Origin of the sequence: Pseudomonas sp. Leaf15 (assembly GCF_001421425.1) — a bacterium.
Classification (GTDB): domain Bacteria; phylum Pseudomonadota; class Gammaproteobacteria; order Pseudomonadales; family Pseudomonadaceae; genus Aquipseudomonas; species Aquipseudomonas salomonii.
In genome coordinates this window covers 1-114893 of sequence record NZ_LMKI01000008.1, presented here as the reverse complement: position 1 = coordinate 114893, position 114893 = coordinate 1, and the positions used below count along the sequence as shown (strand labels likewise).

Genomic DNA, 114893 nt, shown 5'->3' with positions numbered 1-114893 from the left:
ACCGCCCACGGACTGGCCATCGTGGGCACCGGCAGACACCGTCAACGTCGGTGACGTACCCGCCGAACACAGGATCGACAACGCCCCGCCACCGCCGCCCAGCACCTGGCCGTCGGCTTCGGTGAACAGGCTGTTGGCGGTACCGAAGTTCAAGTTACCGAAGCTCATACCGCCGGTGGCTACGGCGCCGTTGACCTGGCAGCTGCTGGTGAGCACCAGGGTCGCGCTGACAGTACCGGCCACCGTCGCCGCCTGTGCGCCCGACACCCACGCCAACGCCATCAATGGGAAAACCGCCTTTGCTATACATGCATGCATGATGTCCATCCTCATGGTTTACCAATCCAGAGTCACCGTCAGGGTGTCTGTGTAGATGCCGGCCGGTAAGGCCCTGGTATTCGCCACCACCGAGCCGAATACCGGGATCGGTACTTGTGTGCCCTTGGTCACGACGAAATTACGTTGCTCGCCAATGCTGTAGCTGCGTCGGCCGAGCGGGTCAGCCGAGAGTTGATAGGGAATGGTCTGGCGCCCGTTACTCAGGCGTCTTGTCGTGCCGTCACCATGGGCGCCGCCGTCGATGGTCACTGTGAAGCTGCTGACCACCGAGGGGTTGCAGGACACCGACAGCGGCGCCTTGCTGCCATCGGTAACGCCCGCGCCCAAGGGGTTGCTCCACGTCGGGCCCTGGGTGCCGAAATCCAGCAACGCGCTGCCGCCGGCGGGGCTCACCGGCGCGCTCTCGATGTCTTTGCTCACCTGGCAACTGGCGGTGATCACCAGCCGTGCGTGGATCTGCCCGGCAACGGCCGCCTGGGCGTCATCGGCCAGCAGCAACAGCCCGCCCATGGCCGCCAGGGCCCAGCTGCGGCTCACCATGTGACGGTGACCTTGAGCAGGTCGGTGTAGCGCCCCACCGCCGGAATATCCTTGAGCGGCTCGATGCGCCCATACAACGGCAGGTCGACACTGCCGGAGTCCGGCACACGCCCACTCAGCGGCTCGTTGACCGGCAAGGCAATACGCCGCGCGGCGTCGGCATAGATACGATAGGGAATCGGTTTGCTCGAAGGCGTCGCGGCGCTCAGATAGCGCACTTCGCCGGTGCCGCCATGCAGGCCGCCGTCAACGCGCAGTTGGTAAGGGGTGTCGGGGTTACATTCCAGACGCGGCTGGTGCTGGCTGATCAGCGCCGCACTCAAGGGCCCGGCCGGGTCATCCAGACGCGGGCCGCTGCCGAAATCCAATACGCCAAGTTGCTCGATGCCCGCACTGCGGGTGGTGCCCACCAGTTGGCAGCCCCGCTGCACGTCGATGCGCACCTCCACCTGGAGTTGCGCAGCGTAAATCGTGCTGCAGAGCATCGTGCCCATGACTGCCAAAACGCCTCGTCCCTTCACGGCCCCAAATCCTTTTACAGGGGTGACTGCTCTGTAAGAGGTTAGCCACAAAGAACGAAACTGCCAGTCTGGACCGGGCGGCAGGCGTAACATGCCTTTTCGAGATAGCTGGGGGCGCCGTTCTGTATTGGTCAAATCGACGTGAGCGCCCTAAAGTGGGCAACCACCGAAATACAGAGTGACGTGCATTGGCTGTGCTTTCCCTGATTCAGCGTCTGCTGGGCAAAAAAACCGCGCTGGCGGGCGCCTCGCCTATCCCGGCGTTCTTTGAAAACAAGGCCCGAGACCAGGGCTATACCCTCAGCGCCGGCCAAACCCGAGCGATTGCTGCGCTCGCCCGCGAGACCCGGCACCTGCTCGCCGGGCAGCCCACGCGCAGCCTGTACCTGCACGGCCCGGTGGGGCGTGGCAAAAGCTGGCTGCTCGATGGGTTTTTCCAGGCGCTGCCGATTGCGCAAAAGCAACGCGTGCACTTCCACACATTTTTCACCCGCCTGCACCAAGGCATGTTCCAGCACCGTGAACAGGATGACGCCCTGGGCGTGACGCTGGACGAGCTGCTGGCCGATTGCCGGGTGCTGTGTTTCGACGAATTTCACGTCCACGATATCGGCGATGCCATGCTCATCAGCCGCCTGTTCCAGGCCTTGTTCCAGCGTGGCGTGCTGGTGCTGGTAACCTCTAATTATGCCCCCGAGGGCCTGCTGCCCAACCCGCTGTACCACGAGCGCTTCAAGCCGGTGATCGACTTGATTGCCACGCGCATGCAGGTGCTGGAAGTCAGCTCCCCCGAGGATTTTCGCAGCTTGCCCCAGGCCCATGCCGAGCAGCGCTTCACCGGCGGCCAGTATGTATGGCCGGGTAACGCCGCCCAGCGCGAAGCCCTCGGGCTGCCCGCCACGCCTGGCCCGGCGCAAACCCTGAAGGTCGGCAACCGCCAATTGCTCTGCCGCAGCCATCAGGCGCGCAGCATTCTGTTCACCTTCAACGACCTGTGTGAACAGCTCACCGCCGTGATGGATTACCTGTTGTTGTGCGAGGAATTCGACCACTGGATCATCGACGGCCTGCCCTTCTTGGCCGAATGCCCGATCGCTGTGCAACAGCGCTTTATCAACCTGGTGGACGTGCTCTACGACCAGGACAAACGCCTGACCCTGATCGGCCAGCACCCCTTGGCCCGCGCCCTGGAAGGCCAGGCCATCGACCTTGCCCGCACCGCCAGCCGGCTGAACCAATTACATACGGTGTGCCCGCAACCCGCGCCCGACCCGGTATCATGAGCGCCTTTTACGCCCATCTTGCCGAGTGACCGCGCCGTTCATGAATACCCTCGCCCAACTCAAGGCTGGCCAATTGGCCGGTATCAAACGCCTGGACCTGTCTTGCGGGCTGACCGAATTCCCGCCGGAAATCTTCGCGCTGGCCGACAGCCTGGAAATCCTCAACCTCACCGGCAATGCCCTGAGCCGCCTGCCCGACGATCTGCATCGGCTGACGCACCTGCGCGTGCTGTTCTGCTCGGACAACGCCTTCACTGAGCTGCCCGCGTGCCTGGGCCAGTGCGCCAACCTGAGCATGATCGGCTTCAAGGCCAACCAGATCAGCCATGTACCCGCCGCCGCGTTGCCGCCACAGTTACGCTGGCTGATCCTCACCGACAACTGCATTGGCCAGTTGCCCGGCGAGCTGGGCGAGCGGCCCCTGCTGCAAAAGCTGATGCTGGCCGGCAATCACCTGACGGACCTGCCGCCTAGCCTGGTCAACTGCAAAAACCTCGAACTGCTGCGCATCGCCTCCAACCGCTTCACTCAGCTGCCGCCATGGCTGCTGACGCTGCCGAGCCTGACCTGGCTGGCCTATGCCGGTAACCCGGTGGAAATGGCCGTTGAAGTGGCGAACGACGATGCAACGCCGAATATCCCCTGGTCTGAACTGGAACTGGGCGAGGTGTTGGGCGAAGGCGCTTCGGGGATCATCCGCAAGGCGCTGTGGAAGCCGCAAGCGTTGCCGGTCGCGGTCAAACTCTACAAAGGCACGATCACCAGCGACGGCTCGCCGCTGCATGAAATGCAGGCCTGCATCGCCGCCGGGCTGCACCCGAACCTGATCAAGGTGGAGGGGCGCGTGATCGGCCACCCGGAAGACCAGGCGGCCCTGGTGATGGACCTGATCGACCCGAGTTACCGCAACCTCGCAGCCTTGCCGAGCCTGGCATCATGCACCCGCGACGTTTATGCGCCGGGCACGCGCTTCAGCGCTGAAGTGGCCTTGCGCATGGCACGCGGCATCGCCTCGGTGGCGGCGCACCTGCACCGGCACGGCATCACCCACGGCGACCTGTACGGCCACAATATCCTGTGGAATGCCGCGGGTGACTGTCTGCTCGGGGACTTTGGCGGAGCGTCGTTCCATGGGACGGCGGACACCCTGGAAACCAGGGCGTTGCGGCGCATTGAAGTGCGTGCGTTCGGGGTGTTGCTGGGGGAATTGCTGGAGCGGGTAGACAAAGGCTTCGACAGTGAAGCGCTGGTGGCGCTGCAACAAAGCTGCTGCCAGCCCGATGTACTGGCGCGCCCGAGCTTTGAAGAGATCGAGGCGCTGCTGCAACCTCTGGCACACCACTAAACAATGTGGGAGCTGGCTTGTCGAATCGTCGCACCGCTGCGATAGCATCAACTCGGTGTGCCTGATGTACCGAGGTGTCTGCATCGCAGGCAAGCCAGCTCCCACAGAAAAGCAGCTCTTCAGTGTATTCAGATCCGCTTTGGCTTTTGATCTAACCACTCAGGTCGGCTTTCAGGCCGCCGTGCTGTAGATCTTGATCTTGATTTTGATCTGAGGCGCCCCGTCAACCACGATGGCCGAACGCAGGCTTGCGGAGTGAGGGCACACCGAGCATTAGCGAGGTGCCAAGTGGTGGGGCACAGACCTTTTGGTTACTTTTGGCTGGGCCGGCATTCCGGGCGTTTGCCAAAAGTGACACGCCGTCAGGGCGGAACCCTAAGCAGCCGTTACCGCAGCAAAGGATATGTACACCAACAAACCGCTACCGCAGGCAAGCCAGCTCCCACATTTTTGCCGGAATCTATTCAGTTATAAATCAGCCAGCCAACCCAACAAACATATCCTGCACGTCATCATGGTTGTCCAACCCTTCCAGGAAGGCTTCGACTTCAGCCATCTGTTCATCAGTCAGACCGCTTACCGGGTTCTTGGAGATGTAGCCCAGCTTGGCCGACAACACGGTGAAACCCTGCTCCGGCAGGGCTTTTTGCACCGCGTCGAGGTCGGTGGTTTCGGTGATGAACAAGGTGCTGCCTTCTTCTTCGCCGTCTTCAAAGTCCTGCGCACCCGCTTCGATAGCGGCCATTTCAGGGTCAGCATCCGGGCTGTCCGGCGAAGCTTCGATCAGGCCGACGTGGTTGAAATCCCACGCCACGGAACCGGAAGCGCCAAGCTGGCCCTTACGGAACGCCACGCGGATTTCCGCCACGGTACGGTTGATGTTGTCGGTCACGCACTCGACGATCAGCGGCACCTGGTGCGGGGCAAAACCTTCGTAGGTCACGCGGTGGTACTGCACGGTTTCACCGAGCAGACCGGCGCCTTTCTTGATCGCGCGTTCCAGGGTTTCCTTGGGCATCGAGGCTTTTTTAGCCTGCTCGACCACCAAACGCAGGTGGGCGTTGGTCGCGGTGTCAGCGCCGTTGCGGGCGGCGATGGTGATTTCTTTCACCAACTTGCCGAAGATCTTGCCCTTGGCATTGGATGCCGCTTCTTTATGTTTGACTTTCCACTGTGCGCCCATGACTCACTCTCTTTTCGTCCATCGCGCCGAAACGTCTACTGGCCGGCGCTTTGGGGGCAGAGTTTATAGCGCAAAAACACTCTAATCCACCAAAAAACCGGCCAGGTGCCTCAGGTGCGCAAGGGTTTGATCGTGACGTTGCGCTCTGGCACAAAGTCGCCGACCTGGGCCAGCACCGCAGGCCTGGCGTTCCAGTAAGGCATCAGCACCAGCGAAGAAAACAACGCCGCGCCGGCAAATACGATAAACACCGTGACCGTATCGAAGTAGCCCGGCAGCAGGCCGCCAAGAATCGCCCCCACCGAACCGCAGCCGTTCACAAAGCCTGCCGCCGTGGCGCCGGCCTTGGCGGTGCCGAAGTCGATGGCCGCGGTGCTGCTGATCATTGAGTCCGGCCCGTACAGGGTCAGGCCCATCACAAACAGCAGGGCCATCACCAGCATCACGCTGCCGGTGTGCAGCGCGCCCATGAACAGCGCCAGGGCCACGGTCAGCGCAAGCAGGCTGAGCACACAGGCCGGCATGCGCCGGGCGCCGAAAAGTTTGTCGGACGCCAGCCCGATCATGATCGGCCCCAACAACCCGGCCAACTCGAACGCCGTGGGCACGATGGCCGCGCCGACCTTGCCCACCGAGGGCATTTGCTCATAAACGATCACCGGCCCCCACAACAGGATCGCGTAACGCGCCGGCTTCAACAGAAAGTACGCCAGGCCCAAGGTCAGCACCGTGCGGTTACGCAGGATCGCGCGCAACGGTTCCAGCACGCTGACGCGCTGTGCGTCGCCCGCCACGACCGGCTCCGGCTCAACCGCCGGCAAGCCGACATCCTGCGGTGTATTGCGCTGGAAGATAAAGAACAGCACGGCCACTACCGCCACCACCGCCGCACTGGAAATAAAGGCCGCATGCCAAGTGCCGATCAGCGTATAGGCCCACCAGCCGGCGAAGGGCGATGCCACCAGGCCACCAAAGGCGTAGCACGAACTCCACAAGCCCAGCACCCGCCCGCGTTGCTGCGACGGGAAGAAGCTGCCGAGGTTCTTGCACAGCCCCGACCAGCCGGTGGACTGCGCCAGGCCTTGAATCAACATGCAAGTGATAAAGATCGGCAAGGTGGCAAAGGTGCCCATCACCAACGCCGCCGCGGCGGAAATCAACAACCCGCCCAGCACCACCATCCGTGGCCCGAAGCGGTCGGCGAGCATGCCCCAGGTGAACTGCCCCACGGCATAGGCCGCCAGGTACAGGCCATCGAGGTTGGCCATCATCATTTTGTCGAGGGGGAAACTGGGGTCATCGACGATGCCCAGCTTGGCCACCGAAAACGCTTTGCGAGTGAAATAGAACGCGGCGTACGCCAGCCAGGTGATGGCGAAAATCTGCACGCGCCAACGCTTGATGCTACCCGTTTGGATATTCATGGTGGTTCTGACCTCAGGTGAGTGTGCCGGCAGGATCGAGAAGCAAATGCCTGTTGTTTTTATGGTTGAGCACTGCAATGCAAGGCCCTGGAGGGCGCGGCATTGGTCAGATGGGTCCGGCTTGGCAGAACCCATGGCCACCGAGGTTGTAGGACTCAACCTTCGGCGACTGGGGCGTATCAAAGCAATGGCTGACTAATAGGTAAAATCGATTTATCGTATTTCAACTATAAGCTCAGCTTGTAAGAGGATCTGCGATGTCGGTTTCCCACGCCCAGCTCAAAGCCTTCCACGCCGTGGCCGTACACGGCAGCTTCACTCAGGCCGCTGAACGCCTGTTCCTCACGCAGCCGGCGATTTCCGACCAGGTGCGCAAGCTCGAAGAACGTTTCGGCGTGCTGCTGTTTCACCGCAACAAAAGGGCCGTGCGCCTTACCGACCTGGGCGAACGCCTGCTCGGCATCACCCAGCGCCTGTTTGTGATCGAGGCCGAAGCCGAAGAGCTGCTGCAAGACTCCCGCGCCCTGCTCACCGGCACCCTCACCCTGGCCGTGGACGCGCCCGTGCACGTGTTGCCGCAGATCGCACGCTTCTGCCAGTTGTATCCGGGGATCAGCGTGAAGATCGAAACCGGCAACACCGACGAGTCGCTGTTTCGCCTGTACAACTACCAGGCCGACCTGGCCCTGCTGGGGCGCGATGTCGACGATGAACGCCTGCTGTCGTTGCCGCTGCCCGATGAGCAACTGCTCGCCTTTGTGGCACGCAACCACCCGTGGGCCGGGCGGGAATCCATCTGCCTGGCCGACCTGGATGACACACCGCTGGTGCTGCGGGAAATCGGCTCGGTCACCCGTCAGACCCTGGAGCAGGAAATGCGCCAGGCCGGGCTGCGTATCCGCCCGGCGATCCAGGTCGAGGGCCGCGAAGCCGCACGGGAGGCGGTGGTGGTGGGGATTGGCGTGGGCGTGGTGTCGGCAGCGGAACTCGGCGCCGACTCGCGGGTGTATGCCATGCCGATCCGCGATTGCAGTCAGCGCATGAAGGAAACGCTGGTGTGCCTCAAGGAGCAGAGTTCGCGGCGGGTGGTGGCGACGTTTCTGGATATTGTCCGGGACAGTTTGCGCTGAATTTGCAAGCTATTGTGGCGAGCAGGCTTGCCCTGCGTTGGCCTGCGAAGCAGGCCCAGTGAAGACACTGTATTTTTCCTGAAAAAACTCAGCGCCTGGTTTTGGGGCCGCTGCGCAGCCCAACGCAGGGCAAGCCTGCTCGCCACAAAGGGGGATTGGGTCGCCTCGGATACCTCAAGACGCCAACTCAAAGAACGCCTGAATCAGCCGCAACGAGCGGCGCCGCTCCATGCAGCCGAGCATATGCCGGTTCAACAACCCATCGCCCTGAATCGCCACCGCCTGCACGCGCGGGTCCTGGCTGACCTCCATCGACGACACCACGCCCACGCCCAACTCGGCCGCCACGGCCTCGGTCACCGCCTCGCGGCTGTCCAGTTCCAGCAGCACCTTGGGCTGCACACCCGAAACCTCACACGCCTCATCGAAGGTTCGCCGCGTGATGGAGCTGGGCTCGCGCAGCACCATGATCACCTCGTTGAGCTGTTCCAGACGAATGCCCTTTGGCAAGGCCGCCCACGGGTGGCTGGCCGGGACCAGTGCGCAAATCCGCGACTCACTCAACGGCTGCAGGTGCAGGCCATTGCGCGGTTCCACCTCTGTCAGCACCGCCACATCCGCATGTTCGGAGAGCAGTGCCGCCAGAGTTTCCTGGGCATTGCCCAGGCGCAGGTTCACGGTGATGCCGGGGTAACGGGCACGCAGGCTGGCGATCATCGGCATCACCAGGTGCGGGCCGTCTGCCGCTACTTCCAGGCGCCCGGTGAGCAACTGTCGATTGGCTTCAAGCAGCACCTGCGCCTCGTCCACCAGGCCGAAAATCGCCCGGGTAATCGCCGCCAGGCGCGTGCCCTCCTCGGTCAACTCCACCCGTCGGGCGGTGCGACGCAACAGTGCGATCTGGTAGTGCTCTTCCAGGGCCTTGATATGCCCGGTCACCGCCGGTTGACTGATGAACAACCGAGCGGCCGCACGGGTAAAGCTGCCCTCGCGGGCCACGGCATCGAATGCACGCAGTTGAAACAAATTCATAGCTATCGGCCTCACTGATAGCTCGCATAACAACAAACAATTTGATTGATGACAAGCCAAACTGCAATTTAGGCGCCGTAGCTTCACCCCCCAATGACCTTGCGAGGACTTGAGATGAGCACTGCCGCGCCGATCCTGCTGACCCCTGGCCCCTTGACCACTTCGAACCGCACCCGTCAGGCAATGATGGTGGATTGGGGGTCTTGGGATGACCGCTTCAACCAACTGACCGCCAGCGTCTGCACACAATTGCTGGCGATCCTGCACGCCACCGACAGCCACCACTGCGTGCCCCTGCAAGGCAGCGGCACCTTTGCCGTCGAAGCGGCCATTGGCACCCTGGTGCCGAGTAACGGCAAGGTACTGGTGCTGATCAACGGCGCCTACGGCAAGCGCCTGGCGAAGATCTGCGAAGTGCTCGGCCGCGATTTCAGCACCTTCGAAACCGCTGAAGACGAGCCCACCACCGCCGCCGACGTCGACCGCCTGCTGCACGCAGACCCAGCCATCACTCACGTCGCGTTGATCCACTGCGAAACCAGCACCGGCATTCTCAACCCGCTGCCGGACATCGCGCAGGTGGTTAAACAGCACGATAAACGCCTGATCATCGACGCCATGAGCTCCTTCGGCGCGCTGCCAATCGACGCCCGCGAAGTGCCGTTTGACGCGCTGATCGCCGCCTCGGGCAAATGCCTGGAAGGCGTGCCGGGCATGGGCTTTGTCTTCGCCGACAAACAGGCACTGGCGGGCGCCCAAGGCAACTGCCATTCCCTGGCGATGGACCTGTTCGACCAGCACAGCTACATGGCCAAGACCGGCCAATGGCGCTTCACGCCGCCGACCCACGTGGTCGCCGCGCTGCACGAAGCCTTGCTGCAATACCAGGAAGAAGGCGGCCTGCCCGCACGTCATCAACGCTACGCCGACAACTGCCAGACGCTGCTCGACGGCATGGCCGCACTCGGCCTGCGCAGCTTCCTGCCAGCCGCCATCCAGGCGCCGATCATCGTCACCTTCCATGCGCCAAAAGACCCGCGCTACCAGTTCAAGGACTTCTACGAGCGGGTCAAGGCCAAGGGTTTCATTCTCTACCCCGGCAAATTAACCCAGGTGGAAACCTTCCGCGTCGGCTGCATCGGCCACGTTGACGCGCAGGGCATGCAGGCGGCGGTCGAGGCGATCGGCCAGGTGCTGCAAGAAATGGAAGTGCTGGACATCTGATTGCCCCCATTACCCACAGGATTTGAACCATGAACTATCAAAACCCCAACACCCTCCAGGCCGTGATCCTCGACTGGGCCGGCACCGTGGTCGACTTTGGCTCTTTCGCGCCCACGCAGATCTTTGTCGAGGCGTTTGCCGAGTTCGACGTGCAAGTCTCCATCGAAGAAGCCCGTGGCCCGATGGGCATGGGCAAGTGGGACCATATCCGCACCCTGTGCGACCAACCGCAGGTCGCCGAACGTTACCGCAAGGCCTTTGGCCGCACGCCGACCGATGACGACGTGACCTCGATCTACCAGCGCTTCATGCCCTTGCAGATCGAGAAAATCGCCGAGCACTCGGCCCTGATCCCCGGCGCCCTCGACACCATCGCGCGCTTGCGTGTGCAAGGCATCAAGATCGGCTCCTGCTCCGGCTACCCCAAGCAGGTGATGGACAAAGTGGTCGCCCTGGCCGCCACCAACGGCTACGTCGCCGACCACGTGGTCGCCACCGACGAAGTGCCCAACGGCCGCCCTTGGCCGGCCCAGGCGCTGGCCAACGTGATAGCGCTGGGCATTGACGATGTGGCGGCGTGCGTGAAGGTCGATGACACCGTGCCGGGCATCCTCGAAGGCCGTCGTGCCGGCATGTGGACCGTGGCACTGACCTGCTCCGGCAATGCACTGGGCCTGACCTACGCGCAATTTCGTGACCTGGACGCCGCCGCCCTGGCCAGCGAGCGCACACGCATCGAGAAGCTGTTCGAAGGCTCGCGCCCGCACTACCTGATCGACACCATCAACGACCTGCCGGCGGTGATCACCGATATCAACCAGCGCCTGGCGCGGGGTGAAATGCCGCAAAGCCACTGATCGAGGTCAAAACAACAGCATTTACGCCAGGCGAACCACTCAAAACCGGCATACAGTTAACGCACTCCGTCGCGAAAGAACGGAGGTATGCCCTGATGAGTGAGGAACCAAGCGATGCCGTGGAAAAACTCCGATACCCGCTACAGCACCATGTCGATTGCGCTGCACTGGTTGATGGTGGTGCTGCTGGCGGTGGTTTACGCCTGCATAGAGTTACGCGGCCAGTTCCCCAAAGGCAGTGGTGCGCGAACCCTGATTGTCGAAATGCACTTTATGTTCGGCCTTACCGTGTTTGTGCTGGTGTGGCTGCGCCTGTTTGCACGCAGCCTGGGGGTTGCGCCGAAGATCGTGCCCACACCGCCGCAATGGCAGACGGTGTTGGCCACACTGATGCACGTTGCGTTGTACGCGTTGATGATCGGGATGCCGATTGCGGGCTGGCTGATCGTCAGTGCCGAAGGGCATTCGGTGATGTTTTATGGGATTGAATTGCCGCCGTTGATTGCGCAGAACAAAGCGCTGGCCAAGGAGATTGAGAGTTGGCATGTGCTGTTCGGCAAGGTTGGTTATTGGCTGATCGGGCTGCATGCGCTGGCGGGGATCTTCCATCACTACATCCTGCGCGATAATACGGCTTTGCGAATGATGCCAGGTGGGAGCTTACGCTAGGTGGTAAAGCCTCGGCGGCCTTGCAGGCCGCCGGTGTGCACGAAGATCAGGCGGGTGCCGGGTGTGAAGCGTCCGGCCTCGATCTGTTGCTTCAACGCCAGGAGTGCCTTGCCGGTATAGAGCGGTTCAAGCGGCAAGCCACAGGCCTGTTCGGTGGTATGGATAAAGTCGAGCAATACCGGATCGACCTTGGCAAAACCACCTCGGCTCCCCTCCAGCAGCTCATAACCGCCCGGCACAATCGTCTGCACATTCTGTGCAACCCCATGATCATCCGGCACGGCCATTGCGCCATACACCTGATGCGCGCCCGCCTCGGCCAGCGCCAACCCGGCCAGTGTGGTGCCCGTACCTGCCGCCAGCCACCACCCGTGGTAATCATCCCAGCCCAGGCGATTTAATTGCGCCCGCACGTGCTCGACCAACACCCCGCAACCCATGGCACCCGCCAACCCGCCGCCGCCTTCGGGCACGGGATACAGATCGGGGTACTGTTCGCGCCACTGCAACCAGAAACCCGGCTCATGCCGCGCGCGATAGCCGCCATAACCCAGCCAATACAGCTGCATGCCGAAGGCTTTGAGGTCCAGCACAGTGGGCGTGTCTTGAGGATGGCCGCGCAACAGGCCGACGGTGGCGAAACCAAAGCGTTTGCCGGCGGCCGCCAGCGCGTGCAAGTGGTTGGAGTGGGCGCCACCGAGGCTGATAACACCACGGGCACCGACGGCTTGCGCATTGGCCAGGTGCTGGGTGAGCTTGAACCACTTGTTGCCGCTGATCAGTGGATCGATGCAGTCCAGGCGCAGCACGGCCAACTCGACGCCGTTCAGCCAGTCGAGCTGCACCGGTTCAAGCGGTGCGTGGGGAAGCCAGTCGAAGGGGCCCATCGAGCGGTATCTGCATGAAAAAAGGGGCGGTAGTCTAACACCGCCCCTTTCGTCGTTTTACAACTCGGCCGCCAGGCGCGAACCCTGGTTGATGGCGCGCTTGGCATCCAGTTCGGCCGCCACATCGGCGCCGCCGATCAGGTGCACGTTCTGGCCGGCGGCAACCAGGCCGTCCTGCAGTTCGCGCAGCGGGTCTTGCCCGGCGCAGATGACGATATTGTCCACTGCCAGCACCTGCGGTTCGCCCTCGGCGCCGATGCGGATATGCAGGCCTTCGTCATCAATCTTCAGGTACTCAACGCTGTTGAGCATCTGCACCTGCTTGTTCTTCAAACCGGTGCGGTGGATCCAGCCGGTGGTCTTGCCCAGGCCGTCGCCGACCTTGGAGGTCTTGCGTTGCAGCAGGAACACTTCACGTGCCGGTGCGTGGGGTTGCGGCTTGATGCCGGCCACGCCGCCACGGGCTTGCAACTGGGTGTCGATGCCCCACTCTTTCCAGAACGCTTCGCGGTCCAGGCTGGTGGACACGCCCGCGTGCACAAGGAACTCGCAGACGTCGAAGCCGATGCCGCCGGCGCCGATCACCGCCACGCGCTTGCCCACCGGCTTGCGCTGCAGAATCACGTCCAGGTAGCTCAGCACCTTGGCGTTGTCGACGCCTGGAATCGCCGGGGTGCGCGGCGCAATGCCGGTGGCCAGGATGATCTCGTCGTAACCGCCCGCCACCAGTTGCGCCACATCCACTCGGGTGTTGAGACACAGCTCGACATGGGTGGTCTGCAATTTGCGCTTGAAGTAGCGCAGGGTTTCGAAGAACTCTTCTTTGCCCGGCACGCGCTTGGCGATATTGAACTGGCCGCCGATCTCGCTGGCCGAATCGAACAGGGTCACCTGGTGGCCGCGCTCTGCCGCCACGGTGGCCGCCGCCAGCCCCGCAGGCCCGGCACCGACCACCGCGATTTTCTTGATCTGCTTGACCGGCAGGTAGTTCAGCTCGGTCTCGTAGCAGGCACGCGGGTTGACCAGGCAGGTGGTGAGTTTGCCGCCAAAGGTGTGGTCCAGGCAGGCCTGGTTGCAGCCGATGCAGGTATTGATTTCATCCGCGCGGCCGGCCGCGGCCTTGTTGACGAATTCCGGGTCGGCCAGGAACGGCCGCGCCATCGAGACCATGTCCGCATCGCCTTCGGCCAGAATCTGCTCGGCGATTTCCGGGGTGTTGATGCGGTTGGTGGTGATCAACGGAATCTGCACCGCGCCACGCAGCTTTGCGGTGACCTTGCTGAACGCGCCACGCGGCACCTTGGTGGCGATGGTGGGGATACGCGCTTCGTGCCAGCCGATACCGGTGTTGATAATGCTCGCACCCGCGCCTTCGATGGCCTTGGCCAGCTGCACGATCTCTTCCCAGGTGCTGCCGCCTTCCACCAGATCGAGCATCGACAGGCGGAAGATGATGATGAAATTCGGGCCTACCGCTTCGCGTACCCGGCGCACGATGTCGACGGCCAGGCGCATGCGGTTTTCGTAGCTGCCACCCCAACGGTCGGTGCGATGGTTGGTGTGGGCGGCGAGGAACTGGTTAATGAAGTAGCCTTCGGACCCCATGATTTCCACGCCGTCGTACTCGGCAACCTGGGCCAGCAGCGAGCAGGTGACAAAGTCCTGGATCTGCTTCTCGATGCCCTCCTCGTCCAGCTCCTTGGGCTTGAACGGGTTGATCGGCGCCTGGATCGCGCTCGGTGCCACCTGCTTGGGGCTGTAGGCATAACGCCCGGCGTGGAGGATCTGCATGCAGATCTTGCCGCCGGCTTCGTGCACGGCCTGGGTGACAATCTTGTGCTTTTGCGCTTCTTCGTCGGTGGTCAGCTTGGCGGCACCGGCGTACACGCCGCCTTCATCGTTCGGGCCGATGCCACCGGTGACCATCAGGCCAACGCCGCCACGGGCGCGCTCGGCAAAATAGGCGGCCATGCGTTCGAAACCGCCGGGCTTTTCTTCCAGGCCGGTGTGCATCGAGCCCATCAGGGTGCGGTTGCGCAAGGTGGTAAAACCCAGGTCCAACGGGGCCAGCAGGTGCGGGTAGGCAGCAGCGGTCATGGTACAGCTCCACAACGGATCATCACGGGACGTGGCAGGCTCGAATGGCCTGCCATCGGTTTATGTCCCACAGACTAAGAGGCGATGGACTACCGCTCAATGACCGTAACTGACAAGTTATTGATCCAAATGCACAGTGCCCCTTGGCAAGCCGCTGCATGCGCCCTACCCTAGTCGCGAACCCTGCCATGGGTTTTCACTTGTGATGAGATTATTTGCACTTAAAAATGAAAACCACGTGCCTTGCGAACTCCGGTTTAGAAGATGAAACCAGGGGCAACACCGCAAAAAGGGTGCAATAGTGCCTAAGATATCTTCCACAATAGCTGCTATGCCCAGTTGTCTATACGGCCGGATGTGCAGTAGATCATTTGCTCGTCAAAACCCTGAAGTGCGTCCCGAGCACGGTGGCCCGGAAAAAAAGTGTCACCGGTTACTCAATCGGGGGGTTCGAAGGCGCCAGCGACAGCTTTTATTTATTTCCGACAGACTTTATTTCGTACCTTCACTTCGATCGCTCATAGAGAACTCACAATGGTGCTTTCCCGCAAAACATAATGTTAGTAATGTCGATTTGAACGTCGTAAGAATGCAAATGGGAGATCGCCAATCACCCTTCAAAAATCGCAAGCCGCTTTCTCGTTGCAGACACGATGACACACTGGTGCTGTCCAGGGGGTTCAATGGGAATGGACTCTTCAATGATTTTAGAAAATTAAAGCTGTCTCAAGAAAATTATGGCCGTCGCAGGAGTCAACGAGGGTCACCCACCTCGGCTCCTGTCACGCCTCTGATTCTAACTTCCCACGACCTTCCTGCCTGTCTTGGCGAGCGCCTGATAACGCGAATTCAGAACGACGAATCTTTACGTTCGCATGCTAAACGAAACCCGTTCATCCAAAATCTTGTTCTCGACAAAAAAGTTGCAGAAAGTTTATCACGCTGTAATTGGAGCTCTAGGCAGGTAAAATTAATTTTTGATCATCTCGGCTGGCACGGATGCTTTGGCTTTCAACAGACTACTTCGTCAACATACTAACCATCCCTTGAAAGCTGTTTTTAAGTCAAGATTCAACCATTCATTTTCAGCTCGTGATTACTTATTCATATACGAGAAGCTCGACAGAGCGTCGGAGCAGAGCGCTTACTTCCCTGCCTGCGCCGACGAGGTTCGCCAAAATCTGGGATACACGTATTGGCGTCGCTTTCTTCCTGAGGTTAAAGTGTGGGCTAAGCACAATGTTGAATTGCTGAAGAAATGTCAGTTTTGCGACAAGCGTTCATTCCTTTGAAAGTCGAATCGAAACCAGTAGCTCAAGCGTCGGCGATCATTGAATTACCGATTGGCCAGCAAACGCTTACGGTGAAGTGGCCAATTTACGATCCCGAAGGATGCGCCCGACTCATTCGAGGGCTCACCCAATGATCCGCATCGATGCCATCTGGCTCTCCACCGAACCCATGGACATGCGTGCTGGCACCGACACGGCGTTGGCCAGGGTGATCGCGGTGTCGGTGCGGCGAAGCTGCACTGTGCTTATCTATTCGCCAACCGCCGCGCCACTCGCATGAAAGTCCTGGTGCATGATGGGTTTGGCATCTGGCTGGCTGCCCGCCGATTGAATCAAGGAAAGTTTCACTGGCCAGGAATTCGTCAAGGCTCTGAACTTGAGTTGGATACCGAGCAACTTCAGGCTTTAGTGCTGGGCTTGCCTTGGCAGCGCGCTGGGGCTGGCGGTGTGATCACACTGCTTTAACGGCGGCTATTAGCCTATCGGTGTATCGCTGCGAACGGCCTGCTCTGGCAAAATCCGCAGCATGACTTCTTCACCCAACCTCAACCAAATGTCCCCCGACCAACTGCGTGCCTTAGCTGCGCAGTTGCTCTTGCAAGTCGAAGCAATGGGTAAGACGGTCGAAACCATGGGCAAGAAGATCAACCGCGATCAGACGGTGATCGAGAAGCTGACCTTCGAGATCGCGCAGCTCAAACGCTTGAAATTTGCCAAGCGCAGCGAGCAGATGAACCCTGAGCAGGCCAGCTTGCTCGATGACCTGATCGATACCGATATCGCCGCAATTGAAGCCGAGCTTCAAGCCTTGCAAACAGTACCCGCATCGACCGAGAAAAAGCAGAAGCCCAAGCGCACTGCATTGCCGGCTGAGTTTCCACGCACACTGATCCATCACGAACCCGACAACACTCACTGCCCATGCGGCTGCGCGCTCAAACGCATCGGTGAAGATGTCAGTGAGAAGTTGGATTACACACCGGGCGTGTTCACCGTCGAGCGTCATATACGTGGCAAATGGGTCTGCGCTGACTGCGAAACGCTTATCCAGGCACCGGTTCCGGCTCAGATCATCGACAAGGGTATCCCAACCGCCGGGCTGCTGGCCCACTTCATGATTGCCAAGTTTGCTGACCATCTGCCGCTTTACCGTCAGGAATCGATCTTCGGTCGAGCGGGCCTGGCGATTCCCCGTTCAACCTTGGCTCAATGGGTTGGCGTTACTGGGGTTCAGTTGCAGCCGCTGGTCGATGCGCTACACGAAGCGGTACTCGGGCAGCAGGTTATTCATGCCGATGAAACACCGGTGCAGATGCTCATGCCGGGAACAAAGAAAACCCATCACTCCTATGTTTGGGCCTACGCCACCAGCCAATTCTCGGATCTGTCAGCGGTGGTTTACGATTTCAGCCCCAGCCGCGCCGGTGAGCACGCTCGCAACTTCCTGAAAGACTGGAAGGGCAAACTGGTCTGCGATGATTTTGGCGGTTACAAAGCCAGTTTCGAACTCGGCGTGACCGAGATCGGGTGCATGGCCCATGCGCGGCGCAAATTCTTCGAGCTGCATGCTACGAATAAAAGCACGCTTGCTGAGCAAGCCTTGCGCTATATCCAGTTGCTGTACGAAATCGAGAGCGAAGTCCGCGACCTGGAACCGGATTTACGGCGCCGAATACGGCAAGAAAAAGCCGTCCCGGTAATGGACACGCTACATGCCTGGATGAGCGCCCAGCGCGAGCTTGTACCCGAAGGTTCAGGCATCAGCAGATGCACTCGATTACAGCCTAAAACGCTGGGCAGCGCTGTCGCGCTACCTCGATGACGGGGCCGTGCCCATAGACAATAATTGGGCTGAGAACCAAATCAGGCCATGGGCTCTTGGGCGCAAGAACTGGCTCTTTGCAGGCTCGCTACGCAGCGGAAAACGGGCGGCGGCGATCATGAGCTTGATCCAGTCTGCGCGGCTGAATGGTCATGATCCGTATGCTTATCTGAAGGATGTGCTTACGCGCCTGCCGACGCAGCGGGCGAGTGAAATCGATCAGTTGCTGCCGCATGGTGGCAGCCGGTTTCATCACGCAAGGTGTGATGCCCAGGCGCTTACGTGGCTTGTGCACTGGCTAACAAACTGGCGCGTATCGCTCGGGCAATAGCCGCTCACCATACGCAATATGAAACAGGGCCAGACGCCTTGAACGCCTGACCCTGCGGTTGTTGCAGTAGAACTATTCACCTTCAGGTTTTGCGATAGCTGAACAACAGATGATGTGAACGGCGCACCGGCCTGACGAAAATCCTGACATAAAAATCAGCTTCAGAAGCCGACGGTTTTTTAAAGATCGTCAGGCGCGACTCTCATCGTGGCGCTGGGGCCTGCCCCAAACAGACGCCGGATAGATTTAAGCAAGCCAACCACGTCACCCAGTATTGCAAAAATGGGGGTGACCATAGATTTTATTGCCTGAGTTTCACTGCAGCCAGGGCAGCCTTTGGGAGCACTAGCTGTTAGGGGAGCGAAGCTGGGCTCCAGCGATTGGGTAGCGGTTGTCTCATATGCTTGTGGCAAGCCACCTAAGGGCGACCTACCAGCGGCCAGATGTCAGCTATCGTTTGAACTCGACTGAGTTTTAGGGGCATCAACACTCGGCTGTTTTTTTGCGATTTCTGACTTTGTCTCTGCGGACTTTTGAGCGGCCAGATGGGCCTGCTGCTGTTCCAAATTTCGTTGTATCAAACGGTCAGCACCGCCTTCAGCGAGCGCGCTAGTGGCACTGATGCTGAGCAGTGAAATAATGGCAAGCTTGCGAAGGTTCATTTTGCATCTCTCTGATAATGGTCATGGAAGCTACTGCTGCCACGCTTCCGTTTGCCATTCTCAGAGGTCGGGATTAACCAGCGATTAATGGGTCCAGTGCTTTCGAATCAATAGCGTGAAAACTTGTGCTACCAGTTAGGCGCCTTTCCGAGACTTGACACCTCCCGCTGCTTTTTCGTTTCCGACCCACCACACCCATTGCTCCGAGCTGGGAGTGCTGTGTGAGCCGATTCAATTCCAAAAAACATGCCCCACGGAATCGAGCGCATGGAGTATCTACAGCGCCTGCTCGACAAGATCGACAGGTTCGAATTTTTGATTGCGGGCCTCATTGGGGCCGTAGTTGCGAGCTGGTGGCACAAGGACGACTTGCCCGACTGGCGCGCCTGGATGGTGTTCTTGGTTACGGGTGCTGCCTGCTCGCTGTACCTGACGAGCATGGTCAGCGCCTACCTGAGTGTCACCGAGCCCAAGATCGTCGCCGGGATTGGTTTCCTCCTTGGCATGTTCGGAGGCTCGCTACTGGCAGCAATCAACCGAGCCATCAAAGCCGCTGACCTCTGGGTGCTTTACTTTGAGCAACGTCGCCTGCAGCGTCATGCAGGCTTCTTCACCCTGCTGATTTTCGGCGTCGGTGCGGTGGTGGCGGGGCAGTATTCCGGCTGGAACCTGGGCCTGTCCCAAGGCTTCGGCGGCATGTTTCTGGCCTTGCTGATCATTGCCGTATGTACCTGTTTCGTTACTCGGCGGTGAAGCATCGAGTAATCTCCTATGAGCCCTGGAGCGCTACATCACGTTTGTGCTGCAAACGGCGGGTCAGCATTGCAAGCGTCACGGCCAACGCACCGCATGAGCAGATAACCAGCGCCATTGGCAACGCCGTACCATCGTGAAGCACACCCACCAGCGCGGCCGCTGCTGCCGCCACACTGAACTGCAGGCAACCGAGCAATGCCGACGCGCTGCCCGCACGCGCCCATTGCCCGTTCATGGCGCAGGCTGAGGCATTGGGGGTGATGGAGCCCAGGCAGGCAATGCAGACAAACAAGGGCACCAGCAGGGGCCAGAGCTGTTCGGTGCGCAGACCGGCAATCGCCAACAATGCCAGTGCAGCAGCGAGGTACATCCAGATAACCCGCGACAGCAGGAACGCAGGCCCCTTTTTGCCCACCAACCGGGCATTGAGCTGCGAGACCAGAATGAAACCCGCCGCATTGGTACCGAACAGCCAGCCATAGTGCTCAGGCGGCACTCCGTAGAGCTTGATGAACACGAACGGCGAACCGGCGATGTAAGAAAACATCCCAGCCATGGCGATCCCGCCAGTGAGCGCGTGGCCTAGAAAAATACGATCGCCCAACAAGCGGCGGTACTGCGTCAGTGCGCCTGATAAAGGCTGGCGAGGATGAGTGGCGGGCATGCTTTCCGGCAGGCCCAGCGCCACGGCTATTGAAGCCAGCGCACTGAACGCCGTCAGGCTGATGAAGATCGACTGCCACCCATAGAGGTTGACCAGCAAGCCGCCGAGCATGGGCGCCAGAATCGGCGCCAAGCCCATAACCAGCATTAATTGCGAGAATACTTTGGCCGACTGAACGGCATCGCACCTGTCGCTGACAATGGCTCGGGCAATCACCATCCCCGCACAGCCGCCGAGCGCCTGAACGAAGCGCGCGCCGATCAGCCATTCCAGATTCGGCGCGAAGGCACACGCCAGCGATGCGAGGGTGAACAGCGAAGCCCCGAACAGCAGCGGGACACGTCGGCCGAAGCGATCCGCCACCGCCCCGTAAGCCAGTTGACCGATGGACAAGCCCAGAAAATATGACGCCAGGGTCAACTGGACATGCTTCTCGTCAGTGCCAAACGCGAGGGCAATGGCAGGGAAGCCAGGCAGATAAAAGTCGACGGCCAAGGGGCCGAAGGCGCTCAAGGCACCGAGAATAATGATCGCGCGCAGGTTCATCAGACATCCAGACGATATTCAGAGCAGAGGGGGTACCCAACCCCGCAAAGCCCAGACATGGTATGCACTTAAGTTTAAGTGGACACCAGTTCTAGCCTTTTAAGCGGGTATTTCATGCAGCCAACACGCTATTCCGACTCCAACTCCTTCAAAGCCCAGGTCATTCAGGAGTGTGCCCAATCCAGCGAAATGGAGCTGGATACCGATCAACTCCCGGCACTGGTAGATGACTTGGCCGGACGCATACCATTATCAAGCTCTCCGAAACGATATAACTTTAACCTAGGACGGAGACTGAATAGCCGTAAGCGGGCGGCGAACACACCTACCGAACTCCAGCATTAAGGGCGATGGTGTCCGCGTATTTTTTAGCGAACGCGATCACCCTTATCGCTAGGATTTCCATGCGCCAACGTAGCTCTTATCCCAAACCGTTCAAAGCCCAGGTCGTCCAGAAAGCGCAATGCGGCAATCGCAGTGTCTCGACCATCCGGGGTGTGACCGAAATCCTTGACTGAGCAGGCCGCGGATTCCGCGCAGATCAGCAGTCAGCTCAACGCACGGGCCAATCTACAGATGAAGTTGATCGACCAATTCCGCATATAACAAACGGCCCTTGCAGTGAGTGACTCAGGGACGGTAATTTGGCGAACAGTGCATGGTACTCAGCCGCGAAATGGCTGAGTGTCGTCTTGATGGTGATGCCAGGCTGGTTCATATGGCTGGCAATTTTTTCTTATCAGCTAACACGTAGCAGTAAGTCTAATGCAATAGTTGAATCGGCAAATCAATTCGGCTGAGCTTCTCCAAATAGCCTCTGTGCCAAGCCTGGTCAGCATCCGCTGACCAGGAAATGCAACTAAAGCCTGCTTGCTCCCCGTTGCAGTGGGTCGGTCGATAGATGGGCCGACCGACACACCGTGATCCCGGATACTCCGGTACTCACCTGCCCTACCGCGCTCAGTCCTCGAGCGCACGAACGCGCTGCATGCGCTGTTGTTCTACCGGTGCAGCGGCTACCTGGAGCTCAAAGTCGAAATCAATCTGCGCAAAGCGACCTTGCACACCCAACTCCCGCGCCAGCTGTGGATCATCGCTAAAGCGGATTTCGGCGATTAGCTCATCGCGTGTCGCATACGCAAAGTCGTCGTGCAGGTAGGGGTCATCCGACAGATTGATCTGCGTGGTCAGGTGACGATAACCCGGGGCCGAGATAAAGAAATGGATATGCGCCGGCCGCTGCCCATGACGCCCAAGTTGATCAAGCAACTGCTGAGTCGGTCCGGTCGGCGGGCAGCCATAGCCGGACGGCACGATGCTGCGAAAACGGTAATTGCCCTGGGCATCAGTCTCGATGCGCCTGCGCAGATTGAACGCCGATTGGCTGCTGTCGAACCAGGAATACGTGCCGCCGGTGTTGGCCTGCCACACATCGACAATCGCGCCAGCCAGGGGATTGCCGTCGGTGTCGCGCACCTGACCACGCATGAACAGAGGCGCGGCGGCATCGGTCCCATCATCCAGCCGCGCTTCGTACTTGGACAACGGCGCACCGGCCACGTAAAGCGGGCCTTCGATGGTACGCGGGGTGCCACCGGTCTTGCCGGCCTCGACATCGGCGGCGTCCATCAACATGTCCAGGTAATGCTCCAGCCCCAGCCCCGCGACGAGCAGCCCGGCTTCCTGATTCTTGCCCAGTTCGTTGAGGTAGTTGACCGCCTTCCAGAATTCTTCGGGGGTCACCTCCAGGTCTTCGATGATGTTCACGGTGTCGCGCAGAATCCGGTACACCAACGCCTTGGTGCGCGGGTTGCCGCCATCGTTAAGGTTGCCGCTGGCCTCTTCAAGAAACTGTTGAGCGTGGTCGGTCTGTGAAAGTCGGATGGACATGGTGCTTTCCTCATCTTGTAATTATTGAGTGAATGGCAGGCTTAGCGGTCATCTTCATGGATCGACGAAGGGTGCCGGCACAAGGCGTTCACTTCGATGGCCATGTAGGGAAAGAGCGGCAGTTGCATCAGCAAATCGTGCAGGTCCTGCACGCTGTCGACATCGAACACGCTGTAGTTGGCGTAGTGCCCGGCGATGCGCCACAGGTGGCGCCATTTGCCTTCCTGTTGCAGGCGCTGCGCCAAGGCTTTTTCCTCGGCCTTGAGGCCAGCGGCGCGCTCGGGGTTCATATCGAGGGGCAGGTTCACGGTCATTTTTACGTTGAACAACATGGCAGGTGCCTCTTAGTGTTTGTCACGACGGAAGAACGCCAGACGCTCTTCATCGATGGCCAGGCCCAGGCCCGGGGCGGTTGAGACATGCAGGTGGAAATCCCGATACACCAGCGGTTCGGCAAGAATGTCCTCGGTCAGCAGCAGCGGGCCGAACAGCTCGGTGTCCCACGCCAGCTTGTTCAGCGTGAGGAAGGCATGCGCCGAAGCCAGGGTGCCGATACCGCCCTCGAGCATGGTGCCGCCGTACAGGGCGATGCCCGCGGCTTCTGCTATCGCAGCCGTACGCAACACCGCGCGGGGGCCGCCGTTCTTGGCGATTTTGAGGGCGAACACCGACGCCGCGCCTTCACGGGCCAGGTTGAAGGCGTCCTCCACACATTCGATGGATTCATCCGCCATGATCGGCGCCGGGCTCGACAGATTGAGCCGGACCATACCGCCGCGGTTATAGCGTGAAATTGGTTGCTCGATCAGGTCGATACCGTTGTCGCCCAGCTCCTTGCACGCGCGCACTGCCACCGCTTCGTCCCACGCCTGGTTAACGTCAACGCGCACACTGGCGCGGTCGCCCAGCACCTTTTTGATTGCGATCACGTGGGCCAGGTCGTGGTCGACCTCACCGCCACCGATCTTCAATTTGAAGATACGGTGACGGCGCAGGTCGAGCATCTTCTCGGCCTCGGCAATGTCCTTTTCAGTGTTGCCGCTGGCCAGGGTCCAGGCCACCGGCAATGCGTCACGCACGCGGCCGCCGAGCAGTTCGCTGACCGGCAGGTTCAGACGTTTGCCCAACGCATCGAGCAAGGCGCTTTCAACACCGGACTTGGCGAAGGTGTTGCCGCGAATGCTGCGCTCCAGGCGCAACATGGCCGCATTGATATTGCTGGCGTCCTGGCCGATCAGCAGCGGCGCAAAATGGCGATCGATGTTGACCTTGATGCTGTCGGGGCTTTCATTGCCGTAGCTCAAGCCACCAATGGTGGTGGACTCGCCAATGCCTTCGATACCGTCGGCGCAGCGCACGCGGATGATCACCAGGGTCTGGTTCTGCATCGTGTGCATCGCCAGCTTGTGCGGGCGAATGGTGGGAAGGTCGACGATGATCGTCTCGATCGACTCTATGGCGCAAATGGGCATGGTGATACCTGTTGAGTTCTTTTTAGATTTAAGCTGATTCTGTTCCCTATTTTTCATGGCATCCAATATAGAATGGGTCTCAAATAATACCTTTAGGGTATGAAAGGAGTGATCATGGAATTACGTCACCTGCGTTATTTCCAGGTGCTGGGGGCAACCCTTAACTTCACCCGCGCCGCCGAACGCCTGCACATTGCCCAGCCGCCCTTGAGCCGGCAGATCCAGCAACTGGAGGATGAGCTGGGGGTGATTCTGCTCGAACGCGGCCGGCCGCTGCGGCTGACCGAGGCCGGGCGGTTTTTCTATGAGCACGCCAATGTGCTGCTAGAACAACTGAACACGGTGTGCGCCAACACCCGGCGCATCGGCCAGGGCGAGAAGACCTGGCTGGGCATCGGCTTTGCGCCGTCGACCCTGTACGGCGTGTTGCCGGAACTGATTCGGCGGTTGCGCAGCCACGAGGCGCTGGAGCTGGAATTGGGGCTGTCGGAGATGACCACCCTGCAGCAGGTCGAAGCCCTCAAGGCCGGGCGCATCGATGTGGGCTTCGGGCGGATCCGTATTGACGATACGGCCATCGTCCAGCGCGTCCTGGTAGAGGACCGTCTGGTGGCGGTACTGCCCTCCGGCCACCCTTTGCTCGACGCGCCCGCCACCCTTGCGCAATTGTCCGCCGAACCGTTTGTGCTGTACCCCGGCAACCCGCGCCCCAGTTATGCCGACCATGTGATCGCGCTGTTCGACGCCCATGGCCTGAGCCTCAAGGTGGCGCAATGGACCAACGAATTGCAGACCGCCATCGGCCTGGTCGGCGCGGGCATGGGCGTAACGCTGGTGCCGGCCTCGGTGCAGGTGCTGCACCGCGCGGACATCGGCTACACGCCGGTTGTGGAAACCACCGCGACCTCGCCGATCATTCTGAGCCGGCGGGTGAATGACCAGTCGCCGGGGCTTACACATTGCTTGCACTTGGTGGAAGAATTGATCTGAGTTCCTCTGGCCGGGCTTGTCTGAATTCGGCTGCCGTTCGCCCCTCCAGCGAACATGGCATTCAGCAAGCCTTGGAGGCTTCACCCAGGCGGTGATAGGCGCGGTTGAAATATACCAGGCCCTCTTCTGCCTCACCCTGGCGGATGGTCTGGATCTCGCAGTAGAAAATACTGTGGGACCCCACTTCGTGTACCTGCGCGATACGACAATCGAAGTTGACCAGCGCGTCGAGCATCACTGGCGCACCGCTTTCCAGGGTGATCCACTGCGTCACGGCAAAGCGCTCATCCATGCTCAGCGCCCGGTTCGCGAACGCCCCGGACATGTCCTGGTGATCGCCACGCAGAATGTTCACGCACACCGCGCCATTACGCTTGAAGTGCTCGTTGGAATGCGACGATCGATTCATACACACCAACAGCGTGGGCGGTGAGTCGGTGACGCTGCACACCGCCGAGGCGGTAAAGCCGAACCGGCCCGCCTCGCCATCGGTGGTGATGACCGTCACGGCGCCGCCGAGCATGGCCATTGCATTGCGAAAGCTGCCTATGTCTACCATGGTCGTTCCCCTCAGATATCCAGCACGAGTTTTTTGGATTTGGCTCGTGAACAGCACACTAGAACTTGGTCATTGCCGGCCTTTTCATCGTCCGTGAGGTACACGTCGCGATGGTCCGGCTCGCCTTCGAGCACGTCGCACAGGCAGGTCCCGCACACCCCCTGCTCGCAGGAAATCTCGATTTTGATGCCCACCTGCGCCAGCGCGGCGAGAATGCTTTGCCCTTCGGCCACCTTCACGGTCTTGCCACTGCGCGCGGCCACCACTTCAAAACTGCCACCCGAGCTATCCACGTCCACCTGGAAATATTCCTTGTGGATGTGCGACTCGCTGTAGCCCTGCCTGCGCGCGCCCTGGATCACCCAGTCCATGAAGCCTGCGGGGCCGCAGGTATACATGTGCACGCCGGCCTCGCCCTTGCCCAGCACCTTGGCCAGATCGAGCTTCTGCTCTGGCCCTTCGTCATCGAAGTGGGTGAACACCTGCGCGGCAAACGGTGCGCTGGCCAGTTCCGCGAGGAACGCACTGCGTTCACGCTCACGCCCGCAGTAGTGCAGTTCGAAGGTCTGGCCGGCCGCGTGCAACGCATAGGCCATGGCAATCATCGGCGTGACACCGATACCGCCACCCAACAGCACTGAACGCCGCGCCTCGGCCGCCAGCGCAAACAGGTTGCGCGGCAGGCTGATCTGCACCTCGTGACCTTCGAGCAGGATGTCATGCACCCCGACCGAACCACCGCGCGAGGCCGGGTCCCTGAGCACACCCAGGCGATACAGGCTCGGGTCGGCAGGGTTGCTGCACAACGAGTACTGGCGCACCAGCCCCGGCCCGATATGGATATCGACGTGCGCACCGGCATCGAACATCGGCAGCGGCGCGCCGTCACGGCGGGTCAGGTCCAGGACGACAACACCGCCCCCTTGCAGCTCGCGCTTGCGCACGATTACGTCCAACAGTTCTTCAGTCATGGCCGTTATTCCATGGAGTTCGCAAAGACCGCCGTAGCGGCCGCTATCAGTCAGCGCATGAACAGGCCGCCATTCACATCCCAGGTAGCTCCGGTAGCGAAATAGGCCTCGGGGCGTGCCAGCTGCACAATCAAGTCACCGAGAAAATCCGCATCGCCCAGGCGCTGCACCGGAATATTGGCCAGCAGGCTCGGCAAGCGTTCGGCCGGAATCGCCGCGCGCACCGCCGCCGATTCGATAGGGCCCGGGGCGATGGCGTTGACCGTTACCCCGCGCGCGGCAAATTCCTTGGCGAAGATCTTGGTCAGCGTGACGATGCCGCCCTTGCTCGCGGCATAATGCGCGCCGGTCGCAGTGCCGCCGTTCTGCCCGGCTAGGGACGCCATGTTGATGATGCGTCCATAGCCGGTCTCGGCCATGTACGCGCCCAGCACCTGGCAACCGAGGAACACACTGCGCAGGTTCAGGCCGACCACAGCGTCGAACTCCTCGGGGCTGATCTGCATCAGCGGCGTGGTCTTGGTCACGGCAGCGTTATTGACCACCACGTGCAACGCGCCGAAACGCACCAGCACTTGCTCCAGCCCCGCTTCGAAATCGGCCTTGCTGCCGGCGTCCAGTTGCAGCGCGAGCGTGCGCTTACCGGCCGGGTCCAGCTGTTTGGCGCAGGCTTGCGCGGCTTCAAGGTTGAGGTCGGTGATCACCACCGAGTACCCCGCCCGCAGCAGGCTAGCGCAAAAATGCTGCCCCAGGCCCTGCCCCGCGCCCGTCACCAATGCGATCTGGTTCATGTCGGCGCTCCTTAAAGGATGTAGCCGATACCGGCAAGGGCATCGTCACTGTTGATCAGGCTGACCACTTTGCGCTGGATCTTGAAACCACCCTCGCTGCGGATCAGTTGGTAGGTGAGGTCGGCGCTGTAGAACTTCAGGCTTTCCTTGCGGAACTCACGGATGTTCTGCGCGCAGCGCACCGTCACCTGCACCCCGTCATCGGCCAACACCCGGAACCGCGACTGCATGCGTACCGTGCGCGGTTGCGGGCTGGTGGAAATCGATTCGCCGCCGGTCAAGCGCTGCACCCGCAGCTCACGCATATGATGGTCGTCGTAGGCGTAGTTGAGCGTGTTCTCGAAATCGGTTTCCCTGGGGTCAATGGGAATGATGTAGGTGCCCTTGTCGGTCCACATCGTCAACCACCCGTCGTATTCACCGTGGTCCAGCATGTCGCCTTCCTGCCAGATGAAAGCGGTCACTTCTTGCAGTAATTGCAGGTTCATAAGGTTCTCCACGGATCAGACCGACATCATCTTTTTCCACTGCTGATAGGCGGCGCGCATGCCGGTTTCGGCACTCACATCGGACACCAGCCCGTCTGCACTGGCCTGCTCGCCGGGCAAGCCGCGGTTGAGCATGATCCACAGGTCTTCACCGGCGCTGGCGCCCTTCTGTACCCGCTCCCAGGCCTCGGAATCGTCCGGCGTGCCGAAACCCATCGGGCCCTGGAAGTGCTCATGCAGACGCAGACGATAACGGTTGGCCACGGCCGGACCGCCGTCCATGGTGATCACCGAGTGGTGAATTTCGGTCTCGGTCACCGAGATCGGTTGCAGCACCCGAAAGAACGCCATCGAGCAGGCGACGTTGGGGAACAGGTTGAGGTTGAAGCCGGTGCCGCCGACCGCACGCACGATTAGCCGCACCTGTTGCTCTTCGATACCTTCCTCACGCAACTCGGCCGCGAGGCCTTCGAAGCGCTCGGGGATCGGTTTGTCCAGGTCGGCTTCGAGGTCGATCAGGTCCGGGATCATCACCATCACGCTGTGGCCGTTGCCCAGGTCCTCAACGTAGCCGGGGCCCTTGACGAAGTCGAACAGCTCAAGGGTCTGTTCATCCACCGACGACAGAAAGCTCTTGTGCACCAGCGGAAAATGGTAGGCGTCCGTGGTGTTTTCCAGCTGGATCTTCCAGTTGCCGGGAAAACGGAAACGGTGCTCGCCCGGAACCTTTATGCCGTAGCCGGCGCCCTGTTTCATGAACAGGTCCATCCATTTTTTCGCGGCGCCGAGGTAGTCTTCCAGCGGCTCGATGTCGTCCTTGAAGGTGGCGAAGATCATGCCGGCATAACTTTCGGTGCGCAGGCTGACCAGCGGCAGCTCGGCCTTGTCGATGCAGTCGCCGTAGCTTTCCGGGTGCGGAATACCGCGCAGCGAGCCATCGAGCGCATAGCCCCAGCCGTGGTACGGGCAGACGAAGCTGTTGGTCTTGCCTTTCTTGTGTTCACACACAGTGGCGCCACGGTGGCGGCAGCGGTTGAGCAGCACGTGCACGTCTTTCTTGCGGTCACGCACCACGATCACTGGCTGCTTGCCGATATAGGTGGTCTTGTAGCTGCCGTTGTCGGGAATCTCGCTGGCGTGGGCGACCCAGATCCAGGTGCTGTAGAAAATCTTTTCCAGCTCGGCGTCGAACAATTGTGCGTCGGTGTACATCGAGGTGTGGACGCGGTCAGCCTGCACCAGGTCGGCGGGGTCGACGTCAAGGTTTACAGCGGGAATCAGCTTGCTCATGGGAATGTCCTCGTCGGCATCAAGTGCGCTGAATAATCAGCTCGCGCCCAACCCGGGCTTCAACCTTGGTGTAGCGCCACAGCTTGTACGGGCCATCGCCCACCGGCGTTGTGCGAAACAGGTTGCAGGCGGCGTGCACGGTCTCGATGTCCGGCACGTCGGCCAGCAGGTACGTGGTCCATGGGAAGCCATCGGAAGGCCCGACCATGCTCTGGTCGTCATCCATGTTGCCCAGCACCTTGACGCCGGCGAGGTCGTGGATACCGTTCCACATTGCACTGAACGCTGCCCACACCTGCAATTGCTCATCGCGCGCGGCATCGAAAAAATTCTGGTTGATGCCCATGCAAAACAGCACGCGCAAGGTCTTTTTATCGCTCATTTTATTTCCTCGACGGTTAGAGGTAGCCAGGCAAAGGCTGTTTGCCGAAGAACATGGCTCCGGCGTTTTGATAGGTGATGTCGCCCATGAATGCGTGCTGGGTCACCACTTGGGCGTCGTTGACACAGCGCGCCAGCGGGCTGTCGTTGTACACGCCGCTCATGCCCGAGAGCATCTGCGCGGTACGCGCCACATCGGCGGCGACACGGGTGGCATGGGTCGACGACAACCGCAGCAGGTTGGTCGCGGCCACGGGCACCGCATCGCCGGCCAGCACGTAATCCCAGGCGTGTTCGATGGATTCGTAGAAGAACGCCCGTGCGGCACGCAGCTCGGCTTCCGCCCGAGCAATGTCGACCTGGGCCAGGGGCCGATCGGCAATCGCCGGGGCACCGGTGACCGAGACACGCCCGCTGGCCATGTCAGCCAGGGCATCGAGTGCGGCACGCGCCACGCCTAGGCCAACCACCGAGAGCACCTGGGTGGCGAATGACAGCGACGGGTAGCGGAAGAACGGTTCGTCCAGGTTGGGCAGGCCGCCGCGCACGAAGGTCCACTCCTCGCTGACCCGCACATTGTCGGCGACCAGGTCGTGGCTGCCGGTACCCAGCAGGCCGACGGTGTCCCAGGTTTCGTCTATACGGATCGCGCTGCGCGGCATTACCGCGATGCGCGGCAGGCCAAACGTGTCGCCGCTTTTCGGGGCGATGCCGACACCGACGATGTCGGAACCCAGGGAACCGCTGGAGTACTTCCAGCGGCCATTGACGACGAAACCACCCTCGACCACCTCAGCCGGTTGCGGCGGGAAGATACCGCCGGCGAACACCACGTCCGGACCGTTCGCATATACCTTGGCGATGCTGTCGAGCGGCAGCGCCGCGAGGTAGACCGGACTCATGCCAAAACTGGCAACCCAGCCGGCCGAGCCGTCGGCCTGGGCGATGCGCTCGATCATCTGGCAGAACTCGGCGGGCGAACATTCCAGGCCACCAAAGCGCTTGGGCACCAGCGCCCGGTAAACACCGTGCTGTTTGAACGCTTCGATCACGTCCTGCGAAATGTGGCGCTGACCGTCGAACTCACCGGCTCGGGCACGTTCGCGCACATCGACAAACAAGGCTTCGAAGGCGGGGCCACTGGCAAGCGAGCTCACCGTATCAACCGCTGGTTTTTTAAGCGAATGCATAGATTAACTCCGTTGTCAGGAACGGTATTGGGCTGGGCAGGAAGTCAGCGTCGAGCTGAGACGCGGGGCGGAGCGAGGGCGATGGATCGGCATAGTGGTTACCTTTTTTTTGTGGGTGCCGTTGGGGAGAATTTGAGCGAAATTACGTGAATTGTCAATTGAATTATCGTGCTTAAAAACACCACTAATCATGTAAATTATTGAAGGAAAACGAATGAATGGCCGATTATCTCGTTGTTATTTTTGAGTAATATTCTTTTTTTAACCTTGGGTATTTTCTAAATATTTTTTAATTGGATTTATTTTTTTCACAAAAAAGTGGGAGTTGGCTTGCCCACTCCCACACTGGATCTGAGCCGTTTTTTCAGCGCAACGGTGAGAACGGCGCCGGCAGGTACACCGTGGAATGCATCTGCAGCAATTGCGGCGCGGAATTTTCCGGCGGCCACGCGCCGTCGGTCACGGCGCGAGTGCGTACTTCAAGGCGCTGCTCCAGTGAGCTGTAGGGCCAGATGTGCAGGTAGCGCGGAAGCAGCCCGCTGGTGGCGTAGAACGCGGCATACACCTGGGAATAGTCCGGCCCGGTGCGACGCCCCACGGCCTTGCTCCAACCGCGCAATGTCGGCGCCAACCCGCCGGGCACGAGGTTGTATTCGCGCAACTCATAGAACGGACCATGAACACCGGGAGCAAGCGGTTCGACAAAGGCGAAGGCGCTGTAATCATCCACTTGCTGCTCCAGCAGAAATTCGCCGATCGCAAAACCATCGGGCGCCAGCAGATAGCGCTCGCGTTCGCGTTCGCGACACCCGCTATCGTCGAACCCGCGCAGTACTGCAATACGATTCTGCGCGCCGATTTCCGACACCCAGCAGCCCATCAGGTGCACGCCCTCGCCCGCCTCGCGCAGGCTCTGCTCCAAGCGCGGCAAGGCTTGTGGCACGGTGCGTACACGCAGGGTGAAGGTCAACAGTTCGAAGTGTTTCATGGCAGTCTCCAGCGCGACGCGCACGGCATGACCGCCTTTGTCGGCCAGTCATGGAAAAAGAACGGTGGGAATAATCAGTGAGCGTTATCGCTCACTGTGCGACAGGCTTGGGCACCGGCAACTCGGCGTCACTGTTCCACGCCTGCACCGGGCGGCTGAACAGGTTTTCGGTCTGGAAATGCGCCATGCGCCACTGCCCGCCTTCTTCGGCGAAACGTACCGTCAGGCGCGCGGCGTTGAGATGAGAGGCGCCGCTGGCGAACGTGGATGTCTGCAACATCACCCAACTGCCGAGCACGGCATCGTCCCGCACCTCGATCAGCTCGCTGGTGAGGAAATGCACGTTCAGGGCAAAGTGCGCCGGGGTTTTCATGTAGCCGGCAAACATCGCGGCGATGGCTTCGCGTCCACGATAGCCGCCGAAGCTCTGGGCGTACTTGGCGCCTTTACCCTCCCACACCGCATCCTGGGTGAACAGGCCGGCCAGTTCGTCGAGCGGTGTGTGAGCGTCAAGAGCGTCACACAGTACCATGTAGCGGTTCATGCAGGCGCGCGCGCTGTCCTGGATTTCAAAACGGCGCAGGCGTTGTTCCAGGTCTGCGCGGGGAATGGGTGTGCTCATCTTAGGCCTCATACCCGGCGTACAGGCGTTCAAGCAGGCGGCCAGCGATGGCCAGCATTTGCTCATCCGCGCCTTTGGCCCCCACCAGCTGCAGGCCAACCGGCAGGCCCTCGGCACTGGCCAACGGGATGCTCAGCGCCGGATGCCCCGACAGGTTGAACGGGCGTACGAAGGCGGTCATGCCCAGCACTGCCTGGGTGTCGGTCGCCTCGGCCAGGGCCAAGGGAAACTCCGGCATGGTCGGCAGCACCAGCACGTCGACCTGCTGCAGCGCCGCATCGACTTCGGCAGTGAAGCGCAGACGCACCTGCTCGGCCTCGGCCAGCGCCGTGGCGGTGGTGTTACCGGCGGCGGCCAGGCGCGCAGCGATGTCGGCGCCGACCTTGCCGGTGGCCAGCAAGTGCCCGCAGGCATCGAAGGTCTCGCGGTTGATAACCACCATGCCCGCGTCATAGGCCGCCTTAAGGCTGGGCAACGTGAGGGCTTCATTGGGCAGTTGGCTGCCGGTGATCGCGGCATCGATCACGCGCTGTACCGCTGCGCTGGCTTGCACGGTCACAACGCCCAGGCGTGGCGCGGCGGGCGCGGGTGCGGGTGTGAAAGTCGGGTCGATCGCCTGCATGGCCGTGACCAGCATTGGCAGACTCGCGGCAAACGGGCCGACACAGTCGAGGCTGCTGTGCGCCGGCATCACGCCACGGCGGCTGACCCGTCCAAACGTCGGTTTAAAGCCGAACACGCCACAGCAACAGGCGGGAATGCGCACCGAGCCGCCGGTGTCCGTGCCCAAGGAAAAATCCACCAGCCCGGCGGCCACGGCGGCTGCCGAGCCGCTGGACGATCCGCCGGGAATGCGCCCCGGAAAACGCGGGTTCGGCGCGGTGCCGGTCCAGTGATTGATCCCCGTGGTGCCAAACGCCAGTTCGTGCAGGCGGGTCTTGCCTACCAGTCGACAGCCCTTGTCCAGCAGGGCTTGCACCACATCAGCGTGGGCCGTGGCCGGCGCGGCATCGTCCAGCGCCTGGCTCGACGCACGGGTTGGCAGACCGGCGATATCGAGGGTGTCCTTAACCATTACGGTCGGTCCGTCGGCGCCAAGGGAAAGCTGTTCAATCACCAGGGTCATGTCACGTCACCTTCAGTGCAAAATGCGCAATGCGGACGCCCGATGCGCCCTTGCCTTTTTTCACACTCACCGAATATTACGTGAATTGTCAATTATATTTCTGCGCCCTGGCCTGGCCGCACTCGTCCATAACTGCGGTCAATAACCGTGCCGATTTCACGAGAAAAGTCTATGATTGCCCGCATCCTCTGAGATGAGCACGCTATGACTTCCGCAAAAAAATCCGCAAACCGCTATGACCCCGCCAGCGAAAATTTTCACAAGGAAGACTTTCCGTTCTACTGGCTGGCCATGGTGCATGGCCGTTACAGCCAGTACATGGAAAAAGCGCTGAAGAAAATCGGCCTGGATATCCCGCGCTGGCGCGTACTGCTGATTCTCAAGGAGAACGGCCAGTCGAGCATTTCCGAGATATCCACCCATGCGATCGCCAAGCTGTCGACCATCACCAAGACCGTCTACCGCATGAAGGAAGACGGCCTGGTGGATACCGCGCCCTGCGAAGACGACGGCCGGGTGACCCAGGTGCGGATCACCGCCGAAGGCCGCGCGGCGATCGAACGTATCCAGGTGGCGACCAGCGACGTGTTCAAACGCAGCTTCACCAGCATGACTGAACCGCAGATCCAGCGCCTGAGCCGCTTGCTCGAAACGGTGTTCGACAACCTCGGTGAGCCCTAGGCGCGCCGCGACACGGCGTGTCGCGCATCACCAACTTCCTGGCAGGCTCGAACAAGCGGCCAAGCGTGTATGCGCTTCTAATGCAGAGGTCTTTCGAGCGCCCAACGGGCGCGACGAACCCATCATTGGAGCGCCGCCATGCACATTGCCTTATTGCCCTCAGTCGTTACTTTTCTGGATCGTGACCATTCCAACTTCATCGAGGGTGCCGTGCACACCAGCGCGTCGGCGCAGCGCATCGGCATCGTCGATCCGGGTACCGGCGAGACCGTCGCGCAGTTGCGTGACGCCCAGGCCGAAGATGTGAACCTGGCCGTCGACAGCGCGGCCAGAGCCTTCAAGGGCGCCTGGGCACAGGTCACGCCCTACCAGCGCGGCGTCCTGCTCAACCGCCTGGCCGATCTGATCGAGGCCAACGGCGAAGAACTGGCACAACTGGAAACCGTGAGTTCCGGCAAATCGATCAACCTGTCGCGGCATATCGAGGTGGGCCAGAGCGCGGTGTTCCTGCGTTACTTCGCCGGCTGGGCCACCAAAATCGGCGGCCAGACCATGACCCCGTCGTTTCCCTCCATGGACGGCGAGCACTACAGCGCCTACACCCTGCGCGAGCCGGTGGGCGTGGTGGCAGCCATCGTGCCTTGGAACTTCTCGTTGATGATCGGCGTGTGGAAACTCGGCGCCGCGCTGACCACCGGCTGCACCGTCGTGCTCAAACCCAGCGAATACACGCCGCTGTCCCTGCTGCGCCTGGCGGAACTGGCGATCGAGGCCGGGATTCCGGCTGGCGTAATCAACGTGGTCAACGGCCGCGGCCAGGTCGGTCAGCAACTGATCGCACACCCGCAGGTACGCAAGGTGTCGTTCACCGGCTCGGTGCCCACCGGCATTGCCGTGGGCAAGGCCGCCATGGGCGCCGACCTGACCCGCGTGACCCTGGAACTGGGCGGCAAGAACGCCGCCGCGCTGCTGGCCGACGCCAACGTGGATGACGCTGTGGCTCGCTTCGTGCAAGCGGCTTATGTGCACCAGGGCCAGGTGTGCGCATCACCCGAGCGCTTGTTCGTGCACCGCTCAATCGTCGAGCAAGTGACGCAAAAGATGGCGGCGATGCTGTCGCAGATGGTCATCGGTTCGCCCCTGGATGAACACGCCCAGTTCGGCCCACTGTCGAACAAGCCGCACTTCGACAAAATCCTCGGCTTTTTCGAGCGTGCCCTGCAGAGCAACCAGGTGGCATGCGGCGCGCGGGCCGTGGACCGCGCCGGTTACTACGTGGAGCCGACGCTGATCGTGGCCACCGGCAAGGACGACCCACTGCTGCACGAGGAAACCTTCGGCCCGGTGGTGTGTGTATTGGCGTTCGATGATGAAGAAGAATTGGTCGAGCTGATGAACGAGAGCCCGTTCGGCCTCACCGCCAGTATCTGGACCAACGACCTGTCCAAGGCCTTGCGCCTGATCCCGCAAATCGAAGCGGGCACGGTGTGGGTCAACATGCACACCTTCGTCGACCCCAGCGTGCCGTTTGGCGGGATGAAGGCATCGGGTGTCGGGCGTGAGTTCGGCAGTGCGTTTATCGACGATTACACCGAGCTGAAATCGGTAATCATCCGCTACTGAACACGCTCTCTGTAGGAGCGAGCTTGCTCGCGAAAAACGTCAACGATAACGCGTGTTTCCTGGCTGAACGCGGCGCCTGTGAATTCTTCGCAGCATTCTAGATGAGAAATGGGTGAGAGCTGGCTTGCCTGCGATAGCGGGCGGCCAGGCAACACTGCATCAATTGAACCACCGCATTCGCGAGCAAGCCCGCTCCCACAGTGGTTTTGTGCTAGATGAGAAAATGGCGAACGCCCACCCTGACTGAACAGCATTAGGGCAATCCGTGGTTCAGTGCCCAAGGCTTCGATAGCGACTCGGGGTCATCCCGGTCTGCTTCTTGAACGTCTTGGAAAAGTGCGCCGAATCAGTAAACCCCCAATAGCTGCCGATATCGGTGATCGAGCGTTGCGCGCAAACCGGATCGCGCAGGTCCTGCGCCGCCTTCAACAGCCGCTCACGCAGGATATAGCGACAGACACTGTCGCCGCTGGCTTCGAACAGCCTGTAAAGCTGGCGGCTGGAAGTGCCCAGTTCCTCGGCCAGCGACGCCGGCGAAAGCCTCGGTGAGTCAAGCCGCTGCCGGATGACGGATTGCACTTCATGCAACTGCCAGCCCGGGGAGTCGGCGCCGACTTGATACTCCAGCACCGATTCAAGCAAGGCCACCAACGCCCTCTGCACGCCATCGCCATCCTGCGGGCAAGACCATTGGGCCAACTCGCCGCCAGCGACCTGCCGCACCAGCGTACAAAGCAGTTGACCACAGACACCGGTGGTCGACAGCTTGCCGAAGCGGCTACGCTCCAGGCCCTTGAACAACTCACGCGGCAGAGGGATCGACACGTGGGAAAACAAGCCGTTGGGGGTCATTTTCACCGCGCCGGAAAAGTCCAGCAACGCCAGGTCACCATGGCGCAGGTCGACCACTCGGTCCCCGAGTTCGATGGCCATTGAGCCTTGCTGTTGCAGCACAAGGAAACAACGCCCCGAGGAATCACGCTCGCCTGAGCGGGCAGCCTTGGCAATCACACTGGCATTGCTGCGAATGTGCGCCACCGCCGTACTGCCCATCAGTGTTTGTTGCATTTCACCGATGAAAAGGCTCTGGCAGTGGTCATAGCGCGTGTCGAAACGACCGCAGGCCGCGTGCACACGCTCGTTCCAGGCCGACAAGGCTTGACCGTTCATGGGTAACCTCCCTGCTCGCTTGCGTCACACACCCGGCATAACGGCGGCGCATGAGACCTGGACACGATTGAACGCCAACCGAGCCCGCAACACCGCCACCCCATAGATGACCAGGACCGCCACCGAACAGGCCCCGGAGAACACCAACACCGCCCAGTAGCCAAACGCCTCGATCAGGAACCCACCCGCGGCCGGCCCGAACGCCGCACCCAGAGACAGGCACAACGCGCCCAGCGCGACGAGCTTGCCCGACAGGTCGAATTCGGCCATGACGCCAAAGGTGTAGGCCAGCACGAAGCTGATCGAGAACAGAAAGCAGATAACCCCGGTCACGTAGCTCGTCAGCGAGGAGAATTGCGCCAGGGCCACCAGGCCCAGCAACTCCGCGAGGATGACCGCCGCCACCGGCAGGAAGCGTCCCATTTTCAGGCCGATCGCCGAGGCGATGAAGCCCCCGCCGGCATTGATTAAAAAGCCCAGCGCCAGGACCAGCCCGATCGTATCCGAGGTCAAGCCGGTCTTTTTGCCCATCAGTTCCAGGAACGCCCACACCGACATAATGCCGGTCAGGAACACCAGGCTGGCCAACAGACTCAACCACACAATGGCGCGGCTTTCAGTGCTGGCTATCCGCACGGCGGCCTCGGACGCATCCAGTTGGCGTTCGCTGCGGCGCGGTACCCAGGGCAGCGGCAGGATTCCCATCGCCACCATGGCCAGGGCGATGGTTATCAACATACCTTCAAAGCCCCACACCGGCGCCACCGCTACCGGCAGCACGATCAGCAGGAGAGCCCCCGGCACGGTCTCGATACCCAGCTTGAACCCGAACGCACGCTCAGGCTGGGAGCTGTCACCGAAAATCGTCATGGCCAGGGCATACAACGCTCCTGTGCCGGCGCCCGCCAGGGCCATTATCAGCAGCAGCATTTCATAGGACGGGTCGCGCATAACCGTCAGCACCGCGCCCACCACCACAGCCGACGACAGCGCCGAAATGAGCCGCCAGCTGAGCCGGTGGATCCACAGCAGGGACGCCAGCCCGAACGCGCCAAACCCCAGGTTCATGGCCATCGCTAGGTTGCCCAATTGGTGCTCGCCAAGCCCGAAACGTTCGGCAAGCGCACCAAACAGTACGGGGAGCACATTCAATAACAAGGCCCCCGCGCCGGAGACCAGCCCTGCACACACATAGACGGAAGTTCTATCGATCGGATTTATTTTTATAGTTTTCATGTATGTATCCTGGTTTTTGAACAGAGGTTCACATTTGCTTGACGACGGTCCTCACGGCGACCGCCCGGGCAGGCAGGCGGAGGGTCACCCCATAAGCAACCAACGCGCCCAACCCGCAACACCCCACCACCAGGCACATCGGCCATGCGGTGCCATCAGCCAAATGGCTGACCCACAGACTGGCCAGCGCCCCGGTAGCGAATTGCACCGAAATCCCCAGCGCCACGCTCGCGCCGGCCTGGCGTGGAAACAGCGTCATCAGGCTGGCCATGCAGTTGGCGCCGATCAAACCGGTCACACCCATGTACAGCACCATGCAACACACGATGCTCGCCAGCCCGCCCCATCCGGTATAGCCGACCAGCATCATCGCCAGCCCTGCCCCGCTCGCCAGTACCGTGCCCACCCCGAGCATGCGTTGCGGTCCGAAACGGCCCACCCAACGGGCGTTGATGAAGGTCACCAGGATGATGCCGAGGATGTTCAGGGCGAACAATGCGCTGAACACCCGTGGCGAGACGTCGAAGTACACCACGTAGACAAAAGGCGACGCGGTGATAAAGGCGAACATGCCGCCAAACCCCAAGGCCATGCACAGGATCAGCGCCACTGCCCTGGGTTGCCGGGCAATGGCAAGGTACGCCGCGAAGGCCGCCGGCACGGACGCACCGCGCTGCTGCACGGGCAAACTTTCCTTCTGGGTCAAGGCAACCAGCAACAGGCACAGGCTGGACAGGATGAACAACGCCGCGAAGATGGTGCGCCAGCCCTGGATCAGCACCAACCAGGTGCCGATCATCGGCGCGACCAGGGTCGCCATCATCGTCAGCACGTGCATCCACGACAGCACTTTGGCCGCCTCCACCAGGCCGACCAGATCCCTGGCGACGGCACGGGCCAGCACCAGCGCGCCCGCGCCACCCAAAGCCTGGAAAAAGCGCCAGGCAATCAGTTGCTCGACGCTGCCGGCAAACAGGCAGCCCAGGGTCGCGGCCACGTACAACACCAGGCTGCCGAGCAGCAACGGGCGCCGGCCATAGCGGTCGGACAATGGCCCGTAGCACAGCATGCCCAGGCACAGCCCGGCAAGAAACGCGCTGATGGTGTGCTGCACTTGCGCGGTGCTGGTCCCCAGGTCCTCGGCGATTTGCGGAAAGCTGGGCAGGTAAGTGTCAATCGAAAACGGCCCGAAGGCCGTCAGCGATGAAAGCAGCACGATCAAGCGGGCCCGCGGTTTCATCGAGCAGCAATCGCAAGGCTGTCAAGGAACGCGATGACCAGCCGGTTGAACGTCTCGCCCTGGTCGTCATGCACATAGTGGCTGGCGTCCGCGACTTCGGCGGTGCGCACCAGAGCATTGCTGTCGCGCATGGCTTGCAGCGTCGCCGCCGGCAAGAAATCCGAGCGCGTGCCGCGAATGAACAGAGTCGGGCAATCCAGGGCGCGCACCGCCGGCCACAGGTCGGTCGGCTCGATACTCAGGCGCGCCTCGGCGATGCCTTGCTGATCGTGACGCCAGGTAATCACGCCGGCACTTTCCTTCATCGAGTGTGCCAGCCGGGAAGCCAGGCCCTGCTCCGACAAGCCGGGGCGTGAGGTCTGCCAGAACGCGCGGGCGGCGTCCCAATTGTCGAATTGCAGTGGGGTCTGGTTCATCTCGCGGCGAATGCGCGCGGCGCCGTCACCCTGGATCGAGGAGCCGGGGCCGATGTCTTCGATGATAAGGCCCAACAGGCGGCCCGGGTTTTGCCGTGCGTATTCCAGGGCGTTGGCGCCGCCCAGCGAGTGCCCGAGCAAGACGAAGCGCTGCAGACCGGCGTGGGCGACGAAGTCCTGCAGGTCGTCCACATAGGACTGCGTGTGGTAGCTGGCGGACGGCGCCCAATCGCTCAGGCCGCGACCGCGCTGGTCCAGGGCGTACACGCAGAAGCCCGGGCCGAGCGCCGCAACCAGCGACTCCCAGGTCTGTGCGTAGGCACGCAAGCCGTGCAGCAGGACCAGAGGCACGCCGCTCGGGTTGCCCCAGCGCAGGACATGCAGGTTCAGGCCTGAACGGTTGGTGAAGAAACTACTGACTGAGTGCATAACTTCGCTCCGCTAATCTGCGTAGGAGCGAGCTTGCTCGCGAAAAACTCAAGTGCGCCGCGGTCATACAGACTGCCTGCGTTTTCGTTGACGTTCTTCGCGAGCAAGCTCGCTCCTACAGGGGCATGGGCCTGGATCGGATCAGAAACGATCGAAGCGATACGGGCTCGGATCAATGATCGGGGTGTGCCCGCTGACAATATCGGCCGCCAACTGGCCGGCCGCCGGCGAGGTGCCGAAACCGTGCCCGGAGAAACCGGTGGCCACGGTCAGGCCTGGGATCTGCGCGACCGGGCCGATCACCGGGTTGGAGTCCGGGGTCACGTCGATCGTGCCGGCCCAGGCCTGGGCTATTTTGGCTTGCTCGAACACCGGCCAGGCCGCGATGAGGTTGTTCATCGCGTCGTTATTGAGCTGCGGGTTGGCGGCCGGGTCCTGCACGCGCACGCGTTCGAACGGGCTGACACTGTCGGCCGACCAGCGTCGGGACAAGGCCAGGTCCTTGAAAAAATACCGCCCCAGCGACACATTCAACACACTACGCTGCGCACGGAATTGAGGCATGTATTGCTTGGCCAGCAACAGGTGGTCCAAGGTCAGGAAGGCGTCCAGCTTGCCGCGCTGGGTGATGATGAAACCGCCGTCCTTGTGTTTGCGAAAGGAAAAGTCCGGAGCGCCCACGGCAATTTCAGTGGGGCCTTGCATGGGATGGGTACGCAACACCGAACAGGTCAAGGCCAGGGTCGGCAAGGACACACCGAGGTTGCCCAGGAAGCGCCGCGACCACATGCCACCGGCCAGCAACACCTGGTCGCAGCGGATCTCGCCCTTTTCCGTGACCACGCCGCTGACCTTGCCGGCGGACATCTGCAGCGTACGCACCGCGCACTGTTCGATGATAACCACGCCCAGGGCCATGGCGGCCTTGGCAATCGCGCTGCTGGCCAGGGTCGGTTCGGCACGCGCATCGGACGGCGTATAGATCCCGCCGGCCCACGCGCCCGCCCCGCCCGGTACCCGCTGCGCGATCTCGCTATTGCTCAGCAAGCGCGAATCCAGGGACAGGTGCTCGACCGATTTGAGCCAGCCTTCATGCATCGCCATTTGCGCTTCGTTACGCGCGACGAACATGATGCCCTCTTGCCGGTAGCCCACGTCCGCGCCCACCCGCTCGGGCATCTGCGCCCATAAGCGATCTGCGGCCAGGGCCAGCGGAATATCATAGGCGTGGCGGCTGGTCTTGCGCACCCAGCCAAGGTTGCGTGAGGACTGTTCGCCAGCGATACGGCCTTTTTCCAGCACCACCACCGGGATGTTGCGTTCGGCCAGAGTCAGCGCAGCCGTCAGGCCGATGATTCCGCCGCCAATGATGACGACGGAGGTGGCGGTGGGACATTCGGTGCAGGTATTCACGGGCGCAATAGTCGGGGCCATGGTCAAGACTCGCAAAACAATAAAGGTCGGCCGCGCGGGCGCACGGCTGCGTAGCGGATTACTGCGTCAGGCGAATCACTTCGACCTGCGCCTTGGAGGCGTTGCGGTAAGCCGTCACTTCCAGTTCAACCTTGTAGACCGTCGAGCCCAACGGCGGGCACGTCACGGTACTGGCCGGGTCGACGCCGCGAAACTTCTCGCCGATCAGGGCCATCACCGTCGGCACGTCCTTGGGGTCCTGGATGAACACCCGCGAACACACCACATCGGCCAGGCTGGCATCCACGGCAGCCAGGGCGCTTTCGATGTTGGCGAACACTTGGTGCGTCTGCTCCAGGATATCTTCGGGGATCAGTTTGGTCTGCGGATTACGGCCGGCGGTATTGGACACATAGATCCAGTTGTCCACCACCACCAGGCGCGAATAGCTGGCCTGGTCTTCAAACGGCGAACCGGTCTTGAGCTTGATGATTTTTGTCATGTCGAAGGCCTCGTCAGTTGGGTAAGGAATGGCTCAGCGCAGTACCGGGGTTTCCCACAGGTTCAATTTCACGCCGATGCCTTTTTCGATGGCATTGCGGTACACCACGGTGCCCCACGCCACGTCTTCAACCGGCATGCCGCCGACCGACATGATGATGATCTCTTCATCGTTGCGGCGGCCCTGGGCATCGCCGGCGACTATCTTGCCAATGTCTTCGAGCTCATCGGCCTGCATCTTGCCTTCGGCAATCATGTCCATGAAGCGCACGCCGATTACCGGCACGCAGTGGTGCGCAGGCTTGGGCAGCTCTTCGAACCAGGCTTCGTACAGACCGGTGTTATCGAGCACTTTGCGTACGTCGCCGAGCTCCATGCCTTCATCAAGCGAGCAGGACGCCGGCATTGCCATGAAGCACCCTGGCTTGACCCACTCGCGCTTCACAATTGGGTAGATCGAGGGGTCGCCGGTCTCACCGGAGCTACAATAAGTAACAAGGTCGGAATCACGGACCACTTCTTCGAGGCTGTCGACCACGTTGATCGTGGTGATCTGCGGGTAGGTTTCCTTCACCCAGCCCAGGAAGTCATTCAGGCTTTTCTCACCCCGCCCCTTGATCTTCAAGGTGTCGATCTGCGGGCACACGGCGATAAACGCGGCGAGCGTGGTCTTGCCCATCACGCCCGGGCCGAGCAGACCGACCACTTTCGAGTCCTTGCGGGCCAGGTGGCGCGCGCCAACACCGGGTATCGCACCGGTGCGATACGCCGACAACAGGTTGGCCGACATATGCGCCAACGGGGCGCCGGTGTCAGGGTCATTGAGGGTAAACATCAGGATCGAACGGGGCAGGCCTTTGTCGCGGTTGGCGATGTTGGAGCCATACCATTTGACGCCCGCGGTGCAGAAGCTGCCGCCCAGATAGGCCGGCATCGCCATCATGCGGCGGTCGGCTGTCGGCTTGGGCATGTTCGGGAACGGCGAATCCTTCGGGAACACCACCATTGCGCCGTGGGAATCGTTGTTCGGCCCGGCCATGCGGTAGTCGCCGCTGTAGAGCAGGCCGAACATTTCCTCCATGGTATTAACACAGGCGAGCATGTCAGTGACGCCAGCCCGAATCATGTCCTGCTCGGACAAGTAGATGAAGTCTATGTTTGTAGTACTGGACATTATTATTCTCGACTGAAAGGGATATCGCAGCGGTAGGCGCTGCTCCCACGCTATCGAGGTCGAGTATCGGCGTGCGGTGGGTGACGGTATTGTAAATTTCGGACATCAAGTTTCGAGCGGGCCCTCGGAGTTGGCGTGAAAAATGCGTGAATATTCCCGCATATATCCACCTGAAGGTCCGGTCATGCTCAACCTGTGTTCACCGACCCTGCGGCAGCACACTGCTTACGAACAACCCTGGTTCGTACTCAACTCATCTCGGTATTCGGTCATGCCCTCCGAACACCCGGCGATTTCGCATTTCTACGCCTTCGATGTCGTCCACTCGGCTGACCTGCTGGCGGTGCCGGACGGCTGCGTGGACATCGTGTTCGACTGCGACGCAACGCGTCCCAGCGTGAGGATCTGCGGCACCCCGCTGGAGGCCCAGCGGGTCGAACTGCTGCAGGGCCATCATTATTTCGGCGTGCGCTTTGCGCCGGGGGTGATTCCGGGCTTCATCAATGTGATGGCCGAGGACCTGACCGAACAGGAATGGGACCTGCTGCAAGTGTCGGCGTTCGCCCAGCGCATTTTCGAAAGCATCGTCAACGCCCCGTTGCTGCAGGACCAGATCAAGCTGTTCAACGACTATCTCGCCCCGCGCCTGATGGGCCGTACCTCGAAGCTCACCGCGATGGTCATCCAGCAGACGCTGGCCCATCGCGGCGACCTGCGCATCCAGCACCTGGAAGACCTCAGCGGCTACACCAGCCGTACCATTCACCGCCAGTTCAGCCAGGACACCGGCCTCTCGCCCAAGACGTTCTGCCGGATCATTCGCTGCCAGGCGGCGCTGGAAAGCCTGAATACCCGGCACGATGTATCGTTCTCGGAACTGGCCCTGGACCTGGGCTTTTCCGATCAGTCGCACTTCCTGCGCGACTTCAAGAAGCTGGTCAGTACCACGCCCTGCGATTACCAGCGCAAAATGCTGCAGAGCGCCTACAACGAGCGCATCCGCTTCGCCTGAGCGCCCGCCCCCCCGGGCTGCGAAAACAATAATTCGCCTCTCCATCAATTCTCCACAAACCCTTCGCTGAACGTGCATGCTTGCGGTGCATCATTCACTCCGTTGCTGGAAAACAGTGCATGTTTAGCGCATTGAACCGCAACACCGCACATCGAACGAGCAGACCATGACTGAATCACTCCTCGCATCGCCCGCCAACCAGGCGCTGGTGCTGATCGCCGAAGACGAGCCGGAAATCGCCGATATCCTCACGGCCTACCTCAAGCGCGCCGGTTTTCGCACCGCGCATGCGCAGGACGGACGGCGCGCGCTGGAACTGCATCAACAGCTCAAGCCCGACCTGGTGCTGCTCGACGTGATGATGCCCAAGCTGGACGGCTGGATGGTGCTGGCGGAATTGCGTCATCGCGGCAATACACCGGTAATCATGCTGACGGCACACGACCAGGACATGGACAAGCTGATGGGCCTGCGCATCGGCGCGGACGATTACATCGTCAAACCCTTCAACCCGGCGGAAGTCATCGCCAGGATCCAGGCGGTGCTGCGCCGTTGCAGTGACCGCGGCGCCGGCCACAGCGTGGTGCGCGTCGACGCCTTTGAAATCGACATCGACAGCCATGAAGTGAACGTCTACATCGGCACGCGAAAACAGCCGTTGCACCTCACGGTGACCGAATTCAACCTGCTCGCACAGCTGGCCAAGGCACCGCGCCGCGTGTTCAGCCGTGCCGAACTGCTGGTGCTCTGCTCGCCGGAGAGCGACAGCCTGGAACGTACCGTCGACAGCCATATCAGCAAGTTGCGCCGCAAGATCGAAGACCTCGGCCTGCACGGCGTACCAACCAGCATCCGTGGCGTCGGCTACCGGTTCGGGAGCCAGGCATGAGAGTGCCCAACAGTTTGAGCCGGCAGATCATTTTGTCGATGTCGGCTGTGGTCCTGTGCGTGATTGCGCTCGCGGTCGTGGGCTCCTATGTGTTCTACGCCGTGCTCTGGAGCCTGTCGCCGCCCACGCAGCTGGAATTGGAAGCGGATGAATGGCTGCCCAGTGGCGTGGAATGGCTGTGGATGAGCCTGATTACCTGCGTCAGCCTGAGCTTGGGCGTGGCGATGGCGGTCAAGTTGTCCAAGCGCATTCTGATGCCGCTCAATTCGGTGGCAACGAGCCTGCGCAGCCTGGCTGCCGGCGACCTGGATGCACGCGCCGTGGCGCCCGATCTTTCCCTGGGCGAAGCCGCTCTGTTGGTGGATGACTTTAATAGCATGGCGAATCGACTCAAACACATGGCCGAGGAGCAAGCCTTCTGGAATGCCGCCATTGCCCATGAACTGCGCACCCCGCTGACGATCCTGCGCGGCCGCCTGCAGGGGTTGGCCGAGGGCGTTTTCGAGCCGGACACCGCGCAGTTCTACAGCCTGCTCGGCCAGGTCGAAGGCTTGACCCGCCTGGTCGAAGACCTGCGCGTGGTAGGCATGGGCGATAACGGCCACCTGGTCCTGGCACTCAGTGAGGTGGAACTGGCCGACGCACTGGAAGCCGAAGCGCGGCTGTTCGAGCCGAGCTTGAACAGCGCCGGCTTTAGCCTGCAGCTGAACCTGCGCAAGGGCCCCGTCTACTGCGACCCCGGTCGCATCCGCCAGGGCTTGCTGGCGCTGCTCGACAATATTCGCCGGCATGCCACGCCGGGCACTGTCAGCATTGAATTGGGCAGTGACGAGCGCGGTCACTTCCTGAGGGTCGCGGATGAAGGTCCGGGGATCGATGCGGCGTTCGCCGAGCATATTTTCGAGGCGTTCCAGCGTGGCGAGAGTTCACGCTCGCGCGCCCAGGGCGGCAGTGGACTGGGTCTTGCGGTGGTGCGCGCGATAGCCATCGCCCACGGCGGCGCGGTGACGTGTCGAACATTGATAAACAGCGGCACATTGTTTGAACTCAGTTGGCCCGCAGCATCACGTTTCACTGCCCAGACCTGATACCCGCTGAAACAAACCCGCTGTATATGAATACCCACCAAGGTGATGGCATGCGTTTGTGTATTGGCCTGTTCAAGCGGGCAAGAAAATACCGCCACTTTGCCTTACTGGACACACACGGACGTTGTATTGCTTTCATGAGTTGCGAAAGGATTCCCGCCAGGGGCGAATGGATGGAAGTCAGTGAAGTCAATCTCGCCTGGCTCAGCCAAACGCTGCCAGGCCATGAGCGCCGGGACAGAGAATAGCCGCATTGTCGCCTGCTTGGCTCTGATGTTTAACGTTCTCACGTGGATAACTGTTATGCCGACACAGCATTCAGCTCGCAACGCTATCGACCTTAAACAACTGGAAGCGTCACTTTCGCTCTACAAGTTTAAATTGAGAAAGTTGCAACGCTTCTGGATTCCCCTGCAGAAGTACGCCCCGCAAAGTGTCTTGGCGTTATGGTTAATCGGCGTGTGCGTTTCATTAGTGACACTGTCGTACTACCACTGGCTGGTCATCGCCCCGGCTATTTGTATATTGATTACCGCGGAAATCATTGTCGAAGAAGTCCAGATTGATCTGTTACTGATGACCGACGAAGTGCGTTACCTGCTCGACGTCACCCGTGACATTTATCAACGCAACACGTACCCCACAGGCGCCCCATGCCAGCCGTAACGCCGCCGATTCTGCTCGAAGAAAGTAAAAAGCTGGGGCAGCAATCCGCCAGCCAAACCCTCAAGGCTATCGCCAGGGCCTACCCCGGCAAACTGTCCGGCACCTTGTCGCTGGTCGCGCTGGAAAACGCCTTGCTGCTGGCCTATCCGCTGTTCGCCGGGTTTGCCGTCGACTCGATCATTCGTGGCGATGCCGGAAGTGCCGTGTGGTACGCCGCCGTCGTGCTCGGTTTCTGGGTGGTCGGCGCGGCCCGCCGGGCCCTGGATACGCGCACCTTCACGCGCATCTACGCCGACCTTGCGGTACCGGTGATTCTCAACCAGCGCCTGCAACGCCACAGCACCTCCAGGGCAGCGGCGCGCGTGGTGCTGGCGCGGGATTTCGTCGATTTTTTCGAAAAGCACGTACCAACCATCGCCACCGCACTGGTGTCGATCGTCGGCGCGGCGGCGATGCTGCTGGTGATCGAGCCCTGGGTCGGCCTGGCGTGCCTGCTCGCGCTGTTGCTGTGCGTCACGTTCATGCCTGGCTTTGCGCGGCGCAACCAGCGCTTGCACGAGCGCTTGAACAATCGCCTGGAAAAAGAGATCGGCCTGGTGGAAAAAGTCGGCGCACACACCCTGCGCCGTCACTATCACCTGCTGTCGCGCCTGCGCATCGGCTTATCCGACCGCGAGGCCATTGCCTTCCTGTCCATTGGCCTGCTGGCGGCGCTGCTGTTCGTCGTCGCGATTACGCAACTGGCCCTGGCACCGCAGATAAAAGCCGGGCACATCTACGCGGTGATGACCTATTTGTGGACCTTCGTCAGTTGCCTGGACGAAGCGCCCTCGATGATCGATCAACTGGCGCGGCTCAAGGACATCGGCAAACGCGTGGACCCCGGCCTGGACCGATAACTCACGCCGAACCCACATTTGGATTGCAGTGCATCAGATCCTTGGAGCATCAGCTAGACGCCCTGCGCGTTTCCGAAGGCGACTCGCCAAACAGCTCGCGATAATGCGTCGCGAAGTGGCTCAGGTGGAAAAAACCCATGGCCACAGCAATCTCGCCGACGTTTTTTTCGCTCGCGGACGTCGCGATCAGTCGACGGCGCACCGCATTCAGGCGCAAATTGCGCAAGTACTCGACCGGGCGCATGTCGGTCACCGCCTGGAAACTGTTCTGCAAGGTCCTGCGGCTCACGCGCAGTTGCTCGCACAGGTCAAGAATGCTCAACGGGGTATCGCCACTGGCGATGATTAATTCCTGGCTGCGCCTGACCAGATACGCACTGACCGCGAAGTTGCCACGCCGGCCACGCACTTCATCGCCGGCGTGGGTGAACAGATCAAGGAACGCACCGAGCAATTCATCCTCGAGCATCTTCTCCGCCGCCGGGCTGATCGTGTCGGCGTGTTCCAAAAAGTGACGAAACAGTGGATGGATACGCTGGCGAATGCGCAACAGTAACGCTTCATCCACGCTGAGCGCCGAGACGCTGGTCAAACGCTTGAGCTGCTCGCCGGACAACTCGACCGCCGCCAGTCTGGCAAAGCGCAACGCGTCCACATTCAAGGCGAAGAAATGTGTGCCCTGCGGTGCATGCAGCACAAATTCCTCGCCGTCCCGCAACAGCACCACGCTCTCGGCCCCCACCTGCTGGCCCTGCACCACCGGCGGGCTGCCCAGTGACATGGCCGCGCACAAGCGGCCCTTGGGCGAGCGGCCATGCTGCACCACACGCTTGTCCAGCACTTCCTGGAAGATCTGGAAGCGATCGCCGGACAGCTGGCGCAGCTCACTGGTCAGGCAGCCGCGACCGAGCTGGTCATAGACCTGCTGCCAGCCCTGGATCGAGCCGGCGTGCTGTTGAGAGTCATTGAAGGTGCGGACTTCGGCGAGCATGTTGGTCATTCCTCGGCGGCCTGATGCTTGTTTTTTGGCCTGAAGGGGGCTCAGTCATCCATAACGGTAGCGGGCGTTTGCGCAGGCGCGGGGCCGGCGTGGAAATCCAAAGCCAGTTCCGTGCCAAGCATCTGCAGACGATAAGCGCCCGTTTGTATCTCCAGCGGTGCCAGTAACGCGCCGGACAGCACAACCTGCCCGGCCGCCACGGGATGACCGTCCGCCAACAGGCGCCGCACCAGCCAGCAGAGATTGAACAGCGGGCTGTCCTCGCGTGCCTGGGTATTGCCGCTGCCCAGCAGCGCGCCCGCATGCTCCAGGCGATATTCCACGCAGGCATGCCGCGCCGCATCGAATGGCACCCGCGGCCCGACACAGTAAAGCCCGGCGGCAGCGTTATCGGCCAGGAACGCGCCCAGCCCGAATGTCCAACCCTGCCAGCGGCAATCGGCGATTTCAAAGGCCAGGGCCACCTCGGCAATCGCTGCCAGAATCTGCGCATCACTGTAGTCGCCCGGCACCAGCGTGCGCCCGAACACCAGCGCCAGTTCAACCTCGAGCTTGGGCTGGATCAGCCGCGCCAACGACACCGTGCTGCCCGGCGCGACCACCATGGCCGACGTAAGCGCGCCATATACCGGTTCGTCGAGGCCAAAACGCGCCTGCGCCGCGCGCCCGGCGAAGGCCACCTTCCAGCCGCTCAGGTGCTCGCCGCCTGCCAGGCGCTGCGCCAAACCCTGGCGCAGCAGCGCATAGCCTTGCTGTTTGTCCAGCGCCTCGGGCGACAACGGCGCGATGGCCCGGGCGCTGCGCCCGGCCTCGTGCAGTTGGCCGGTTAACTCGTCAGCGCTGCTCATGACAGTTGCGCCGCCAGCTTGCGCAGCACGCCGTCAAGCCGCTCAGGGGTGGTGATCGCCGCGACGAAACGGTCCGGACGCACTACAACGATGCAGTCGCGCACCTTGGAGAACCATTGGCCGAGGCGGTTATCCACGTCCTCCACACTCAAGGCCGCGTTGGCTGTCAACGGCTGGTTGCGCCCCACGCCGCTGCGCGAGCGATTGACCTGGATGAAACGTGTCTCCCACCGCGCCCAATACTCGGCCATCGGCTCACTGAGGTGGTCGCGCGGGTTCACCCGATAACCCAGTACGGCGTAGCCATTGCCGAGCACCTCATCGAGGCGCCGACGCTGGCCCTGGGCGTCTTCGATATTCGGCTGGATGAACAACTGCCCAACCAGATCATCCTCACGCAACTCGGCCCGTTCATGGTGGACCAGGCCCTTGGTGATGGTGGCCTTGGGTTTGAACTTGAATTCCAGCAAGTGCGAGCGCAGGTTATCCACAGTGTTGACGGCCTGGAACAGCCAGTCGCGCACACCGGCCATCAACGGGTTGGTCAGGCCGAGTACCGCGCCCATGTTGTCGGCCAGGGACACCAGCTCGGTTGCGTGACCACGCCGCTCCTGGTCGTAACTGGCGAGGATCGACGGCGCCGCGCGACCCTGGATGATCGCCGCCAGTTTCCAGGCCACGTTGGCCACGTCGCGCAGGCCGGAGTTGAGGCCCTGCCCGGCCCACGGCGGGGAAATATGCGCGGCGTCGCCCACCAGCGCCACACGCCCTTCGACAAACCGCGCCGCGACCCGCGAGTGGTGGGTATAGGCACGGATACGGATGATATTGAGGTCGTTCACGGCATCGCCGATATGCCCGTGGATCAACTGGCGAATCGTCGCTTCTTCGCACATTTTCGCTTCGTCCTCGCCTTCCATCAGCATGAATTCCCAGCGGCGCTGCTGGTATGGCAGGTAGATGCACACGAAGGGCCGCTGCGGGTCGGCATGCAGCGCGGTAAAGGGCGCATCGAGGGTGTCGTTGGCGGTGTCGACCACCACCCATTTACGCGGATGGGTCAGCCCGAGCAGCTCGACGCCGAGTTGCTTGCGCACCGTGGAGCGCCCGCCATCGGCACCGATCACGTAGTCCGCCCGGAGCTGGTAAAGCTCACCGTGGGCATCGCGCACCTGCAGGGTCACGCCCTCTGCGTCCTGCTCGAGTTCGAACAATTCGTGGCCCTGGCGCAACTCGACGCAGGGGTGCTGGCCGAGGTGTTCGCGCAGGGTGCCTTCAAGCAGCTGCTGCATGAAGATATTGCGCATCGGCCAGCCATAATGCGCGGTGCTCGGCTTGACCTCGGCGAAGCACACGCCGCGCGCATTGTAATAACGCAGCGGTACATCGCAGATCATGTCGCGCACCGCCAGGTCGGCGATGCCGATGCCCTGCAGCACGCGCAGCGCCTCATCGTCCATGCCCACGGCACGGGGATACGGCAGGATGCCGTCGGCCAGTTCGAGGACGACGCAGTCGATGCCGTATGTCCCCATATAGTGCGCGGCGGTGATCCCGTTGGGGCCACCGCCCACGATGACAACCTGGGTCTTCTCCTGCTTCATCGCTATTCACCGCTTTTCTTGTTGTGAGTTGAGTCCGGGCATGCGCATTTCTGTTGGAGCGAGCTTGCTCGCGAAGAACGCATAGGCACTGCATTTATCCAGAACGAACGCGTGATCGTTAACGTTCTTCGCGAGCAAGCTCGCTCCTACATGGGTGTTTTCAGTGCAGGCCGTCCAGGCCCTTGACCTCTTCGGCTTTCAGGCCGCCCAACCGCGCATGCAAACGCCCGCGCGTGGCGAAGGCCCAGATCACGACGATTTCATCCGGCGAAGGGCCGTCGCCGAAGGTCAGGGAGAAACTGTCATAGTGCGAACGCACATACAACGCGTCCTTGTGCGCCAGCGGCACGTCGATGGTCGAACCTGGGCCGCCACGCTTGCCGGTGGACGGCACCCACGACTTGCCACCGCCCAGGGCCACGCGGATGGGATCGGCGGCCGGGTTGGTCAGCAGCGCGTTACCGTGCTCGTACTCGCCTGCGCTGCCCACCAGGATAGCCTTGCCGTAGCTGATGATTTCACGGCTGCCGGCGAGTGCCTGGATGCGCCGGCCGAATTCTTCGCCCAACAGCGGCGACGGCTCGACCAATTGCGCCAGGTCCTGGCTGAAGCGCCCGGCATACGGGTTGTCGATCACCGCGGCCACGGCATACTTGAACAACGGCTCGCCATCGGCCAGTTGACCGGTCTCGTTGGCCAGGGTTTCTTCAACGAAGCTGTACCATTTGCGGATGTGATAGCTGGCGAAATTTGCAGTTTTCATCAGGTAAACCTCGGTTCAAAGCGGGTCAAGGGGGTCAAGCGTGATGTTGCGACTCGGCGCGCCGGCGGCCTTGAAGCGGGCCTTGCCGCACGCATCGTCATGCTCGGTCTCGAGAAAGAATTCCATGCGATTGCAATCGGGGTCGTTGAAATACAGGCCGTTGCCGATTTCGTGATCGGTGATTTTCACCACCTCGACGCCCTTCTCCAGCAACATGCCGTAGAGCTGGCGCAAGGTGGTCATATCACCGTCGATTTCCAATCCGTAGTGCTGCAGGCCCAGGCCGCCCTGGTGGGCGCCGGGTTCTGCACGAATCAAGGCGATATCGTGGTGCTTGGTGCCAAACGCCATCATGACCCAGCTTTCGCCCCGGGCACTTTCGTGCATGCCCAGGATGTCGGCATACCAGCGCGCCGACACATCAGGATCACTCACAAACAGCGATATGTGGGTCCGAAGGATTTTGACTTTCATCACCGGTTACCTCAGTTCTTCTTGACGATGGATTGATGCCCGGCCTTGATCTGCGCCACGGCGGGCGTCCACAGCACATCGGCGATCTCACTGAATTCACGCCAGTGCTTCTGCCAGCCATCACCGCCGTTGTCGGACGTGAACAAGTGCCCGTACTTGGTGCCCGCCACGATCTGGCGCGGGTTGGCCGGGTTGAAGGCAAGCGCCCAGACGCAGGAGTTGGGCTGCTGTGGCAGGGGCAAGACGTTCCAGCTGAGCGCGGCATCGCGGGAAACGAGGATCTTGCTGGTGGTGCCTGGCGTACCGTCGGAAATGCTCAGGTACAGCTCGTTTTGCGTGCCCAGCGGCGCGTTCATGGCGCGCAGGTAGTACAAACCGAAGGCTTCGCGGCCGATGATACCGGTCCAGGTCAGGCCTTCATCCAGGCTGCGGTAGACCGCGTTCACGCACACCACCACGATGACTTTCTCGCCGTGATTGGGCAGGACCACGATGTTGTGGATGTCCGAGTTGTAGTCCCACAACAGGCGGTCATCGACACGGGTCCAGGTGTCACCGCCGTCACGGGAATGGAACAACCCGCCCTCCTCCAGGCCGAACCACAACTGGTTGCGGTCGCTGGGGTCATAGGCGAAGGCCAGCAGGCGTGGGCGACTGACGCCGTCGCAGAACTCGGGGATTTCCACCGGCGCGCGATCCCAGCTCAGGCCGCCGTCCAGGGTACGCCACAACACGGCGCGCGAAGGCGCGCCGGTGCCGACGAAAATCCGTTGCGCGTCCTGCGGGTCGACGGCGACTTTCCACACCGTCTGCCCGTTGAACGGCGAATCGACACGCTGCCAATGGCCACCGGTGTCGTGGCTGACACACAAGCCCACGTCGGTGCCGGCATAGATGCGCTCGGGCGTGTCGGGGTGCACGCTGAGGGAGCGGGTGATCGCATCGAACTCGAGGTCCTGCCCCAGGCCCAGGCGATGCCAGGTCTTGCCGTCGTCGGCGCTGCGGATCACCGCCTGCCCGACGGTGGCCACCAAAAGGGTTCCGTTACTCATCTGTGATCCTCCTCAGATATAGATGCCACGGGTCAAACCGCCGTCGATGCCGATGGACTCACCGGTCACCGCGCCGGCCTTCGGCGAGGCCAGGAAACCGATCAGCCAGCCCATTTCAATCGGTGCCAGGGTGCGGCGAATCGGCGTGGCGTCGATATAGGCTTGCTCGACCTGTTCGGCGGTCTTGCCTTGCTTGACCGCTTCGCGCTCGTACAACTCCTGGATATGCGGGGTATCGACGACGCCGGGGTGAATCAGGTTGACCGTGATGCCCAATGGGCCCAACTGGTCGGACAGGGTCTTGGTCATGTGCGCGATTGCCAGGTTGCGCATGCCCGAAAGCACTTTGCTGCTGCGCCCGGTAAGCCCGCCGATGTTGATGATGCGACCGAAGCCGGCGGCCTTCATGTGCGGCGTCACGGCCTTGGCACAACGGAAATAGCCGATCACCTTGGTGTTGAGGTCCGACAGCAGTTCATCGTCGCCGGCGTGTTCGATGTCATTACGCACCACGCCGGACGGGGCCGCGGCACCGTTGACGAGGATGTCGATACGGCCGAAATGCTTGTACGCAGCATCGACCATCTCCGACACGGCCTTCATGTCATTGGTGTCACAGAACAGCGGCAGCACTTCGTTGCCGGTCTGTGCCGTGATTTCTTCGGCAGCCAGCTGCAGGAACGCCATGCGGCGCGCGCAGATCACAACCTTGCAGCCTTCCTCGGACAGAAAACGCGCGACTTCCTTGCCGATGCCCATGCCGCCGCCGGTGACGATCGCCACGCGGCCTTTCAATTCCAGATCCATTGCCATTTCCTCTTGTGATTATTCAGTTCAGGCGAGATCGACAAACACGCTTTTGGTCTCGGTGTAGGCGTCGATCACGTTCTTGCCCATTTCCCGACCCCAGCCGGATTGTTTGTAGCCACCGAACGGTGAAGAGGGATCGACCACGTTCCAGCAGTTGATCCATACCGAGCCGGCCTTGAGCTGTGCAGCCACGCGGTGCGCCGAACGCAAGTCGCGGGTCCACAGGCCAGCGGCGAGGCCATACGGCGAATCGTTGGCGCGCAACACCAGTTCATCGATTTCGGTCCAGCTCATGACGGTCAGTACCGGGCCGAAGATTTCTTCGCGGGCCACGCAGGCGCGTTCGGCACGGTCGAGGAACACGCTCGGTTGAATGAAATGCCCATGCTCCAGGTGCGCGGGACGGCCGCCACCGCAGATCAGTTCGGCGCCCTCTTCCTGGCCCCGCTGCAGGTAGCCCTTGACGGTGTTCAACTGCCGCGCGGACACCAACGGCCCCATGCTGTTGGCCGGGTCCAGGCCATTGCCCAGGACATAGGCGGCGGCGTGGCGCTGCAGTTCTTCGAGCACCTGGTCGAGCACACTGGCGTGGACGTACAGGCGTGAGCCCGCCGTGCATACCTGGCCCTGGTTGTAGAAAATCCCATCGGCGGCCCCCTTGGCGGCGCGCGCAATGTCGGCGTCGGGCAGGATGATGTTCGGCGACTTGCCGCCCAGCTCCAGCGAGACCTTTTTCATGTTGACGGTGGCCGCCTGGGCGATCAGCCGCCCGACCTGGGTCGAGCCGGTAAAGGCGATCTTGTCTACGTCGGGGTGCTGTGCCAGCGGTGCACCAGTGTCGGCGCCAAGACCCGTGATCAGGTTGACGACGCCGGCGGGAAAGCCTGCCGCCTCGATCAGTTGCACCAGGCGGATCGCGATCAGCGGCGTCTGCTCGGCGGGCTTGAGCACCGCCACGCAACCGGTGGCCAACGCGGGGCCGAGCTTCCAAACGCACATGGTCAATGGGAAGTTCCACGGCACGATCAGCGCGCAGACCCCCACCGGTTCGCGCAACGTGTAGTTGAGCATCGGCGCGCCGCTGGCCGGTGATACGGGCAGCGTGCTGCCTTCGATCTTGGTGGGCCAGCCGGCAAAGTAGCGAATGATATTCGTCGCGCTGGCCGCTTCACCGCGCGCGTTGGCGATAGGTTTGCCGTTCTCCAGGGTGATCAGTTGCGCCAGTTCCTCACGGTGCTGGTCCAACAGATCGGCCAGGCGAAACAGCAACAGGCCGCGCTGCGCCGCTGACTGCAAGGCCCAGGTGCCGGTGAAGGCTGCGCGCGCGGCCGCAACGGCCGCATTCACATCACGCTCATCGCCTTGGGCGACTTCGGCCAGGGTCTGTTCAGTGGCCGGGTTTTCCACGGCAACGCGGCGACCGCTGGCGGCGTCCTGCCACGTACCGCCGATGAACAGGCGACCGGGCTGCGCCAGGAACGCCTGGACGGCAGGTAATAATTCGGGCTGATACATAGTCGACTCCTTCACAGCGCCATTTCGATCAGGCAAGGACCACGGTCGGCCTTGGCATTGACCAGCGCCCGTTGCAGTTCGGCATTGGTCTGTACCGTGCAGGCCGGTACCCCGTAGCCTTTGGCCAGGGCCTTCCAGTCAATACGCGGGCTGTCGAGCACGGTCAGGCGCAGGGCTTGCGGGTCCATTTCGGTCATGCCGAAACGGCGCAGCTCGTTCTGCAAAATCGCGTAGCGATGGTTGGCGGCAATCAGGATCACCACCGGCAACTGCTCCCGAGCGATGCTCCACAGGGTTTGAATGGTGTACTGGGCACTGCCGTCCGATTGCAGGCAGAACACGCTATTGCCGCGCTCCGCCAAGGCGGCACCGAACCCCACCGGAATCCCCTGGCCAATCGCGCCACCGGTATTGGTCAATACCCGATGCCGCGCGGCGCGGGCGGAGGCGGTAAAGAACGGATAGCCGCAGGTGCCGCCCTCAACCGAGACGATGCTGTCTTCGGGCAGTGACGCGGCCAGCACTTGGCCGATGGATTGTGGCGTCAGCTCGGCATGACCGGGCGGCAGTTCGATACCCTCCGGGGTCGGCACATAGGCCGGTGCGTTCAGGGCATCGGCCAACGCCGTCAGCGCGCCGGAAACATCGTCACCGACTTCCGCCAGCGTCAGCAGGCGTTCACGTTCGGCCAGGCGCGACGGGATGCCTTCGTAGCCGAAGTAGCTGATGGGCTCGGGCACGCCTGCACAAATGACCAGGTCGTACTGCTCCAGAATTTCAATCGCCACCTCCGGGAAATACGGCAGGCGATCCAGGTCCGGCAAGCCACCGCCACGGTAACTCAGGCGCGGAAAGGTCTCGGCAAACAGGCGCACGCCGGGCAGTTGCGCCAGGCGCCCCGCCGCTTCCAGTCCCGCGACTGATAAGCCCTCATCGCCGACGATGAACACCAGCCGCTTGCCGTCACGCAATGCCTGCGCCACGGTTTCGATCCGGTCACTGGCAAACCGGCGAACCGGTGCGCGCAGAGGTGCGAACACACCGTTGTGCGTCACTGCGTGAGCCTGCAGGTCCATGGGCAGAATCAAACTGGCGATTTGGCCTTTGGCCTGCCAAGCCGCACGCACGGCTTCCTGTAAATCCTCACCGATTCCCGACGCGGTGCGCGAGGTGCGCACCCAGCCGGAGACAGCACCGGCCAAGGCCTGGATGTCGCTGGCCAAGGGCGGATCGTAGTTGACATGCCAGGAGGCGTGATCGCCGATGACGTTGACGATCGGCGTATTGGCCCGACGCGCGTTATGCAGGTTGGCGATGCCATTGGCAAAGCCCGGGCCCAAGTGAGTCAGGGTCATTGCCGGCTTGCCGGCGATCCGGCCATAGCCGTCAGCGGCGCCGGTGCAGACCCCTTCGAACAGCGACAACACCGGCTTGAGAGCAGGTGCGCTGGCCATGGCGGCCACCAGAGGAATCTCGGTGGTCCCGGGGTTGGCGAAGCAGTACTCGATACCGCTTGCCGCTGCCGCATTCACTATCAGTTGCGCACCATTCATTGTCAGCCCTCTTGCTTGAGCGTTTTCTTTGTTGAGATTTATCACACAATATATCTCACCAAGCAAGAATTTAATGACTGAAATCTCTTTATTTGAGATTTAAGTAAATTTAAAATCTGAAAAGCTTAGCCTGTCGACCTGCAGGGTCGGGCTTGCTCGCGAATGCGGTTTGTCAGTAACTTCCATCACTGGCCCACCGCTTTCACGCGCAAGACCGCTCCCGCATTGGATCTGCGCTGTTTTCGCCTATAGTGCTTACCCGCATGCCATCCCTTCTCTAGGAACGAAATGAGCAGCCTGAGTAAATTGCTGAATGTCCTGGACCTGTTCGGTCCGGCGACGTTGAAGATCGACCCGGACACCATCGCCGAGCGCATGGGCCTGTCGCGCGCCACCGCGTATCGCTATGTCAAGGAATTGTGCGACGCCGGCCTGCTGACCCGCGTGGACGCCGGCCACTACGGCCTGGGGCCGCGCGTGATCGAGCTGGACTGGATGATGCGCCAGTACGACCCCATCCTTCTGGCGGGGCGCGAGTTGATGCACGAGCTGTCGGCGCAGACCGGCCTGGCGGTGTTCGCCAGCGTCTTCTACGACGGACGCATCATCAACACCTACATTGCCGAACCCTCCGACACGTATCACTTCTCCTTCGGGCGCGGGCATCCGCTGCCCTTTTTTCGCGGCGCGCAGTCCAAGGTATTGATCGCTTTCCAGAAAGGTCGACGCCTGCAGCGTCTGTTCGAAGAGCATATGGCCAGCGACCCGGAAAGCCCGTACGACTGGGCCAGCTTTGCCAAGGCCACAAAGAAGATTCGCAAGGATGGGTACTGCATGACCCATGATGAACTCAACCTCGGCCTGACCGGCATCGCCGCGCCCATCATCCAGCCGGATATCGACGAGGTGATCGGCAGCCTGTCCGCCGTCGGCAGCACCCAGAGCTTCAAGCTGCTGCGCCAGGAAACCGTGATTGAAATGGTCATGGACACCACCCGCCGGATTGCCGAGAACCTGCGCAATCCGCCGGGCGCCGCCGCATCCTGAGGTTCAGGCGCGGCGGCTGCGGTGGGCTAGAACGGCACGGCGATGGTCAACTGACTGTAAACGTTGGTGCCGTTGCCGGCGACCTGGTTGCCGCCCGTGGTGGCGTCCTGCTTGGGCTTGTAGAGGCCGATCAGCGGCGTGACGATCAGGTGCGGGTTGACGGCCCACTCGGCGTATACATCCAGCTCCCGAGCATTGAGGTTCAGCGCATTGCTTTTGCGTACGGTGTCGAAGTCGAAGTACAACGCACCCAGGGTCAGGTTTTCCAGAGGCGTGGCCTTGAGGGCCACGTGCTGGATGCTGGTGTTGCTATTGAACGGCCCGGCATAGTTGCCCGCGACTTCGCCCTGCAGCCAGGTGCCATAGCCAGTGCTCAAGCCGGTGAACAGCGAATCCCACTGCTGTGAGTAGCGGGTGTAGCGGTAGCTGACCTTTGGCGCCCAGGCGACATCGGCAAAGGTATAGCCGGCTTCGCCGTACCAGGCTTTTTCGGGGCCGGTGTCCTTATCCTGCCAGGCATATTCGAACGCCAGGCTGACATTCGGCAGACCTGCGTCGCCTTCGCCGCGCACGCTGTAGACATTCATGCCCTTGCGCTGGCGCTGAAAATCACTGGCCCAGCGTTCGTTCACATCGATGCCGTGCACCCAGGTCAAGCCCAGTGTGCCCGGCTTGGTGGTGTAATCCAGGGTACCGGCGGCCACTTCGGTTTCAGCCTGGGCGCGGTTATCGGACTTGAGCCACAACAGGCTGCCGTGCAGACCATCCTTGCCGCCCAGCCGCAGGAACGCGGTTTGATCGAAGGCGTGCCGCGCGGCCAGGTAATACGCACCGCCACGGTTCATCGTGCCATTGGCCGGGCCCTTGCCCAGGTTCGGACCGTCGTCGTTGATCAGGAAGCCACTGCCGAGCTTGACCACCTGGCGACCGCCGGAAATGTCCACGCCATCCTTGCCCAGGGCCGGAAACAGGTCGCCGGAGCGCCAACCCAGGTTTGCATCTTCGATTTTGGTGGTGCGTTCGCTGCCCAGGGTATTGCCGGCCGGGTCGCCGTCACCCCAGGTCGCGGAACTGACGAGCGCGAAGGCGCCATAGGCGGTGCCATTGCCGGCCAGGGACTGGTCGCCGCTCAAACCATACTTGATGAAACCTTCGCGCCAGGTCGAACCGCCCGGCGTGCCGTCATAGTTCTTGCGGCTGTTGAACATGCCGAACACGGCGGTCATGTCGGCATTCAGATGCCGGCTCTCATCGCTGTACAACTCATAGGCCCGGGCCTGGCTGATGGCGCAAAGCGTCAACGTACAGGCCAACGTACCGCTGAGAAATGACGTGGAGGGATACCGCATGATCGAAGCTCCTTGGGTGCGCCTTTTGAGAGGCTGTCTTAGTTGTTGAGGCGTTATTCGGCTGCGCGCTTGTTGACGAACAGCAACTGCTGGCCGGTAAATTCCAGCAACCCTTCCAGGCCGAACTCGACGCCGAAGCCGGACATCTTGCTGCCGCCGAACGGCGTGTTCGGCTGAATGCGCGCGTGGCAGTTGACCCAGGCCACGCCACTCTCCAGACGGCTGGCCAATGCCTGCGCCTGCTCAACGTCCGGGCCCCAGACCGAACCGCCCAGGCCCATGTCGCCGGCATTGGCGCGGCGCAACACATCCTCGACATCCTGATAAGCGATCAGCGGCAATACCGGCCCGAACTGTTCCTCGTCGACCAGACGCTGGCCATCGGTCACATCCGCCACCAGTGTGGGCGGGTAGAAGAAACCAGGACGATTCAGGCGTGCGCCGCCACACAGCACCCGCGCACCGTGTGCCCGCGCATCGGCAATCAGGGCGTCCACCAGTTGCAGTTGATCAAGGTTCTGCACCGGGCCGAAGTTGACGCCGGGCTCCAGGCCATCACCGACCACCTGGCGCTCGGCAATCCGCGTCAGGGCCTCGGCAAACGCCTGGTACTGGGATTCGTGAATGTACAAGCGCTTGAGTGCGGCGCAGGTCTGGCCCATGTTGAGGAAGGCGGCCTGGAAGATCTCTTCGGCCACCTCCTCCACCGACGTACCCGGCAATACAATCGCCGCGTCGTTGCCGCCCAGTTCCAGGGTAAGGCGCTTGAGGTTGGTGGCGGCCCCGCGCATCACGCTTTGGCCGGTGGCGGTGGAGCCGGTGAACACAATCTTCTGGATCCCCGGGTGCGACGTGATCGCGCTGCCGAAACCCTGCTCGCCGGTCACGCAGTTGATCACACCGTGGGGCACATGACGCCCGATAATTTCGACCAGGCGCAACGTGCTAAGCGGCGTCAGGCTCGATGGCTTGCTGATCACGCAGTTACCCGCGCGCAGCGCCGGCATGATGTGCCACACGGCGATCATGAAAGGCCAGTTCCACGGCGTGATGGACGCCACCACACCCAAGGGCTTGCGGTGCAGTTCGATGCGCTGGGTCGGGGTTTCTTCCACCAGTTCCACGGCGATCTCCTGCCCGGCGGCGTAGCGGGTCCAGGCGGCGGCGCCCATGACTTCGGAAAACGCCAGCTCAAGCGGTTTTCCTTGTTCCTGCACGATCAGCCGGGCCAGTGCATCAGCGTCCTTTTCGATCGCATCGGCAATCGCATTGAGGTGCTCACAGCGCTGCCCATGGGTACTGTGGCGCCAGGTCTTGAAAGCGGCCTGAGCGGCGGCAACCGCCTCGTCCAACTGGGACAGCGAGCCGGCCGGGCATTGGGCGAATGCGGCGCCGGTGGCGGGATTGATCACGTCAAACTGGCCGTTTTCACCGGCAACCGAAACGCCGTTGATGAGCATCTTGTAATGGTGCATATGCAATTTCCTTTAACGCAGACGAGCCCTGCCGCACAACGGCAGCGAACAATTCACAGGAGAGAGGTTTCGAACCAGGCCTTAGAGCTTGTGACTGCCCAGGGCCAGGAACCGCTGCGGCGACACCTTGCGCAGGCGCGCGGCGAGATACAGGCCGCCCATCAGGGCTGCGGGAATCACCGCGCACAAGCTGTAGGACAAGAGCTGGCTGGCCCCCGTGAGCACATCGAAATGCGCCACCGCCAGTACCAGCACGCTCAGCAATGCCAGGCACGACAGCACCGGCAGAATGCGCCCGCGCAGCAGGCCGACCTTGAGTTCGGGGTGCCGATGGAAATACACGCAGATCGCGAACGAGGTCATCGCCATTAGCAGGATCACGCACAGGGTTGCCAGGTTGGAGAACCAGGCGAACAGCTGCAGGATCGGGTCGGCGTCCATCGCGGCGAAGATCAATACCACCACGGCCGCGATCAGGCTCTGCAAGGCAGACCCCATGTGCGGGCTCTGATGCACGCGGTGAGTGGTGCCCAGCACGCTGTGCAGCAGGCCGTCACGGCCGATAGCGTAGAAGTAGCGCGCCGCAGCGTTATGAAACGCCAACAGCCCGGCGTAGATGCTGACCATGAACAGCACGCGGATGACCTGGGTCAGGTGCGGGCCGACGAAGTGATCGGACATGCCGTAGATAAAGGTGGTGGGGTCTTGCATGGCTTGCAGCATCGGCACGATCTTGTCCGCGCCCACACCCACTACCATCGACCACACCGACAGCGCATAGAACCCGCCGATCAGCAACACCGAACTGTAGGTGGCGATCGGGATGGTACGCTGGGGGTCTTTCGCTTCTTCACCGTAGATGGTGGTGGCCTCGAAGCCGATAAAGGCGGCGAAGCAGAACAGCAGGCCGATGGACGGAGTGCCGCTGAACACATGCTGACGGGTGAACGAGTCGAGATTGACGCCGCTGTCACCCCCGTTTTTCAGAATGGCGAAGTCGAGGATCAGGATCGCCAGGTATTCAGCGATCACCACCAACGACAGGACCCGCGCCGAGAGGTCGATCTTGCGATAGCCGAGAAACGCAATGCTGGCCATCGCCATCAGCGAATAGGCCCACCAGGGCAAGACCACGCCCGCCACGCTCTCCATGGTGCCGGCGACCACGCCACCGAACATGCCATACAAGGCGATCTGCAGGATGTTGTAGGCGAACATCGCCAGCACCGCCGCCGAACCGCCGGCCAGGCCACCCAGGCCCCGGGAGGTAAAGGCGTAGAAACCGCCGGCGTTGGTAACGTGACGCGACATGGTGGTGTAACCCACCGAGAACGCCATCAGCACCAGCAAGGCCAGGATCAGCAATGCCGGGGTGCCCGCGCCGTTGCCCAGCATGATGCCGATCGGGAAGCCACCGGCGATCACACTGAGCGGACTCGCCGCGGAAATAACGAAGAAGATGATGAAGCCGACACCCAGGGCGCCACGCTTGAGCTCCGTGGAGCTGTTGACCGGGAGAGTTACGCTCATGTTCTTGACCTTATTGTATGAGGCAGTCGCTGTGGGGTAGCCCCGATCCAGGCGCTATCGGTGCCGGGTAGCGCTTTTATTGTTGAGGTTGGGCGCTGTATTCGATGCTATGCCCGCCCACGAACACCTCGCTATCCCAAATCGGTAACATCGCGGGCGGCGCCCCAAAACAGGTCAGGGCCCGATTCACTCCCCGCCGATTTGGGATAACGCTACGGGCCTGCAGTCGTGCAAGCTAGCATCACCCACCCTACGCCTGCCTGAGCCTGAAGTTGCCGGCGTCGGCCATTCAATTATCGAGTGCACCCTATGTCCGCCAAGCGCCGCTGGCTGATCCTCGGCATTATTTCCAGCGCATTGCTACTCATCGTCATTGACATGACCGTGTTGTACACCGCCTTACCCACCCTGACCCGCGAGCTTGGCGCGACAGCCTCGCAAAAGCTCTGGATCCTGAATATCTACGCGTTGATTGCCGCCGGCCTGTTGCTGGGCATGGGCACACTCGGGGATCGCCTGGGGCACAAGCGTCTGTTCCTCGGCGGGCTGGTTGTGTTCGGCCTGTTCTCGCTCATCGCGGCCTTCTCGCCCTCGGCCAATGTCTTGATCGGCGCCCGAGGTGGCCTGGCCGTCGGCGCGGCGATGATGATGCCCGCCACCCTGGCGCTGATCCGGCTGACGTTCAGCGACGCACGCGAACAGGCCATGGCCTTTGGTGTGTGGGCGTCGGTGGCCTCCGGCGGCGCGGCGCTCGGTCCGGTCGTGGGCGGCTTGCTGCTGGAGCATTTCTGGTGGGGCTCGGTGTTTCTGATAAACGTGCCGATTGTGCTGGCGGCGCTGCTGCTCGGAACGCTGTTGATCCACGACCATCCGGGCAATGCGCAGCGGCACTGGGACTGGCTGGGGTCGCTGCAGGTAATGATCGGTTTGATAAGCCTGGCCTATGCCGTCAAGGAACTCGGCAAGCGGTCGCCCTCCTTCGCGGCCATGCTGGTGGCGCTGCTGCTGGGTGCGTTGTTCCTGACGCTGTTCATTCGACGTCAGCGCCGGGTCGCACAGCCGATGCTGGAACTGTCACTGTTCGCCATGCCGCTGTTCAGGAATGCGGTGATTGCGGCCGTCGCTTCAGCCGTCGCGTTTATCGGCATGGAACTGGTGTTCAGCCAGCGTCTGCAATTGGTACTGGGGATGTCACCGTTGCAAGCGGCACTGTTTATCCTGCCGCTGCCCCTGGGTTCCTTCGTGGCCGGGCCACTGGCCGGCTACTACCTGTCGCGCCTGGGCAACCGGCGCATGCTGTTCTGGACCTTGCTGTTCTCGGCGGCCGCCATGCTGGCGTACCTGTTGCTGCACAACGCGGCGGTACCGCTGCAAATTGTCAGCCTCGCCCTGCTGGGCATGGCCATGGGCGCGGCGCTGACGGCGGCGTCCAGCACCATCATGCTCAGCGTGTCCACGGACAAGGCCGGCATGGCCGCGTCCATCGAGGAAGTCTCCTTCGAACTGGGCGGTGCCGCCGGCGTGACACTGGCAGGCAGCCTGTTGTCGGCGATATATGCCTGGTCCGCCAGTTTGAGCATGCCAGCCCGGTTGAGCCTCAATCCCCTGACGTTCGAGAGCCTGGACGACGCGCTGCTGGTGTCGGCAACGTTATCGAGCGATGACGCGGCGCTCCTGACAGGGCTGGCCCGTTCGGCGTTCGATACGGGCTTCGTGGCCGTACTCGCGGTACTGGCAGCCCTGCTGTTGATCGCGGCGCTGCGGGTCCGGCCCGGCCGGCAAGCAGCGGTCATGCCGCGAGCGTAGAAAAATGACCGAACCGGGCTCGTTAAAACCCCAAGGCCGGCCGATATATGACATACCCAATAAAAAGCCAGTGGCCCAGGCCAATGACTGGTCAACCGGCACGCTGTTCACTAGCGAGATACTCCGATGCTCGACACGCTCTCCATCCGCTTGAAAATCATCTTGCTGTCCGGCTTGTGCCTTCTGGGCGTGATCGGCCTGATCGTCAGCATGAACCTCTACCAGGGCAACCAGAACAGCCGGTTGATCGGTACGTCCAGCAGCAAGATGCTGACCGACAGCGGCGAGAACCTGCTGCTGGCCAAGGCCGCGGAACAGGCGGGCAATTTGCAGCGCGCCTTTGGCAACAACCTGTTGCTGATAACCGCCCTCTCCGACCAGACGATCCAATTACGGAACATGGCCGCCCAACGCGGCTTGCCGGCCGCGACGTTGCGCGAGGAAGTGAACCAGAGCCTGAAGACAACCTTCGAGCACAACCCGCAGATATTGGGGCTGTGGCTGGTTTTCGAACCGAACGCGCTGGAAGGCCAGGACAGCGAGTTCGTCAATGACGCGGCGCGCGCCTCCAATGAAAAGGGCCGCTTTTCCAGCGCCTGGAACCGCGGTGGCGGCGAATCGTTGAACATCCTTATTCCCGAAGCCGATTTGCACAAGACCGAGCTGAGCATCAGCGGCACCCCCTATAACAGTTGGTACACCTGTCCGCGAGACACAGGACGCACCTGCCTGTTGTCGCCTTACGCCGATACCCAGGCCGGGCAAGTGCAACTGATGACCACGCTGTCGACACCGCTGATTGCCGATGGCAAGGTCATCGGCACCCTCGGTGTGGACCTCGCACTCGGCGCCCTGCAAGCGGCGGCGAGCGATGCCCAGCGGACGCTGTTCAACGGCTCGGGCAGCATGCTGATTGTGTCCGACAGCGGCGTGCTCGCGGCCTACAGCAAGGACGCAGGCCAGGTCGCCAAACCGGTCAACGTCACGTTGGGCGAGCAAGGCAAGACGATACTCGCGGCTGTGGCGCAAAAAAAACCGGCGGTGCTGGCCGAGAATGACTTGATCCGTGCCGTCTACCCCGTCGCGCCCATCCCCGACGCGGCGGCGTGGGGCGTGGTCATCGATTTGCCCAAACAAGTCTTGCTGGCCGACTCGATCGCGCTTCAGGCCTTGCTTGACCAGACCCAAACCCGCGACACGCTGGAGTCGCTGCTGGTGGCCATCGGCGCCGGGTTGCTGGGCCTGCTGCTTATCTGGCTCACCGCCTCCGGCGTGACGCGCCCGATCAACAGTGTCGCGCAGATGCTCAAGGCAATTGCCAGCGGCGACGGCGACCTGACCCAACGCCTGCACTACAGCAAGAAAGATGAACTGGGCGAACTGGTGAACTGGTTCAACCGTTTCCTCGACAAACTGCAACCGACCATCGCGCAGATCAAGCAGAGCATCACCGATGCGCGCGGCACCGCCGACCAATCCTCGGAAATCTCGCGGCAGACCAGTGAAGGCATGCAGGTGCAATTTCGCGAGATCGACCAGTTGGCAACCGCGTCCAACGAAATGAGCGCCACCGCCCATGAAGTCGCCCACAGCGCCTCGAATGCGGCCCAGGCGGCACACGGTGCCGACCAGGCGTCGAGGGACGGCATCAGCCTTATCGAGCGCAGCACCCGCGACATCACCGCCCTGGCCAGCGAGGTCAGTAAGGCGGTGAATGAAGTCGAGGCCCTGGCGGTCAACAGCGAGCAGATCGGTTCGGTGCTGGAAGTGATCCGCAGCATTGCCGAGCAAACCAACCTGTTGGCACTCAACGCGGCGATTGAAGCGGCGCGCGCCGGGGAAAGCGGCCGGGGGTTTGCGGTGGTAGCCGATGAAGTGCGCAACCTGGCCAAGCGCACCCAGGATTCAGTGGAAGAAATCCGCCTGGTGATCGAGCGCATCCAGACCAGTACGCGCGGCGTGGTCGCCACCATGTATTCCAGCCAGACACTGGCCCAGGACAACGCCGGGCAGATCCACCAGGCCGTGCAGGCCCTGAGCAAAATCAGCGAGGCGGTCACGGTAATCAGCGACATGAACATGCAGATCGCCAGCGCGGCGGAAGAACAAAGCGCGGTGGCCGAAGAGGTCAACCGAAACGTCTCGACCATCCGCGGGGTGACCGAGACCCTTACCGAGCAGGCCGCCGAGTCGGCGCAGATCAGCAGTCAGCTCAACGCACGGGCCAATCAACAGATGACACTGATGGACCAGTTCCACGTATAGCGCACGGCGCCAGGGTGGCGCGTGACGTCTGGGACGGCAACTCGGCGAACAGCGCATGGTACTCGGCCGCGAAATGGCTGAGGTGGTAAAACCCCCATTGGGCCGCTGCGTCGCCAATCGAGAGGCCCGCGGTCTGGGTGGACATCAAGCTGCGGCGCACGCCATTGAGCCGCACGCAACGCAGGTAGTTCAGGGGCGTGGTCTCGGCCACGGCGCGAAAACTGTTCTGCACGGTGCGCCGGCTCACCTGTAGGCGTTCGCACAGTTCGAACACACTGGGCACGTCGAACTGCCCGGCAGCCGCCATACGGTGGCATTTCTCGACGATAAAACTGCGTGTGGAACTGGGCGTGCGCTGCTGCTTGTCGCAGGCCGGGTCGGCCATCAGTTGCACCAGCTCATCGAGCATGGCCTGTTCCAGCGCCTGTTCATGTTGCCGCTCCTGCACGCTGTCGTGAGTCCCATCGGCCATGGCCTGGGCGAACAGCGCGAGCAAGCGCCGACGGGCCTCGGAGAAACGCTGGCTGGACACCCTGATAACCGGCTGGCGCAGCAACAGGCTGACGTCCTTCGCCGATGCCGTTTGCGCCAGTGCCTGCTCGAACAATTCTCGCTCGAAGGTAATCGACAGCAGCTGCATGCCCATCGGCATATGGAACATGAACTCCTCGCCGCCGTGCAGAAAGAACAGGCTGCTGTCGTCCACCTCACGCCCCTGCATGCGCATCGAACCCGGCACGTTGATCGGCACCGCGAAGCACATCTTGCCGCGCGGCGCGACGCCGTGTTGCACGACACGCTGGTTGATCTGTTCGAGGAAAACGTGGCAACCGCCCGTGGTCAGCTGCATCAGCGTACTCTCGGTCGAGCCGGCGGTTAACTGGTTGTAGTCCTGGTTCCACTGCTGCACGTTGGCGGCATGAACGTGCACGTCCTTAAAATGACCGGTGCTATTATTTCTCATAATGAGCGACACCTACTAATTATTTATTCTTTTAAGGAGTTTTTATTTCTTTATATTCTCACATAAAGCAATTTATGCAAATTCCAGCGCCATTTAAAGGGCACGCCGAATGACCTGCGCCAGCACGCCGATGTGCCGATTCGGGCTACCTGCCTGGCGCCCGCTACGGAGATGATCAACCCCACATAAAACACCCTTGCAGAGAATCCGTCATGAGTGAAGCCCAGCTTGCAGCCCTCCATTTTGCCGATGCACCGCGAATCACCTCCAGCGCGCTTCCCGGGCCCAAGACGTGCGAGGCCCTGGCACTGTCGGCGCGCACCGAGTCCATGGCACGCGGCGGCGGGCGCATGCCGATCGCCATGGACCGCGCCTTCGGCGCCACCTTCAAGGATCCCGACGGCAACACTTACATCGACCTGTCCGCCGGGGTCGGCGTGAGCAGCGTGGGCCGTTGCCACCCCAAAGTGGTGCAGGCCATTCGCGAACAGTCCGAAGTGCTGATGCATGCCCTGGAAATCAACAGCACCCGCCGCACCGAGCTGGCCGCCAAACTGTCCGAAATCGCCCCTGACGGCCTGCGTGGCGATTGCATTACCTTCTTCACGCAAAGCGGCAGCGACGCATTGGAAGCCGCCATCAAGTTCGCCAAGCGCATCACCGGGCGGCACCAGATCATCGCCTTCCATGGCGGCTACCACGGTGTCTGGAACGCCTCGGGCTCGCTGACAACCGGCACGGCCTACCGCAAGGGCTTTGGCGCACAGATGGGCGGCGTGATTCACGCGCCCTACCCTTACGCCTACCGCTTTCCCTTCGACACCACCCACAAAAGCGCCGAACAGATCGCCGGCGACTACATCGACTATCTGCTCAATACCCCGTACACCGCCGCCGATGACGTGGCGGCCGTGATCGTGGAACCGGTACAGGGCGAAGGCGGCTACGTGCCGCCCTCGCCGGAGTTCCTGCAACGGTTGCGCCAGGCCTGCGACCGCAGCGGCACCTTGCTGATTGTCGATGAAGTGCAATCCGGCGCGGGTCGCACCGGCAAGATGTGGGCGGTCGAACATTCCGGCGTGAAGCCCGACATGCTCACCTTCGGCAAAGGCATCGGCAGCGACCTGCCGATGGCCGGCCTGATTATGCGCTCGGACCTGGCGGCGAAGATTCCCGACGGCTCTATGCCCAATACCTTCGCCGCCAACTCGCTGTCCGCGGCCGTGGCGCTGACCAACATCAGCATCCTCCAGGACCCCGATCTCGACCTGCTCAACCGTGCCCACGCGCTGGGGCTGGAAGCCCAGGAACGTATCCGTGGCTTCAACAGCCCGCTCGTGGGGGAAGTGCGCGGGCGCGGCCTGATGATCGGTATCGAACTGGTCGAAGACTCCGTCAGCAAAGCGCCCCTGGCGGGCGAGAAGATCGGTCAGTTGATGGGCTACCTGCTCAACCACGGCGTCCTGATGATCCCCTGTGGCCGCTACAGCAACGTGATGCGCGTGATGCCTTCGCTGACCATTTCCCGCGAGCTGTTCTTCAAGGCCCTGGATATCTTCGGCGACGCCCTGGCGTCCCTCAAGGCCTGATCCTGCCCTCTTATGGAACACAAAAAATGACTGAGCACTTGAAGCATTTCATCGCTGGCTTGGCCGTCGACAGTTCCGACGGCCGTCGCCTCGACCTGATAAACCCGGTGACCGAACAGGTGTACGCCAGCTCCGCGCGCGGCACGGCCGAGGACGTGGACCGCGCCGTGGCAGCCGCGTACAGCCAGCTCGAGGGCGGCGCCTGGAGCCAGCTCGACGGCGCACAGCGTGGCCGGCTGCTGTCGAAGCTGGCCGACCTGGTAGAGCGCGACAGCGAATTACTCGCCGACCTGGACGCCAACGCCATCGGCCGCTCGCCCATCGAACCACGCCGGATGGACCTGCCCAACGCGATCGCCAATCTGCGCGCCGCGGCCGGCTGGGCCAACCAGCTTGAAGGCCGGACCATTCCCAGCGGCGGCTACTTCGGCACCCGGACCCTGTCGTACACGGTACGCGAGCCGGTGGGCGTGGTGGGTGCCATCGTGCCCTGGAATTCGCCGCTGATGATAACGGTGTGGAAGCTCGCCGCCTTGCTGGCGGCAGGCTGTACGGTGGTCATCAAGCCTTCGGAAGAAACCCCGCAATCGGCGCTGCACCTGGCGGCGCTGGCGCAGGAGGCGGGTTTCCCGGACGGCGTAATCAACGTGGTCACCGGCTACGGCAACGAAGTAGGCCGGGCCCTGTGCGAACACCCGCGCATCGCCAAGATCAGCTTCACCGGCAGCCCCGAGGCCGGACGCGAGATCCAGCGCACCGCCGGCGTGCTGTTCAAGCGCGTGGCCCTGGAGCTGGGTGGCAAGAGCCCGCAGATCGTGTTCGACGACGCGTCCTTCGACGACGCCTTGCGCGGCTGTGCACTCGGCCTGTTCGCCAACCAGGGCCAGGTCTGCGCCGCCGGTTCGCGCATTCTGGTGCAGCGCAGCATCGCCGAGCGTTTCGGTGCGGCGCTGGCCGAGGCTGCTCAGGCGGTGAACGTGGGCGACCCGCGCCAGCCCGGCGTCCAGATGGGCCCGGTGGCCAAGAAAGCCCAGTTCGAGCGCGTCAACCGCTACATCCAGCTCGGCATCGACGAGGGCGCCGTGCTACTCGCCGGCGGGGTATCGAGTCCTGAACGGGGCTGGTTTGTGCGGCCGACGATCTTCGCCCATGCGCGCAATGACATGGCGATTGCCCAGGACGAAATCTTCGGCCCCGTGGGCACGCTGATCGCCTTCGACAGCGAAGAGGAAGCGATCGCCCTGGCCAACGACTCCAGCTACGGCCTGGCGGCCACGGTATGGACGACCGACCTGTCGCGCGCGCACCGCGTCGCGGCGGCGGTGAAGGCCGGCGCCGTGGGCATCAACTGCTGGAGCCCGCTGGACGCCAACCTGCCCTGGGGCGGCCTCAAGACCAGCGGTATCGGCCGTGAAGGCGGGTTCAGCGGCGCGCTGGCCTACACCGAGGAAAAAGTGATTACCGTGCTGCTGCCTGCCTGAGCGTACTTTCCGCACTGACCGCGCCACCCTCGACAAGGGTGGCCCTTCAAACGTGCATAGAACCGTGGAGAGCCTTATATGACCCCATTAGATCAACCGACAATAGATCGGTACCCAACCGCCCTGCGCGTATTGCACTGGGTACGTGCCGTACTGGTCCTGGGCCTGCTCTGGGCAGGGTGGCACATGACCGGCCTGAACGATGAAGTGCCGAGCAAATACGAGCTGTATTACCCCTGGCACAAATCCTTCGGGTTACTGACGTTTCTGCTGGTGCTGACCCAGATCACCCTGCGCTGGCGGGCACCGAGCATTCCGCAACCGCTGGAGACACTGGCACCGTACGAGCGGATCCTTTCCAGACTGACGCAACGTGCAATGTATGCGCTGGTAGTGATCGTGCCCTTGATGGGGTACTCCATGTCGAGCACCTACACGATGAGCGACGGCGTGTTCTTTTTCGGGGTTAATTTGCCGGAGCTGCTGCCCAAGAATGACGATTGGTTCGCCGTGTTCCAATGGCTGCACAAAGTCCTCGCCTACACCCTGCTGGCGCTGATCGTGCTGCATGTGGTGGGTGCGCTCAAGCACCGGTGTTTCGACAAGGACCCGCGCAAAGACGTGCTGCGTCGCATGCTATGAACCAGGAAGGCGTTGGCGCAGGATGCCAACGCCTCGTTAGATATCGCTTGAAACGGAGCCCACCAAGGGTCTGGTGCTTGCGAAAGCAGCTCTGGAACATGAATGAGCTTTAGCACAGCCGGCGTCGATCTGGTGCGTCAGCAGGCCTGCGTCCATGGCTCTGCGCACCACCACACGTACCATGTGATAGGCCTCGCGAAACGACAGATCCGCTTCCTGCACTATCAAGTGTGCCAGCTCGATGTTCGGCGCCGCGCTGCGCAACACCAGGTAGAGGAGTTTCAGGCAGCGCAGGCTTTCTTCCACCACCTACCAGAACCCACGGGCGCCCTCCCGGTCGCCGTCGCCGGTATGGGAGAAATTGCTTCCCTTGATGCTGATGCTCGCCCCCCATCAGCAGACCGACGATATGCCCGCTGCGCCCCTTGAGATACTCCAGCACCGTCGGATTTTTATTCTGGGGCATGATGCGATGTCGCGGCGACGCTGTCAGGAAAGTCGATTGGGCTAAAATCGTGGGTGCTCCAGACGAAATAATCTTGGGCCACGCGACCCCAGAATAAAGCGGCCAAGAACCGCTCAAAAAGAGTGGCTGTCTAAAAAGGGTGCCCTCGGGAACGAGGGCACCTCCACCAAGGAGCAAAAGTGGAAACTATTCCAGGCGCACGGATGAAACGCTCTGCCGGTTTCTAGTGCTGACTGCGTTATTTACGTCATGCTTTTCTTTGATCAAGCTAGATCTCGCAAGAAGTACAGAACGTTTGCCAGGCAAAACTCGGCGATCCGACGGTGAGCTATGGCGTGTGCAGGGATACAACTTTATCTAAACGGCGAGGAACAAAAACAGGTGACATCAGTCACCTGCCAGGTATCAAAATGTCGTAGCAAACACCAACTGGGTGTACACATTTGTATCGTTGTTACCCAACTGCGTCCCCCCCTTCTCTGCACTCTTGTCTGGCTGGTAGATGCCTAACAACGGCAAAACGGTCAGGTGCTGATTAACGCGCCATTCGGCATACAAGTCGATTTCATGACCATCGGTGTTACTCACGTTACGATCGATGGTGTCGTAATTAAAGTACATGGCTCCGAGGGTCAGGCTTTCCAAAGGATTGACCTTGAACGTAACATTCTGGATACGAGCGTTATTGTTGAAGGGGCCGGCATAGTTACTGGCCACTTCACCCTGGAACCATGTGCCGTAGCCACGACCCGTCCCATAAAACAAGGTGTCATAACCCTCTGAAAAGCGGCTGTAGCGATAGCTGGCGCTCGGCTTCCACGGAGCATCAGCAAAGGTCCACCCTGCTTCCAGATACCAAGCGTCCTCATTCGCCGCATTCGGTTTGTTTTGCCTGGCGTATTCACCCGACAAAAACAGGTTTTCCACGCCCGCATTACCCACTGCGCGCACGCTGTAGGTCTTCATGCCTTCACGCTCAAGCTGCAGGGGCGAAGCGTACTGTTCAGCGATTTTCGTGGTATTGATGTACGTCAGGCCAACCGTACCGGCTGCAGCCACGTGTTCCAGCGTACCGACGTACATCTCGGTATTGGCCTGAGAGGGGTTATCGGATTTAAGCCACATCAGATCGCCACGCCAGCCCTCTTTACCGCCAATGCGCAACACGGCTGTCTTATCGAACGCTTTGCGGGCAGCCACGTAGAAAGCACCTCCACGATTGTACTGTCCGTCGCCGAGGCCGCGACCTGCACTGAAGGCATCGCCCTGAATAAGGAAGCCGTCGCCCACTGCAATATTCTGTCGACCGAATGAAAAGTCGATGCCGTCTTTGCCAAGGACTTCAACTAGGTTGCCCGAGCGCCATCCCAAATAAGCATCTTCAATCTTGGTGGTGCGCTCAGATCCATCTGTGTAGCCAGCAGCGTCCCCGTCCCCCCAAGTGGCCGAACTGACCAGTGAGAAGGCACCATAGGCCGTCCCTACGCCTCGCAATCCCTGATCGCCGCTCACGCCGTACTTGATGTAGCCCTCTCGCCATGAGGACGCCCCCTGTGTTAACCGGCCAGAGGCTGGATAACTTTCACGACTGTGGAAAACGCCAAAAACCGCATCCAGGTTAGCATTGAGATGGGTGTCATCTCGGGAAAAAAGCTCATAAGCGCCCGCGGGAGTTGTTGCATTGAACAGTGCAGCGAGGGTCCAAAAGTGAAGCAGGGAATATCGACGCATGGTTGCATTTCCATTTTTTTTATTGGGTTAAGCGATACATTAAATGGGCTATTCCTCACCTGCATTTAAATGCCGCCAGGATTCTGCAGTCGTTGGGGTAGTCAATGGGAGCTACCGATTAATAGTTGCGTAGTTTAAGTTTTAAACATCTGTTGCGTTTTTTTAAATCTTCACCTCCTCGCGATAGCTTGCTTGAATACCTCTCTAGCAGGCCTAACATGAGCATTATTATCTTTACAACAATCGAGTCTGACGTGCTTTTTCTGTAGAGCCTGTGCCACGTATAAGAAGGGCTAAAGATTTAAGTATGCTGACCCAACAGAAAACACCCGCTTCTATAGAGACTGATATTTAAATCTATAACCGACACCCTCAGTAGACCCTGTTCAACCCCGACAAAGTGCCTTCCGATCAAAACGCTTGGCGAGTGTCAGAAGGCACCGCTCTTATAGCCGGCAGAAACAGTGCGGGCACTCCTCGTCTCCGGCACCCGAACTGTTAACTTAAAGTATATAACCTATCCCGGCGAGTGCGTCGTCAGCGTTGATCAAACGAATCAACTTACGCTGAATTTTGAAAGTGTCACTAACGCGCTCAAGCTCGTAGACGATGTCCGCGCTGTAATGTTTGAGCGAGTCCTTACGGAACTCGCGCACGTTTTGCGCGCAACGGACCGTCACTTTTTCATCGCTTTCGAACAGCACACGAAAACGTGACAGGGTGCGCACGGTACGCGGCTGCGGGCTGGTGGAAATCGAATCACCTCCGGTCAGACGCTGGATTCGTAACTGACGCATGTGATGATCGTCATAGGCGTAGTTGAGGGTGTTTTCGAAGTCTTCTTCCTTGGGATTGATCGGGATAATGTAAGTACCCTTTTCGTTCCACAGGCTCAACCAGGTGTCGAATTCGCCATGGTCGAGCATGTCGCCTTCAGCCCAGATAAAAGCGGTGACTTGGTTCAGTAATTGCAGGTTCATTTACTTAGCCTCTGCCGTCATCATCTTTTTCCACTGCTGGTAAGCAGCTCGCATGCCGGTCTCGGCGCTTACGTCGCTGACCAGCCCGTCTTCGGTCGGTATCTCACCCGGCAGGCCACGGTTCAACATGATCCACAGGTCTTCGCCAGCACTGGCGCCTTTCTGCACACGCTCCCAGGCTTCGGAATCGTCCGGAGTACCAAAGCCCATCGGACCCTGGAAGTGCTCATGCAAACGCAGGCGGTAGCGGTTGGCTATAGCAGGGCCGCCGTCCATGGTGATTACCGAGTGATGAATTTCTGTCTCTGTCACCGATATCGGTTGCAGCGCGCGGAAAAACGCCATGGAACAGGCAACGTTGGGGAACAGGTTAAGATTGAAACCCGAGCCACCGACAGCACGAACAATACGGCGCACTTGCTGCTCTTCGATACCGTCTTCGCGCAATTGCGCAGCAAGCTCCTCGAAGCGCTCCGGAATCGGTTTGTCGAGATCGGCTTCAAGATCCACCAGGTCGGGGATCATCACCATTACGCTGTGCCCGTTACCAAGGTCTTCGACGTAACCCGGCCCTTCAACGAAGTCGAACAGTTTGAGGGTTTGCTCATCAACCGATGCCAGGAACGACTTGTGCACCAGCGGGAAGTGGTAAGCGTCTGTGGTATTTTCCAACTGGATTTTCCAGTTGCCCGGAAAGCGGAAACGGTGCTCGCCTGGGACCTTGATCGGGTAACCGGCGCCCTGTTTCATGAACAGGTCGATCCATTTCTTGGCAGGCCCGAGGAAGTCGACCAGTGGTTCGATGTCATCCTTGAGAGTGGCAAACAGCATGCCCGCATATTCTTCAACACGCAGGCTGACCAGAGGCAGCTCGCCCTTATCCAGGCAATCACCGTAGCTTTCAGGGCTCGGCACACCACGCAGTGAACCATCCAGCGCGTAACTCCAGCCGTGATATGGGCAGACAAAGCTGTTGGTCTTGCCCTTCTTGTGTTCGCATACCGTAGCGCCGCGATGGCGGCAGCGGTTGAGGTGCACATGGACCTGTTTCTTGCGGTCGCGCACCACGATCACCGGCTGCTTACCGATGTAGGTGCTTTTGTAGCTGCCCGCCTCCGGGATCTCGCTGACGTGCGCGACCCAGACCCAAGTACTGTAGAAAATCTTTTCCAGTTCCATGTCAAACAGCTTGGCGTCGGTGTACAACGAGGTGTGCACGCGGTCGTGCTTGATCAAGCTTGCGGGTTCCATATCAAGCCCGACAACGTTAATTAAATCGCTCACAATTAGTTACCTTTCTATCGCAATGTCACGAGAGTTATTTTGAAATAACCTTAAGCCCGCACCCACAGCTCATCAACCGCCGACCGCGAGAGGTTTATTGTTTTAAAGACAACAAGCGTCAGCCCACCTGGATCAAGCTTAACGGTGGTGTAGGCATGGCCTATATCATTTGATTCCGGACGAGTCGGCTTTCCTGAAGCGTCCCTTGATTATCCCGTAGAGAAACAAGACAACCAGAAGTAATGGAGTGCCATTGACCCAGGCAGATTCACTGCCCGTCAGCATGCCGTAATTGTCGTAGATGAGATAAACGGCAGTACTAAGCCCAGCCAGTGCGATGAGTGGGCTGAGTAACGTTTTAAAATACCGTTTATCGTTGGCTTTTTTGAAGTGAACAACGACCCCCAATGTGACAAATGTCTGAAGCCCTATCAATCCAAGCGTCGACAATGCCACCGTTACGGGAAACAAAAATACAAAAGCGTCATAGCCCAGGGAGGAAGAGACGATAATGGTCAGTGCAACGAGCACGGTCACAAGCAGACTTGCATTGGCTGGAGATTTTTTCGTTTCATGAACATGTGAAAGAACATTCGGCAAGTGCCTGTCTTTGGCCAAAACTTGAACATACCGCGTCGCAGCATTATGCAGTGACAACAAACAGCAAAAGTTGCTGGTGCACAGCATGAGAGAAACAATTGTCGCCATCGTGCTACCCAAACGAGTCGTGAACAAATTAATGACCAACCCACCCTTCGCTATTGCTGCCTCGTCCTTGATGGAGTCAAACCCAACCTCACCGATGATCAGCCAGATAATGATCAAATAGGCGACGCCTACCAAAACGACCGCCAAACGAGTGGCATGCGGAATGGTTTTTGCTGGCTTCCTGGCTTCCATCGCATAAAGCGCGGCGGACTCAACACCGAGGAATGATGCCAGCGCCACCATGAGCCCAACCCCCAGCCCCGGCAGCATTATTGCGTCTACCGAGATGGCTTGAACCGGGAAGGCGTTAAGACCTTTATCCAAGAATATTGAAATACCCAGTAGAAAAAGCACAAAGAACTCTGCAAGCACCAAAGGCACGAGGATCTTTGCGGCAAAATCAATATTCGCCCGACCCAGGTAACAGATCGCCCCCACGTATAAGACGGTCCATGCTGCCCAGCCGATATCAATACCAAACCCTTGCATGGTCATATTCGTGTAATACCCGGACGCCACGGCAATCGCCGTGGTAATCGCCAGATAAGAGGCTAAGGCGACCCATGCCGCCCCCGTGCCTACGCCCCGTCCAAAGATCACCGTGAGGTACTTGTAAAATGCGCCGGCCCCCGGGATCGCCCGGATTAACTCGCCATACCCTATCGAGAAAAAAATCATCAGAATTCCTGCCAGCAGGAATGCTCCGGCAAGGCCAGCGCCATTACCGTGCTCAAAAGCAATGGGGGCTGCTGTAAGAACGGCCCCTAACGGTCCTGCGGCTGCAATCACCAATAACGCGATTTTATAAGCACTTAGATTACCTTCTAATTGCTGGCCGCCTGCAGGCACATCTGCAGATAGGGGCTCGGATAGCTCTGTCATCCCAATTCTCCACTCTAATTATTTTATGAATAACGGAAATAAATCGATGCAGCAGCGTCCTTGCGGACCAACGCGAGCGCTCCTCAAGCGCAAACGATACCTGCCCGCTGCCCCTGAAAACCGCAGCCTGGCCATTCTTTATATCGCCCTTCACTCGTTGCCGAGTTCATCAAACTCTTATCTTGCCAAAAGGCGTGTACTCAGAAACTCAAACCAATCACTTGTCTTCGATGACACGATTCATGACGCCTATTCAACGAGGCATCAATGTGCAGTGTATATTCCTGGCCTTGGCAAGCGGATTGAATCTGGTTCAAGCGTATCCTTCTAATTGTCGGCGCGATGTAGATTGCGCATCACACGTAGCCGGCTTCATAGGGGTATACGGCCTACCGGTATCCTTGCAGTACTTCGTCGCGAAAACGATGACACCGTAAGCGACATTCGTTGTACAGATTGCAACGCTGCAACCTTTTGAGTGACATCCCTGATCAGGTCCTTGGTCGCCCGAGAAGGAACTGAGTCACTTTTTGCTTGCACCGCCTGCTGATTGCACCGCCTGACCCGCGTGCTTGCTGCGCTCGATGACGAACGCTGATTTATTCAAAGGAACGCGCCAGCAATGGCACACAGACGTGCGTCGTCACCCTTTGCCCCGATGAGTTGCAGGCTGGTTTTAATGGAGGAACCCGGATAGGGAATTGGCACACTCAATGCCGGGTGCCCGCTCAAGTTGAACGGCCTGAGGAAGCGCGTCAGATCGATCACCGATTCACCCTTGCATACATCAACCAATAGCGGTGGCAGACGAGGCAAACTCGGAAGGACGAGTGTATCGAAGCGTTCCAGCAAATGGTCTACTTGTTCGCTGAATGCCATGCGCACCGCATGCGCAGCTTGTACGGCTACGGCATCAGTGTTGGCCGCACGCAGTAACCTCGCCTCAATATCGGCACCCAGTAAAGCCTGGCCGGTGTAATGACCATAGGCAGCCCACGTTTCAGCATTAATGACGGTCAATGCAGCTTCGAATGCCTGATCAAGAAGCGGCAGCGTGACGACTTCCCAGGCCCAGCCGCGACGATTCATTTCGTCCCGTATGGCTTGCTCAATCGCAGGATCGCAAGAGACATTGACTAAACCTACCCGGAATTTCCCGAGAGGCTTATGCGCCGAGAAAGTTGAGTCCATTGAAGTCATCGCAGCCACGAGCGTCTCGAGATCACGAGCCATGGGTCCTACAACATCAAGAGAACTGGAAGCCGGATACACACCGTGACGACTCAAACGACCGAACGATGGCTTGAGACCCAAGACCCCACAGCAGGCAGCCGGCATGCGCACAGAACCTCCTGTATCAGTACCCAATGCCACATCCACATTTCCCTGAGCAACGATGACCGCTGAGCCACTGGAAGAGCCACCAGGTATCCGATCCGGTGCCTGTGGATTAATTGGCGTTCCAGCCCACTCGTTGATACCGGTCACACCGAAAGCCAGCTCATGCAGCACAGTCTTGCCAATGATTTGCCAACCATCGTCGAGAAGCGCCTTCACAACAGTTGCATGGTTTTGGGCTGGCGGGGCGTGTTCGAAAGCACGACTCCCACACCGTGTTGGCCAACCTGCCACATCCAAAGAATCCTTGATGGCGACCGTCCGACCTGGCCCCCCGATGCAACCTTCAATGACCAGCGGGATCACAGTGACGCCCCCTGGACATTCTCGAGACGAAAGGCATCAACGCGTTCAGTTGAAAAAGAGGAGATGCGCCAGGCGTCTGCCTCCCAGAGAAATTCCACGCTGAGGGCGGCGACAATTGATCCTGATTGGCCAGACTCGTAGCGACTGAGTTGCTGCATTACCCATCGGCCTTTGGCTTGAAAACCATCGACAGATATCTGCTCACCGGAAAGAAAGTGCATATTTGACAGAAAGTGCGGAGCCGGTGGCAGGTAACTCATGAGCATCTCCACTATCGCTTTGCGTCCGCGTACACGACCAAACTTAAGGGCATACCGAGATCCGACCCCCTGCCAAACTGCGTCCTGGCAGAACAATTGGCCCAGCTCGCTTTCACGTGTTTCAGGCCCGGGAACGTCGCACAAAAACATATACCGATTCAGTAAATGGCGAACCGCAGATTCGGCCTCAAGTACCCGAATACGCTCTTCCAGCAGGGAAATGTCAGAAATGGGGGAAATCATGAAAAGGCTCCTGTCGAATCTGCAAAAACAAGACAAGGAAATTACTGACATAGAAATCGGGCCACAATCACAGCAACCAGGGATCATGTTGCTTTTTAGGCAATGATGTTGATCGGAGCTTGACCGGAATAGCCGCTATACCCTGATAGCGCAAGCGTTGTCATTACCACAACAAGTGTCGCCTCGAATGTCATCGAGTTCAAAAAAACGAACTGTAGGATAAGCGTGGTCTGTTACCTAGTTTAGCTTGAGCGCCAGAACTCATGCCGAATGCTCCAAGGCGGATTTGGAGCAGTTAAGCGCCGAAAAAAGCGCATAACCGTCATGGCTCACCCGATTATTCGAAGGCCCTGCGATTTGGACCGTTCGATTCAGAATGACAACGGCGTTGAAGGTTAGAGCCCAACCGGTCAGATCACGTCCCCGCTGAGAAAGGTTCGTATCAGCGGCAAGAGCAGTATTTCAAAATGAGCATCAACGACTATGCACAACTTACCAAATATTGATTTCATTTACCTCTCCGAACCGGACATGATTCAGGCGGGCGTCACCAATATGGCAGCCTGCGTTGACACGATGGAAGAAATGTTTTCCCTGATGTACCACGGCGACTACCGGATGGCAGGTCCCAATAACAATTCCCACGGATCTGTGGTGGTATTTCCCGAAGACTCACCTTTTCCGGACATGCCCAAACCCACCCCCGATCGACGCTTCATGGCGATGCCTGCGTACCTTGGCGGTCAATTTCGAACAGCCGGGATGAAATGGTACGGATCCAACATCGCGAATAGAGAGAAGGGCCTCCCCCGCTCCATCCTTCTGTTCGTACTCAACGATGCCGATACGGGCGCTCCTCTGGCAATCATGTCAGCGAATCTTCTTTCTGCTTATCGAACAGGCGCCGTGCCTGGCGTAGGCGCCCGCCATCTGGCCAAAAAGAATTCGAAGGTGGTTGGCATCCTGGGTCCAGGTGTGATGGCGAAGACCTCACTTTCGGCATTCGTTGCCGAATGTCCGGAGATTGACACAGTTAAAGTCAAGGGACGCGGCCAAAAAAATATCGATGCGTTTACATCGTGGGTTCGTGAGACTTTTCCGCAGATTGTCAACATTCATGTGGTTGACACCAACGAAGCTGTGGTACGCGACTGTGACATCGTCACATTCTGCAATTCCGGAGCAATTGGTGATGCCTCTGCCTACCCTGTGGTGAAGCGTGAATGGGTAAGCCCTGGTACGTTTCTGTCCATGCCCGCCTTGACGAGTATCGATGAAGGCATGCAGTCACCCGACATCCGCAAGGTTCTGGACAATCCTTCTCTCTACCAGGCATGGCATGAAGAAAATCCCAAGCCAGTGCACAACATCGTGCCAGTAGTGGGCATCCAATTCCTGGATCTGATAGACGAAGGAAAAATGTCACCTGACCAGCTCGAGGATCTGGGCAAGATTGTTGTCGGTGAAGCACCTGGACGCAAAAACGACGATGAAATCATCATCATGTCGGTCGGCGGTATGCCGGTAGAAGACGTTGCGTGGGGCACCGTGATTTATCGCAACGCCTGCGAAAAAGGCATAGGCGTCAAACTTAATCTCTGGGAAACCCCAACGCTAAGTTGATCCCGCACGGCCACCGCGCCTTCTGAGTTTTCATTGAATATCGGACACTCCACATGAAAGAAGTTATCGACGTTATTAAAGTTAAAACCGGATCCAAGTTTGAGGAGCTGGGTAGCTATTCGCGCCTCATCGCCGTCGGCGATCTGATTTTCGTATCCAATACCGCCGGCCGCAATCCCGCCACAAAGGAAATGCCCGAAGACCCGGCTGAGCAGACCCTTCAAGTCTTGGCCAATATAGAACATGCCCTTTCGGCCGTTGACGCTTCGCTTGGCGATATCGTTGCCGCGCGCGTGTTCATACCGTTTGCGAAGGACATAGATATCGTAATGGCTACATACGCAGAAAAAATGCGCGGTATTAATCCAACGCTGACGCTGACCAGCCCTCCTCTGGGATCTGAGATATACAAAGTTGAAATTGAAGTCACCGCCTATCGCGGGGTCTCAAAGGCCAATGTCAAAGAAATCACGATTACTCATAACAATACGTGACACTTAGCAGCCTCAGGGCGTAGCGATTCAGTGCACTTTCGATAACGTATACAGTATCAAGGACAAGAAACTTGGCCCCCTCTATCTCTCCCGTTCAGACCTCTGTCGTTCTTCCTGCCGCCACGACAGTGGTGGTGATCGGAGGGGGCATTATCGGACTCACTGCGGCATTGTCGCTGGCAGAACGTGGCATCCCCGTCACAGTACTTGAAAAGGGCCGAATTGCTGGCGAACAATCCTCCCGAAATCTGGGGTGGATCAGGAAAATGGGGCGGGCCAAACTGGACCTCCCTCTTTCAATCGCCGCAGAAAAACTATGGAGCACCATGGCACAACGGCTCAATGCCGATGTTGGCTACAGACAGACCGGTATTTTGTATACCGCCAGCTCAGCCGGGGAAATGGCTTCACATCAAGAATGGTTGAACTCAGTCGCTGATGCCTCGCTCGACTCACGCCTGGTCACGGCGAGAGAAATCGCTGATATTTCTCCAGGGTGCACCGTCGATTGGGCAGGCGGAATTTATACAGCCTCTGATGGCCGAGCAGAACCTACTCTTGCCAGCAGTGCCATCGCACGGGCGGCTATCGCTAAAGGCGTTATCATCGTGGAGAACTGCGCGGTGCGAACGCTATCCATGTCGGCAGGCAGAGTAAGCGGTGTTGTAACCGAGCGGGGGGAAGTGCGTTGCGATAACGTAATCCTTTCCGGCGGCATGTGGTCGAGACGCTTTCTGGCTACCTGCGGTGTTCCCCTCTTGACGTTACCGGTAGTCGCCTCAGTCCTTCGAACGGCTCCTCTGACGATAGAGGGAATGACTGAAGTCGCAGTAGGCACTCCAGATATCTCTTTTCGCAAACACCAGGACGGCGGATACATCATTACGAACCGGGGAGCTTTCATGGTGCCGATCGTACCTGACAGCTTGCTGATCGGGCATCACTACTTTTCCACACTGCGTTCTCAATGGAAAAACATGAATCTTTCCCTGGGACGAGAGTTCATGACAGAACTGGCCCTGTCGCGACGCAGTTCTGACCAAGGTACCTCTGCTTTCGAGCAGAGACGGACAATAGACCCAAACGTCAATCACGGACTGAATCGGGCTGCATTACGCAATCTCACTGAAGCTTGGCCCGCTTTTAAAAAAGCCACCATAGAACTCGAATGGGCTGGCATGATCGATGTAACGCCGGACGGCCTCCCAGTGATATCCCCCGTAGATAAAATTCCGGGTTTGACGCTTGCTTCCGGATTCTCAGGGCATGGTTTTGGCACCTCTCCAGCAGCCGGACAACTGGTCGCTGATCTCGTCACTGGCGACACCCCCATAGTTAATCCCGCACCGTATCACCTCAAGCGCCAGCACAGCTGATCAAGCCAGAAAATCAGGGGTACCTCAGCAATCAAGAGTCCTATAGAAAGCTAACTATGCAACCTAGAACCGCAAATTTCGGCGCAGACAGAAAAACCTTCTTAGATCAAAAAGCTATAAAAATATTGTAGGTCACTGACCAAAAAAACTAGCCCACAGTATTGCTTCCCGGCATTCACTAGCATAGATTCATCAACATAATAAAAAACTTGATGATGCGAACCGTGCGAGGCACCCATGATGAATTCCCAAACTGAGCTTCAAGATCAACGCTTCAAGTATCTGTATTTGAGCTCCAGACTGGGAACCATGCGCGCGGCGGCCGAAGAGCTGGAGCTCGCCGTCTCCTCCATCAGTCGCCAGATTGCGAAACTGGAGTCCGATCTAGGTATTCAGCTCATACAAGAAGGCACTCACAGGATCTGCCTGACCGCCGCAGGTCAGGCTGCAGTTGATTATTATGTTGAGCGTATGGGCCATCACAATCAACTTTTGAAAAAACTCGGCCAACTCAAAGAAGGATATTTAAATAGAACCAGCATTGCGGTGGGCGAAGGACTACTTAGTACTCAGGCCATAGGTGAGCTTTATCAATTTTTCAAAGCTAACCGACAATCGCACACTGAGCTGTTGATTGCGCCCTCTCACGAAGTTGAGCGAATGGTCGCTGAAGACGAAGCAGACATAGGATTGGTGTTTTCCCCTACCAAGACCACCAACATCAATAGGCTCCATTCTTTCGATCAACCCATGAGAGCTATTGTCCACCCCGACCATTCGCTGGCGGGCAGATCGATACTCAGTCTTCAAGACCTGGCTGACGAAGATATTGTTCTACCCCCGCCTGAGTACCGGATCAGAGGAATTATTGATCAGTTGCAAAGTGAAAGCAGCGCTCACTTCCAGCCTTACATTACTTCAAACTCACTGAAGATAATGTTGGACCTCACGCGCAATGGCATAGCCTCGACAATACTCAGTGACTTTCCCGTCATTGATGAGTTATGCAACGGCACATTAAAAGCTATTCCTATCGATTATCACGCATTGAATGTAACACAAGTACAAATTATTTCGCGCCAATCCAGGAAGCTGTCCCCTCTTTCGCGTGATTTGGTGCATTACTTGGCAATGGCGATAAACGCACAGATTCGGCGCATTCGTGACTGCACCAGCAGAAATCCCAATAAGATTTTCTTGGTTCGGAAAAATGCCATAGCTACGGCAGTTGACTAGCCTCTTTTTTCTGAGCGATGTTTTCCATGATTCTCCATATGATGGATTTAGCGTCTTGAACTATTCGCTCATAATTCTGCGCATCCGGCCAATCCACCATGTAAAGCACCATAATGCCATCGATGTGTAACAGCACCTGGGTTGCGACCCGCTTGATGGTCTCACGCGATGCATCAGGGTAAACCCTGGTAAGGATTGTCGAAAATTTTCGCCTATTGACTCTGTACAGTTTACGCTGAAAAAGGCGCGCCTCTACATCCCGGAGTGCCATCCCCCAGAGCTCGACGAAGATAGCTGTAACATCCAGTCGCATGAGATCGCTAAACAAATAATCCAACACAGCACACATCTGTTGTTCGGGACTATTATAGGACTCCATCATGATGAGTTTATAATTTTTCAGATAGTCATTTACGGTATACCTGACCATCTCCAAAAATAGTTGATCTTTGGTCGGAAAAAAATATTGAAGATGACTCAGCGACATATCGACTTTTTTAGCCACGCTTCTCATACTGAATCCAGCATTTCCCGAGTCGAGAAATACCATCCTTGCCTCGACCAAAATAGCCGTACGTTTCTCTTCAGTCTTTTGATTGTTTTTAGCAACCCTCATTGAGAATTTCCTTTTTACCTAAAAATTTTGCAGAAATTATACAACACTCTTAATTCGCCTTAAAGACCATACTTGCTTGTATTCCATACAGGCCAGATATACCTGCCCGGTCAGATGAACTACTGTTTTACCCGATATCGTCATCGTCTCAGCTTAGTGCAGTCATGGTCCACGACCTAGGGCACGATCAGCAAAAACCAATCCGCCCTACACGCAAGTGATACATTGGACGCACCACCTGGATGATTCGCCTTTGTTGCAGCAAGGGCAACAATAGGTACCTCTGCTGTCATTGTCCAACTCGTGACGGTGCGGGATATTAATTTCCTTTATATTCCGCTAGTACGATAGCGGCCCCTGAAACAATAACAATGGGCATTCGATCATGACATTGGCAAATAACTACGAACACCTCACCTCTGGGGCTAAATCCAGGATCGGCAAACGTACCCAAATCTTCATTAATGGTGAGTTCAGGGACCCGCATTCAGAAAAATACTTTTCTATCGCCGATCCTAGTAACGGTCTTGAATTAGGTCAAATCGCACAGGCAGACCAATTTGACGTCGACCTGGCAGTGGCCGCTGCACGCAAGGCATTTGAAGACAGCGCCTGGTCCAGAATGAGACCCTATCAACGTGAAGCTTTGATGCTGCGGCTCGCTGATTTGATTGCGGAAAATGCTCAGGAGCTTTCTGAACTCGAGACGCTCAGCAGTGGCCGCCTTATTCGAAACACTCGCGCATTCGATGCGGACCTGTCGGTTTATACGCTGCGTTATATGGCCGGGTGGTCCACCAAAATCTCTGGAAAAACCCTGGATCTGTCCGTTCCTTACCTGCCGGATCAAAAATTCTTTGGTTTCACAAAACGATCGCCACTGGGTGTCGTCGCAGCAATTACCCCGTGGAACGTTCCGCTTTGCCAAGCGGTCTGGAAATTGGCACCTGTTCTTGCAACAGGGTGCACTGTTGTTCTCAAGCCCGCTGAGCAAACCCCGTTCACTACTTTGCGCCTGGCGGAGCTGTGTAATGAAGCTGGCATTCCACCTGGAGTTGTCAATGTCATTACCGGCCTAGGTCATGAAGTAGGTGCGGCGCTTGTTGAGCACCCTGGCGTGGACAAGATAAGTTTTACAGGCTCGACTGAGACAGGGAAACGAATCGCCGCAATAGCAGCGCCCCTGATGAAAAAATACACGCTTGAACTCGGCGGTAAGTCACCGGTCGTCATCGCCGAAGATGCCGATCTGAACATCGCTATTCCCGGCGCTGCCTGGGCTATTTTCGGCAATCATGGTCAAAACTGCTGCGCAGGTTCTCGGCTGTACGTCCACGAACGCCACTACGCCGAAGTCACTGCTGGAATCGCTGAAATCGCACGGACCATCAAAATTGGCCCGGGTCTGGATTTAAGTTCGCAGATGGGTCCACTCGTTCATCACGCCCACCGCGACAAGGTGATGAGCATGATCCACCAGGGCCTTGAGTCCGGTGCAGAATTACTGTGTGGGGGCGAAACGATCAACAGCCCTGGCGCTTATATTCAGCCTACCATTTTGACCGACCTTACAAACAACAGCATCACATCCCAAAAGGAGATTTTTGGGCCGGTGCTAACAGCCTTTTCCTTCAAGGACGACCGTGAGGTTATCCAGCGCGCCAATGCGACCTCATTTGGTTTGGGGGCCAGTATCTGGACCAAAAACGTTGATCGGATCACGAGCTTCTTCGGCGGCGTGAAAGCAGGCACTATCTGGATCAATAACCACAATGTGCTGGATCTCAGTCTCCCCTTCGGCGGCATGAAGGATTCAGGCGCAGGTCATGAATTGGGTGAAGAAGGCTTACTCGCCCATACGTCACTCAAGGCCGGTGTTATGCGTGTTTTTGATCAGGCTGAATGAAGATTGGCGACCTTTTTTAAACCATCAATATGAATTGTCTTCCCGCGTGCGTACAGGTATTACCCGATGAATGAACTCCTAAACGTAGTCGTGCTTAAACGAGTGCTGCAAGGTGATGATGTGGTCGTCATCGAGCTGGCGCGGGCAGACCGCGGCAATTTACCGACCTTTGAGGCCGGTGCCCATATTGATGTGCACCTACCCTCAAATGTGATCCGCCAATATTCGTTGTGCGGCGATCCCGCTGACGCAGGCATTTATCGCCTTGGGGTATTGAGAGATCCTCAATCCAGGGGCGGTTCCATTGCAGTCCATCAGGAATTACTTGAAGGCGTAAAGGTAAACATAAGCCTGCCTCGTAACCATTTCCCGCTGGACTTGAATGCCGAACGTTCAATCCTGCTCGGAGGGGGTATTGGCATCACACCGATGCTGGCCATGGCCTATGCGCTTGAAGCCAGGGGCAAGGCGTTTGAAATGCATTATTGCGCACGCTCACGTAGCCGAAGTGCGTTTCTTGAAGAGTTGGAGCTCTCCGGATTTTCCCAAGCTGTCCAGCTGCACTTCGACGATGAACCTGAAAGCCAACTGGACCTCAAACGCGTATTAGGAGGCAGCCAGGACACGGCTCACATCTATACATGTGGACCGGGAGGTTTTATGAAGTGGGTTATCAATAATGCTCTCGAACTCGGCTACCCTGATGCACACATTCACCGCGAATACTTTCAGGCCGACATTGATACCAATGGGTCTGGTTTTGAGGTTGTGGCGGCGCGCAGCGGTAAAACCGTCAATGTCATGACCGGGCAGACCATTTATCAAGCACTGGCTGAAGTAGGTATTGATATCGAAATATCCTGCGAGCAGGGTGTTTGTGGCACATGCCTCTGTGATGTTTTAGAGGGTGAACCAGACCATCGCGATGTGTATCTCACTGCTGATGAAAAAGCGGCGAACGATACGATATTGGTATGCTGTTCACGATCAAAATCTCCACGATTGGTGCTGGACATATAACGTCAAAAGCGGTGCATCGCCGGCGTCATTTGCCTTGGCCGTCCTCAGCAATGTAATGACACACAGGCTATGGCGCAGGGATTGTCATGCGTTGCCGCTCAAGCAAACCCATTGAGCCCACCGGGATTTTTTCTTGCCGTATCGGCGGTTCAAATCCCCCTGTCTTACACATGACTACTGCGCTGCGCCGGTTAGTGTTGGCGCTAGCCATTCGGCAGTTTCAATCCAGCGCTGCCTGACAACGTGCAGCTGAGAATTTTATGCTTAAGAATAACCTTCAGGGTTTATGGAAATATCGAGTGCCGTTGTTGGGCATATTCAGTATCGCGACTGCTCTTGTGCTGGCTTTTGCCTGGGCAGGAGGATTCTTAGGCACCGGCGTTACCACAAAAGAGTTTCTGGGTGACTCCCTAGATAATTTTCCACCAGGCTATCGACGGGCCCACGGTAAGGGTATGTGTTTCAGTGGGACTTTTCATGCGAGCGGCGAGGCCGTCCCTCTGTCGACCTCACGTATTTTTCTACCGGCCAACATCCCCGCCGTCGGGCGTTTTTCAATCGGCACCGTGGACCCGCATGCGGCGGACAATTCGACGGCGACCGTCAGCATGGCACTCATGCTAGTAGGCGACGACAAGTCACAGTGGCGAATGAAGCTCAACAACGAACCCTACTTCGCGACTCGGGATGCCGAGGGTTTCCTGGCGCAGGTCGAGGCCTTTGAACCGGTGGCTGCCACTGGACAACCAGCCCCGGACAAGGTGGCCGCGTTTTTTCAAAAATATCCAGAGGCTCGCAAGTCTGTAGAGCGAGAGGCGAACGCGACTTGGCCGGCCAGTTTTGCAGGAACCGAATATAATTCCATCAACGCCTTCGTACTCATTGCAGCGGATGGAAAACGTCAACCTGTGCGCTGGTCCATGCGCCCTCATGCGGCGGTAGAGATGTTGAGCAAAGAGGCTCATGCGCAAGCCAGTCATGACTTCCTGTTTAATGAAATAACTCAGCGTGTGGGTGTAGCACCCTTGTACTGGGATCTGGTATTCCAACTGGCCGAGGCGGGAGATCCGGTGAACGACCCTTCTCAACCATGGCCGAGCAACCGCAAGGAGGTAATCGCTGGGACGTTAGAGGTCAACCAGGTGGTAGAGCAAACTCATGGGGCATGTCGTGACATTAACTTTGACCCGACGCTTGTACCTTCAGGAATAGCGCTTTCAGACGATCCGGTGCTTGCAGCCCGTGCGGGTATTTACTCCCAGTCCTATAACGCCCGATTACGAGAAGTCGGTTTTGGTAAAGCCACTGACGCGGTTGGCAAAAAGGAAATCAAATAATGCATACCCAGCAGAAGCACACCGGTGTGCAAAGTTTCAACTTCGCGGCACGGCTTCTCCATTGGCTCATGGCTGTCCTTATCCTGGCTATGCTATTTATAGGTGTAGGCATGATGGCTTCTCTGAGCCTGCGTCCCTGGCTCATTGATCTTCATAGGCCTCTGGGAATCGCCATTCTTCTTTTGGCTATCCTGCGTCTAGGCAATCGGCTTTTAAGCACCACGCCGCCATTGCCTGCCAGCGTACCGTACTGGCAGGCAATGGCGGCGCATGTTTCGCATCTATTGCTCTACTTGCTGATGCTCTGCCTGCCACTGCTCGGTTGGGCGACGCTCTCTGCCGGAAATTGGCCTGTCACCATGTTCGCGGGCTGGAACCTTCCACCCATTGCTCCTGTCAGCTCCGCGCTTTACGCTTGGTTTCGGGCCGCACATGGGTTATTCGCCTGGGCTCTGTTTCTGCTTGTGTTAGGACATCTTTGCGCAGCGCTGATACATGCTTGGATATACCGCGACGGCGTCTTTTCCAGCATCACGCGTAAGGCTCGTGGTAAATAAATGACGCACATCAACATGGCCACGATCGATCTGAATCTTCTCAGGACTTTTGTGGCTATTTGGGAACACCGCAGCCTGACAATCGCGGCCGAACGCCTACACCTCAGCCAGCCCGCCGTCAGTCACGCACTGCGTCGACTACGCGATGTGTTTGACGATCCGCTGTTCGTACGAACAGCAACGTCGATGGAGCCGACTGACGCAGCTATTCGCCTGCACGGACCCATTGAACATGCGCTGATTATTATTCAAAGCGCATTAATGATGTTTTCGAACTTTGAACCGAAAACAGCGGATCGTACTTTTCGCATCTCCATGTCGGATATGTCGCAACTTTATGTGCTACCGACGGTGATGGAAGTGCTAGCGCGCGAGGCGCCGAAAGTACGCCTGGATGTGCGTCAAATGCCTATAGAGCAACTGGCTATGGCATTGCGCAAAGGTGATGTAGATATCGCGATAGGCTATCTGGTAGAACTTGGTGAAGAGTGCATCCACGAAAACTTGCTAGACGACGAATTCATTTGTCTGTTGCGCGACGGCCATCCTTTTCAGGAAGATGAATTGAGCGTTCAGGACATACTCGCCCTGCGCTATGTTGACGTTTCGAGCAATATTACCGGCCATGGCGTAACCGCCGATGCAGCATTCGGAAAGGCCGGCATTGCGCGCGAAATCGCTCTGAAAGTGCCTAACTTCACGATTGCCCCGAAAATCGTTGCCAACACTGATCTGGCATTGATTCTGCCGCGTGCCATTGCCATGCAGCTAAACCACGACCAGCGCTATCGGCTGCTGAGTCTGCCCATCGAATTGCCAGCCATCTCGGTGGGACTTTATTGCCATAGCCGTTTCCTATCGGATGCCGGGATAACTTGGCTGCGCGGGTTAATCATTAGTCTGTTTGCCTCCGGCAGCCATACTGGAGTTCATATCAAATGAGGCGTGCGAGCATTCTTTATAAACCCTGTAACCCACGAATGGGGAACTGCAATTATTCAGGATGCCGACGTCTGTACGTTGACGGCTGCAGCCCGCCCCAGACGGTGAAAGTTTCTCCCAAAGTAAATCAGACTCTCCCCCTCTTCACGGACCTGAATTTGGTTAATTTCGACAAATAATACCGAATGCGATCCGACTTCCTTGATATCTACTATGTTTCCTTCGAGGCTTGCTAGGGCGTCGTTCAACACCGGTAAGCCCGAGGAGCCTGTCCGCCAATCCTGGCCGGCAAAACGTTCAGCAGGCGGCAGGTCGGTCATGCCAGCAAACTGTCGCGCAACACCCTCCAGATCACCGGTCAGTATATTTACGCACAACGCCCTGTTGCCCAGCAACGCTTCATGAATTGAACTGTTACGGTTGATGCAAACCAATAATGTTGGGGGCGTATCAGTGACCGAACAGACCGCACTCGCAGTTAATCCGAAGCGACCATGGGGGCCATCGGTAGTAATGATATTCACCGCCGCAGACAACAATGACAGCGCTTGCCGAAAATGTTGTTTTGATTGATCGCTAACCATAACCTTCACCTTTTAATTATTGACTTGGTGAATCCATGTTGAGAGGAATTGTTCATTCGGTCAAATTCGCTTTACTCATACGCACTATTGACAGCAGGAATAGCCATCGCCCTTAAACGCCCTCCCCTTTAGAGGCGCATGGCACGACAGTTAATTCCCACGGATTATTTAGCTTATTCATATTCCGAATTTGATTTTTTCTTATCATCCCACGCATTCTGAACGTGTATGCAATCACCCTAGCCAGAGAACAATAAACATGAACAGCAAAAACAATTTCGATGATCGTGACACACGTGAAGGCGCTCCAATCAGCATCAAGGCGATTTCCCTGGATGATGTGATTGCGGAGATTGCCGAGCGTCGCAGCGAGTTTAACCAACGCTCCCATGTCCCTTTAGACATGATTGAAAAAATGAAAGCAGTGGGTATCTTCCGCGCCAGTACTCCCAAATGTTTCGGTGGCGATGCGCTGCCTCCAGCCGAGTTCCTGCGCATCGTAGAGCGGGTTTCCGAAGCCGACGGTTCGGTCGGTTGGGTGACCGCGTTCGGCTCAGCCAACATCTACCTGGCGGCACTCCCCCCGGCAACCCAAGCATTGATTTATGCCAACGGGCCAGACCAGGTCTATGCTGGCGGCCTTTACCCTCTACAACCTGCCAAAGAGACTGAAAATGGCTGGGAAGTCAGCGGGCACTGGCGGTTTGCTAGTGGGTGCAAAGGTGCCAACTGGATTGGTGTAGGCATCGGTGGCACATCGGCCAACGGTGGAGGACCGACGGCAGGCAAACCGCTGACCGCTGTGTTCCCGGCAAGCGAAGTGCAGATCGTCGACAACTGGAATGTTGTCGGGATGCAAGGCACGGGGAGCCATGACCTCAAATTGCACCAAAAGAACGTCCAACGCGAGTGGACTTTCGTGCGGGGCAGTGCCTCCACAATTGACGAGCCCCTCTATCATTACCCGTCTGTTTCCTACCAGGCGCAAGTTCACGCCGCCGTTAACCTCGGGCTGGCACGCGCAGCACTGGACTTGGTGATCGCAATGTCGGGCAGCACCAAGACTGTCACCGGTGCCCCGCGTTTGGGTGATCGCGCTTATTACCGCAGCGAACTGGGTAAGGCAGAGGCGATGCTGCGAAGCGCCCAGGCGTTTTTCTACGAATCCGCCGAAGCTGTATGGGCCTCGCTCATCGCCGGTAATCCGGTGACCCTGCAGCAGACTAACTTATTACGTCTCAGCGCCACCCATGCCGCTCATACCGGAGCGGACGTAGTCATGAAGGCTTATCGACTGGCGGGGACTGCAGCCATCTTCAATGACAATCGTCTGCAATGGATCGTACGCGACTCCATGGTAGTGACACAGCATGCTTTCCTCGGCGAAGCGACTTACGACGGCGCTGGCGCGGTGTTCGCGGGCATCGAACCGACCATCCCCTATCCTTGAGCACCACTATGCACAGCAGCTTCTGTCACGCTGCTGCAGTCTCTAGAGCTGATTCTGTAAGAGAAATATGCAACCTTGTTAGCGAGTCTCTACCAACTGAACGAAAATCGCGTCCAGGCCGTCTGGGTTGAAGATTGTCGCAATCGGGCTGCATCGGGCCGACATCAGTCGATGTATGTAAGTTGGTAAGTGGGCAATATCAGTTTTAATATGCGGCACACAGCTGTTTTCGCTCAAGTGTGTCATCAAGCGACCGATAAAAACTTATGCGCTGGGCCATCCGCCGCTGCTTGCGGGGAGCACATTCCACGCTCTGGGAAAACCATGACAATAAGAACAATGAACATTGCTCCGCGCGCATTTCTGGGGTTCTCCCTGATAGGCGCGCTCATGCTGATTCTCGGCCTCTTCGCCCTGTCTCAGATGAGCAAGATCCGAGCAGCTGGCGACGACATCGCGATAAATGGCGTCCCTAGCTTTCAGACCCTGAATGCTCTAACGGTGACGGGCGTCCGCATGCGGGTTTTATCGCATCGGCTGTTAACTGATCGCGAACCAAATATTCAGAACAGGACCATCGAATTACTTGCGGAACAAAACCAACAACTTAACCAGTCGCAGGCAGCATACGCCAAACTGATTTCATCCCCTGTAGAGCAATCCGACTACAACGACTATATGCGGCTGATGGGTGAATATCGCAAGATTGAAACGCGCCTTGTTACCCTCAGTCGGGCTGGCGATCTGCAGGAGCTAACGCGCGTGCTGAACGCCGAGTCTGCGGCTAACGCTGAGCAGATAAACGTGGCGTTGGGTAAGCTTACTGACTTCAATAACGCCCAGCTGGCTATCATCAATCAATCCGCTGCTGACCAGTACAGCTCTGCGTTCAACTGGGTTGTCGGCCTCCTCATTATTGCCTCGCTGCTGACCATGCTGTTTGCCTGGCTGCTGACCAAGAGCATCACCCAACCTATAGCGTTGGCACTTGAAGCGGCTGAAACCATAGCCGAAGGTAATCTGACCCGACCGATAAAGGTTGATGGCACTGACGAAGCGGGCAGGTTGCTGCTCGCCATGCAAAAAATGCAGGAGAAACTGCGCGATACCTTGATGCGTATTTCCGGATCCGCAACACAACTGGCTTCCGCTGCCGAGGAGCTGAACGTAGTTACCGATGAAAGCGCCCGCGGCCTTGCGCAGCAGGACAACGAAATAGAACAAGCCGCGACTGCAGTCAACGAAATGACCAGCGCCGTCGAAGAAGTGGCGCGTAACGCAGTGAGCACTTCAGAGGCGTCAAAAAACGCGACGGCGTCAGCAGGCGATGGCCGGGATCTAGTTCACGAAACCGTCAACGCTATCGAACGCATGAGCGGGGATGTGCAAAGCACCGCCGATCTGATTGGTAATCTTGCGGAGGAGTCCCGCGACATCGGCAAGGTTCTGGACGTGATTCGTGGCTTGGCGGATCAGACCAACCTGCTGGCGCTGAACGCAGCTATCGAAGCGGCCCGGGCCGGTGAAGCCGGTCGCGGTTTTGCGGTTGTCGCCGATGAAGTACGCGCTTTGGCCCATCGCACCCAACAGTCCACAAGCGAAATTGAACGTATGGTTGGCAGCATTCAAGGCGGCACCCAAAAAGCGGTCAGTTCAATGCGTAACAGCACTGACCGTGCTGAATCTACCCTGAGCATCGCGAAAGGCGCAGGCTTGGCGCTGGAAACCATCAACACCGCAGTGATCGAGATCAACGAGCGTAACCTGGTCATCGCCGCCGCTGCGGAAGAACAGGCTGCAGTCGCCCGTGAAGTGGACCGCAACTTGGTCAACATCCGAGACCTGTCGACGCAATCTTCCAACGGCGCCGCCCAGACCAGCGCCGCCAGCGGCGAGTTGACCCGCCTGGCGGTTGACCTGAACAGCATGGTGTCGAGGTTTCGCTTGTAAGAGGTATCGGAGGCCATCTGTTGGAGCGAGGCTTGCCCGCGCGTACGATGAAGAGGTCTGCCTGATACACCAAGGCGCCTAGTTCGCAGGCAAGTCTGGCTCTCATAGAGTTCAATTTGAACCCTGATCCCGCCCACAAAGTTACGGCCATTGGCGCTAAGTGTCCCGTTGGCGTGTGGGCCAACCGTGGCGCTGGATAACGGCGCCAGGTGGTCCTCTGTGTTGCCTCAAAATTGCCCCGACTACAACGAGATGGCCACCCTCTCCGCCCCATCGCTGGTGCGGAAGGTGACGGCGTCTGTCGATACATCCAGCGCGCCAGGCTCGAACGCAGCGTGATCGATTTGGCCAACCCGTTGCTGCGCACTGAGTCGCTTACCTCGATCGCTTAAAAATGATGTTTCACAGATTCCGCTCATTTCAGCCGCTTCTTGAAAAAACACTTTGAACTGAAGCCTAAAACACTTTCGTGCGCATGCATTGCGCGGAGCGCTGGCAGGTGCTGCCTGGCCACTAAGAAAATAACCGCTTGACCTTGCCTCTCGGTTCTCGTTAACTTCACGCCACTTTCCTACCTTCCGGTAGGAAGTCAATCATGAGTTTGTTATGGAAAAGAGTCATTTCGGCAATCCTTCACTGAAGTTTGCCATTGCCTTGGGGGCCATCGCCGCACTGGGGCCCTCAGCCGTCGATATGTATTTGCCAAGCCTGCCCGAAATGGCGGTTGATTATTCGACCAGTGTTGCCAGCATTCAGCTGACGCTCACGGTCTTTTTATTGGCAATGGGGCTTGGACAATTGCTGTTCGGGCCGGTAGTCGACGCCTTGGGCCGTCGACGTCCACTGATAGCAGGCTTGTTGCTGTTCAGTTTGAGTGCGCTGGCTGCAGGAGCGGCACCAACCCTTGAGTGGCTACTCGTGGCACGATTTGCCCAAGGGATAGGCAGTGCTTTGACGTTGGTGGTCATCATGAGCATGGTGCGTGACGTCACTCAGGGCGTTCAGGCAGCAAAACTTTTTGGCCTGCTGCTGACCATTCAAGGTGTTGCTCCCATCATCGCCCCGGGGTTGGGTGGTTACATTGAGGCGCATTTCGGATGGCGGGCCGTCATGCTGGTACTGGCTGTTCTCGGTGCGCTGGTGGCGGTGAATTCGATGGCTGTTTTGCCTGAAACACTACCAATGCAAAAGCGCGAGCCATTGAATATGAGCCTTGCGATACGCACGTATGCGCGCCTCGCAAAAGACGGTCGTTTTCTAAGGCCAGCTTTAGCGCTGTCAGCCGTGTTCTTCTTTCTCTTTGCCTATGTGGGCGGCGCTACATTTGTTTATCAGAAGGAATACGGACTGCCTGCTGCCCAGTTCGGTACGCTGTTTGGCGCAACCGGCATCGCGATTCTCATAGGGGCCGTCGTGGCTACCAGACTGGTGGGCAAGTACGGTTTGGCCCGCATGGCAACGGCTGGAGCTTTTTGCATCTTTGCAGGTTCTGTCATGGCCTACGGCGCAGCAGTATCTGGTTCTAGTTTGTACTGGCTGGCTGCCGGTGTCGCGGTAGCACTGCTTGGATTGGGGATTGCAGAAACCTCACTGATGACGCTGGTGATGTCTTCGCAAACCACTGCCCTGGGTTCAACGGCTGCATTGCTCGGCGCGTTTCAGCTTGGCATCTCGGCCTTCGCCACACCGTTGACCGGTTGGGCGAGCAGCTATGGCGCCATTGCCTGGTGCGCATTCCTGATAGTCTGCGCCGTTATGGTGGGTGCGCTGACCTGGGTCAGTGTGCGCGAAGGCAGGGCCGAGCACATCACCGCGTTAAATCACTGAATTAAAAGGTCATCCCGATGAAAGTGCTGAGCCCTTCCGCAAGCAGAATCTGTGATATCGCTCTGGTGCATTTCGCTGAGCGGGGATACGACGCCTCGTCGCTCAATGAAATCGCTGTCGTGGCAGGTATGCGCAAGCCCTCGTTATACGCGCACTTCAAGAGCAAGGATGATCTGTTCAACGCCGTGCTGAATCTGGCGCTGGCGACGGAGAGGCACTATATCGAAGAGATGTTTGCAAGCGTCCCGGCGAATGATGACGAGCCCGGCAAGCTGTACACGGACAATCTTTCAAACCGCTACGAGTCTTCCGCTGCCCTGCGTTTCCTGCTGCGAACGGCATTCTTTCCGCCTTCGGAGTTAAAGGCATCGGTGACAAGTGGCTTTGAAGCCTATCTGGACCGTCTTCATGAACGCTTTGGCGCAAGCCTTGAGAACAGGTATCCAGCCCTGTCGGCGAACGAGATTTCAATGTTTCAGGATGCTTATATAGCGGTTGTCGACAGCCTTCATGTCGAGTTGATTTACTGTAGTGAAGGCACCTACTGTCGGCGTCTTACCGCTTTGTGGCGCATTCTTGGTGATTCGCTGTCTCTGGCTGTGGGGAAGGTGGCGCATGGATAAATCAACCATTCAAATTTTGCAAAAACATCTAAACGCTATCATCCGCCTTGCTCCCTTGCCCGCCTCCCGTGCTGCCTTTTTAATGAGAAACACACTCAGACAAGCATACTCTTTGCAGTACGGCCATCGCCTCTACGCATCAATGAAATAGCTCTGGCAAGATGGCGTATCAACGCGTGGCTCGCTGGGGAAAGCTTGCGGGATGGGCGAACGATGATTCGCATTTCGGTACTGCTCATTGCCTCACATGCTAACGGGATCGCCTTGAACAACCCTGATGTCAGCTCGGAAACCAAGGGCAGTTCTGGCAGCACGGTACTGGCTATCCCTGCGCGGACCAGGTCCAGGATGACCTGTAGTGAGTTGGCGGTAACCACCGGCTCAATCGTAAACGGCTCATCCTTGCAAGCTTGAGTAACCAGCTCCCTAACGCGGTATTTGGGGCCAGGCAAAACCAACGGTGTATTGGCAAGATCTGTTAACGTCAGCACATGCTTTTTTGCCAACGGACTTTCCCTGGACACAATCGCACGGAGCGGCTGCTCGAACGCATACAAACTGCGGAGGGTGGCTGTGCTTGCTGGCGAAAAAGCAAGGCCAATGTGCGCTTCGTCATCTTGGATCATCCGCTGTACCTCAAAAGACGGCGCGATGATGATTTCGATATGAGCATCGGGGTATTGCTTGAAAAAGTTTTGCAGTTCCACGATTGCCTGGGAGCCCAGCAATCCTTCTCCGATGGCAATGATAGTCGTACCTAGAAAACGCCCTCGCAACTCGCTGAGCTGATCCAGCAACGCTTCATGCTGGCTAGCCCTGGCACGGTAATAATCAATCGCAACCTGCCCAGCCTCAGTCAGGCGAATCCGATGAGTGCCCTGCTCTACCAGATCAATGTCTAGTTCCGCCTCTAACTTGGCAATCTGTCGACTGATCGACGAGGGGGCAATACCTAGCTCGTCAGCCGCTGCACGCATCGATCCGAGTTGATGGCTGAAGAAGAGATATTTGAGTTGTTGGTCCTGGAAGTCCAGTAGGACATTGGATCTCATTACTGTCACCGCTCATCAGGCTACTTTCTGTCCGACTAAGACGCATTTTGAATCCCGGACACGTCTCATCGCTTAGGTGGTTCACGTTTCTCTGCGCCAACCCTCCTGACCATCGAGACGCAGCACGGCCGTTTTGTCGAAGTTCTTGCATGCTCCCAACCAAGTAGGTACTGCCACCCCGTTTATACTCGCTATCGGCCAAACCGTTATCGAAGTTCGTGCCGTCGCCGCAAATTAGAAAACCATCGCCGACCGTAACCCTCTGGCGGCCGAAGGACACGTCTGGGCCGTCTTTACCCAGTGCCTCGAACCATTCGCCAGAGCGCCAGCCAGGCCCTGATCACCACTGATTCCGTACTTGATATAACCTTCGCGCCTGGTAGACGAACCCTTAGACTTACTGCCGGAGTTCGAGTAGTTCTGCTGGCTGTTAAAGACACCGCACGTGGCTTCGAGGTTAGCGCTGAGGTGAGTATCTTCATTTGAGTAAAGTTCGTAGGCGCTGGTTTGTATGCTGCCAGCGATCAACGCTGCAAGAGTGGAAATACCGATGGCCAAGTTAATCGATTGAGCGTAGCGGGTAGGCGCTTACCAATGAACGCCTACCTTGCGCCCAGTTTTATTAGTCCATATCAGGCTCAAAAATACCCCGTTTCATATAAAATTTAACCCAGATAACGCTACAGATGGTGATGAACGAAAGCATGCCGCCAGTAATGGCATAAACAGAACTCGTCAACGCCGGCGAGGGGGAATTATTGATGGCCACATACAGTATGGCAACAATTGCAAAGATTTGCGGTAAAGGGAAGAACGGAGAGCGGTATGGACGTGGGTGATCCGGCATCCGCTTACGCAAGACAATCACATTCAGATGCGCAATCAAGTAGGCGATAAGGTAACTGGTGCTGGCCGCGATAACAAATAGGATGATCGAGTCAATATCAAGCGATAAGTAAGGAATAACTATCGAAATGCTCAGCACTACGGTGGCTACCCAAGGCACATTATAACGATTAACTTTTTTGAAAATGGGTAGCAACTGATTTTGTTCAGCCATCCCATGCATCATTCTTGGAACGGCTGCCAGTACAGTATTAACAGAACTGGAAGTCGCAGTAAGTGCAACAACGGCTGTAATCACCAAGCCGGTAGAGCTACCAAATACAGCCATGATAAAGTCAACATATGGCATTTTAGCACTAACCAAGGTTTCCGAGTCCATATAAAAGGTTATACCATAGCCAAACCCGACGAATAAGAAAAATATTACGAACAAGGAAAGATGCATGGAGCGAGGAACATTTTTATGTGGATCTTTTACCTCGCCTATCAGCGAGCAAATGTACTCTATGCCGACAAAACACCACATCGAGAGTGCAATGAATCCGATAAAACCGAAGTTAGTCACGCTAGCAAAACTCCAGTCAACCGGAGTACCCGCCAACTCTGGGTGTGGTTGTGCTGTTCCCGTGATAGCAACACATGACACCAGTGCAATTGCGCTCACCATGACTACAACAAGCAGGTTTTGTACTCGTGCAAATACGTCTGCCCCCATTAAATTAGTAATGGTAAGGCCGACCAGAACAAGTAGAGATATTGACTTAGTTGGCACGAAGCCAGGCAGCAGTTTGGACACAATAATATCAATCATAAACATCTCAACCGGCACCGCCAGCACGGATACAACAATGTAACCGGCAAAAACGGCAACAATAGCTGGGACATGACCTAGTGCTTTTTGGGTATAGGTAGCCAGTGTTCCTTTTTGAGGAAACATCAGAGAAAGCTCGGCAAAACTCATCGCATTACATTGTGAAATTGCCAACGCTGCCACCATGGCAGCCAGAAATGTCATGGCACCAAAACCAACGCCCTGTGCCGTCGATATCATTGCGCCTTGAGCAACAACCAAGCCGATACAAATTGACATCATCGTGAGTAATCCGAACTTTTTGGATAGTTGCGGATTCGCACCAGCAGCCGTGAGATTGGAACTGGATATCTTCGTAGATTCGCTCATGTGTAGTGTCCATTTATTATTTAAGGGCCAATACTCGATTACTTCAGAGGCGATCAAACCGGTATGGAGCTGGGTCAACGAGTGGGGTCATATGGGTTACGAGGTCTGCTGCCAGTTGCCCAGCAGCGGGGCCGGTACCAAAACCATGACCTGAGAAGCCAGTGGCAATCGTCAGCCCAGGAATGGACTTAATATGGTCAATGACAGGGTTTGAGTCTGGGGTTATATCAATCTGCCCCGCCCAAGCTTCGCAAATGCTTGCGTTTTCAAAAATCGGCCAGGCCTTGCGAAGGTTGCTCAAGGCTTCCTGGATAAGGCTTTCGTTGACAGACGGGTCGAGTGTTCGAACGCGCTCAAACGGTGAGGTTTGGTCTGCACGCCAGCGGCGCTTTAGGGCAAGGTCCTGGAGGAAAGGTTTGCCTAAAGAAACGCGTAAAAAGGAACCTTGCCCACGAAGCAGACTGAGGTACCGGTGGCCAATTAATAAGTGATCCAAGGTTAGATTAGCGTCCAAGGCCGCGCGCTGGGTGATGATGTAACCACCCTCTATGTGTTTTCGAAATGAAAAATCAGGGCCTCCAACGGCAATATCAGTGGGACCCTCCATTGGGGTAGTGCGAAGCACGGAGCATGTGAGAGGAAGAGTTGGGTAACTAACTCCAACATTACCTAGAAAACGGCGAGACCAGGCGCCACCGGCTAATAGCACCTGATCACAGCGAATCTCACCGTGCTCGGTAACGACACCGCTAACTTTCCCACCCGTCGTTGATAGTGTTCTAACGGCACAGTGCTGAATTAAGACTGCCCCTTTTTCGATGGCTGCCTGTGCAAGCGCAGAGGTGGCCAGATGGGGCTCTGCTTTGCCGTCTGAAGGTGTGTAGAGAGCACCCGCCCACTCACCTTTGCCTCTAGGTACACGCTCATTAATCTCGCGTGCGCTAAGCATTTGGGAGTCTAAGGATAAAGACTCCACCGACTTCAACCAGCGTTCATGTAACGCTAAGTGCTCTTGATTTGCTGCAAGAAACATAATACCGGATTGCTGATAACCCACTTCGCGGCCAATGCGCTCAGGCATACCTGCCCATAGGCGATCTGCCGCCAGAGCTAATGGCACATCAGCTGCGTGCCGATTAGTCTTGCGCACCCATCCAAGATTTCGCGAGGATTGCTCGCCTGCAATATGCCCTTTTTCCAGGAGGACAACTGGAATATTTCGCTCGGCTAAGGTCAATGCCGCTGTCACACCAATAATGCCACCTCCGATAATGACGACAGTGGTGGATTTTGGTAATTGATCAGTAGTCCTCACTGACTCGAGAGTTTTCGTCATGACAATTTCCTGAGGTGCCCGCGAGAGTATCTGAAATGCTCAACCGTCGTTACTCTAGTTCTACGTTAACTTTATTTAGATTTGACGCACCACGGTACGCTGTAACCTCCACCTCTACTTTGTATACGGTTGAGCCTAATGGTGGGCAAGTGATCGTCGTGGCCGGATTGATGCCTTTGAATTTCTGCGCGATGAATCCCATCACAGCATTTACATGCTCGGGTGATTGGACAAAGACACGAGACATCACGACGTCAGCCAGAAAAGAGCCCAGTGAAGCCAGGATCTTTTCAATAATCCGAAACACTTGCACAGCCTGCTCAACGGCATCCTCAGGAATTTCCTTAGTATCTGGATTACGCCCCGCAGTGAGAGATACATAAATCCAGTTATCTACCGCCACCGCTCGAGAGTAGCTGCCTAGCACTTCAAATTTTGAGCCGGCATTTACTTTTATAATATCTTTCATCATGAGAAACGCCTATGACATTAAATAATAAATTATATTTAACGAAGTACTGGCTCATCCCATAGATTAAGTTTTACCCCAATGCCTTTTTGAACTGCATTGCGGTAAATCACTGTCGCCCAAGCTACGTCCTCAACCGGCATACCGCCAACAGACAAAATGATGATTTCCTCATCGTCTTGGCGCGCGGGTGTTATGCCTGCACAGATGTCACCCAAGTCCTCCAGCGCATCGCGGGAAAGTTTTCCTTCCCCGACCAGATCCATAAATCGCATACCCACTAACGGGATCAGGTTATGGGCCGGCTTGGGTAGTTCTTCATACCACGCATCGTAAAGCCCTGTGTTATCAAGTACTTTGCGTACATCTGCTTGCTCCATGCCGTCGTCCAAACGGCAAAAGGCAGGCATCGCAAGGAAAGCACCCGGCTTAACCCACTCGCGCTTGACCAAGGGATACGTCGATGGATCGCCGACATCACCGGAGTTACAGTAAGTAATGATGTCAGCACCGCGGACTACGTCTTCAACTGTATCGACCACATTGACATTTCTGATTTGAGGAAATACTTCGTTAACCCACTTAACGAACCTATTTAAGTTGTTTTCTCCACGGCCTTTGATATTGATTGTGTCAATTTCTGGGCACGTCGACATAAATGCAGTGACCGATGTTTTGCCCATGACGCCCGGGCCTAACAAGCCAATAACTTTTGAATTTTTCCGCGCAAGGTGACGAGCACCTACGCCAGGAACCGCCCCAGTTCGATAAGCCGACAACAGATTGGCTGACATATAAGCCAGTGGCGCGCCGGTATCGACATCGTTTAAAATGAACGTCAAAATTGAACGTGGTAAACCTTTTTCGCGATTCGCAACGTTAGAGCCGTACCATTTCACACCACAGGCCTGGAAGTCCCCGCCAAGGTAGGCGGGCATAGCCATTAAGCGACGATCAGGTGTAGGCTTCGGCATGTTGGGAAAGGGAGAATCTGCGGGAAATGTAATTTGTGAGCCATGAGAGTCATTATTAGCACCTGCCATGCGATAATCACCTTGCTGAAGCAGAATAAACATTTGCTCCATGGTGTTCACGCACTCAGCCATGTCCATCACTCCGGCTTTGATCATGTCCTGCTCGGAGAGATAAATGAAATCGATCTTGGCATTATGTTTTGACATAGTTTTTATCCGCAATATTATTATGTTGTAATTGGCATTAATTGAAAATCTGTTCGGATTTTCTTCCAGGCTTACGTCTAAGGGATGTGGGTCACATCTCCCGCACTTTATCGACGTGTCATTCACCCACTCAAAGACGCAAATTCCATTTCCAGTTTCGTAGTGCACCTGGTCATGCCAAGCGAGTAGCTATTCATATAAGGCTGACAGCTGCCTTCGCACTAGGCGGCCATTTTGTCGCTCAAGGAAATCTAAATCTTCCCCATCACTACCCACCCCTTCAGGATCAAGAAAAATTCTTAAACGGACTTGCTTTGAATTTTCCGGCGCAGGGCGATGAAAAATGACCCTGGCGTATTTAACGTCTCAAACAATCCTAAAGTTATTATTTGCCGGGATATTGAATTTTTGCGACATCAAATCGGTCATGCCCAGGCTTCAGCCTGCGTAGGATTGCCTGCTTGATCATCCGATCCCCTTCGACCATCAGCCGGGAGTTGCGCCGCAATCGAGAGCCCGTGACGGCTACTCGGCCCGCGTGGCCCAACACACCGTCAGGAAGAACTGGATCCGATCGCACTGCAACTGACCAATGGGCCCACGTAAGCGCTTTGACTTCAGATGCCAAGCGAAGTTATGGGCAAGGTGATGCAGGACGCCATGGCGATGCGGTATGACGTTCAACCCTCAATTCAATAACCGTATTGCACTCAGCTCCCGCAACTGCCACGTATAAAGTCGATTCAAGAAATCAGTCGCGTTTCTTGCCTATAACATTACATTCAAGATAATCAAAAAAACCATGCACTGCACCTGCAACTTCTTTAAATTTTAATTCCATTAAAGGTATCCCGCCTCCCTTTATTTCTGCGCGGGACACGAAACAGGAATTACAATAAGCATCAACTACTACCTGAGCCCGAGAGTATGTTACAGGATCCTCTGTAGCTGCCAGAACCAACACCGGCGCCTTGACAAGGCCAACTCTATTTTCCATATCATATCTTGCAACTGCAAGATGCCCCTCTAAAGGAGTTACCCCAGGAGCAAGCGCATCTCGAATAAATCGATTTAACACATCAGTGTGCCCTGCTGGGTATAAATTCAAACGTTTTCGCCAAAGTTCCATGAGGTGTGAGCCATCCTCTCTCGTTTCAGCTACATCTACGTCCAGCGCCTCCATTGCTTCTCGAAACTCTGCATCAACAATATCACCAGCAGAAAGAACCACAGCGGTCACACGCTCTGGAGCGATAGCCGCCACCTCTGAAGCAACAAACATACCTGTGTGATGCCCAAGTATAGAAAACCTCTCTATATTTAACGCATTAACCAGTGCCAAAACACCTTGGGCATAGTGTTCAACCGTCTGTGGAGCAGCAAATTTTGCAGACTGCCCAAAACCGTACATATCCATAGCTATTGTACGCCAGCGAGTTGCCAACAGCGGTTGGACTTCAGCGAACTCATCCAGTGAGCGCGGTGTTTGATGCAATAAAATCATCACATCACCTGCACCCGACTCCGCGTAATGAAGTTGGCCCAGGTTCGTATCAATATAATTAAATACGCGCTGATCAGTGACGCCCTGAACAGAACAAGAACTTGAAATCGTCATATCGTTAACCGTTTTTATATTGAGACAACCATAAATCCGAGTCGGATTTCCCAAGAAAAGCTTCGTCAATTTCAAAATTTTCACGAACGTCTTCTGCATGTAGCGTAACAACTATGTTACGTCTGAAAACCAGTTGTAATCGATGCATTACTGAATAGCGCCAATGCCACTTACACGATATATATCTTGAACAAGGCGCACTGAACTGGTGCGTGAACACCCACAATGGATCCTCGACCCCAGTATGGCTTTGTTACAGAACACCCCACTTGTAGAGCCTTTGTTGGTGCTGCGATGTGCCACCATCTGCCAGATAACCTTACCGCCATCATTTTCTGGAAGCTTTTCCAAACCAGTAGGCCTGACGGCCGCCTCCGCCCTTTACGACAGTGCGGCTCGCATCAAGCCAATCAAGCCCTTCCAGGGAGGCACTTGATCGAGCCCGATCAAGAACAACTCGTTACGGATCTGTTTGCGCCTGCCGGAGTGCTCGGCATCAACGAAGGTAACCTGCCTCACAGGAAGGCTCCGCTTTCAGGATCCTGATTGCTTGCCAAGATCAGGAATTTTTAGAGCCCCCTTAGTGATCAAGCTTAGGCGCTGTAGCGATTTTTCGGCTGGAACAAACCTATAACTCTCATATTTTTAAGTATTGAATTTTCACGACATTTGCAAAATTTATTATCAACCAACATGGCACGATACCTGCTTGGACTCAGGTGATCATTTTAATAAGCAGGTGCAGGTTATGTCAGTATCTTCATTGGCTTGTCCCTATTTAAGCATGCACTCCCACCAACCATGGTTTGTGTTGCAAGCCGCTAAAGAATTTTCAGTTTCGATATCGGACAGCCCGTTAATTTCACACTTTTATAGTTTTGAAACAAAACTATCCTCGGCATTCATGCTGTCGGTTCCGGACGGCTGTATCGATATAATATTTGACTGTGATGACACCAATCCTTCTGTAAGCGTACATGGAACAATGCTGCAAGCCGGTTCTGTGGAATTTTGCAAGGGGCGCCGCTATGTTGGCGTGCGGTTTTCACCTGGCTTTGTTCCTGATTTTTTAAATCTTTCTGCGGAAGAGTTGATTGAAGGCTCTTTCGACCTTCTTGACGTTAGCGATAATGCCGAACGTGTCTTTGAGCAGGTAGTGCGTGAGAAAAGCTTTATAACGCAACTCACTTTTCTCAAGCAATTTTTCTTGACGAATACAGCTCCGCGAAAATCATTAAAGCTGACTCTTCCAGTCGTAAATATGATTTGCCAAGCCCAAGGGAATGTGTGTATTAAAAATCTGGAGTCGCTAACGGGCTATACCATTAGAACTTTACAGCGCTCATTTCACGATGATCTGGGAATGACACCAAAAATGTTCTGTCGCATCATTCGCTGCCAGTCCGCGATTTATAAAATTCATCATAATAATATTGGGTTTAGCGATTTAGCATTTGACTTGGGTTTTAGTGATCAACCTCATTTTTTAAGAGAATTCAAACGTTTGGTCAGCGTAACTCCGCTGGACTATAAAAACCGTATACTCAAGGAAAACTTTGTTAGCAGAATGCACTTCTATTAAAGCCATCTGCTTCGCGCAGTGGTTATTTCGCTCCGTTATGTATGCTGCGCTCCCGCTCTCTTTCCGGAGCCAGCCCCGCCATGATGCGACCCGACGCAAAAGTCGAAAAAATGTACCCCTACCCCAAACCGGTGGACTTTTGAAAATCCATCGACGGCCTCGCTGCGCGGGTCGAAATGTTCCGACCACTTGGGGACGCCGACTTTTTCAACAAAATCGGCCGATTGCTGCCCTTCGCGAAGGGCAGAGATCGGCCAAAGGCAGTCAGTCGGATGTTTCTACGAAGCTAGGCGCTATTGAGCCACGTAACACACAACACGCTAACGAGTGAGTAGAGAGGACCACCAACAGCGAGCGCACGGCCCGCCGTTGAGAAGTGCGACAGGGCTTATTTTTGCTGCACCACATTCCGGTCTAGGAAAAGGTGGATTTCGCCACTGATCTCGTTCAAGTGTGTTTCCAGTGCGAAGTGCCCGGTGTCGTAGAAATGTACCTCAGCTTTGGGAATATCACGCTTGAACGCGTTCGCTCCTGCTGGGAGAAAAAACGGATCGTTCTTTCCCCAGACGGCCAACATCGGCGGCTGATATTTGCGGAAATACGCCTGGAACTCGGGGTAGCGCTTCACGTTGGTGGCATAGTCTGCGAACAGGTCTAGCTGGATTTCATCGTTACCGGGCCGCGAAACGAACGCGTAATCCAAGGTGTATGTTTCAGGTGCGATACTGTCAGGGTCCGCTACGCCATGCGTGTATTGCCACTTGATTGATTCTGGTTTGAGCAGCTCGCGCAATGCGTTGCGGTTCTCGGCAGTGGGAGCGTTCCAGTAACGTTGAATCGGGTTCCAGCCCTCGCTGAGGCCTTCAACGTAAGCATTCCCGTTTTGGCTGATGATTGCGCTGATTCTATCGGGGTGTGCGACGGCCATCCGCCAGCCTACAGGCGCACCGTAGTCGAACACTTGAAGAGCGTAGCGATTCAGCGCAAGCGCTTCAGTAAATCCGTCCATGGTTTTGGCGATGTTGTCGAACGTGTATGAGTACTTCGCCCGATCAGGGCTGTCCGAGAATCCAAAACCTGGGAAGTCAGGGGCAATCACGTGGTAACGGTCCGCTAGCTTCGACATCAAGTCGCGATACATGAATGACGAGGTAGGGAATCCATGAAGCAACACGATGGTTGGCGCCGATGGGTCGCCCGCTTCCCGATAGAAGATGCGGACCCCTTTTACCTCTACAAAATGGTGTTGAACGTCGCTTGCCCTTTGGTGGCTAATGTCGGCTGCTTCCACTCCTGCGCTGGCGAGCGCTGCACTGAGGGCAGTGGCGGATAACAACGTTTTAATGCTCATGCAAACTCCTTGGACACTGAATGAAAAAGATAAGTGGTCTATCAGGCGGTGAGTTCATGGCTTGTCGAGCGTCAGGCGCACCCACTTGATAGGGCTATATTGCATGTTTCACTAACCCAACATAATCTGAGAATATTGGTAATCTCCCTACCAAATATTGGAATATCCCATGGACAGATTTGAGGCAATGAAGCTGCTCGTGGCTGCGATTGATGCTGGCAGCCTGACGGCAGCCGGACGGCTAGCCGATATCCCTCTTCCCACCATCAGCAGGAAAATTTCTGACCTGGAGACGCTGATAGGTAGCCGTTTATTGATTCGGACCACGCGTAGGCTCTCGTTGACCGATGCAGGGGTGGCTTATGTGGCTGCTGCACGCCGAATATTGGAGCAGTTGGAGGTTGCCGAACGCGAAGCTGCCGGAGAATTCATTGCCCCCAAAGGCGAACTGGTCCTGACCGCGCCAATCATGTTCGGCCGGCTGCATGTGCTGCCGATCGTCAACGCGTTTTTAGGTGAGTTTTCCGAAATCAAGATCCGGCTCTTGCTTTCTGATCGCAACGCTCACCTCGTTGACGACCACGTGGACATGGCAGTGCGTATTGGAACACTCGCTGATAGCGGCATGATCGCCACTCAGGTGGGGGCCATGAGAACTGTAATTTGCGCGAGTCCTAGGCTACTGCAAGCGTATGGAAGACCTGAATGTCCCGCAGATCTGCAGAACTTGCCAATCGTGCGACTTGACGCCCCTATGCCTTTTCAACACTCAAAACATGGCGTGGCAGAATCAACGAGGCGGATTACCCCGCGCTTATCGGTGACGACCGCTGACGCAGCAGCGCAGGCCGCCATTGATGGCGTTGGAGTCGTTCAGTTATTGCACTACCAAGTCGCGGAAGCGGTCAGCAAGGGACTGCTGGAGATTGTGCTGGATAAATATGAGCCTTTGTCGGCGCCTATCAACCTGATCCACATGTCACCTGGACACATGCCCCTGAAAATGAGGCTTTTTTTGGATTTTGCTGTTCCTCGGTTTCGTCAACGCCTGGATCAGTAAATTCAGCGATGGCGTGCGTCATCATTCAGATGGCATAAGACTTATATGGGGGATGTTGGCGCGAACACGCCGACGAAGTGGGCTAGAGGCCGAAAACCTCTAAGTTGGCAGCAATCGCGGGGATTCGTCATTTTTTCACGAGATAGTTAAGAACAAAATTAAGAGACTGGACCATCAACCACGATTACGATAACGACCAAAGCCGATTTGCCCCCAAGTTCCAGGAATTGTTCATGCCATTCATTGTTACCTGCGTTGTGTCCCTGTTTTTTTGGACTGTTGTTTCAGCAATCACAGGCGCTGCGGAGCCTTGGGACCTAGCCAGTTACTGGACCATCATCTATCCCGCCGCGCTAGTGTTGTCCGTGATCCTTGGAGCCGTTCTAAAAAGCTCACAGTGGTCCGCAGGCGGCATTGTAATGCTCTCTCAGATCCCCGTGGTTTTGGCGACTTCGGGTACATCCCCGTTGCTAGCTGTTGGTATCATCATTGCGGCCTTTCTCTCAATTCCGGCGATAGCGCTGTCATGGCTCGCCGGCAAATTGCGCTCAGGTAAGAAAGGACGATGGACATCTGCGAAGAAATGAAGGCACCGTTCCAGGAGCACCCGCGACGAATACTGAATACACAATACAGATTGAGCCAGATAAAAAACGGCGGCAAGCTGGACAGTACGACGTAACCACCAACTCGCTCAAATACGACTTTGAGGTCATAACGACTAATGAGACCGCACATGGCCGAGAACTGTTGAGCGGCACCACCATGCCGCCCCATAAATGGGGCTCCAGAATGGTGTACACCTTCGTCCGGTCGTCCGGTGAACCTGTGAGGTTGCGGTGCGCGATTGCACTGATCCTGGCGCCTTGGCGAAAGGCGTCTGGCAACGTCACCTTCTCGACCCCTGCCGTTCACGTTAAATAGAAAGCATCGCCCTTAAGTCATCAGTTTTGTTGAACTCGCTGCGCTACATCGCAAAGCCACCGGCGCAAAAGTTGGGCTGCTTCACCCAGCACCACATCTTTGGCCTGCACCAAATAATAGCCCTTGCCAGTCTTTAGTACAGATTCAAAGACAGGTACGAGAAAGCCTAGTTGTACGTCTTCTTCAACCAACCTACGGCTGGTAAGCACTAAACCTTGATCGCGCCGGGCCGCGTCGATTGCCAGCTCAGACTGGTCAAATTTGAGGCTGCTGGAGAAGCTATCGGGGGACATGCCAACCGATGATAACCATTGAGACCAGTTGGCATGAGACGTCATGCGCGACGGAGAGCGCTTTAAGTAATTGCTTTAGGGAAATAAGCTTAACAGCCTTCGGTAGGAAGCTACTCATTAGCCTGCATCAGTTCCAGAGTGATATGATCTGGCCCGGTCACATATACAACTAGAGTTCCCTTGCGTGGGCCTGCGGGAATCGCTTGAGGCTTGCCTCTTGCTTTCCAGCCTGCTTGCTCAATGCGTTCGAGTACGGCGTATATGTCTTGCACTCTCAATGCCAAATGCGCTGAACCAATCGCTGATGCCGTAGGTGGAGTGATACCGTGGCGGTCACCCTGCGAATATTCCAGCAACTCTACTCGGCTGCCATCCGGGCCTTTGACTATTGCCGTTCGCACGCTCGGATCGGCGGTGCCGGTTACTTGCAAAATGAATGATCCGCCCATTTCCGACTGACGCTCAAGAGTGAACCCAAGTCCAATTGTCCAGAAGCGAATGGCTTCTTCCAATGAACTGACTGCGAAGCCAATATGATCGACGGCATGCACCATGTGGTTAGAATTCATCAAATGCTCCTTTAAAGGTTCACGGGCCAAATAGGGAGGTGAGCTTGCGCATCCAGCTGTTACGGCCAAAACACAGAAAATAAATGTGTGAGAGGTACGCATAATCAGGCCAATCCAAGAGAAGCAACATTTGCGTTTTTTAGACATTGAGTATTCGTCTGACCGGTCTTATTCTCCATTAGGCATTCAGGATATGGCTACCTCGGATATGACATTGGATAACGTAAACCAGCCATGAATCGCGCGCTTATGCCACTGTTGGCGATAGAGCAACGCGACCGGGCGATCCGCGAAACGGCGCCCCACACTCATACGACAGGCCAACTAATCGCAAGCCTTGCCGGCCTGCTTTCCGTCAGCACTGACGGCGGCTCATGGGTAGTGCCAGCGACCCATGCCATTTGGATACCTCCCCGTGTCGCACACGCGATGATGTCACATGGCGCTTTTGCAGGAGCGATGGTCTATATCGCGGAGCGAGAGTGCGGGATCCTGCATCAAATGCCATGCACATTTAGGGTCAGCAGTTTGCTGCGCGAAGCGGTAAGCCGCGCTGCATCGTGGGGACAACCACCCCGCAACGAAATGGAGTCGCGGGTTGCAGCAGTCATCTTGGATGAAATTGCTACCTCACCCGCTGAACCCATCGGTCTGACGCACCCCAATGACCCGCGCTTGAGGCGTATCACCGATGCGATACTTGCTCAGCTTGATGACAATAGATCACTTGAGGATTGGGCTGCTTGGTCAGGTATGGCACCTAGAACACTTGCCCGGCGTCTGGTCGCTGAAACCGGTTTTAGTTTTTCTGAATGGCGACAACGTGCGCGCACGTTGCGCGCTATTCAACTATTGGTCGAGGGGATGTCAGTGACGACAACGGCGATTGAGCTTGGCTACGAAAATATTAGTGCTTTCATTGCCATGTTCCGTCGGATAATGGGTGTTACGCCAGGACAATATGTGCGTGCGCAGACACTGATTAGCAAAGAGGCAATTTCTAGATCAAGTTGATGGGTGTAAGAACCGCTGTACCATCCAACCCGATCCTGCACGCTACAGGCTAGACCTTCAACCATGTGCCGGAACAGATGAAGAAAGAAATGCCAGCCACTTCAGGAGTCGCCAGAGCATCAGTTTTCTTTTAACTGGTGGGGCACTCACGCTGCACTCAGCTAGCGCTTGTAACTTCAACCGTGCTAGTTGCTTATTCCCCCCAATACCACCACAAGCACTCTACGAGCTGTTCGTTAGTGCATTGGCTCAGGCATAACGTTAGTGTACGCGAAGTCCATGCTTCGCCTAATTGTGCGGCGCCAAGTGCTAAGGTGCTTTTGTAGAGAGCGCTGCGCGCACCACGCGATAGCCTTGCGTACCCCGCAATGATGTCTATTGGGAAAAGAGAACAGATTTATTTCTCTGTTCTAAACGTCCGCTTCTGGCCGATGTGGGACCTTCGTGAGAGGCAGCAGTCGATGCGTTCAATGTGAAGGACCTTGGAGCCATTTTTTGACGATAGCGTGATATGTGCCATCTTGCTTGATCCGATCCAATTCTGCCCTAAACCGTTCTACGGTTGCGTCTGGCGTAGCTGGACTGAAGGCCATGTACAGTCCTTCTTCACTTGATAGCTCGGGTAACGGCAGTGAACGCACCATCGTCATTTCAGGATCATCCCCATTCTTGCGCATAAGGTGAATGGCGTTGAGCTCATTGGAGATCCACAGCTCAACGTGATCGACCTTAAGCTTGCGGTAAGTGTTCTCGTACATGCTGCTAGACAGTAACTCTTTGCCCACCTGGAACCCGTGGGCCATCATGTACTGCTCACCAACGTCCTGTTTGACAGTCGCGATGTGATACTGACGTGCATCGTCGAGTGAATTCAGCCAAATAGGTCTTTCGGACAGACTGAACAGAAACCACCTCGTCGGTGCGATGGCTCCGACCCATTTGAAGAGATGTTCCCGCTCTTGGGTTCTTGCCATCGAATAGATCAGGACGTTGTCGGAATGTTGCGCTAAATCATAGGCGCGAGCCCAAGGCAGAATATCAATCTTGGAGTTGAGCCCGAGACCGGCCATAACTGCTTGCACGATTTCCGTACTCAGGCCTGTGACCACTCCGTTTTCTGCCATGTTGTATGGCGGCAATTCCTCAGTGACAACCCGAATCGGCGCTGTAGCCGGATCTGAGGCGACGGAGATGCCTGAGGCAGCGAGTAAGAGGAAAGCGCACAACTGCCTTAAAAGCGGGGAGAACATTTTGCACCTGTGTAAGCACCGAATCCTGTGGGTAAGTCGGACTTCATGAACCTTAGGTATTGTCTGTCTTATAGGCATTAAGACTCGTTCTCACCTTAGGAGTTCATCCACATGAAACCTGAGTGTTGGCTTGCACTTCCTTTGAAGGCTGTCGCTGTATGTACGCAAGGGGAGTAACAAAAACGTATATGCTTGTTTTCATGTGTGCTGCTACCCCATCGCGAGAGAGCGTTGTTACGAGCACCCCATCCCTTGTTGAAAATATCACAAGTCGCGCGGGTTGAGCACCTACGCGCAAGATTATGCACCGTTACTCGCGGGATGAGCTAGAGGAGTGAGCTAAGTAAGCACGCCAATAACCGCACTCACCAGCGCTGCCGCCATGTTGTCTTTGTTGACTATGGCGTCGGGATGGTCTCGCTGAATGATACTGATAGGCACGCTGGCTACAACTGCATCCTGTGGTTCCTGAACCAAGCACTTACCACCAGCTGCTGCCACTGTGTTGGTGTCCCTGGACGCCGCCGCAGTCTCCGCCTGAAAGAACAACGCAAATAACGCGTGGCCCAAATACCTCCGCCGCCGTAGTGGTCGCGGTAGGGACGGCAGTTACCTGCCGCCCCCCGCTCAGATCCGTACGTGCGGAACTACCGCATACGGCTCCTGCCTTGGGTACGTGACGCGAAGCGATCCTCAGGGTAAGGATGTGCACTCTTAGCGATCCCGCGCTCAACACTGGCCCAATGGGTCGGACAGACCGGTGTACAGCTTCAGGCACTGGTTGATGCTTTGCGAGAAGCGGTTCTAGCGCAACGAGTGCATCACACGGATAGAAAAAAGGAAGATGCCATGGACGCAGTAATCCGGCTTGCCAAACTTGCCGATATCGATGCGATTTTAAGATTCGAACCAGTGTTCGGGAAAATCACTTATTGAATCGCCCCTGATTTTCTAGACGCCTTTGACTGGCTCCTTTTGGCCGATTTCTGCCTGTCGCGACCGGCTGAAACCGACCCAAAGCTGACGGTGGCGACAGTCAGAGATCGGCCAAAAGCAGCTCCTCAATTCAGGGGGGTTTTCGTCCGAAAAAACACCATTCGGAAATGTCTGAAAGAGGACGCGCAGGCACCTACCTCAAGGACGATGCAGCCCTGTCGCATCCCGCCAGTACAAGGTTTTTTCGAACTGAAAGCTAATAAGAAAGAAAGCCGAACACGACTGAGATATGGACCGAGCGATTTTATCCAGATCTTCCATAGCCGACTCCCCCTCTGGTTCGGGCCCTTTAATTCTGATGGTGCAACGCACAGCGACAGGGAAGTCGATACCCATTGTATTCTCAGCATAAATCGTAGGGGCATCGAGTACGTCATTGGTACTCAATTTAAGTCCCGAGGTAAATTCAGCGTATAGCCCATTTCCTGCGACCTCTATTTCCCAAGCACCGGCATTCGCAACTGCCTTGCTCAGCGTCGAAATTGTGAGCGTACTATCAGCTTCCAAGCACAGATCAAGACTCATGAATCCTCCCTTTTCCTTGGCTGCACACTTGCACCAAAATTTTTGAGTGCGATCTTCGCGACAGTGTATTTGGCTAGGGGTTTGAACGACCTCCGCCGTTCACTATGGGCGGGAGTCGACCCAAAGCCGACATAACTCCGTGCATTATCGTTTTTCCACAACAACCACATAATCGGAGAAGTCGACATCACCCACCCCGTCGCTACATTCCAACGTCATCGTGCCATCGGTCCCGTGGACGTGACCCCGCCGACGGCCAGCAGGTCGAAGAGTTGATCAGCC

The 114893-nt window shown here is 58.0% G+C and carries 101 protein-coding genes and 8 pseudogenes (1 of these 109 running past the window's edge); 45 read left to right on the top strand and 64 right to left on the bottom strand.

Annotated features, from left to right (window positions below; translation table 11 throughout):
• The 3 genes in view from ASE80_RS08185 to ASE80_RS08175 are tightly spaced (at most 18 nt apart) and all read right to left on the bottom strand, a layout consistent with a single transcriptional unit that may run on beyond the window.
• Positions 1 to 318, bottom strand: the 5' portion of a protein-coding gene (locus ASE80_RS08185; RefSeq protein ID WP_056858544.1) for a Csu type fimbrial protein. The gene continues 216 nt to the left of window position 1, outside the view; 318 of the gene's 534 nt are visible here — the first part of the coding sequence; the start codon lies at positions 316 to 318; the stop codon falls past the left edge of the window.
• 18 nt (positions 319 to 336) lie between these two features.
• Entirely contained in the window at positions 337 to 879 is a 543-nt protein-coding gene (locus tag ASE80_RS08180) for a Csu type fimbrial protein (protein ID WP_056858464.1), read from the bottom strand.
• Complete coding sequence (locus tag ASE80_RS08175) at positions 873 to 1373, bottom strand: Csu type fimbrial protein (RefSeq protein ID WP_442962898.1); 501 nt, start codon at positions 1371 to 1373, stop codon at positions 873 to 875. Before ASE80_RS08175 ends, ASE80_RS08180 begins: the two co-directional genes overlap by 7 nt.
• A gap of 215 nt (positions 1374 to 1588) precedes the next feature.
• Here ASE80_RS08175 and zapE point away from each other — a divergent pair, with 215 nt between their 5' ends.
• Together zapE and ASE80_RS08165 are read left to right on the top strand one after the other, a co-directional pair.
• Positions 1589 to 2683 (top strand): cell division protein ZapE, encoded by a 1095-nt coding sequence (gene zapE / locus ASE80_RS08170; RefSeq protein WP_056858462.1) that lies wholly within the window; start codon positions 1589 to 1591, stop codon positions 2681 to 2683.
• 40 nt (positions 2684 to 2723) lie between these two features.
• Positions 2724 to 4028, top strand: coding sequence for a protein kinase (locus ASE80_RS08165; protein ID WP_056858543.1), 1305 nt, complete (start codon positions 2724 to 2726; stop codon positions 4026 to 4028).
• Positions 4029 to 4503: 475 nt separating this feature from the next.
• Here the strand turns inward: ASE80_RS08165 and ASE80_RS08160 are convergent, their stop codons facing one another.
• Together ASE80_RS08160 and ASE80_RS08155 are read right to left on the bottom strand one after the other, a co-directional pair.
• On the bottom strand, positions 4504 to 5211 hold the full coding sequence (locus ASE80_RS08160; protein WP_056858461.1) for a YebC/PmpR family DNA-binding transcriptional regulator: 708 nt from the start codon (positions 5209 to 5211) through the stop codon (positions 4504 to 4506).
• Between the two features lie 110 nt (positions 5212 to 5321).
• Positions 5322 to 6635, bottom strand: coding sequence for an MFS transporter (locus ASE80_RS08155; protein ID WP_056858460.1), 1314 nt, complete (start codon positions 6633 to 6635; stop codon positions 5322 to 5324).
• Positions 6636 to 6892: 257 nt separating this feature from the next.
• Here ASE80_RS08155 and ASE80_RS08145 point away from each other — a divergent pair, with 257 nt between their 5' ends.
• The gene (locus tag ASE80_RS08145) at positions 6893 to 7765 is read left to right on the top strand and encodes a LysR substrate-binding domain-containing protein (RefSeq protein ID WP_056858458.1); all 873 of its coding nucleotides are present in this window, start codon (positions 6893 to 6895) and stop codon (positions 7763 to 7765) included.
• A 174-nt stretch (positions 7766 to 7939) separates the two neighbouring features.
• Here the strand turns inward: ASE80_RS08145 and ASE80_RS08140 are convergent, their stop codons facing one another.
• A complete protein-coding gene (locus ASE80_RS08140) occupies positions 7940 to 8797 on the bottom strand; it encodes a LysR substrate-binding domain-containing protein (RefSeq protein ID WP_056858457.1) in 858 nt (285 codons plus the stop codon).
• Positions 8798 to 8911: 114 nt separating this feature from the next.
• Between ASE80_RS08140 and ASE80_RS08135 the strand changes: the two genes are divergently transcribed.
• From ASE80_RS08135 to ASE80_RS08125, 3 genes are all read left to right on the top strand, one after another.
• Positions 8912 to 10021 (top strand): 2-aminoethylphosphonate--pyruvate transaminase, encoded by a 1110-nt coding sequence (locus tag ASE80_RS08135; RefSeq protein WP_056858456.1) that lies wholly within the window; start codon positions 8912 to 8914, stop codon positions 10019 to 10021.
• A gap of 29 nt (positions 10022 to 10050) precedes the next feature.
• Positions 10051 to 10878 (top strand): phosphonoacetaldehyde hydrolase, encoded by an 828-nt coding sequence (gene phnX, locus ASE80_RS08130; RefSeq protein WP_056858455.1) that lies wholly within the window; start codon positions 10051 to 10053, stop codon positions 10876 to 10878.
• A gap of 114 nt (positions 10879 to 10992) precedes the next feature.
• Positions 10993 to 11547, top strand: a complete 555-nt coding sequence (locus ASE80_RS08125; RefSeq protein ID WP_056858454.1) for a cytochrome b — start codon at positions 10993 to 10995, stop codon at positions 11545 to 11547.
• Here ASE80_RS08125 and ASE80_RS08120 read toward each other — a convergent pair.
• Positions 11544 to 12434 (bottom strand): 1-aminocyclopropane-1-carboxylate deaminase/D-cysteine desulfhydrase, encoded by an 891-nt coding sequence (locus tag ASE80_RS08120; protein ID WP_056858453.1) that lies wholly within the window; start codon positions 12432 to 12434, stop codon positions 11544 to 11546. The genes ASE80_RS08125 and ASE80_RS08120 overlap by 4 nt on opposite strands.
• Before the next feature lie 57 nt (positions 12435 to 12491).
• Complete coding sequence (locus tag ASE80_RS08115) at positions 12492 to 14531, bottom strand: NADPH-dependent 2,4-dienoyl-CoA reductase (protein WP_056858452.1); 2040 nt, start codon at positions 14529 to 14531, stop codon at positions 12492 to 12494.
• Between the two features lie 1526 nt (positions 14532 to 16057).
• Here ASE80_RS08115 and tnpB point away from each other — a divergent pair.
• Entirely contained in the window at positions 16058 to 16288 is a 231-nt protein-coding gene (tnpB, locus tag ASE80_RS30680; protein WP_256534346.1) for an IS66 family insertion sequence element accessory protein TnpB, read from the top strand.
• A 61-nt stretch (positions 16289 to 16349) separates the two neighbouring features.
• Positions 16350 to 17912 (top strand): annotated as a pseudogene (gene tnpC, locus ASE80_RS08105) (IS66 family transposase).
• A 510-nt stretch (positions 17913 to 18422) separates the two neighbouring features.
• Here the strand turns inward: tnpC and ASE80_RS30675 are convergent.
• Positions 18423 to 18638, bottom strand: a complete 216-nt coding sequence (locus ASE80_RS30675) for a hypothetical protein (RefSeq protein ID WP_133257329.1) — start codon at positions 18636 to 18638, stop codon at positions 18423 to 18425.
• Between the two features lie 267 nt (positions 18639 to 18905).
• Here ASE80_RS30675 and ASE80_RS08100 point away from each other — a divergent pair.
• A pseudogene (locus ASE80_RS08100) lies at positions 18906 to 19208 on the top strand (MFS transporter); the annotation flags it as partial.
• A gap of 199 nt (positions 19209 to 19407) precedes the next feature.
• Here ASE80_RS08100 and ASE80_RS08095 read toward each other — a convergent pair.
• The 4 genes from ASE80_RS08095 to ASE80_RS08080 form a co-directional block, all read right to left on the bottom strand.
• Positions 19408 to 20604 carry a multidrug effflux MFS transporter gene (locus ASE80_RS08095; RefSeq protein WP_056858451.1) on the bottom strand — a complete coding sequence of 399 codons (1197 nt, stop codon included), beginning with the start codon at positions 20602 to 20604 and terminating at the stop codon, positions 19408 to 19410.
• A 960-nt stretch (positions 20605 to 21564) separates the two neighbouring features.
• Positions 21565 to 22494: a catechol 1,2-dioxygenase gene (gene catA, locus ASE80_RS08090; RefSeq protein WP_056858450.1), complete on the bottom strand. Its 930-nt coding sequence runs from the start codon at positions 22492 to 22494 to the stop codon at positions 21565 to 21567.
• Positions 22495 to 22535: 41 nt separating this feature from the next.
• Positions 22536 to 22826, bottom strand: coding sequence for a muconolactone Delta-isomerase (catC, locus tag ASE80_RS08085; RefSeq protein ID WP_056858449.1), 291 nt, complete (start codon positions 22824 to 22826; stop codon positions 22536 to 22538).
• A 12-nt stretch (positions 22827 to 22838) separates the two neighbouring features.
• Complete coding sequence (locus tag ASE80_RS08080) at positions 22839 to 23966, bottom strand: muconate cycloisomerase family protein (RefSeq protein ID WP_056858448.1); 1128 nt, start codon at positions 23964 to 23966, stop codon at positions 22839 to 22841.
• A gap of 114 nt (positions 23967 to 24080) precedes the next feature.
• Here ASE80_RS08080 and ASE80_RS08075 point away from each other — a divergent pair, with 114 nt between their 5' ends.
• On the top strand, positions 24081 to 24956 hold the full coding sequence (locus ASE80_RS08075) for a LysR family transcriptional regulator (protein ID WP_056858447.1): 876 nt from the start codon (positions 24081 to 24083) through the stop codon (positions 24954 to 24956).
• Between the two features lie 61 nt (positions 24957 to 25017).
• On the opposite strand, the gene ASE80_RS08070 is transcribed toward ASE80_RS08075, so the two are convergent.
• From ASE80_RS08070 to ASE80_RS08025, 10 genes are all read right to left on the bottom strand, one after another.
• Positions 25018 to 25515 carry a flavin reductase gene (locus ASE80_RS08070; protein WP_056858446.1) on the bottom strand — a complete coding sequence of 166 codons (498 nt, stop codon included), beginning with the start codon at positions 25513 to 25515 and terminating at the stop codon, positions 25018 to 25020.
• 11 nt (positions 25516 to 25526) lie between these two features.
• Entirely contained in the window at positions 25527 to 26486 is a 960-nt protein-coding gene (locus ASE80_RS08065; protein ID WP_056858445.1) for a PDR/VanB family oxidoreductase, read from the bottom strand.
• Positions 26487 to 26536: 50 nt separating this feature from the next.
• Positions 26537 to 27277 (bottom strand): SDR family NAD(P)-dependent oxidoreductase, encoded by a 741-nt coding sequence (locus ASE80_RS08060; RefSeq protein ID WP_056858444.1) that lies wholly within the window; start codon positions 27275 to 27277, stop codon positions 26537 to 26539.
• 11 nt (positions 27278 to 27288) lie between these two features.
• Positions 27289 to 27765 (bottom strand): aromatic-ring-hydroxylating dioxygenase subunit beta, encoded by a 477-nt coding sequence (locus tag ASE80_RS08055; protein WP_056858443.1) that lies wholly within the window; start codon positions 27763 to 27765, stop codon positions 27289 to 27291.
• A 15-nt stretch (positions 27766 to 27780) separates the two neighbouring features.
• A complete protein-coding gene (locus ASE80_RS08050; protein ID WP_056858442.1) occupies positions 27781 to 29055 on the bottom strand; it encodes an aromatic ring-hydroxylating oxygenase subunit alpha in 1275 nt (424 codons plus the stop codon).
• A 19-nt stretch (positions 29056 to 29074) separates the two neighbouring features.
• The gene (locus tag ASE80_RS08045) at positions 29075 to 29437 is read right to left on the bottom strand and encodes a hypothetical protein (protein WP_003232696.1); all 363 of its coding nucleotides are present in this window, start codon (positions 29435 to 29437) and stop codon (positions 29075 to 29077) included.
• Between the two features lie 16 nt (positions 29438 to 29453).
• A complete protein-coding gene (gene iacA, locus ASE80_RS08040; RefSeq protein ID WP_056858441.1) occupies positions 29454 to 30626 on the bottom strand; it encodes an indole-3-acetate monooxygenase in 1173 nt (390 codons plus the stop codon).
• Positions 30627 to 30990: 364 nt separating this feature from the next.
• On the bottom strand, positions 30991 to 31614 hold the full coding sequence (locus ASE80_RS08035) for an NIPSNAP family protein (protein ID WP_056858440.1): 624 nt from the start codon (positions 31612 to 31614) through the stop codon (positions 30991 to 30993).
• A gap of 91 nt (positions 31615 to 31705) precedes the next feature.
• The gene (locus tag ASE80_RS08030) at positions 31706 to 32236 is read right to left on the bottom strand and encodes a nuclear transport factor 2 family protein (RefSeq protein ID WP_056858439.1); all 531 of its coding nucleotides are present in this window, start codon (positions 32234 to 32236) and stop codon (positions 31706 to 31708) included.
• Between the two features lies 1 nt (position 32237).
• A complete protein-coding gene (locus tag ASE80_RS08025) occupies positions 32238 to 33362 on the bottom strand; it encodes an amidase (protein ID WP_056858438.1) in 1125 nt (374 codons plus the stop codon).
• Between the two features lie 204 nt (positions 33363 to 33566).
• Between ASE80_RS08025 and ASE80_RS08020 the strand changes: the two genes are divergently transcribed.
• Entirely contained in the window at positions 33567 to 34043 is a 477-nt protein-coding gene (locus ASE80_RS08020) for a MarR family winged helix-turn-helix transcriptional regulator (protein WP_056858437.1), read from the top strand.
• Between the two features lie 138 nt (positions 34044 to 34181).
• Positions 34182 to 35666 (top strand): aldehyde dehydrogenase family protein, encoded by a 1485-nt coding sequence (locus ASE80_RS08015; RefSeq protein ID WP_056858436.1) that lies wholly within the window; start codon positions 34182 to 34184, stop codon positions 35664 to 35666.
• Between the two features lie 270 nt (positions 35667 to 35936).
• Here the strand turns inward: ASE80_RS08015 and feaR are convergent, their stop codons facing one another.
• The 7 genes from feaR to ASE80_RS07980 form a co-directional block, all read right to left on the bottom strand.
• Positions 35937 to 36836, bottom strand: a complete 900-nt coding sequence (feaR, locus tag ASE80_RS08010; protein WP_056858435.1) for a transcriptional regulator FeaR — start codon at positions 36834 to 36836, stop codon at positions 35937 to 35939.
• Between the two features lie 24 nt (positions 36837 to 36860).
• Positions 36861 to 38072, bottom strand: a complete 1212-nt coding sequence (locus ASE80_RS08005; protein WP_236447832.1) for an MFS transporter — start codon at positions 38070 to 38072, stop codon at positions 36861 to 36863.
• 28 nt (positions 38073 to 38100) lie between these two features.
• Positions 38101 to 39312, bottom strand: coding sequence for a multidrug effflux MFS transporter (locus tag ASE80_RS08000; RefSeq protein ID WP_056858434.1), 1212 nt, complete (start codon positions 39310 to 39312; stop codon positions 38101 to 38103).
• Positions 39309 to 40157 carry an alpha/beta fold hydrolase gene (locus tag ASE80_RS07995; protein WP_056858433.1) on the bottom strand — a complete coding sequence of 283 codons (849 nt, stop codon included), beginning with the start codon at positions 40155 to 40157 and terminating at the stop codon, positions 39309 to 39311. Before ASE80_RS07995 ends, ASE80_RS08000 begins: the two co-directional genes overlap by 4 nt.
• 141 nt (positions 40158 to 40298) lie before the next feature.
• Positions 40299 to 41591: an NAD(P)/FAD-dependent oxidoreductase gene (locus ASE80_RS07990; RefSeq protein ID WP_056858432.1), complete on the bottom strand. Its 1293-nt coding sequence runs from the start codon at positions 41589 to 41591 to the stop codon at positions 40299 to 40301.
• A 58-nt stretch (positions 41592 to 41649) separates the two neighbouring features.
• Positions 41650 to 42072 (bottom strand): RidA family protein, encoded by a 423-nt coding sequence (locus ASE80_RS07985; RefSeq protein ID WP_056858431.1) that lies wholly within the window; start codon positions 42070 to 42072, stop codon positions 41650 to 41652.
• Positions 42073 to 42105: 33 nt separating this feature from the next.
• Positions 42106 to 43245, bottom strand: coding sequence for a tyramine oxidase subunit B (locus tag ASE80_RS07980; RefSeq protein ID WP_056858430.1), 1140 nt, complete (start codon positions 43243 to 43245; stop codon positions 42106 to 42108).
• Positions 43246 to 43429: 184 nt separating this feature from the next.
• Here ASE80_RS07980 and ASE80_RS07975 point away from each other — a divergent pair, with 184 nt between their 5' ends.
• The 5 genes from ASE80_RS07975 (at position 43430) to ASE80_RS07955 (ending at position 47799) form a co-directional block, all read left to right on the top strand.
• The gene (locus ASE80_RS07975; protein ID WP_056858429.1) at positions 43430 to 44257 is read left to right on the top strand and encodes an AraC family transcriptional regulator; all 828 of its coding nucleotides are present in this window, start codon (positions 43430 to 43432) and stop codon (positions 44255 to 44257) included.
• A gap of 166 nt (positions 44258 to 44423) precedes the next feature.
• A complete protein-coding gene (locus ASE80_RS07970; protein WP_056858428.1) occupies positions 44424 to 45146 on the top strand; it encodes a response regulator in 723 nt (240 codons plus the stop codon).
• Positions 45143 to 46234 carry an ATP-binding protein gene (locus ASE80_RS07965; RefSeq protein WP_056858427.1) on the top strand — a complete coding sequence of 364 codons (1092 nt, stop codon included), beginning with the start codon at positions 45143 to 45145 and terminating at the stop codon, positions 46232 to 46234. The genes ASE80_RS07970 and ASE80_RS07965 overlap by 4 nt, the downstream gene beginning before the upstream one ends.
• A gap of 183 nt (positions 46235 to 46417) precedes the next feature.
• Complete coding sequence (locus ASE80_RS07960; protein ID WP_329606454.1) at positions 46418 to 46900, top strand: hypothetical protein; 483 nt, start codon at positions 46418 to 46420, stop codon at positions 46898 to 46900.
• The gene (locus ASE80_RS07955; RefSeq protein WP_056858426.1) at positions 46888 to 47799 is read left to right on the top strand and encodes an ABC transporter six-transmembrane domain-containing protein; all 912 of its coding nucleotides are present in this window, start codon (positions 46888 to 46890) and stop codon (positions 47797 to 47799) included. The genes ASE80_RS07960 and ASE80_RS07955 overlap by 13 nt, the downstream gene beginning before the upstream one ends.
• Before the next feature lie 49 nt (positions 47800 to 47848).
• Here the strand turns inward: ASE80_RS07955 and ASE80_RS07950 are convergent, their stop codons facing one another.
• The 9 genes from ASE80_RS07950 to ASE80_RS07910 all read right to left on the bottom strand — a co-directional run bounded on the left by ASE80_RS07950 (position 47849) and on the right by ASE80_RS07910 (position 57418).
• On the bottom strand, positions 47849 to 48790 hold the full coding sequence (locus ASE80_RS07950) for a helix-turn-helix domain-containing protein (RefSeq protein ID WP_056858540.1): 942 nt from the start codon (positions 48788 to 48790) through the stop codon (positions 47849 to 47851).
• A 50-nt stretch (positions 48791 to 48840) separates the two neighbouring features.
• Positions 48841 to 49647 carry a 2-keto-4-pentenoate hydratase gene (locus ASE80_RS07945; RefSeq protein WP_056858425.1) on the bottom strand — a complete coding sequence of 269 codons (807 nt, stop codon included), beginning with the start codon at positions 49645 to 49647 and terminating at the stop codon, positions 48841 to 48843.
• The gene (locus tag ASE80_RS07940) at positions 49644 to 51251 is read right to left on the bottom strand and encodes a bifunctional 3-(3-hydroxy-phenyl)propionate/3-hydroxycinnamic acid hydroxylase (RefSeq protein WP_056858424.1); all 1608 of its coding nucleotides are present in this window, start codon (positions 51249 to 51251) and stop codon (positions 49644 to 49646) included. Before ASE80_RS07940 ends, ASE80_RS07945 begins: the two co-directional genes overlap by 4 nt.
• 160 nt (positions 51252 to 51411) lie before the next feature.
• A complete protein-coding gene (locus ASE80_RS07935; RefSeq protein ID WP_056858423.1) occupies positions 51412 to 52014 on the bottom strand; it encodes an amino acid synthesis family protein in 603 nt (200 codons plus the stop codon).
• Positions 52015 to 52029: 15 nt separating this feature from the next.
• Positions 52030 to 52488: a VOC family protein gene (locus ASE80_RS07930; RefSeq protein WP_056858422.1), complete on the bottom strand. Its 459-nt coding sequence runs from the start codon at positions 52486 to 52488 to the stop codon at positions 52030 to 52032.
• Positions 52489 to 52499: 11 nt separating this feature from the next.
• On the bottom strand, positions 52500 to 53540 hold the full coding sequence (locus tag ASE80_RS07925) for a VPS10 domain-containing protein (protein WP_056858421.1): 1041 nt from the start codon (positions 53538 to 53540) through the stop codon (positions 52500 to 52502).
• Between the two features lie 12 nt (positions 53541 to 53552).
• Positions 53553 to 54347: an SDR family NAD(P)-dependent oxidoreductase gene (locus ASE80_RS07920; protein ID WP_056858420.1), complete on the bottom strand. Its 795-nt coding sequence runs from the start codon at positions 54345 to 54347 to the stop codon at positions 53553 to 53555.
• Between the two features lie 27 nt (positions 54348 to 54374).
• Entirely contained in the window at positions 54375 to 55865 is a 1491-nt protein-coding gene (locus tag ASE80_RS07915) for an aldehyde dehydrogenase family protein (RefSeq protein ID WP_056858419.1), read from the bottom strand.
• 11 nt (positions 55866 to 55876) lie between these two features.
• A complete protein-coding gene (locus tag ASE80_RS07910) occupies positions 55877 to 57418 on the bottom strand; it encodes an acetolactate synthase large subunit (RefSeq protein WP_056858418.1) in 1542 nt (513 codons plus the stop codon).
• Positions 57419 to 57706: 288 nt separating this feature from the next.
• Here ASE80_RS07910 and ASE80_RS07905 point away from each other — a divergent pair, with 288 nt between their 5' ends.
• Positions 57707 to 58465, top strand: coding sequence for an IclR family transcriptional regulator (locus ASE80_RS07905; protein WP_056858417.1), 759 nt, complete (start codon positions 57707 to 57709; stop codon positions 58463 to 58465).
• A gap of 26 nt (positions 58466 to 58491) precedes the next feature.
• Here the strand turns inward: ASE80_RS07905 and ASE80_RS07900 are convergent, their stop codons facing one another.
• From ASE80_RS07900 to ASE80_RS07890, 3 genes are all read right to left on the bottom strand, one after another.
• The gene (locus ASE80_RS07900; protein ID WP_175538043.1) at positions 58492 to 59814 is read right to left on the bottom strand and encodes a hypothetical protein; all 1323 of its coding nucleotides are present in this window, start codon (positions 59812 to 59814) and stop codon (positions 58492 to 58494) included.
• Between the two features lie 53 nt (positions 59815 to 59867).
• The gene (locus tag ASE80_RS07895) at positions 59868 to 61289 is read right to left on the bottom strand and encodes an aldehyde dehydrogenase family protein (RefSeq protein ID WP_056858416.1); all 1422 of its coding nucleotides are present in this window, start codon (positions 61287 to 61289) and stop codon (positions 59868 to 59870) included.
• Positions 61290 to 61370: 81 nt separating this feature from the next.
• Positions 61371 to 62819, bottom strand: coding sequence for an APC family permease (locus ASE80_RS07890; protein WP_056858415.1), 1449 nt, complete (start codon positions 62817 to 62819; stop codon positions 61371 to 61373).
• A 309-nt stretch (positions 62820 to 63128) separates the two neighbouring features.
• On the opposite strand from ASE80_RS07890, the gene ASE80_RS07885 reads away from it, so the two are divergent.
• The 3 genes and pseudogenes from ASE80_RS07885 (at position 63129) to ASE80_RS31730 (ending at position 66890) form a co-directional block, all read left to right on the top strand.
• Complete coding sequence (locus ASE80_RS07885; RefSeq protein ID WP_056858414.1) at positions 63129 to 64625, top strand: MFS transporter; 1497 nt, start codon at positions 63129 to 63131, stop codon at positions 64623 to 64625.
• Positions 64626 to 64751: 126 nt separating this feature from the next.
• A pseudogene (locus tag ASE80_RS31735) lies at positions 64752 to 66032 on the top strand (PDC sensor domain-containing protein); the annotation flags it as partial.
• A gap of 102 nt (positions 66033 to 66134) precedes the next feature.
• Positions 66135 to 66890, top strand: a complete 756-nt coding sequence (locus ASE80_RS31730; protein ID WP_371920509.1) for a methyl-accepting chemotaxis protein — start codon at positions 66135 to 66137, stop codon at positions 66888 to 66890.
• Here the strand turns inward: ASE80_RS31730 and ASE80_RS07875 are convergent.
• Positions 66838 to 67854 (bottom strand): helix-turn-helix domain-containing protein, encoded by a 1017-nt coding sequence (locus ASE80_RS07875; RefSeq protein ID WP_056858412.1) that lies wholly within the window; start codon positions 67852 to 67854, stop codon positions 66838 to 66840. The two genes, ASE80_RS31730 and ASE80_RS07875, sit on opposite strands and share 53 nt — an antisense overlap.
• A gap of 212 nt (positions 67855 to 68066) precedes the next feature.
• Between ASE80_RS07875 and ASE80_RS07870 the strand changes: the two genes are divergently transcribed.
• From ASE80_RS07870 to ASE80_RS07860, 3 genes are all read left to right on the top strand, one after another.
• Positions 68067 to 69443, top strand: a complete 1377-nt coding sequence (locus ASE80_RS07870; RefSeq protein ID WP_056858411.1) for an aspartate aminotransferase family protein — start codon at positions 68067 to 68069, stop codon at positions 69441 to 69443.
• A gap of 26 nt (positions 69444 to 69469) precedes the next feature.
• The gene (locus ASE80_RS07865) at positions 69470 to 70924 is read left to right on the top strand and encodes an aldehyde dehydrogenase family protein (protein ID WP_056858410.1); all 1455 of its coding nucleotides are present in this window, start codon (positions 69470 to 69472) and stop codon (positions 70922 to 70924) included.
• A gap of 78 nt (positions 70925 to 71002) precedes the next feature.
• Positions 71003 to 71566: a cytochrome b gene (locus ASE80_RS07860; protein WP_056858409.1), complete on the top strand. Its 564-nt coding sequence runs from the start codon at positions 71003 to 71005 to the stop codon at positions 71564 to 71566.
• A gap of 36 nt (positions 71567 to 71602) precedes the next feature.
• Here the strand turns inward: ASE80_RS07860 and ASE80_RS31370 are convergent, their stop codons facing one another.
• The 7 genes from ASE80_RS31370 to ASE80_RS07825 form a co-directional block, all read right to left on the bottom strand.
• Entirely contained in the window at positions 71603 to 71872 is a 270-nt protein-coding gene (locus ASE80_RS31370; protein WP_236447445.1) for a hypothetical protein, read from the bottom strand.
• 565 nt (positions 71873 to 72437) lie between these two features.
• On the bottom strand, positions 72438 to 73763 hold the full coding sequence (locus ASE80_RS07850; protein WP_056858407.1) for a hypothetical protein: 1326 nt from the start codon (positions 73761 to 73763) through the stop codon (positions 72438 to 72440).
• Between the two features lie 503 nt (positions 73764 to 74266).
• A complete protein-coding gene (locus tag ASE80_RS07845; protein ID WP_003232726.1) occupies positions 74267 to 74743 on the bottom strand; it encodes an aromatic-ring-hydroxylating dioxygenase subunit beta in 477 nt (158 codons plus the stop codon).
• Positions 74744 to 76027, bottom strand: a complete 1284-nt coding sequence (locus ASE80_RS07840) for an aromatic ring-hydroxylating oxygenase subunit alpha (RefSeq protein WP_056858406.1) — start codon at positions 76025 to 76027, stop codon at positions 74744 to 74746.
• 165 nt (positions 76028 to 76192) lie between these two features.
• Positions 76193 to 77617: an APC family permease gene (locus ASE80_RS07835; protein WP_056858405.1), complete on the bottom strand. Its 1425-nt coding sequence runs from the start codon at positions 77615 to 77617 to the stop codon at positions 76193 to 76195.
• A gap of 603 nt (positions 77618 to 78220) precedes the next feature.
• A complete protein-coding gene (locus ASE80_RS07830; protein ID WP_056858404.1) occupies positions 78221 to 79321 on the bottom strand; it encodes an amidase in 1101 nt (366 codons plus the stop codon).
• Positions 79318 to 79824, bottom strand: a complete 507-nt coding sequence (locus tag ASE80_RS07825; RefSeq protein WP_056858403.1) for a nuclear transport factor 2 family protein — start codon at positions 79822 to 79824, stop codon at positions 79318 to 79320. The genes ASE80_RS07830 and ASE80_RS07825 overlap by 4 nt, the downstream gene beginning before the upstream one ends.
• A 483-nt stretch (positions 79825 to 80307) precedes the next feature.
• Here ASE80_RS07825 and ASE80_RS07820 point away from each other — a divergent pair, with 483 nt between their 5' ends.
• From ASE80_RS07820 to ASE80_RS07805, 4 genes are all read left to right on the top strand, one after another.
• The gene (locus ASE80_RS07820; RefSeq protein ID WP_003173918.1) at positions 80308 to 81447 is read left to right on the top strand and encodes a tyramine oxidase subunit B; all 1140 of its coding nucleotides are present in this window, start codon (positions 80308 to 80310) and stop codon (positions 81445 to 81447) included.
• A gap of 53 nt (positions 81448 to 81500) precedes the next feature.
• Positions 81501 to 81941: a Rid family hydrolase gene (locus tag ASE80_RS07815; protein WP_003232737.1), complete on the top strand. Its 441-nt coding sequence runs from the start codon at positions 81501 to 81503 to the stop codon at positions 81939 to 81941.
• Positions 81942 to 82012: 71 nt separating this feature from the next.
• Positions 82013 to 83317, top strand: coding sequence for an NAD(P)/FAD-dependent oxidoreductase (locus ASE80_RS07810; RefSeq protein ID WP_056858402.1), 1305 nt, complete (start codon positions 82013 to 82015; stop codon positions 83315 to 83317).
• A gap of 237 nt (positions 83318 to 83554) precedes the next feature.
• On the top strand, positions 83555 to 84553 hold the full coding sequence (locus tag ASE80_RS07805) for a LysR family transcriptional regulator (protein WP_236708818.1): 999 nt from the start codon (positions 83555 to 83557) through the stop codon (positions 84551 to 84553).
• On the opposite strand, the gene ASE80_RS07800 is transcribed toward ASE80_RS07805, so the two are convergent.
• Positions 84537 to 85169, bottom strand: a complete 633-nt coding sequence (locus ASE80_RS07800) for a TetR/AcrR family transcriptional regulator (RefSeq protein WP_015372130.1) — start codon at positions 85167 to 85169, stop codon at positions 84537 to 84539. The genes ASE80_RS07805 and ASE80_RS07800 overlap by 17 nt on opposite strands.
• Before the next feature lie 385 nt (positions 85170 to 85554).
• Here ASE80_RS07800 and ASE80_RS07795 point away from each other — a divergent pair, with 385 nt between their 5' ends.
• The 5 genes from ASE80_RS07795 (at position 85555) to ASE80_RS07775 (ending at position 90931) form a co-directional block, all read left to right on the top strand.
• Positions 85555 to 87075, top strand: coding sequence for an aldehyde dehydrogenase family protein (locus ASE80_RS07795; protein WP_056858400.1), 1521 nt, complete (start codon positions 85555 to 85557; stop codon positions 87073 to 87075).
• Positions 87076 to 87141: 66 nt separating this feature from the next.
• Entirely contained in the window at positions 87142 to 88095 is a 954-nt protein-coding gene (locus ASE80_RS07790) for a PDR/VanB family oxidoreductase (RefSeq protein WP_015372132.1), read from the top strand.
• Between the two features lie 260 nt (positions 88096 to 88355).
• Positions 88356 to 89432, top strand: coding sequence for a catalase family peroxidase (locus tag ASE80_RS07785; RefSeq protein WP_056858399.1), 1077 nt, complete (start codon positions 88356 to 88358; stop codon positions 89430 to 89432).
• The gene (locus ASE80_RS07780) at positions 89432 to 89989 is read left to right on the top strand and encodes a cytochrome b (RefSeq protein ID WP_056858398.1); all 558 of its coding nucleotides are present in this window, start codon (positions 89432 to 89434) and stop codon (positions 89987 to 89989) included. Before ASE80_RS07785 ends, ASE80_RS07780 begins: the two co-directional genes overlap by 1 nt.
• Positions 89990 to 90931 (top strand): LysR family transcriptional regulator, encoded by a 942-nt coding sequence (locus ASE80_RS07775; protein WP_056858397.1) that lies wholly within the window; start codon positions 89990 to 89992, stop codon positions 90929 to 90931. It abuts the gene before it with no gap.
• A gap of 56 nt (positions 90932 to 90987) precedes the next feature.
• Here the strand turns inward: ASE80_RS07775 and ASE80_RS07770 are convergent, their stop codons facing one another.
• Positions 90988 to 91515 carry a flavin reductase gene (locus ASE80_RS07770; RefSeq protein ID WP_003232755.1) on the bottom strand — a complete coding sequence of 176 codons (528 nt, stop codon included), beginning with the start codon at positions 91513 to 91515 and terminating at the stop codon, positions 90988 to 90990.
• A 259-nt stretch (positions 91516 to 91774) separates the two neighbouring features.
• On the opposite strand from ASE80_RS07770, the gene ASE80_RS07765 reads away from it, so the two are divergent.
• From ASE80_RS07765 to ASE80_RS07750, 5 genes and pseudogenes are all read left to right on the top strand, one after another.
• Entirely contained in the window at positions 91775 to 92965 is a 1191-nt protein-coding gene (locus ASE80_RS07765; RefSeq protein WP_056858396.1) for an acyl-CoA dehydrogenase family protein, read from the top strand.
• Positions 92966 to 93289: 324 nt separating this feature from the next.
• Positions 93290 to 94915: a methyl-accepting chemotaxis protein gene (locus tag ASE80_RS07760; protein ID WP_056858395.1), complete on the top strand. Its 1626-nt coding sequence runs from the start codon at positions 93290 to 93292 to the stop codon at positions 94913 to 94915.
• Between the two features lie 284 nt (positions 94916 to 95199).
• Positions 95200 to 95448: pseudogene (locus ASE80_RS31365) on the top strand (hypothetical protein); the annotation flags it as partial.
• 73 nt (positions 95449 to 95521) lie between these two features.
• A complete protein-coding gene (locus ASE80_RS07755) occupies positions 95522 to 96742 on the top strand; it encodes a multidrug effflux MFS transporter (RefSeq protein WP_056858394.1) in 1221 nt (406 codons plus the stop codon).
• A 17-nt stretch (positions 96743 to 96759) separates the two neighbouring features.
• Positions 96760 to 97365, top strand: coding sequence for a TetR/AcrR family transcriptional regulator (locus tag ASE80_RS07750; RefSeq protein WP_056858393.1), 606 nt, complete (start codon positions 96760 to 96762; stop codon positions 97363 to 97365).
• Between the two features lie 95 nt (positions 97366 to 97460).
• Here the strand turns inward: ASE80_RS07750 and ASE80_RS07745 are convergent, their stop codons facing one another.
• From ASE80_RS07745 to ASE80_RS07725, 5 genes are all read right to left on the bottom strand, one after another.
• Positions 97461 to 98417: a LysR family transcriptional regulator gene (locus ASE80_RS07745; RefSeq protein WP_082463581.1), complete on the bottom strand. Its 957-nt coding sequence runs from the start codon at positions 98415 to 98417 to the stop codon at positions 97461 to 97463.
• Between the two features lie 622 nt (positions 98418 to 99039).
• Positions 99040 to 100443: an APC family permease gene (locus ASE80_RS07740; protein ID WP_056858392.1), complete on the bottom strand. Its 1404-nt coding sequence runs from the start codon at positions 100441 to 100443 to the stop codon at positions 99040 to 99042.
• A gap of 43 nt (positions 100444 to 100486) precedes the next feature.
• Positions 100487 to 101779: an NAD(P)/FAD-dependent oxidoreductase gene (locus ASE80_RS07735; protein WP_056858391.1), complete on the bottom strand. Its 1293-nt coding sequence runs from the start codon at positions 101777 to 101779 to the stop codon at positions 100487 to 100489.
• A 49-nt stretch (positions 101780 to 101828) separates the two neighbouring features.
• Positions 101829 to 102248, bottom strand: coding sequence for a Rid family hydrolase (locus ASE80_RS07730; protein WP_056858537.1), 420 nt, complete (start codon positions 102246 to 102248; stop codon positions 101829 to 101831).
• 38 nt (positions 102249 to 102286) lie between these two features.
• Positions 102287 to 103429 (bottom strand): tyramine oxidase subunit B, encoded by a 1143-nt coding sequence (locus tag ASE80_RS07725; RefSeq protein ID WP_056858390.1) that lies wholly within the window; start codon positions 103427 to 103429, stop codon positions 102287 to 102289.
• Positions 103430 to 103813: 384 nt separating this feature from the next.
• Between ASE80_RS07725 and ASE80_RS31725 the strand changes: the two are divergent.
• Both ASE80_RS31725 and ASE80_RS31360 read left to right on the top strand, forming a co-directional pair.
• Positions 103814 to 103988, top strand: a pseudogene (locus ASE80_RS31725) (helix-turn-helix domain-containing protein); the annotation flags it as partial.
• A pseudogene (locus ASE80_RS31360) lies at positions 103979 to 104128 on the top strand (IS30 family transposase); the annotation flags it as partial. The pseudogenes ASE80_RS31725 and ASE80_RS31360, both read left to right, overlap by 10 nt.
• 52 nt (positions 104129 to 104180) lie before the next feature.
• Here the strand turns inward: ASE80_RS31360 and ASE80_RS29945 are convergent.
• On the bottom strand, positions 104181 to 105131 hold the full coding sequence (locus tag ASE80_RS29945; protein ID WP_162238845.1) for an alpha/beta fold hydrolase: 951 nt from the start codon (positions 105129 to 105131) through the stop codon (positions 104181 to 104183).
• Positions 105132 to 105423: 292 nt separating this feature from the next.
• A pseudogene (locus ASE80_RS31355) lies at positions 105424 to 105566 on the bottom strand (IS5/IS1182 family transposase); the annotation flags it as partial.
• A gap of 229 nt (positions 105567 to 105795) precedes the next feature.
• On the opposite strand from ASE80_RS31355, the gene ASE80_RS07720 reads away from it, so the two are divergent.
• Complete coding sequence (locus tag ASE80_RS07720) at positions 105796 to 106629, top strand: helix-turn-helix domain-containing protein (protein WP_056858389.1); 834 nt, start codon at positions 105796 to 105798, stop codon at positions 106627 to 106629.
• A 388-nt stretch (positions 106630 to 107017) separates the two neighbouring features.
• On the opposite strand, the gene ASE80_RS07715 is transcribed toward ASE80_RS07720, so the two are convergent.
• Entirely contained in the window at positions 107018 to 107980 is a 963-nt protein-coding gene (locus ASE80_RS07715) for an alpha/beta fold hydrolase (protein WP_082463578.1), read from the bottom strand.
• Positions 107981 to 108149: 169 nt separating this feature from the next.
• On the opposite strand from ASE80_RS07715, the gene ASE80_RS07710 reads away from it, so the two are divergent.
• Positions 108150 to 109040, top strand: a complete 891-nt coding sequence (locus ASE80_RS07710; protein WP_056858388.1) for a LysR family transcriptional regulator — start codon at positions 108150 to 108152, stop codon at positions 109038 to 109040.
• A 233-nt stretch (positions 109041 to 109273) separates the two neighbouring features.
• Positions 109274 to 109627: a hypothetical protein gene (locus ASE80_RS07705; protein ID WP_056858387.1), complete on the top strand. Its 354-nt coding sequence runs from the start codon at positions 109274 to 109276 to the stop codon at positions 109625 to 109627.
• A 357-nt stretch (positions 109628 to 109984) separates the two neighbouring features.
• On the opposite strand, the gene ASE80_RS07700 is transcribed toward ASE80_RS07705, so the two are convergent.
• The gene (locus tag ASE80_RS07700; protein WP_236447961.1) at positions 109985 to 110257 is read right to left on the bottom strand and encodes a hypothetical protein; all 273 of its coding nucleotides are present in this window, start codon (positions 110255 to 110257) and stop codon (positions 109985 to 109987) included.
• Positions 110258 to 110367: 110 nt separating this feature from the next.
• Complete coding sequence (locus ASE80_RS07695; protein ID WP_236708817.1) at positions 110368 to 110973, bottom strand: VOC family protein; 606 nt, start codon at positions 110971 to 110973, stop codon at positions 110368 to 110370.
• Positions 110974 to 111060: 87 nt separating this feature from the next.
• On the opposite strand from ASE80_RS07695, the gene ASE80_RS07690 reads away from it, so the two are divergent.
• Entirely contained in the window at positions 111061 to 111840 is a 780-nt protein-coding gene (locus ASE80_RS07690; protein ID WP_236447963.1) for an AraC family transcriptional regulator, read from the top strand.
• Positions 111841 to 112307: 467 nt separating this feature from the next.
• Here the strand turns inward: ASE80_RS07690 and ASE80_RS07685 are convergent, their stop codons facing one another.
• Positions 112308 to 113090 (bottom strand): substrate-binding periplasmic protein, encoded by a 783-nt coding sequence (locus tag ASE80_RS07685; RefSeq protein WP_056858385.1) that lies wholly within the window; start codon positions 113088 to 113090, stop codon positions 112308 to 112310.
• A gap of 702 nt (positions 113091 to 113792) precedes the next feature.
• Here ASE80_RS07685 and ASE80_RS30660 point away from each other — a divergent pair.
• Positions 113793 to 113921 (top strand): annotated as a pseudogene (locus ASE80_RS30660) (IS66 family transposase); the annotation flags it as partial.
• A 303-nt stretch (positions 113922 to 114224) separates the two neighbouring features.
• Here ASE80_RS30660 and ASE80_RS07675 read toward each other — a convergent pair.
• Positions 114225 to 114611 carry a hypothetical protein gene (locus tag ASE80_RS07675; RefSeq protein ID WP_056858383.1) on the bottom strand — a complete coding sequence of 129 codons (387 nt, stop codon included), beginning with the start codon at positions 114609 to 114611 and terminating at the stop codon, positions 114225 to 114227.
• Between the last annotated feature and the right edge of the window lie 282 nt (positions 114612 to 114893).

Excerpts from the sequence above, each read along its gene's own strand:
- ASE80_RS07815 (WP_003232737.1), top strand. The coding sequence starts at position 81,501 with ATGAAAGAAGTTATCGACGTTATTAAAGTTAAAACCGGATCCAAGTTT.
- ASE80_RS07945 (WP_056858425.1), bottom strand. The coding sequence starts at position 49,647 with ATGAGCAGCGCTGACGAGTTAACCGGCCAACTGCACGAGGCCGGGCGC.
- ASE80_RS07765 (WP_056858396.1), top strand. The coding sequence starts at position 91,775 with ATGAACAGCAAAAACAATTTCGATGATCGTGACACACGTGAAGGCGCT.
- ASE80_RS08000 (WP_056858434.1), bottom strand. The coding sequence starts at position 39,312 with ATGAAACCGCGGGCCCGCTTGATCGTGCTGCTTTCATCGCTGACGGCC.
- ASE80_RS07745 (WP_082463581.1), bottom strand. The coding sequence starts at position 98,417 with ATGAGATCCAATGTCCTACTGGACTTCCAGGACCAACAACTCAAATAT.
- ASE80_RS07885 (WP_056858414.1), top strand. The coding sequence starts at position 63,129 with ATGTCCGCCAAGCGCCGCTGGCTGATCCTCGGCATTATTTCCAGCGCA.
- ASE80_RS07675 (WP_056858383.1), bottom strand. The coding sequence starts at position 114,611 with ATGAGTCTTGATCTGTGCTTGGAAGCTGATAGTACGCTCACAATTTCG.
- ASE80_RS08125 (WP_056858454.1), top strand. The coding sequence starts at position 10,993 with ATGCCGTGGAAAAACTCCGATACCCGCTACAGCACCATGTCGATTGCG.
- ASE80_RS07865 (WP_056858410.1), top strand. The coding sequence starts at position 69,470 with ATGACTGAGCACTTGAAGCATTTCATCGCTGGCTTGGCCGTCGACAGT.
- ASE80_RS07965 (WP_056858427.1), top strand. The coding sequence starts at position 45,143 with ATGAGAGTGCCCAACAGTTTGAGCCGGCAGATCATTTTGTCGATGTCG.
- ASE80_RS08115 (WP_056858452.1), bottom strand. The coding sequence starts at position 14,531 with ATGACCGCTGCTGCCTACCCGCACCTGCTGGCCCCGTTGGACCTGGGT.
- ASE80_RS07955 (WP_056858426.1), top strand. The coding sequence starts at position 46,888 with ATGCCAGCCGTAACGCCGCCGATTCTGCTCGAAGAAAGTAAAAAGCTG.
- ASE80_RS08120 (WP_056858453.1), bottom strand. The coding sequence starts at position 12,434 with ATGGGCCCCTTCGACTGGCTTCCCCACGCACCGCTTGAACCGGTGCAG.
- ASE80_RS07790 (WP_015372132.1), top strand. The coding sequence starts at position 87,142 with ATGAATGAACTCCTAAACGTAGTCGTGCTTAAACGAGTGCTGCAAGGT.
- ASE80_RS08155 (WP_056858460.1), bottom strand. The coding sequence starts at position 6,635 with ATGAATATCCAAACGGGTAGCATCAAGCGTTGGCGCGTGCAGATTTTC.
- ASE80_RS07760 (WP_056858395.1), top strand. The coding sequence starts at position 93,290 with ATGACAATAAGAACAATGAACATTGCTCCGCGCGCATTTCTGGGGTTC.
- ASE80_RS07800 (WP_015372130.1), bottom strand. The coding sequence starts at position 85,169 with ATGAGGGTTGCTAAAAACAATCAAAAGACTGAAGAGAAACGTACGGCT.
- ASE80_RS07775 (WP_056858397.1), top strand. The coding sequence starts at position 89,990 with ATGACGCACATCAACATGGCCACGATCGATCTGAATCTTCTCAGGACT.
- ASE80_RS07970 (WP_056858428.1), top strand. The coding sequence starts at position 44,424 with ATGACTGAATCACTCCTCGCATCGCCCGCCAACCAGGCGCTGGTGCTG.
- ASE80_RS08080 (WP_056858448.1), bottom strand. The coding sequence starts at position 23,966 with ATGCCCATTTGCGCCATAGAGTCGATCGAGACGATCATCGTCGACCTT.
- ASE80_RS08015 (WP_056858436.1), top strand. The coding sequence starts at position 34,182 with ATGCACATTGCCTTATTGCCCTCAGTCGTTACTTTTCTGGATCGTGAC.
- ASE80_RS08060 (WP_056858444.1), bottom strand. The coding sequence starts at position 27,277 with ATGAACCAGATCGCATTGGTGACGGGCGCGGGGCAGGGCCTGGGGCAG.
- ASE80_RS07860 (WP_056858409.1), top strand. The coding sequence starts at position 71,003 with ATGACCCCATTAGATCAACCGACAATAGATCGGTACCCAACCGCCCTG.
- ASE80_RS07905 (WP_056858417.1), top strand. The coding sequence starts at position 57,707 with ATGAGCAGCCTGAGTAAATTGCTGAATGTCCTGGACCTGTTCGGTCCG.
- ASE80_RS07825 (WP_056858403.1), bottom strand. The coding sequence starts at position 79,824 with ATGATTTCCCCCATTTCTGACATTTCCCTGCTGGAAGAGCGTATTCGG.
- ASE80_RS07685 (WP_056858385.1), bottom strand. The coding sequence starts at position 113,090 with ATGTTCTCCCCGCTTTTAAGGCAGTTGTGCGCTTTCCTCTTACTCGCT.
- ASE80_RS07730 (WP_056858537.1), bottom strand. The coding sequence starts at position 102,248 with ATGAAAGATATTATAAAAGTAAATGCCGGCTCAAAATTTGAAGTGCTA.
- ASE80_RS08180 (WP_056858464.1), bottom strand. The coding sequence starts at position 879 with ATGGTGAGCCGCAGCTGGGCCCTGGCGGCCATGGGCGGGCTGTTGCTG.
- ASE80_RS07735 (WP_056858391.1), bottom strand. The coding sequence starts at position 101,779 with ATGACGAAAACTCTCGAGTCAGTGAGGACTACTGATCAATTACCAAAA.
- ASE80_RS08030 (WP_056858439.1), bottom strand. The coding sequence starts at position 32,236 with ATGAGCACACCCATTCCCCGCGCAGACCTGGAACAACGCCTGCGCCGT.
- ASE80_RS07975 (WP_056858429.1), top strand. The coding sequence starts at position 43,430 with ATGCTCAACCTGTGTTCACCGACCCTGCGGCAGCACACTGCTTACGAA.
- ASE80_RS08070 (WP_056858446.1), bottom strand. The coding sequence starts at position 25,515 with ATGGTAGACATAGGCAGCTTTCGCAATGCAATGGCCATGCTCGGCGGC.
- ASE80_RS07700 (WP_236447961.1), bottom strand. The coding sequence starts at position 110,257 with ATGTCCCCCGATAGCTTCTCCAGCAGCCTCAAATTTGACCAGTCTGAG.
- ASE80_RS07875 (WP_056858412.1), bottom strand. The coding sequence starts at position 67,854 with ATGAGAAATAATAGCACCGGTCATTTTAAGGACGTGCACGTTCATGCC.
- ASE80_RS08075 (WP_056858447.1), top strand. The coding sequence starts at position 24,081 with ATGGAATTACGTCACCTGCGTTATTTCCAGGTGCTGGGGGCAACCCTT.
- ASE80_RS07850 (WP_056858407.1), bottom strand. The coding sequence starts at position 73,763 with ATGCGTCGATATTCCCTGCTTCACTTTTGGACCCTCGCTGCACTGTTC.
- ASE80_RS07940 (WP_056858424.1), bottom strand. The coding sequence starts at position 51,251 with ATGAAGCAGGAGAAGACCCAGGTTGTCATCGTGGGCGGTGGCCCCAAC.
- ASE80_RS08065 (WP_056858445.1), bottom strand. The coding sequence starts at position 26,486 with ATGACTGAAGAACTGTTGGACGTAATCGTGCGCAAGCGCGAGCTGCAA.
- ASE80_RS07740 (WP_056858392.1), bottom strand. The coding sequence starts at position 100,443 with ATGAGCGAATCTACGAAGATATCCAGTTCCAATCTCACGGCTGCTGGT.
- ASE80_RS07895 (WP_056858416.1), bottom strand. The coding sequence starts at position 61,289 with ATGCACCATTACAAGATGCTCATCAACGGCGTTTCGGTTGCCGGTGAA.
- ASE80_RS07925 (WP_056858421.1), bottom strand. The coding sequence starts at position 53,540 with ATGAGTAACGGAACCCTTTTGGTGGCCACCGTCGGGCAGGCGGTGATC.
- ASE80_RS07795 (WP_056858400.1), top strand. The coding sequence starts at position 85,555 with ATGACATTGGCAAATAACTACGAACACCTCACCTCTGGGGCTAAATCC.
- ASE80_RS07870 (WP_056858411.1), top strand. The coding sequence starts at position 68,067 with ATGAGTGAAGCCCAGCTTGCAGCCCTCCATTTTGCCGATGCACCGCGA.
- ASE80_RS07915 (WP_056858419.1), bottom strand. The coding sequence starts at position 55,865 with ATGTATCAGCCCGAATTATTACCTGCCGTCCAGGCGTTCCTGGCGCAG.
- ASE80_RS08165 (WP_056858543.1), top strand. The coding sequence starts at position 2,724 with ATGAATACCCTCGCCCAACTCAAGGCTGGCCAATTGGCCGGTATCAAA.
- ASE80_RS07920 (WP_056858420.1), bottom strand. The coding sequence starts at position 54,347 with ATGGATCTGGAATTGAAAGGCCGCGTGGCGATCGTCACCGGCGGCGGC.
- ASE80_RS07910 (WP_056858418.1), bottom strand. The coding sequence starts at position 57,418 with ATGAATGGTGCGCAACTGATAGTGAATGCGGCAGCGGCAAGCGGTATC.
- ASE80_RS07715 (WP_082463578.1), bottom strand. The coding sequence starts at position 107,980 with ATGAGCATTAAAACGTTGTTATCCGCCACTGCCCTCAGTGCAGCGCTC.
- ASE80_RS07780 (WP_056858398.1), top strand. The coding sequence starts at position 89,432 with ATGCATACCCAGCAGAAGCACACCGGTGTGCAAAGTTTCAACTTCGCG.
- ASE80_RS07720 (WP_056858389.1), top strand. The coding sequence starts at position 105,796 with ATGTCAGTATCTTCATTGGCTTGTCCCTATTTAAGCATGCACTCCCAC.
- ASE80_RS07705 (WP_056858387.1), top strand. The coding sequence starts at position 109,274 with ATGCCATTCATTGTTACCTGCGTTGTGTCCCTGTTTTTTTGGACTGTT.
- ASE80_RS08140 (WP_056858457.1), bottom strand. The coding sequence starts at position 8,797 with ATGAATTTGTTTCAACTGCGTGCATTCGATGCCGTGGCCCGCGAGGGC.
- ASE80_RS08020 (WP_056858437.1), top strand. The coding sequence starts at position 33,567 with ATGACTTCCGCAAAAAAATCCGCAAACCGCTATGACCCCGCCAGCGAA.
- ASE80_RS08135 (WP_056858456.1), top strand. The coding sequence starts at position 8,912 with ATGAGCACTGCCGCGCCGATCCTGCTGACCCCTGGCCCCTTGACCACT.
- ASE80_RS31730 (WP_371920509.1), top strand. The coding sequence starts at position 66,135 with ATGCAGGTGCAATTTCGCGAGATCGACCAGTTGGCAACCGCGTCCAAC.
- ASE80_RS07845 (WP_003232726.1), bottom strand. The coding sequence starts at position 74,743 with ATGAACCTGCAATTACTGAACCAAGTCACCGCTTTTATCTGGGCTGAA.
- phnX (WP_056858455.1), top strand. The coding sequence starts at position 10,051 with ATGAACTATCAAAACCCCAACACCCTCCAGGCCGTGATCCTCGACTGG.
- ASE80_RS07805 (WP_236708818.1), top strand. The coding sequence starts at position 83,555 with ATGATGAATTCCCAAACTGAGCTTCAAGATCAACGCTTCAAGTATCTG.
- ASE80_RS08175 (WP_442962898.1), bottom strand. The coding sequence starts at position 1,373 with ATGGGCACGATGCTCTGCAGCACGATTTACGCTGCGCAACTCCAGGTG.
- ASE80_RS08045 (WP_003232696.1), bottom strand. The coding sequence starts at position 29,437 with ATGAGCGATAAAAAGACCTTGCGCGTGCTGTTTTGCATGGGCATCAAC.
- ASE80_RS07725 (WP_056858390.1), bottom strand. The coding sequence starts at position 103,429 with ATGTCAAAACATAATGCCAAGATCGATTTCATTTATCTCTCCGAGCAG.
- ASE80_RS07985 (WP_056858431.1), bottom strand. The coding sequence starts at position 42,072 with ATGACAAAAATCATCAAGCTCAAGACCGGTTCGCCGTTTGAAGACCAG.
- feaR (WP_056858435.1), bottom strand. The coding sequence starts at position 36,836 with ATGAACGGTCAAGCCTTGTCGGCCTGGAACGAGCGTGTGCACGCGGCC.
- ASE80_RS07835 (WP_056858405.1), bottom strand. The coding sequence starts at position 77,617 with ATGACAGAGCTATCCGAGCCCCTATCTGCAGATGTGCCTGCAGGCGGC.
- catC (WP_056858449.1), bottom strand. The coding sequence starts at position 22,826 with ATGTTGTTCAACGTAAAAATGACCGTGAACCTGCCCCTCGATATGAAC.
- ASE80_RS08095 (WP_056858451.1), bottom strand. The coding sequence starts at position 20,604 with ATGAACCTGCGCGCGATCATTATTCTCGGTGCCTTGAGCGCCTTCGGC.
- ASE80_RS08160 (WP_056858461.1), bottom strand. The coding sequence starts at position 5,211 with ATGGGCGCACAGTGGAAAGTCAAACATAAAGAAGCGGCATCCAATGCC.
- ASE80_RS08025 (WP_056858438.1), bottom strand. The coding sequence starts at position 33,362 with ATGACCCTGGTGATTGAACAGCTTTCCCTTGGCGCCGACGGACCGACC.
- ASE80_RS08035 (WP_056858440.1), bottom strand. The coding sequence starts at position 31,614 with ATGAAACACTTCGAACTGTTGACCTTCACCCTGCGTGTACGCACCGTG.
- iacA (WP_056858441.1), bottom strand. The coding sequence starts at position 30,626 with ATGCATTCGCTTAAAAAACCAGCGGTTGATACGGTGAGCTCGCTTGCC.
- catA (WP_056858450.1), bottom strand. The coding sequence starts at position 22,494 with ATGTCCATCCGACTTTCACAGACCGACCACGCTCAACAGTTTCTTGAA.
- ASE80_RS07690 (WP_236447963.1), top strand. The coding sequence starts at position 111,061 with ATGAATCGCGCGCTTATGCCACTGTTGGCGATAGAGCAACGCGACCGG.
- ASE80_RS07785 (WP_056858399.1), top strand. The coding sequence starts at position 88,356 with ATGCTTAAGAATAACCTTCAGGGTTTATGGAAATATCGAGTGCCGTTG.
- ASE80_RS07990 (WP_056858432.1), bottom strand. The coding sequence starts at position 41,591 with ATGGCCCCGACTATTGCGCCCGTGAATACCTGCACCGAATGTCCCACC.
- ASE80_RS07710 (WP_056858388.1), top strand. The coding sequence starts at position 108,150 with ATGGACAGATTTGAGGCAATGAAGCTGCTCGTGGCTGCGATTGATGCT.
- ASE80_RS07820 (WP_003173918.1), top strand. The coding sequence starts at position 80,308 with ATGCACAACTTACCAAATATTGATTTCATTTACCTCTCCGAACCGGAC.
- ASE80_RS07890 (WP_056858415.1), bottom strand. The coding sequence starts at position 62,819 with ATGAGCGTAACTCTCCCGGTCAACAGCTCCACGGAGCTCAAGCGTGGC.
- ASE80_RS07935 (WP_056858423.1), bottom strand. The coding sequence starts at position 52,014 with ATGAAAACTGCAAATTTCGCCAGCTATCACATCCGCAAATGGTACAGC.
- ASE80_RS07900 (WP_175538043.1), bottom strand. The coding sequence starts at position 59,814 with ATGCGGTATCCCTCCACGTCATTTCTCAGCGGTACGTTGGCCTGTACG.
- ASE80_RS08145 (WP_056858458.1), top strand. The coding sequence starts at position 6,893 with ATGTCGGTTTCCCACGCCCAGCTCAAAGCCTTCCACGCCGTGGCCGTA.
- ASE80_RS07755 (WP_056858394.1), top strand. The coding sequence starts at position 95,522 with ATGGAAAAGAGTCATTTCGGCAATCCTTCACTGAAGTTTGCCATTGCC.
- ASE80_RS07695 (WP_236708817.1), bottom strand. The coding sequence starts at position 110,973 with ATGTCTAAAAAACGCAAATGTTGCTTCTCTTGGATTGGCCTGATTATG.
- ASE80_RS07930 (WP_056858422.1), bottom strand. The coding sequence starts at position 52,488 with ATGAAAGTCAAAATCCTTCGGACCCACATATCGCTGTTTGTGAGTGAT.
- ASE80_RS07770 (WP_003232755.1), bottom strand. The coding sequence starts at position 91,515 with ATGGTTAGCGATCAATCAAAACAACATTTTCGGCAAGCGCTGTCATTG.
- ASE80_RS08005 (WP_236447832.1), bottom strand. The coding sequence starts at position 38,072 with ATGAAAACTATAAAAATAAATCCGATCGATAGAACTTCCGTCTATGTG.
- ASE80_RS08050 (WP_056858442.1), bottom strand. The coding sequence starts at position 29,055 with ATGAGCAAGCTGATTCCCGCTGTAAACCTTGACGTCGACCCCGCCGAC.
- ASE80_RS07950 (WP_056858540.1), bottom strand. The coding sequence starts at position 48,790 with ATGCTCGCCGAAGTCCGCACCTTCAATGACTCTCAACAGCACGCCGGC.
- ASE80_RS07995 (WP_056858433.1), bottom strand. The coding sequence starts at position 40,157 with ATGCACTCAGTCAGTAGTTTCTTCACCAACCGTTCAGGCCTGAACCTG.
- ASE80_RS08055 (WP_056858443.1), bottom strand. The coding sequence starts at position 27,765 with ATGAACCTGCAATTACTGCAAGAAGTGACCGCTTTCATCTGGCAGGAA.
- ASE80_RS07750 (WP_056858393.1), top strand. The coding sequence starts at position 96,760 with ATGAAAGTGCTGAGCCCTTCCGCAAGCAGAATCTGTGATATCGCTCTG.
- ASE80_RS30675 (WP_133257329.1), bottom strand. The coding sequence starts at position 18,638 with ATGAACCTTCGCAAGCTTGCCATTATTTCACTGCTCAGCATCAGTGCC.
- ASE80_RS07980 (WP_056858430.1), bottom strand. The coding sequence starts at position 43,245 with ATGTCCAGTACTACAAACATAGACTTCATCTACTTGTCCGAGCAGGAC.